General features: G+C 61.5%; 106 protein-coding genes and 2 pseudogenes (2 of these 108 running past the window's edge). 15 read left to right on the top strand and 93 right to left on the bottom strand.

Annotated features, from left to right (window positions below):
* The 17 genes and pseudogenes from VXM67_RS18860 to ccmA all read right to left on the bottom strand — a co-directional run.
* Positions 1-862, bottom strand: a pseudogene (locus tag VXM67_RS18860) (RHS repeat-associated core domain-containing protein) (its annotated part extends 446 nt beyond the left edge of the window); the annotation flags it as partial.
* A 454-nt stretch (positions 863-1,316) separates the two neighbouring features.
* On the bottom strand, positions 1,317-2,057 hold the full coding sequence (locus tag VXM67_RS18865) for a hypothetical protein (protein WP_367237284.1): 741 nt from the start codon (positions 2,055-2,057) through the stop codon (positions 1,317-1,319).
* A 2-nt stretch (positions 2,058-2,059) separates the two neighbouring features.
* Positions 2,060-6,751 (bottom strand): RHS repeat-associated core domain-containing protein, encoded by a 4,692-nt coding sequence (locus VXM67_RS18870; protein ID WP_367237285.1) that lies wholly within the window; start codon positions 6,749-6,751, stop codon positions 2,060-2,062.
* 50 nt (positions 6,752-6,801) lie between these two features.
* Positions 6,802-7,020 (bottom strand): annotated as a pseudogene (locus VXM67_RS18875) (type VI secretion system tip protein VgrG); the annotation flags it as partial.
* 81 nt (positions 7,021-7,101) lie between these two features.
* Positions 7,102-7,620 (bottom strand): Hcp family type VI secretion system effector, encoded by a 519-nt coding sequence (locus tag VXM67_RS18880; protein ID WP_023381485.1) that lies wholly within the window; start codon positions 7,618-7,620, stop codon positions 7,102-7,104.
* Positions 7,621-8,128: 508 nt separating this feature from the next.
* Complete coding sequence (locus VXM67_RS18885; RefSeq protein ID WP_023381486.1) at positions 8,129-8,917, bottom strand: PhzF family phenazine biosynthesis protein; 789 nt, start codon at positions 8,915-8,917, stop codon at positions 8,129-8,131.
* A 50-nt stretch (positions 8,918-8,967) separates the two neighbouring features.
* Complete coding sequence (locus tag VXM67_RS18890) at positions 8,968-9,906, bottom strand: 2-hydroxyacid dehydrogenase (protein ID WP_027908251.1); 939 nt, start codon at positions 9,904-9,906, stop codon at positions 8,968-8,970.
* Between the two features lie 108 nt (positions 9,907-10,014).
* Positions 10,015-10,431 (bottom strand): hypothetical protein, encoded by a 417-nt coding sequence (locus VXM67_RS18895; RefSeq protein ID WP_023381488.1) that lies wholly within the window; start codon positions 10,429-10,431, stop codon positions 10,015-10,017.
* A gap of 12 nt (positions 10,432-10,443) precedes the next feature.
* Positions 10,444-11,625 (bottom strand): c-type cytochrome biogenesis protein CcmI, encoded by a 1,182-nt coding sequence (gene ccmI / locus VXM67_RS18900; protein ID WP_023381489.1) that lies wholly within the window; start codon positions 11,623-11,625, stop codon positions 10,444-10,446.
* Positions 11,618-12,094, bottom strand: a complete 477-nt coding sequence (locus tag VXM67_RS18905) for a cytochrome c-type biogenesis protein (RefSeq protein WP_023381490.1) — start codon at positions 12,092-12,094, stop codon at positions 11,618-11,620. The genes ccmI and VXM67_RS18905 overlap by 8 nt, the downstream gene beginning before the upstream one ends.
* Positions 12,091-12,627 (bottom strand): DsbE family thiol:disulfide interchange protein, encoded by a 537-nt coding sequence (locus VXM67_RS18910; protein WP_027908250.1) that lies wholly within the window; start codon positions 12,625-12,627, stop codon positions 12,091-12,093. Before VXM67_RS18910 ends, VXM67_RS18905 begins: the two co-directional genes overlap by 4 nt.
* On the bottom strand, positions 12,624-14,597 hold the full coding sequence (locus tag VXM67_RS18915) for a heme lyase CcmF/NrfE family subunit (protein ID WP_209439672.1): 1,974 nt from the start codon (positions 14,595-14,597) through the stop codon (positions 12,624-12,626). Before VXM67_RS18915 ends, VXM67_RS18910 begins: the two co-directional genes overlap by 4 nt.
* An 11-nt stretch (positions 14,598-14,608) precedes the next feature.
* Positions 14,609-15,064, bottom strand: coding sequence for a cytochrome c maturation protein CcmE (ccmE, locus tag VXM67_RS18920; protein ID WP_023381493.1), 456 nt, complete (start codon positions 15,062-15,064; stop codon positions 14,609-14,611).
* Positions 15,061-15,237 carry a heme exporter protein CcmD gene (gene ccmD / locus VXM67_RS18925; protein ID WP_023381494.1) on the bottom strand — a complete coding sequence of 59 codons (177 nt, stop codon included), beginning with the start codon at positions 15,235-15,237 and terminating at the stop codon, positions 15,061-15,063. The genes ccmE and ccmD overlap by 4 nt, the downstream gene beginning before the upstream one ends.
* Positions 15,237-16,001: a heme ABC transporter permease gene (locus VXM67_RS18930; RefSeq protein WP_023381495.1), complete on the bottom strand. Its 765-nt coding sequence runs from the start codon at positions 15,999-16,001 to the stop codon at positions 15,237-15,239. Before VXM67_RS18930 ends, ccmD begins: the two co-directional genes overlap by 1 nt.
* A gap of 46 nt (positions 16,002-16,047) precedes the next feature.
* A complete protein-coding gene (gene ccmB, locus VXM67_RS18935) occupies positions 16,048-16,716 on the bottom strand; it encodes a heme exporter protein CcmB (protein WP_008096270.1) in 669 nt (222 codons plus the stop codon).
* The gene (gene ccmA, locus VXM67_RS18940; protein ID WP_023381496.1) at positions 16,713-17,345 is read right to left on the bottom strand and encodes a cytochrome c biogenesis heme-transporting ATPase CcmA; all 633 of its coding nucleotides are present in this window, start codon (positions 17,343-17,345) and stop codon (positions 16,713-16,715) included. Before ccmA ends, ccmB begins: the two co-directional genes overlap by 4 nt.
* Positions 17,346-17,548: 203 nt before the next feature.
* On the opposite strand from ccmA, the gene VXM67_RS18945 reads away from it, so the two are divergent.
* From VXM67_RS18945 to VXM67_RS18955, 3 genes are all read left to right on the top strand, one after another.
* Entirely contained in the window at positions 17,549-19,105 is a 1,557-nt protein-coding gene (locus tag VXM67_RS18945; protein ID WP_023381498.1) for a flagellar hook-length control protein FliK, read from the top strand.
* Positions 19,102-19,440 carry an EscU/YscU/HrcU family type III secretion system export apparatus switch protein gene (locus VXM67_RS18950; RefSeq protein WP_023381499.1) on the top strand — a complete coding sequence of 113 codons (339 nt, stop codon included), beginning with the start codon at positions 19,102-19,104 and terminating at the stop codon, positions 19,438-19,440. Before VXM67_RS18945 ends, VXM67_RS18950 begins: the two co-directional genes overlap by 4 nt.
* An 81-nt stretch (positions 19,441-19,521) precedes the next feature.
* Positions 19,522-22,284, top strand: coding sequence for a DUF6543 domain-containing protein (locus VXM67_RS18955; protein WP_367237286.1), 2,763 nt, complete (start codon positions 19,522-19,524; stop codon positions 22,282-22,284).
* Positions 22,285-22,318: 34 nt separating this feature from the next.
* On the opposite strand, the gene VXM67_RS18960 is transcribed toward VXM67_RS18955, so the two are convergent.
* The 71 genes from VXM67_RS18960 to VXM67_RS19310 form a co-directional block, all read right to left on the bottom strand.
* Positions 22,319-22,714, bottom strand: coding sequence for a DUF2802 domain-containing protein (locus VXM67_RS18960; RefSeq protein ID WP_023381501.1), 396 nt, complete (start codon positions 22,712-22,714; stop codon positions 22,319-22,321).
* A 1-nt stretch (position 22,715) separates the two neighbouring features.
* Positions 22,716-23,195 carry a chemotaxis protein CheW gene (locus VXM67_RS18965; RefSeq protein ID WP_003254393.1) on the bottom strand — a complete coding sequence of 160 codons (480 nt, stop codon included), beginning with the start codon at positions 23,193-23,195 and terminating at the stop codon, positions 22,716-22,718.
* Between the two features lie 40 nt (positions 23,196-23,235).
* On the bottom strand, positions 23,236-24,141 hold the full coding sequence (locus VXM67_RS18970) for a CheW domain-containing protein (protein WP_023381502.1): 906 nt from the start codon (positions 24,139-24,141) through the stop codon (positions 23,236-23,238).
* Complete coding sequence (locus tag VXM67_RS18975) at positions 24,141-24,929, bottom strand: ParA family protein (protein WP_023381503.1); 789 nt, start codon at positions 24,927-24,929, stop codon at positions 24,141-24,143. Before VXM67_RS18975 ends, VXM67_RS18970 begins: the two co-directional genes overlap by 1 nt.
* Positions 24,930-25,021: 92 nt before the next feature.
* Positions 25,022-25,879 carry a flagellar motor protein MotD gene (gene motD, locus VXM67_RS18980; RefSeq protein WP_023381504.1) on the bottom strand — a complete coding sequence of 286 codons (858 nt, stop codon included), beginning with the start codon at positions 25,877-25,879 and terminating at the stop codon, positions 25,022-25,024.
* 3 nt (positions 25,880-25,882) lie between these two features.
* Complete coding sequence (locus VXM67_RS18985) at positions 25,883-26,623, bottom strand: flagellar motor protein (RefSeq protein WP_023381505.1); 741 nt, start codon at positions 26,621-26,623, stop codon at positions 25,883-25,885.
* A complete protein-coding gene (locus VXM67_RS18990) occupies positions 26,623-27,756 on the bottom strand; it encodes a chemotaxis response regulator protein-glutamate methylesterase (RefSeq protein WP_023381506.1) in 1,134 nt (377 codons plus the stop codon). Before VXM67_RS18990 ends, VXM67_RS18985 begins: the two co-directional genes overlap by 1 nt.
* Before the next feature lie 45 nt (positions 27,757-27,801).
* On the bottom strand, positions 27,802-30,042 hold the full coding sequence (locus VXM67_RS18995; RefSeq protein ID WP_027908244.1) for a chemotaxis protein CheA: 2,241 nt from the start codon (positions 30,040-30,042) through the stop codon (positions 27,802-27,804).
* A 12-nt stretch (positions 30,043-30,054) separates the two neighbouring features.
* Positions 30,055-30,843, bottom strand: a complete 789-nt coding sequence (locus tag VXM67_RS19000; protein ID WP_023381508.1) for a protein phosphatase CheZ — start codon at positions 30,841-30,843, stop codon at positions 30,055-30,057.
* A 19-nt stretch (positions 30,844-30,862) separates the two neighbouring features.
* Positions 30,863-31,237, bottom strand: coding sequence for a chemotaxis response regulator CheY (locus tag VXM67_RS19005; RefSeq protein WP_104881405.1), 375 nt, complete (start codon positions 31,235-31,237; stop codon positions 30,863-30,865).
* Positions 31,238-31,340: 103 nt separating this feature from the next.
* Positions 31,341-32,081 (bottom strand): RNA polymerase sigma factor FliA, encoded by a 741-nt coding sequence (gene fliA / locus VXM67_RS19010; RefSeq protein ID WP_023381510.1) that lies wholly within the window; start codon positions 32,079-32,081, stop codon positions 31,341-31,343.
* Positions 32,078-32,911: a flagellar synthesis regulator FleN gene (gene fleN, locus VXM67_RS19015; RefSeq protein ID WP_016393812.1), complete on the bottom strand. Its 834-nt coding sequence runs from the start codon at positions 32,909-32,911 to the stop codon at positions 32,078-32,080. The genes fliA and fleN overlap by 4 nt, the downstream gene beginning before the upstream one ends.
* A gap of 93 nt (positions 32,912-33,004) precedes the next feature.
* Positions 33,005-34,312: a flagellar biosynthesis protein FlhF gene (gene flhF / locus VXM67_RS19020; protein ID WP_023381511.1), complete on the bottom strand. Its 1,308-nt coding sequence runs from the start codon at positions 34,310-34,312 to the stop codon at positions 33,005-33,007.
* Between the two features lie 11 nt (positions 34,313-34,323).
* Positions 34,324-36,453 carry a flagellar biosynthesis protein FlhA gene (gene flhA, locus VXM67_RS19025; protein WP_023381512.1) on the bottom strand — a complete coding sequence of 710 codons (2,130 nt, stop codon included), beginning with the start codon at positions 36,451-36,453 and terminating at the stop codon, positions 34,324-34,326.
* A 219-nt stretch (positions 36,454-36,672) separates the two neighbouring features.
* A complete protein-coding gene (flhB, locus tag VXM67_RS19030) occupies positions 36,673-37,815 on the bottom strand; it encodes a flagellar biosynthesis protein FlhB (RefSeq protein WP_023381513.1) in 1,143 nt (380 codons plus the stop codon).
* 2 nt (positions 37,816-37,817) lie between these two features.
* Positions 37,818-38,594 carry a flagellar biosynthetic protein FliR gene (fliR, locus tag VXM67_RS19035; RefSeq protein ID WP_023381514.1) on the bottom strand — a complete coding sequence of 259 codons (777 nt, stop codon included), beginning with the start codon at positions 38,592-38,594 and terminating at the stop codon, positions 37,818-37,820.
* A gap of 7 nt (positions 38,595-38,601) precedes the next feature.
* Positions 38,602-38,871, bottom strand: a complete 270-nt coding sequence (fliQ, locus tag VXM67_RS19040) for a flagellar biosynthesis protein FliQ (protein WP_023381515.1) — start codon at positions 38,869-38,871, stop codon at positions 38,602-38,604.
* A 21-nt stretch (positions 38,872-38,892) separates the two neighbouring features.
* The gene (fliP, locus tag VXM67_RS19045) at positions 38,893-39,660 is read right to left on the bottom strand and encodes a flagellar type III secretion system pore protein FliP (RefSeq protein ID WP_023381516.1); all 768 of its coding nucleotides are present in this window, start codon (positions 39,658-39,660) and stop codon (positions 38,893-38,895) included.
* On the bottom strand, positions 39,660-40,100 hold the full coding sequence (gene fliO, locus VXM67_RS19050) for a flagellar biosynthetic protein FliO (RefSeq protein ID WP_041925711.1): 441 nt from the start codon (positions 40,098-40,100) through the stop codon (positions 39,660-39,662). Before fliO ends, fliP begins: the two co-directional genes overlap by 1 nt.
* Positions 40,101-40,112: 12 nt before the next feature.
* A complete protein-coding gene (gene fliN / locus VXM67_RS19055) occupies positions 40,113-40,577 on the bottom strand; it encodes a flagellar motor switch protein FliN (protein ID WP_023381518.1) in 465 nt (154 codons plus the stop codon).
* Between the two features lie 47 nt (positions 40,578-40,624).
* Complete coding sequence (fliM, locus tag VXM67_RS19060; protein ID WP_023381519.1) at positions 40,625-41,593, bottom strand: flagellar motor switch protein FliM; 969 nt, start codon at positions 41,591-41,593, stop codon at positions 40,625-40,627.
* Positions 41,594-41,602: 9 nt separating this feature from the next.
* The gene (gene fliL, locus VXM67_RS19065) at positions 41,603-42,100 is read right to left on the bottom strand and encodes a flagellar basal body-associated protein FliL (protein ID WP_023381520.1); all 498 of its coding nucleotides are present in this window, start codon (positions 42,098-42,100) and stop codon (positions 41,603-41,605) included.
* A gap of 298 nt (positions 42,101-42,398) precedes the next feature.
* Positions 42,399-43,730 carry a flagellar hook-length control protein FliK gene (locus VXM67_RS19070; RefSeq protein ID WP_023381521.1) on the bottom strand — a complete coding sequence of 444 codons (1,332 nt, stop codon included), beginning with the start codon at positions 43,728-43,730 and terminating at the stop codon, positions 42,399-42,401.
* A gap of 72 nt (positions 43,731-43,802) precedes the next feature.
* Complete coding sequence (locus VXM67_RS19075; RefSeq protein ID WP_027908243.1) at positions 43,803-44,150, bottom strand: Hpt domain-containing protein; 348 nt, start codon at positions 44,148-44,150, stop codon at positions 43,803-43,805.
* Positions 44,151-44,210: 60 nt separating this feature from the next.
* Complete coding sequence (locus tag VXM67_RS19080) at positions 44,211-45,902, bottom strand: fused response regulator/phosphatase (RefSeq protein WP_023381523.1); 1,692 nt, start codon at positions 45,900-45,902, stop codon at positions 44,211-44,213.
* 8 nt (positions 45,903-45,910) lie between these two features.
* Positions 45,911-46,216: an STAS domain-containing protein gene (locus tag VXM67_RS19085; RefSeq protein ID WP_023381524.1), complete on the bottom strand. Its 306-nt coding sequence runs from the start codon at positions 46,214-46,216 to the stop codon at positions 45,911-45,913.
* A 132-nt stretch (positions 46,217-46,348) separates the two neighbouring features.
* A complete protein-coding gene (gene fliJ / locus VXM67_RS19090) occupies positions 46,349-46,801 on the bottom strand; it encodes a flagellar export protein FliJ (RefSeq protein ID WP_027908242.1) in 453 nt (150 codons plus the stop codon).
* A gap of 6 nt (positions 46,802-46,807) precedes the next feature.
* Positions 46,808-48,166: a flagellar protein export ATPase FliI gene (gene fliI / locus VXM67_RS19095; protein WP_027908241.1), complete on the bottom strand. Its 1,359-nt coding sequence runs from the start codon at positions 48,164-48,166 to the stop codon at positions 46,808-46,810.
* On the bottom strand, positions 48,156-48,917 hold the full coding sequence (fliH, locus tag VXM67_RS19100; protein WP_023381527.1) for a flagellar assembly protein FliH: 762 nt from the start codon (positions 48,915-48,917) through the stop codon (positions 48,156-48,158). The genes fliI and fliH overlap by 11 nt, the downstream gene beginning before the upstream one ends.
* Positions 48,918-49,078: 161 nt before the next feature.
* Complete coding sequence (gene fliG, locus VXM67_RS19105) at positions 49,079-50,098, bottom strand: flagellar motor switch protein FliG (RefSeq protein ID WP_023381528.1); 1,020 nt, start codon at positions 50,096-50,098, stop codon at positions 49,079-49,081.
* Positions 50,091-51,869 (bottom strand): flagellar basal-body MS-ring/collar protein FliF, encoded by a 1,779-nt coding sequence (fliF, locus tag VXM67_RS19110; protein ID WP_027908240.1) that lies wholly within the window; start codon positions 51,867-51,869, stop codon positions 50,091-50,093. The genes fliG and fliF overlap by 8 nt, the downstream gene beginning before the upstream one ends.
* A 16-nt stretch (positions 51,870-51,885) precedes the next feature.
* Complete coding sequence (gene fliE / locus VXM67_RS19115) at positions 51,886-52,218, bottom strand: flagellar hook-basal body complex protein FliE (protein ID WP_023381530.1); 333 nt, start codon at positions 52,216-52,218, stop codon at positions 51,886-51,888.
* A gap of 107 nt (positions 52,219-52,325) precedes the next feature.
* The gene (locus tag VXM67_RS19120; RefSeq protein ID WP_023381531.1) at positions 52,326-53,702 is read right to left on the bottom strand and encodes a sigma-54 dependent transcriptional regulator; all 1,377 of its coding nucleotides are present in this window, start codon (positions 53,700-53,702) and stop codon (positions 52,326-52,328) included.
* Positions 53,702-54,919 (bottom strand): ATP-binding protein, encoded by a 1,218-nt coding sequence (locus tag VXM67_RS19125; RefSeq protein ID WP_104883418.1) that lies wholly within the window; start codon positions 54,917-54,919, stop codon positions 53,702-53,704. The genes VXM67_RS19120 and VXM67_RS19125 overlap by 1 nt, the downstream gene beginning before the upstream one ends.
* 347 nt (positions 54,920-55,266) lie before the next feature.
* Entirely contained in the window at positions 55,267-56,742 is a 1,476-nt protein-coding gene (gene fleQ / locus VXM67_RS19130) for a transcriptional regulator FleQ (RefSeq protein WP_023381533.1), read from the bottom strand.
* Between the two features lie 166 nt (positions 56,743-56,908).
* Positions 56,909-57,205 carry a hypothetical protein gene (locus VXM67_RS19135; RefSeq protein WP_023381534.1) on the bottom strand — a complete coding sequence of 99 codons (297 nt, stop codon included), beginning with the start codon at positions 57,203-57,205 and terminating at the stop codon, positions 56,909-56,911.
* Between the two features lie 13 nt (positions 57,206-57,218).
* A complete protein-coding gene (gene fliS, locus VXM67_RS19140) occupies positions 57,219-57,614 on the bottom strand; it encodes a flagellar export chaperone FliS (RefSeq protein WP_027908237.1) in 396 nt (131 codons plus the stop codon).
* 200 nt (positions 57,615-57,814) lie between these two features.
* Positions 57,815-59,230, bottom strand: a complete 1,416-nt coding sequence (fliD, locus tag VXM67_RS19145) for a flagellar filament capping protein FliD (protein WP_023381536.1) — start codon at positions 59,228-59,230, stop codon at positions 57,815-57,817.
* An 83-nt stretch (positions 59,231-59,313) separates the two neighbouring features.
* Positions 59,314-59,667, bottom strand: coding sequence for a flagellar protein FlaG (locus VXM67_RS19150; protein ID WP_023381537.1), 354 nt, complete (start codon positions 59,665-59,667; stop codon positions 59,314-59,316).
* Between the two features lie 70 nt (positions 59,668-59,737).
* Positions 59,738-60,592, bottom strand: a complete 855-nt coding sequence (locus VXM67_RS19155; RefSeq protein WP_023381538.1) for a flagellin domain-containing protein — start codon at positions 60,590-60,592, stop codon at positions 59,738-59,740.
* 217 nt (positions 60,593-60,809) lie between these two features.
* Entirely contained in the window at positions 60,810-61,058 is a 249-nt protein-coding gene (locus VXM67_RS19160; protein ID WP_104881400.1) for a hypothetical protein, read from the bottom strand.
* Positions 61,055-62,347: a 6-hydroxymethylpterin diphosphokinase MptE-like protein gene (locus VXM67_RS19165; RefSeq protein ID WP_023381540.1), complete on the bottom strand. Its 1,293-nt coding sequence runs from the start codon at positions 62,345-62,347 to the stop codon at positions 61,055-61,057. Before VXM67_RS19165 ends, VXM67_RS19160 begins: the two co-directional genes overlap by 4 nt.
* Before the next feature lie 53 nt (positions 62,348-62,400).
* Positions 62,401-63,345, bottom strand: coding sequence for a ketoacyl-ACP synthase III (locus tag VXM67_RS19170; RefSeq protein WP_023381541.1), 945 nt, complete (start codon positions 63,343-63,345; stop codon positions 62,401-62,403).
* A 278-nt stretch (positions 63,346-63,623) separates the two neighbouring features.
* Positions 63,624-64,676 carry a pseudaminic acid synthase gene (gene pseI / locus VXM67_RS19175; RefSeq protein WP_023381542.1) on the bottom strand — a complete coding sequence of 351 codons (1,053 nt, stop codon included), beginning with the start codon at positions 64,674-64,676 and terminating at the stop codon, positions 63,624-63,626.
* 3 nt (positions 64,677-64,679) lie between these two features.
* Positions 64,680-66,155 carry a UDP-2,4-diacetamido-2,4,6-trideoxy-beta-L-altropyranose hydrolase gene (pseG, locus tag VXM67_RS19180; RefSeq protein WP_027908236.1) on the bottom strand — a complete coding sequence of 492 codons (1,476 nt, stop codon included), beginning with the start codon at positions 66,153-66,155 and terminating at the stop codon, positions 64,680-64,682.
* Positions 66,152-66,877, bottom strand: coding sequence for a pseudaminic acid cytidylyltransferase (gene pseF / locus VXM67_RS19185; protein WP_367237291.1), 726 nt, complete (start codon positions 66,875-66,877; stop codon positions 66,152-66,154). Before pseF ends, pseG begins: the two co-directional genes overlap by 4 nt.
* The gene (gene pseC / locus VXM67_RS19190; RefSeq protein ID WP_023381545.1) at positions 66,870-68,051 is read right to left on the bottom strand and encodes a UDP-4-amino-4,6-dideoxy-N-acetyl-beta-L-altrosamine transaminase; all 1,182 of its coding nucleotides are present in this window, start codon (positions 68,049-68,051) and stop codon (positions 66,870-66,872) included. Before pseC ends, pseF begins: the two co-directional genes overlap by 8 nt.
* A complete protein-coding gene (pseB, locus tag VXM67_RS19195; protein WP_023381546.1) occupies positions 68,048-69,049 on the bottom strand; it encodes a UDP-N-acetylglucosamine 4,6-dehydratase (inverting) in 1,002 nt (333 codons plus the stop codon). The genes pseC and pseB overlap by 4 nt, the downstream gene beginning before the upstream one ends.
* Before the next feature lie 146 nt (positions 69,050-69,195).
* A complete protein-coding gene (locus VXM67_RS19200; RefSeq protein ID WP_104883416.1) occupies positions 69,196-72,099 on the bottom strand; it encodes a TIGR00180 family glycosyltransferase in 2,904 nt (967 codons plus the stop codon).
* Between the two features lie 54 nt (positions 72,100-72,153).
* Complete coding sequence (locus tag VXM67_RS19205; RefSeq protein ID WP_023381548.1) at positions 72,154-72,888, bottom strand: cephalosporin hydroxylase family protein; 735 nt, start codon at positions 72,886-72,888, stop codon at positions 72,154-72,156.
* Positions 72,889-72,894: 6 nt separating this feature from the next.
* On the bottom strand, positions 72,895-73,980 hold the full coding sequence (locus VXM67_RS19210) for a class I SAM-dependent methyltransferase (RefSeq protein ID WP_027908233.1): 1,086 nt from the start codon (positions 73,978-73,980) through the stop codon (positions 72,895-72,897).
* Positions 73,970-74,827 carry an NAD(P)-dependent oxidoreductase gene (locus VXM67_RS19215; protein ID WP_027908232.1) on the bottom strand — a complete coding sequence of 286 codons (858 nt, stop codon included), beginning with the start codon at positions 74,825-74,827 and terminating at the stop codon, positions 73,970-73,972. Before VXM67_RS19215 ends, VXM67_RS19210 begins: the two co-directional genes overlap by 11 nt.
* Positions 74,828-74,832: 5 nt before the next feature.
* Positions 74,833-76,056: a class I SAM-dependent methyltransferase gene (locus tag VXM67_RS19220; RefSeq protein ID WP_027908231.1), complete on the bottom strand. Its 1,224-nt coding sequence runs from the start codon at positions 76,054-76,056 to the stop codon at positions 74,833-74,835.
* Positions 76,053-76,613 (bottom strand): dTDP-4-dehydrorhamnose 3,5-epimerase family protein, encoded by a 561-nt coding sequence (locus VXM67_RS19225; protein WP_023381552.1) that lies wholly within the window; start codon positions 76,611-76,613, stop codon positions 76,053-76,055. Before VXM67_RS19225 ends, VXM67_RS19220 begins: the two co-directional genes overlap by 4 nt.
* A complete protein-coding gene (gene rfbG / locus VXM67_RS19230; RefSeq protein ID WP_023381553.1) occupies positions 76,610-77,692 on the bottom strand; it encodes a CDP-glucose 4,6-dehydratase in 1,083 nt (360 codons plus the stop codon). The genes VXM67_RS19225 and rfbG overlap by 4 nt, the downstream gene beginning before the upstream one ends.
* Entirely contained in the window at positions 77,674-78,447 is a 774-nt protein-coding gene (gene rfbF, locus VXM67_RS19235; protein ID WP_023381554.1) for a glucose-1-phosphate cytidylyltransferase, read from the bottom strand. The genes rfbG and rfbF overlap by 19 nt, the downstream gene beginning before the upstream one ends.
* Before the next feature lie 316 nt (positions 78,448-78,763).
* Positions 78,764-82,345: a glycosyltransferase gene (locus tag VXM67_RS19240; protein ID WP_027908230.1), complete on the bottom strand. Its 3,582-nt coding sequence runs from the start codon at positions 82,343-82,345 to the stop codon at positions 78,764-78,766.
* A 119-nt stretch (positions 82,346-82,464) separates the two neighbouring features.
* A complete protein-coding gene (locus VXM67_RS19245) occupies positions 82,465-84,039 on the bottom strand; it encodes a flagellar hook-associated protein 3 (protein ID WP_023381556.1) in 1,575 nt (524 codons plus the stop codon).
* Between the two features lie 13 nt (positions 84,040-84,052).
* Positions 84,053-86,101, bottom strand: coding sequence for a flagellar hook-associated protein FlgK (gene flgK / locus VXM67_RS19250; RefSeq protein ID WP_023381557.1), 2,049 nt, complete (start codon positions 86,099-86,101; stop codon positions 84,053-84,055).
* Positions 86,102-86,113: 12 nt separating this feature from the next.
* The gene (gene flgJ / locus VXM67_RS19255; RefSeq protein WP_023381558.1) at positions 86,114-87,283 is read right to left on the bottom strand and encodes a flagellar assembly peptidoglycan hydrolase FlgJ; all 1,170 of its coding nucleotides are present in this window, start codon (positions 87,281-87,283) and stop codon (positions 86,114-86,116) included.
* A 12-nt stretch (positions 87,284-87,295) separates the two neighbouring features.
* On the bottom strand, positions 87,296-88,411 hold the full coding sequence (locus VXM67_RS19260) for a flagellar basal body P-ring protein FlgI (RefSeq protein WP_023381559.1): 1,116 nt from the start codon (positions 88,409-88,411) through the stop codon (positions 87,296-87,298).
* Positions 88,412-88,417: 6 nt separating this feature from the next.
* Positions 88,418-89,113, bottom strand: a complete 696-nt coding sequence (gene flgH, locus VXM67_RS19265; protein WP_023381560.1) for a flagellar basal body L-ring protein FlgH — start codon at positions 89,111-89,113, stop codon at positions 88,418-88,420.
* Between the two features lie 53 nt (positions 89,114-89,166).
* Positions 89,167-89,952 carry a flagellar basal-body rod protein FlgG gene (gene flgG / locus VXM67_RS19270; protein WP_023381561.1) on the bottom strand — a complete coding sequence of 262 codons (786 nt, stop codon included), beginning with the start codon at positions 89,950-89,952 and terminating at the stop codon, positions 89,167-89,169.
* 47 nt (positions 89,953-89,999) lie between these two features.
* Positions 90,000-90,740 (bottom strand): flagellar basal-body rod protein FlgF, encoded by a 741-nt coding sequence (gene flgF, locus VXM67_RS19275; RefSeq protein WP_023381562.1) that lies wholly within the window; start codon positions 90,738-90,740, stop codon positions 90,000-90,002.
* Between the two features lie 224 nt (positions 90,741-90,964).
* Positions 90,965-91,150: a hypothetical protein gene (locus tag VXM67_RS19280; protein ID WP_023381563.1), complete on the bottom strand. Its 186-nt coding sequence runs from the start codon at positions 91,148-91,150 to the stop codon at positions 90,965-90,967.
* 51 nt (positions 91,151-91,201) lie between these two features.
* Positions 91,202-92,554: a flagellar hook protein FlgE gene (gene flgE, locus VXM67_RS19285; protein WP_023381564.1), complete on the bottom strand. Its 1,353-nt coding sequence runs from the start codon at positions 92,552-92,554 to the stop codon at positions 91,202-91,204.
* Positions 92,555-92,587: 33 nt separating this feature from the next.
* Positions 92,588-93,298, bottom strand: coding sequence for a flagellar hook assembly protein FlgD (flgD, locus tag VXM67_RS19290; RefSeq protein ID WP_023381565.1), 711 nt, complete (start codon positions 93,296-93,298; stop codon positions 92,588-92,590).
* 15 nt (positions 93,299-93,313) lie between these two features.
* The gene (gene flgC / locus VXM67_RS19295; protein WP_023381566.1) at positions 93,314-93,757 is read right to left on the bottom strand and encodes a flagellar basal body rod protein FlgC; all 444 of its coding nucleotides are present in this window, start codon (positions 93,755-93,757) and stop codon (positions 93,314-93,316) included.
* Between the two features lie 2 nt (positions 93,758-93,759).
* Complete coding sequence (gene flgB, locus VXM67_RS19300; RefSeq protein ID WP_023381567.1) at positions 93,760-94,167, bottom strand: flagellar basal body rod protein FlgB; 408 nt, start codon at positions 94,165-94,167, stop codon at positions 93,760-93,762.
* A gap of 388 nt (positions 94,168-94,555) precedes the next feature.
* A complete protein-coding gene (cheR, locus tag VXM67_RS19305; RefSeq protein ID WP_023381568.1) occupies positions 94,556-95,383 on the bottom strand; it encodes a protein-glutamate O-methyltransferase CheR in 828 nt (275 codons plus the stop codon).
* A 52-nt stretch (positions 95,384-95,435) separates the two neighbouring features.
* On the bottom strand, positions 95,436-96,365 hold the full coding sequence (locus VXM67_RS19310) for a chemotaxis protein CheV (RefSeq protein WP_023381569.1): 930 nt from the start codon (positions 96,363-96,365) through the stop codon (positions 95,436-95,438).
* A gap of 64 nt (positions 96,366-96,429) precedes the next feature.
* On the opposite strand from VXM67_RS19310, the gene flgA reads away from it, so the two are divergent.
* The 5 genes from flgA (at position 96,430) to VXM67_RS19335 (ending at position 99,746) form a co-directional block, all read left to right on the top strand.
* Positions 96,430-97,182, top strand: coding sequence for a flagellar basal body P-ring formation chaperone FlgA (gene flgA / locus VXM67_RS19315; protein WP_023381570.1), 753 nt, complete (start codon positions 96,430-96,432; stop codon positions 97,180-97,182).
* Between the two features lie 152 nt (positions 97,183-97,334).
* Positions 97,335-97,655, top strand: coding sequence for a flagellar biosynthesis anti-sigma factor FlgM (gene flgM, locus VXM67_RS19320; protein WP_367237295.1), 321 nt, complete (start codon positions 97,335-97,337; stop codon positions 97,653-97,655).
* 51 nt (positions 97,656-97,706) lie between these two features.
* Complete coding sequence (locus tag VXM67_RS19325; RefSeq protein ID WP_023381572.1) at positions 97,707-98,174, top strand: flagella synthesis protein FlgN; 468 nt, start codon at positions 97,707-97,709, stop codon at positions 98,172-98,174.
* A gap of 80 nt (positions 98,175-98,254) precedes the next feature.
* A complete protein-coding gene (locus tag VXM67_RS19330; protein ID WP_023381573.1) occupies positions 98,255-98,998 on the top strand; it encodes a flagellar brake protein in 744 nt (247 codons plus the stop codon).
* 178 nt (positions 98,999-99,176) lie between these two features.
* On the top strand, positions 99,177-99,746 hold the full coding sequence (locus tag VXM67_RS19335; protein WP_023381574.1) for a hypothetical protein: 570 nt from the start codon (positions 99,177-99,179) through the stop codon (positions 99,744-99,746).
* A 46-nt stretch (positions 99,747-99,792) separates the two neighbouring features.
* Here VXM67_RS19335 and VXM67_RS19340 read toward each other — a convergent pair whose 3' ends face one another.
* The 3 genes from VXM67_RS19340 to bkdR all read right to left on the bottom strand — a co-directional run bounded on the left by VXM67_RS19340 (position 99,793) and on the right by bkdR (position 103,224).
* On the bottom strand, positions 99,793-101,133 hold the full coding sequence (locus VXM67_RS19340) for an MFS transporter (protein WP_023381575.1): 1,341 nt from the start codon (positions 101,131-101,133) through the stop codon (positions 99,793-99,795).
* A 129-nt stretch (positions 101,134-101,262) separates the two neighbouring features.
* The gene (locus VXM67_RS19345) at positions 101,263-102,504 is read right to left on the bottom strand and encodes a glutamine synthetase family protein (RefSeq protein ID WP_177325265.1); all 1,242 of its coding nucleotides are present in this window, start codon (positions 102,502-102,504) and stop codon (positions 101,263-101,265) included.
* Between the two features lie 234 nt (positions 102,505-102,738).
* Positions 102,739-103,224 (bottom strand): Bkd operon transcriptional regulator BkdR, encoded by a 486-nt coding sequence (bkdR, locus tag VXM67_RS19350; RefSeq protein ID WP_023381577.1) that lies wholly within the window; start codon positions 103,222-103,224, stop codon positions 102,739-102,741.
* Between the two features lie 197 nt (positions 103,225-103,421).
* On the opposite strand from bkdR, the gene VXM67_RS19355 reads away from it, so the two are divergent.
* The 5 genes from VXM67_RS19355 to VXM67_RS19375 all read left to right on the top strand — a co-directional run bounded on the left by VXM67_RS19355 (position 103,422) and on the right by VXM67_RS19375 (position 109,157).
* Complete coding sequence (locus tag VXM67_RS19355) at positions 103,422-104,654, top strand: 3-methyl-2-oxobutanoate dehydrogenase (2-methylpropanoyl-transferring) subunit alpha (RefSeq protein ID WP_023381578.1); 1,233 nt, start codon at positions 103,422-103,424, stop codon at positions 104,652-104,654.
* Position 104,655: 1 nt separating this feature from the next.
* Positions 104,656-105,714 (top strand): alpha-ketoacid dehydrogenase subunit beta, encoded by a 1,059-nt coding sequence (locus VXM67_RS19360; protein WP_023381579.1) that lies wholly within the window; start codon positions 104,656-104,658, stop codon positions 105,712-105,714.
* Positions 105,715-106,986, top strand: a complete 1,272-nt coding sequence (locus VXM67_RS19365) for a dihydrolipoamide acetyltransferase family protein (protein ID WP_367237297.1) — start codon at positions 105,715-105,717, stop codon at positions 106,984-106,986. It begins immediately after the preceding gene.
* A 2-nt stretch (positions 106,987-106,988) separates the two neighbouring features.
* On the top strand, positions 106,989-108,368 hold the full coding sequence (gene lpdA / locus VXM67_RS19370) for a dihydrolipoyl dehydrogenase (RefSeq protein ID WP_027908225.1): 1,380 nt from the start codon (positions 106,989-106,991) through the stop codon (positions 108,366-108,368).
* 225 nt (positions 108,369-108,593) lie between these two features.
* Positions 108,594-109,157: a hypothetical protein gene (locus VXM67_RS19375; protein WP_023381582.1), complete on the top strand. Its 564-nt coding sequence runs from the start codon at positions 108,594-108,596 to the stop codon at positions 109,155-109,157.
* A gap of 86 nt (positions 109,158-109,243) precedes the next feature.
* Here VXM67_RS19375 and VXM67_RS19380 read toward each other — a convergent pair whose 3' ends face one another.
* Positions 109,244-109,966, bottom strand: coding sequence for a TylF/MycF/NovP-related O-methyltransferase (locus tag VXM67_RS19380; protein ID WP_012315576.1), 723 nt, complete (start codon positions 109,964-109,966; stop codon positions 109,244-109,246).
* Positions 109,963-110,829, bottom strand: a complete 867-nt coding sequence (locus VXM67_RS19385) for a hypothetical protein (protein ID WP_023381583.1) — start codon at positions 110,827-110,829, stop codon at positions 109,963-109,965. The genes VXM67_RS19380 and VXM67_RS19385 overlap by 4 nt, the downstream gene beginning before the upstream one ends.
* Before the next feature lie 977 nt (positions 110,830-111,806).
* Between VXM67_RS19385 and VXM67_RS19390 the strand changes: the two genes are divergently transcribed.
* Positions 111,807-113,240, top strand: coding sequence for a tyrosine-type recombinase/integrase (locus VXM67_RS19390; RefSeq protein ID WP_367237299.1), 1,434 nt, complete (start codon positions 111,807-111,809; stop codon positions 113,238-113,240).
* 29 nt (positions 113,241-113,269) lie between these two features.
* Positions 113,270-115,343 carry the 5' portion of a hypothetical protein gene (locus VXM67_RS19395; protein ID WP_367237300.1) on the top strand. 1,193 nt of this gene lie beyond the right edge of the window, so only the first 2,074 of its 3,267 coding nucleotides appear in the window; the start codon lies at positions 113,270-113,272; its stop codon lies beyond the right edge, outside the window.

Raw genomic sequence — 115,343 nt, forward strand, 5'->3', positions numbered from 1 at the left:
CCTGCGCAACGGGCACGAAGCTGTCCGGTTCGTACAGGTAATGCACGGTCCGCCCGGTTTCGCCTTCGTCCTGCGGCGGCGAGCTTTCCCAGGCGAGGTTGTCGCCATCCCAGCCGTAGAGGGTGTAACCGCAACCCAGTTCGCGCTGGCGCTTGGCGCGTTGCATCTGGTTCCAGCCGCTGCCCGCACGGGGATCGTCGTAGTGATGCGCGGTCGAGTGTTTGTGCAGGCGACGGCCCAGGGCGTCGTAGCTGTACGCGACGCTGAGCTTGCCATCGTCGAAGCGGACCAGACGGTCGAACAGGTCCCAGGTCAGGCGGGCTTTGTCGCCGTTATGCAGGCGGTGGATGAGGTTGCCGCGTTCGTCGTACTGGTAATGCGTGCCGGCGTACTCGCGCAGCAGGTTGTCCATCAGCTTGTTGCGACGCGGGTCGCTTTCCAGCGGGCGGTTGAGTTCCTGGGTCTTCTGGTCCAGCAGGTTGCCGGCCGGGTCGAAGGCGAAGGTCTCGACACCCAGGCGACTGGTGGCTTGCAGCAGGCGGCCCACCGGGTCGTACTGATAGGCCAGGTGACCACGGCGGGTGTCGTGGATGTCGGTCAGCTGGCCGACGGCATCGTATTGATACTGGCGCTTGAGCAACGTGGACTTGCCGTCGTGGCTACCCAGCCATTGCGCCTGCAGGCGACCCGCCGAGTCCCACGCCTGGGTCTGCATCAGCTGGTTGCCCTGATGCCGGACCACCTCACGGTGCAGAGCATCGCGCTCGTAGGCCAGCAGCTCATGCTGGTCAAGGGTCATGCCCAGCACGTGACCGCTGCCGTAGGTGAGCGTGCTGACCTTATGGCCATCGGGGCGAAGGGTCACCGTGCTCAGGTTTCTACGACCATCCAGCTGGTCCTACCGACATCTACATTGTCCTAATTCCAGCTAATGCTTTCTCCAAAACGCTCAAGTTGCTAGAGATTGTCAAGTCTGGTTTTTCACTAGACCATATACCCTCATAATTTTTGACCTTTCAACCAGCCTACTTACCTTTCCTGCAAGCTCACTCTCATAACCACACCCCTAACAAACGCGCCTTTACATTCAGTTACGCGACCATTCAGAATACAATCTAACAGACAAATAGAAAATTCCTTACTGTCTACTTGCTCCGCCCAGCCAGAAGCAATTTCACACACCCCACCAACAGATCAATCCAGCAAGCAGGTGACTCATTGAACGATACATTCTCTTCAAGCGCCGCCCTCCAATTACCGAGGTAGATGAAAGTGATATTGGCGCAATGGCGAGCCTCGTAACCCACTAATTCCTATTAAAGGTAAGAAGCTAGTAGTTTGAAACCTTTAAGATACTCGCGAGCCATCTCAAGTTCAGCCTCTTCTAACGCCCACACGGAGAAACCTTTCTGGACTGAGCATTCGCCATACCGCTCCATCGCTTGGGTGAGAGCCTGCCGTTTATCGTGCGGCAAGGCCTCAATCTTCCGGCTTGAGTACATATTCAGTTGGTAAATATCTCGAATATATGAGCCCGTGTCATTGGACCATTGTTTTTTCATCCAAGCCCCAGCCTCAGATCGTCGCCCCCACATAAGTGGATGAATTTCATCAGGCATATAGATACCTCTCGCATACCCGGTACCATATGCGTGAGTCTCGACATATGCATAGGCGTAGTCATATGCTTCAACAACATGACCCATCATCAAAAATGAGTCAAGGAGGTCACTTAATCGAATTTTTTCTTTATTAGCAGAGAGCATTAAGCCCGTACCGTTAGAAAAAACCACGGAAAAATCAGAGTTCAGCACCTCACTAACCTCACCTTTTCTCCACTTGCGCTCAGAGTACAACTCTATTGCTTCTAACTTCCCCAAACTCAAGTCTTGTAAATATTTTTTTTCATTAAACTTCACAACCTTACCGCCACTGCCGCCAGATCGCTCAACGTCACCACGCTCAGAAATCCATCGTTTTACATCAGGGTAAACTGACAGCAGATTTGTTTTGACATCTGAAACAGAATGAGCCACCAAAAAACAGTAATAATCCATACTCAATTCTTCCTTAAAGTTTTTCCAGTAGCAGTATAGTCCCCTGCACGAGCCCCGAGGCCTTGTAGAGTTATTCTTCCCTTCGCCTCAAGCCTAGTCAGTTGGTCAGTCGGAGATGGTACTTCAACAATATCCACCCTACCATCTTTACGAAGCCCGGTTACATCTGGACGAGTAATAGGATCAGTTGGCACACCTGTTACGGTCTTGACTGCTACGTTAACACCAACTTTCTCATAATCACCACTTTTAGCCATCTGCAGAGCAATATCTTCGGACAGTTGCGCATGACCATCACCACCAGTCTTCTGCCCAGTACCGATAATTGGACAGCCATTAACGAGTCTTACTGGCTGCTTTTTCGCTAATCCAAGAGGATCAATCCACTCCACAGGGTTCGGCGCATAGGCAAACAGGTTTAAACCGCCGCCGTAGCTAATCGGGTCCTGGCTCACAAACCGCCCAACCCTCGGATCATAGTACCGATACCGGTTGTAATGCAGCCCGGTCTCGTGATCGTGGTACTGCCCCTGGAAGCGAATCGGGTTGCTCATCCCAATCTGCCTGGCCCAGTCCGAACGCACCTCGCGCACGTCACCCCACGCCTTGTACTGCCCCGCCCACGCCACCTCTCCGTGGTGGTCGGTCAGCTCCATCGGCGTACCGAGGTGATCGCACTGGTACCAGGCAATCGCATCGATCGGCTGCGGTTTCACTTCGTGCTGCCACAGCGGGTCCTGGTCGATGTCGTATTCGCGTCCACGCCAGTCCGGCTGCCGTAACAGGCGAATCGGTGCCTTGCGCAGCGCCTGCGCAACGGGCACGAAGCTGTCCGGTTCGTACAGGTAATGCACCGTCCGCCCGGTCTCCCCTTCGTCCTGCGGCGGCGAGCTTTCCCAGGCGAGGTTGTCGCCATCCCAGCCGTACAGGGTGTAACCGCAACCCAGTTCGCGCTGGCGCTTGGCGCGTTGCATCTGGTTCCAGCCGCTGCCCGCACGGGGATCGTCGTAATGATGCGCGGTCGAGTGTTTGTGCAGGCGACGGCCCAGGGCGTCGTAGCTGTATGCCACGCTGAGCTTGCCATCGTCGAAGCGGACCAGACGGTCGAACAGGTCCCAGGTCAGGCGGGCCTTGTCGCCGTTGTGCAGGCGGTGGATGAGGTTGCCGCGTTCGTCGTACTGGTAATGCGTGCCGGCGTACTCGCGCAGCAGGTTGTCCATCAGCTTGTTGCGACGCGGGTCGCTTTCCAGCGGGCGGTTGAGTTCCTGGGTCTTCTGGTCCAGCAGGTTGCCGGCTGGGTCGAAGGCGAAGGTCTCGACACCCAGGCGACTGGTGGCTTGCAGCAGGCGGCCCACCGGGTCGTACTGATAGGCCAGGTGACCACGGCGGGTGTCGTGGATGTCGGTCAGCTGGCCGACGGCATCGTATTGATACTGGCGCTTGAGCAACGTGGACTTGCCGTCGTGGCTACCCAGCCATTGCTCCTGCAGGCGACCTGCCGGGTCCCACGCCTGGGTCTGCATCAGCTGGTTGCCCTGGTGCCGGACCACCTCACGGTGCAGAGCATCGCGCTCATAGGCCAGCAGCTCATGCTGGTCAAGGGTCATGCCCAGCACATGACCGCTGCCGTAGGTGAGCGTGCTGACCTTATGGCCATCGGGACGAATCGTCGCCGTGCGCAGGTTCAGCGCGTCGTACTCGTGCTTCCACACCGCGACCATCGGCACAGCGGTCTTGAGGTAGTACTGATGCTCGCGAGTGAGGTTGCCCGCTTCGTCATGGAACCATTGCAACTTGCTGTCGGCATTGATGGCCTGGATCAGCTTGCCGTTGCCGTCGTAGGCAAAGGTTTCTTCCTGGCGCTGGTCGCCCTGGCGGGCCGTGCGCGAGGCCAGACGCCCGACGGCATCGAAGGTGATGTCGATCCGGCGTTGACCGACCTGGGTGCTGGCCAGTCGACCGCTGTCCGGGTCGTACTGGTAGCGGGTGACCAAACCATCGAAGCCCTTTTCTTCCAGCAGGCGGCCGACCGGGTCGTACAGGAACGTGGCCTTGCTGTCGTTCTCGTTCTCCAGCCCGATCAGGCGGCCCAGCTTGTCCCAGCGGTAGCGCAAGCTGTGCTCGTTGGCGTCGACCCGTTCGACCAGTTTGCCGGCCGCGTCGTAGGACCAGGTGGTGCAGCGGTCCAGCGCGTCGACGTGGGCCAACAGGCGGCCTTCGGCATCGCGTTCGAAACGCTCTTCGGTGTTGTCGGGGTGGGTGACTTTCGCCAGCTGACCGGCCTTGTACGCGTAGGTGGTCTTGTTGCCCGCCGCATCGGTGAACAGCACCAGACGACCGACGTCGTCGTACTCCCATTGACTGGTCTTGCCCGAGCAGTCGGTGTACTCGATCAGCTGGTCCGCCGCGTTGTACGCCAGCTTCTTCTCGTTGCCGTTGGCATCCTTGATCGCCTTCACCAGGCCCGAAGGCGTGTAGGCGAATTCGGTCTTGTTGCCCAGCGGGTCGGTGGTTTCGACCAGGTTGCCTTTCCGGTCGTAATCACGCAGCCACAGGCCGCCTTCTGCGTCGCGGATCTTGATCGGGTGACGACGGTCGTCGTAGGCAAAGTGCGTCTTGCTGTGGTCGGCACGGATATGGCGAATGACGCTGCCTTGATCGTCGTAGTCGTAGCGGTCTTCGCTGCCATCGGCGTGCACGTGGCGCAGGAGCTTCTTGCGCTCATCGCGGAACAGCCACTCGGAGCGTTCGTCCGGGTAGCGGATGCGATACAGGTGGCCCTGGATATCGTAGTAGTACCAGGTCTCCTGGCCGTGAGCGTCGGTGACGTAGGTCAGGCGGATGTTCTCGTCCCACGCCAGACGCGTGTCGTAGCTGCCGTCGTCGGCCCATTCATGGATGGCCTTGGCCTGGGCGCTGCTGCCCTCCCATTCCAGGTTCATGCCGCGCCCGGTGCGGTCGGTGTAGCGGGTAACCAGGTGGTGCTGATACTGGTAATGCCAGGCGGCGCCGTTCTCGTCCTGGGCGGCGATCAGGTCGCCTTGGTCGTCGTAGTGGTAGGCGCACAGCTGACGAAGCGGCTGGCCATCGCGCATTTCCCACAGGCCTTTGATATGGCCGTGATCATCGATCAGGGTGCCGAGGTGACGTAGGACGTTCTTCGCATCACCCTGGAAGGTGATGATGTCGGACAGCACCGGGCGGCCTTCGTGGCGATGCTCGTAATGCAGCATGCAGCCGGCGTCGTTCTCCAGCAGGATCTTGCGCAGGTAATAACGATCGCCCACGCGCAGGTAGTATTCCTTGCGCACGAACCCACGGCAGATCACCAGTTCGCTGTCGGTGCTGCGCACCAGCAGCAAGTCTTCGATGGCGTTGAACAGCGCCTTGCCGACCTTGGGCAGCTCGAATGCGTGGCTGCGGCCGTCGAAGTCGTGGAACAGCACGCCTTTGCCGACGATGTCGATGCGGGTGGTGAACTCGGTTACCCAACGAGCGCCCAGGCTGCCCTGGTCGTACTCGGCCAGGCGCGAGTGGTAGATCCGCTCCCACTCGATGGGAAATGGGCCAGGCAAGCTGAAATCGGTGTGCTGAATGAATTCCGAGCCCAGCGAGAAGCTGATGCTGTGGCCGGTACGGGCCTTCGGTTCAGCGGGGCACGGTGGACGCTTGGGGCTTGGGGTCTGCTCGGCTGGGGCCTGTTTACCCACGACAGCAAGCTCACCCTTGCTCTGCTCCCGCTCCACCTTGGTCACGGTATCCGGCTTGGCCACCCCTGGCTGGCCGTTCTTGTGGCGGCTGCGGAAGCCTGCCACCGCCCCACCCAGCACCGTCAGCATCCAACCGATGCTCATCTGCGTCGCAGGATCGGACAGCTTGTTCAGCTGCGTGGCCATTTCCCCGCCCAGCGCTCGCAGCTGCCCGGTATTGGCCAGCACGCTGTTCTTGATGTCATCGGGCAACAGCTTGCTGGTAGCGCTGTTGGCCATGCCTTTACCAGCCGCCTTGCAGGCGCTGTGCACCGCCCCGAAGAAGTTGCTGATCGCCGCCTTGGGGTCGTTGAGCAACTGGTCGCTGGCGGCTGCCATCTGCTTGCTCGCCGCCGCCTTGTCGCCCTGGGCGTCGAGTTGGCCGAGCACGACTTTCTCCAGGCCCGTGGCAATTTCGCCAGTCACCTTGGTACCCAGATCGCCCGCGTCCTTGAGAATGCCGGCGATCTTTGGCTGTGCCTGGGTCACAAAGTCGTCGAGGGTCCCGGCGATGGTGGCGTTGAGGTGGCCCATCAGCACCGTGATCAGCGAGTCGCCCAGCAGCATCTTGGCGCTGTTGCGCAGCTCCTGGCGGACCAGGAACAAGGTCGGGCGCAAGCTCATGCGGGCGGCTGCCATGGTCGGCGGCGCCGGCAATACGCCGATCAGGTTGATGCCCAGGCTGACCCAATCGAGCACCTGGCGGTGCTTGCTCTTGACCAGGGTGACCACATCGCCCAGGGCGTCGACCAGGGCCATGATGTTGCCCACCACCGGCAAGGCACCGGCCACGGTCTTGATCCGTTCGAGGGTGACGTAGCCGCTGCTGACCGACTGCAACCAGGCGTCGAAGGCGGCGGCGCCGCGGCCCACGTCCTTGGCGTCGATGGTGTTGAGCGGGGCGACCGCGACTTGCGCTTCGCGTTGCTTGGATTCGCCACTCATGCCAGCACCTCACTGCCCAGCGGCCGCTTGGCCGGGTTGGCGGGAGGGCTCAGGCCGTGCAGGCCACGGCCGGCATCGCCGAGCTGGAGGAAAGCGGGTTTGTGCAGCAGGCGTTCCAGGTCCAGCGAAGGGCGTTCGCTGACCAGCTCGAGGTCAATGGCATAGGCGTGGCTGATGGCTTCCGTGCCGTTGAAGGCGAGGACCTGGAAATCGTGCTCCAGGCCGTCGATGTGCAAGCTGAAATGGGTCTGGTTCGCGGCGGCAAACATCCCTGTCCTCCTTTAGGAAAACGTAGTGAAAACGACCGCAGCCCGCCGCGCGAACGCGGCAGGCAGCGGTGTGATCCAGGTTTAGCCTGCGACCGGAACGCGCCAGTCGTCGGAACCGGAAGTCCCGGAGACCTCGTGGGTCCAGGTGATCTTGCGGTAGGTGAAGTACACGTCTTCCAGGTGGGTGAAGTGGGCGTTGGCCGGGTCCTGGCAGTTGTGCATGTAGTCCTTCATGTCGACGATGATCGCGTCTTCCAGGACGGTGGTGTAGTAGTGCTCCTGGGTGCCGGCGGCCGAGGTGCGGTACCACTTGATCTCGACCTTGGTCATGCGCTCGCCGGAGGTCAGGGCCGCCAGCAGCAGTGGCGAGGCCTTGTCGAAGACCTTGGTGATCTTCACCGGTTTGTGCACGCGCTGGCCGGTCGGTTGGCCGGACTGCGGATCACGGGGGATGATCACCTGGTGGTCGAAGCCCTGGACCATCACCTGGTCTTCGTGGCCTTCCTGGTAGGTGTTGCCCACCGAATCGGCGGTGAACGCGCCAGCGGTGATCAGGCCTTGTTTTTCGCCGGTGACGGACATGTACGCGGGTGTTGCCATAGTGCTGCTCTCCTTGCTGTGGATAAGTGCCTTTTTCGGCAGCTAATTGCCGGTCAATCGGGTCTTGATATGACAAAAGTCGTGCCAACTTGAGGAAAAGCCTTATAGATCAAGGCCTGCAGCGATCCACGCTGAAAATCGGGGAGCTTTTTCGGAAAAAACCACGGGAAAAGTGCGCAACTTCTTGCGCAGTGGTGTGCAAAAAGTTGCGCAGTTGCCTGTACGCCATATTTATCAAGGCCTACAGGAATGTGTGCACAGGTTTATCCACATTTGAGTGCGCAACTTCTTGCGCAGTTGACTGGAAAGTCAGGTGACAGGAAGCAGGCCAATACGGGTGATCTCGGGAGGGGCGGAGAATGGGACTCTACGAGAGCCCGCACTCCCGACGAACGGCCATCCGAAGGCTGCCGGGTGCCTGCCGGGAAAAAGCGCCGCCCGCGCGGCGCATCGCGGATAAATCCGCTCAGGGATGGCTTGCACTTTCAGGAACGGTGCGGTCTGCCAGTCAGATGAACACGCGACCCTTGAGGTAGAGCGCCGCCCGGCCGCTGATGATCACCCGGCCATTGCCAGGCACTTCACAATGCAGCTGACCCTTGCGTGCCCCGCCCTGCTCGCAGCTCAGACTGGTCTTGCCCAGGCGTTCGGCCCACAACGGCGCCAGCGAGGTGTGGGCCGAACCCGTGACCGGGTCCTCGTTGACTCCGACCCGCGGGCCGAACCATCGAGTGACGAAATCATAGCCACGACCCGGAGCAGTGACAGCGATACCGCGTACATCGAAGGCTGACAATGCGACGAAATCTGGCTTGAGCGGTTCAAGCAGCGAAGCGTCATCGATCATCAGCACGAAGTCATCACTGCGGTAAAGCTGCCCCGCTACGTTCAGACCCAGGGCTTGCAGCAAACCTGCGGGGGTGTCCACCGCGACCGGCTGCCTGGCCGGAAAGTCCATCGCCAGCAGTCCGTCGGCGCCACGGCTGACCCGCAGTTCGCCGCTGCGGGTATTGAAGCGCAGCACTTGTGCCTGTTCGCCCAATTGCTCGAACAGCACATAGGCCGACGCCAGCGTGGCATGCCCGCACAGATCGACCTCGACCGCCGGGGTGAACCAACGCAGGTCGTACGTCTCGCCATTGCGGACGAAGTAAGCGGTTTCGGATAGGTTGTTCTCTTCGGCAATGCGTTGGAGCCTGTCGTCCGGCAGCCAGCTATCCAGCGGAATCACCGCCGCTGGGTTGCCCCCGAAAGGCTCAGCACTGAAGGCATCGACCTGGAATATCTCGAGTTGCATCAAACACTCCTTGAGGCCCGGTCACCGCCGGGCGGAATCGAAAGCGAAGGTTACTGGCGCACCGGCGTCAGCACGGGCTCGCCGGCAAAGAAGGCCTGCAGGTTGCGCAATACCAGGGACACAGTATCCCGCGCGGCCTCCGGCGACTGGCCAGCTACATGGGGCGTCAGCACGGTGTTGCCGAGGGCCTTGAGCGCATCGGGCACGGCAGGCTCGTCATCGAACACGTCCAGCGCGGCACCGGCGATCTGCCCGCGCTCGAGTGCTGCGACCAAGGCCTGGGTATCCACCACACTGGCACGGGCGATGTTAACCAGGTAGCCCTCGGCCCCCAGCGCCTCCAGCACCTGGGCATCGACCAGGTGTCGGGTAGTGGCGCCCCCCGGCGTGGCGACCACCAAAATGTCCACGTCCCGGGCCAGGCTCAGTGGGCTGTCGAACCAGGCGTAGGGCACGTCCTGGCGAGCCGTGCGGCTGTGGTAGCTGATGCTCATGTCAAAGCCCAGGTGGGCACGCTTGGCAATCGCTTGCCCGACTGCACCGAGACCGAGGATGCCCAGGCGTTTGCCACTGACCGAGGGGCTGATTACCCGGTTCCATTCGCCTCGGCGGGTACCGGCGTCGGCGCGAGGGATATCGCGCAGCAGCGCCAGCAGCATGGCCAAGGTATGGTCGGCGACTGCCGTGGCGTTGGCTCCGGCGCCATTGGTGACGGTAATACCACGCGCGGCGGCGGCGGCCAGGTCGACCTGCTCATAGCCGGCACCGATCACGCAGATGATCCGCAGCTGGTGTAGCGTGTCGATCTCGGCGGCGGTCAAGCCAAGCGGGCCACGGGTGAGTACCGCGTCGATCTCATGGGCATGGTTGGCGATGGCATCGGCACGTAGCGAGGGCGACGGGGCTCGGATCAGCCGATAGCCTGCCTCTTCCAGCAAAGGCAGGTAATCGTCGACGGTCTCCACCAGTACCAGAACTGTTTTGCTCATGCCGCCTCCGAGTTCGTTCGAAGGGGCATTATGCGGAGTTACCGTACAGTACAGTCAATCGATAAATCGAGGTTCAACTGTACTGTAATGGTAGTTTGCCCCAAGGGCCTATTGGGCGAATGCCCTGCCAAGACCGCCGGGCACACCACTGCTGTCGGTTTCCTGCCACGGCCCATCAGGGCTCAGCGACCAGCTCCAGCCCCCATCCCAGCGGTAATAGGTGCGCTGTCTGTAGAAGGTATTAGGTTTTTTCTCTAGCACGTATACACCCAGTTTCGGGTCCCAGTGGCTGGCACCGCCCGGTGGCGGCGCGAAGCTCGCGGAGGTGCGCGGCATCGGTTTGGGTATCGACGCCGGCTTGCTCGGCTGGGTAGACGGTCGACTACCCGGCAATGGCTTTACCGCCGGCCCCTGGTGCGGCGGTGTCTCGATGCGAGGTTCGGGCTGCTCGTACGGCTCGTGCACCGTACACGCAGACAAACCCAGGGCCAGGGTGATCAGGGTCAGGCGGACGGTGCTGTGCATGGCGTGGTTCTCTTACAAATCGGGGCTGTCGATGATCAGGTGCTGGGTAGCCTGGGTGCCTTTGGCCAATGGCGCGCCTTGGCCGATCCACTCGCCGCGGGTCGGTTGGCCGGCACGTGAGACACGGGCAACCAGTTTGACTTCAGCAAAGTCGGACAGTTTCATCTGCGGCATCATCGCATCGGCGTCGGACAACTCCACTTCGATCGGTAACTGCGCGACCGTCACCCGCTTGGCCGCCAGAGGCATCGGTGGGCCGTTCAGGGCACGGGCGAAGATGAACACCGTGTCGTCAGGCTTGACCTTGTCCTTGAGCGCAGCGGCCAGCTCCACACGCACTTTCACCCGTGCTGCCACGGGTGCGGCGGGCTTGCCACCGAGCCGCTCGGCGGCGCGGTCGATGCCGCCCTGCAGAGCCGCGCGCGAGGCATCACCCTCCGGCAACAGGGCAAGCAGTCGCTGCCAGTAGTCGATGGCTTCCTGGTAGCGCTCGCCCTCGAACGCCGCGATGCCTCGCAGGCCCAGGCTGGTCACTTCCTTCGGATCGGCTTGCAGTGCTTCGTCGGTAAGCGCCTGCAATGGCGCGCTCCATTGCTTGTCGGCGGCAAAGTACAGCGCCTGGGCCCACTGGCCGAGCAACTCGGGCTGGCGCCCGGCCAAGGCTACGGCACGCTCGAAGGTACGCGCTGCATCGGCTGGGCGCTGCTCGGCCATATAGGAACGGCCCAGAAAGTACAGGCCCTCGGCAGAGTCTGGCTGGGCCTGGACAGCGCGCTCCAGGCGCGAGGTCATCTCTTGCAGGGTCTTGGGCGCCTCGGCGAACTCCTCGGTCAACTCGACCTTGTCCGCTGCACCAAAGTGCAGGTACAGCCCCAATGCCATTACGGGAACAAGTACCGCCGCCAGCAACGGCAAGGCTTTGCCCAGATAGCCCTGACGCTGCGCCTCGCCACCTTCGGTGTCAGCCAGCAGTTCACGGGCCGCTTCGTCACGCCCACTGGCCAACTGCGCTTCATCGAGCACACCGGCCGCCTGCTGGGCAGCCAGTTCGGCGACCCGTTCCTGATACAGGGCCACGTTCAGTGCGGTACGGTCTTCTTCCTGCTGGCGACGGCGGCCACGCAGGATCGGAATCAGCAAGAAGCCGAGGGCGGCGAGCAGCAGCAGGCCCGCACTAAGCCAGAATTCAGTCATGGGTCTGTTCTTTATCCAGCAGTTTGGCGAGACGCTCGCGTTCTTCGACGGACAGCTCCTTGGCACCCTGCGCGGCAGGGTCGCGGCGTCGACGGACCATCACCGCCAATACCACGAAGCCACCGGCCAGCAGAATCCCAGGGCCAAACCACAGCAGCCAGGTCCGCCCACTGAGCGCCGGCTTATAGCGCACGAAATCGCCATAGCGGTCGACCATGAAGTCAATGATCTGCTGGTTGCTCTTGCCCTCGCCCAGCATGCGGAAGATTTCGCGGCGCAGGTCAGCGGCAATCGGTGCGTTGGAGTCGGCGATGTCCTGGTTCTGGCATTTGGGGCAGCGCAATTCCTTGGTCAGTTGCTGGTAACGCTCGCGCTCTGCCTCATCGCGGAACTGGTAGGTGTCGATGGCCGCCTTGGCCACGCCGGCCAGGCTCATGCCCAGCACGGCGGCTGCAAGCCAGCGCCTCATGGCTTGGCCTCATCGACCAGCCCTTGATACAGCGGCGCCAGTTGCTCACGCCAGACCGTGGCGTCGACGACACCGACGTGCTTGTAGCGGATGATGCCCTGGGCATCGATCAGGAAGGTTTCCGGTGCGCCATACACACCAAGGTCCAGCCCCAGCGTGCCCTGCTGGTCACGGATATCGAGCTGGTAAGGGTTGTGGAACTCCGCCAGCCACTTCTGCGCGGCGGCATTGTCGTCCTTGTAGTTGACCCCATGGATCACCACACCCTGCTGGGCCAGTTGGTTCAGGTACGGGTGCTCGACCTTGCACGATGGGCACCAGGTCGCCCAGACGTTGACCAGCGCCGGGCGGCCAAGCAGATCGGCCTGGGTGAGATTGCGATCGCCTTGCACCGAGGCGAGGGAGAACGCCGGGAACGGCTTGCCGATCATCGCCGAAGGCAGCTCGTCGGGCTTGAGGAACAGCCCCTTGTAGAGAAACACCACCACCAGCAGGAACACCGCCAGGGGTACTACCATGATCCAACGCTTCATGCAGCTGCTCCAGACACGCCCAGGACATCACGCACCCGGGTCTTGACCTTGACGCGGTAACGTCGGTCCAGGGCCGCCAGCAATCCGCCCAGACCGGTCAGCAGACCGCCCAGCCAGATCCAGCGGACGTAAGGCTTGATGTGCACACGCACGGCCCAGGCGCCGTTCTCCAGCGGCTCGCCCAAGGCAACGTACAGGTCACGGGTGAAACCGGCATCGATACCGGCTTCGGTCATCATCGACTGCTGCACGGTATACAGGCGCTTTTCAGGGTGCAGCGTGGTGATCTCGCGGCCCTCGCGGGACACCACCACCGTACCCTTGTCGGAGATGAAGTTAGGGCCCTCGAAGTGCTTGGCGCCCTGGAAAAGGAAGTGATAACCGCCCAGCTCGATGCTCTCGCCCGGAGCCATGCGCAGGTCGCGCTCGGCGCTGTTGTTGCTCGACAGCACCACGCCCAGGGCGCAGACCGCCAGGCCCAGGTGCGCCAGCTGCATGCCCCAATAGCTGCGGCTCAGGCCGCGCATGCCCTTGAACAGGCCTTTGTGACGGGTCTTGTCGACGATATCGCGCAGGCCAGCCAGCACAACCCAGGACGCCAGGGCGAAGGCGCTCAAGGTCGGCCAGTCGAAGTCGTCGACGATCAGGCCCGCAACCGGTGCAAGCACTGCGCTGCCGATCAACACCGGGGTCATCATGCTGACCAGCCACGTGCCAGGGGTGTCCTTCCAACGCACCACCACGCCGACGCCGAGCACCACCATCAGCAACGCCATCAAGGGCAGGAACAAGGCATCGAAGTAAGGGGGGCCGACCGATAGCTTGGCCCCGGTCAGCGCGTCGAGCACCAGGGGGTACAAGGTACCCAGCAGGATCATCGAGGCTGCCACCACCAGAATCAGGTTATTGGCCAACAGCAATGTCTCGCGCGACCATAGGGCAAAGCCGACCTGGCTTTTCACTACCGGTGCGCGCAGGGCGAACAGGGTCAGCGAACCGCCGACCACGCACAGCAGGAAGATCAGGATGAACACGCCTCGGGACGGGTCGGCGGCGAAGGCATGCACCGAGGTCAGCACCCCGGAACGGACCAGGAAGGTTCCCAACAGGCTCAGGGAGAACGCGGCGATGGCCAGCAGTACCGTCCAGCTTTTGAAGACACCACGTTTTTCGGTCACCGCCAGCGAATGGATCAGCGCCGTACCCACCAGCCACGGCATGAACGAGGCATTCTCCACCGGGTCCCAGAACCACCAGCCGCCCCAGCCCAACTCGTAGTAGGCCCACCACGATCCCAGGGTGATACCCACCCCGAGAAACGCCCAGGCAACGATGGTCCAGGGCCGCGACCAGCGTGCCCAGGCCGCATCGAGACGGCCACCCAGCAGAGCGGCAATGGCGAAGGCGAATGCCACCGAGAAGCCGACATAGCCCATGTACAGCATCGGCGGATGGACGATCAGGCCGAAGTCCTGCAGCAACGGGTTGAGGTCGCGTCCGTCGGTCGGCACCTGCGGCAGCAGACGCTGGAAAGGGTTGGAGGTGATGATCAGGAATGACAGGAAACCGACGCTGATCATGCCCATCACCGCCAGTACCCGGGCCAGCATCACGTGCGGCAGTTGCCGCGAGAACACCGATACGGCAAAGGTCCAGCCACCGAGAATCAGCGCCCACAACAGCAACGAGCCCTCATGGGCACCCCACACCGCGCTGAACTTGTAGTACCAGGGCAAGGCACTGTTGGAGTTGCTGGCCACATAGGCGACCGAGAAATTGTCGGTCATGAAGGCGTGGGTCAGGCAGGCGAAAGCGAACGCCAGAAACGCGAACTGCCCCCAGGCCGCCGGGCGCGCCAGGCTCATCCACAGGCTGTCGCCACGCCAGGCCCCCAACAACGGCACACTGGCCTGCACGACGGCGAAGCAGATCGCCAGGATCATCGACAATTGTCCCAGCTCAGGGATCACCAACGCCGCATTCATGGCTTGGACTCCGCACCAGTGGCGGCCTGGCCGCTTTCCTTCAGTGCCTTGGTGACTTCCGGCGGCATGTATTTCTCATCGTGCTTGGCCAACACCTCGTCGGCCACCACCACACCGTCGGCATTGAGCTTGCCCAGGGCAACGATGCCCTGCCCTTCGCGGAACAGGTCAGGCAGGATGCCGCGGTAGGTGATCGGCACCGACTTGTTGAAATCGGTGACCACGAAACGTACGTCCAGCGAGTCGGACGAACGCTGCACCGAGCCTTTTTCCACCATGCCACCGGCACGGATGCGTGTGTCCAGCGGTGCTTCACCGTTGGCGATCTGGGTCGGTGTATAGAACAGGTTGATGTTCTGCTGCAGGGCGCTCAAGGCAAAGCCGACGGCAACGCCGACACCGGCCAGCAGGCCGAGGATAAGCAACAGGCGTTTCTTGCGCTGCGGATTCACTGGTTGTTCTCCCGGCGCAGACGGCGCGCCTCTTCTTGCAGGTAGCGGCGACGGGCCAGCAAGGGCATGGCGACATTGACCGCCAGCACCGCCATGCAGATGCCGTATGCCGACCAGACGTACAGGGCATGATGACCCATGGCGAGGAAGTCGCCGAATGAAGCAAAGCTCATCACGCCACCCTCCGACCCAGGCTGTTCAGGACTTCTTCACGTACCCAACTGGCCCGCGCCTCGCGCTTGAGCACTTCCAGGCGCATGCGCAGCAGCAGCACGGCACCGAAGAAGCAGTAGAAGCCCAGCGCCGTGAGCAACAGGGGCAACCACATCTCGGCGGGCATCGCCGGTTTTTCCGTCAGGGTGAAGGTGGCGCCCTGGTGCAGGGTGTTCCACCACTCCACCGAGTACTTGATGATCGGGATGTTCACCACTCCGACAATGGCCAGCACCGCGCACGCCTTGGCCGCGCTGTCACGGTTACTGATCGCCTGGCCGAGGGCGATGATGCCGAAGTACAGGAACAGCAGGATGAGCATCGACGTCAGCCGCGCATCCCACACCCACCAGCTACCCCAGGTCGGCTTGCCCCAGATGGCCCCAGTAACCAGCGCCACGGCGGTCATCCAGGCGCCAATGGGGGCTGCGCACTGCAGCGCGACATCGGCCAGCTTCATCTTCCACACCAGCCCCACTACCCCGGCCACTGCCAACAGCACGTAGCAGGACTGCGCCAGCATGGCCGCCGGTACATGGATATAGATGATGCGGAAGCTGTTGCCTTGCTGGTAATCCTGCGGGGCGAAGGCCAATCCCCAGATCACGCCGGTGACCAGCAGCAAGATGGCGGAGACGGTCAGCCACGGCAGCATTCGACCGCTGATGGCATAGAACCATTTTGGGGAGCCCAGCTTGTGGAACCACGTCCAGCTTATTTTCATCAGGGTACATCCAGGGTATTTGCCGGGCTTGAAAGCCCGGGACTCGTTATTCGCCGACGCTGATCTTGAGGCCGGCGGCGATCGCAAAGGGTGCCAATGTCACTGCCAGGGCAGTCAGGCTGGCAAGCCAGAGCAGATGGCCGGTTGCCGGCATATTCTGCAACGCCGCTTGCAACGCACCACTGCCCAGGATCAATACTGGGATATACAACGGAAGAATCAGCAACGCCAGCAGCAAACCACCTCGCTTGAGCCCGACGGTCAAGGCAGCCCCCACCGCGCCCAGCAGGCTCAGCACGGGAGTACCCAGCAGCAGAGAACCCAGCAGCACCGGCAGGCAGTGGCTCGGCAGGCCAAGCATCAACGCCAGCAGTGGCGCCAACAATACCAGCGCCAACCCAGAAAAGATCCAGTGCGCCAGTACCTTGGCCAGCACCAGCATGGCCAGGGGATGCGGCGACAACACCCATTGCTCCAGCGAGCCATCCTCGAAATCGCTGCGGAACAGGCCATCGAGCGACAGCAACACCGCCAGCAGCGCCGCGACCCAGACCAGACCTGGCGACAAGGTTTGCAACAATTGACTTTCAGGGCCTACCGCCAGCGGAAACAGCGCCACGACGATGGCGAAGAACACCAGCGGGTTGGCCAGCTCGGCCGGGCGGCGAAACAGCAGACGCGCTTCTCGGCGCAACAACAGGATGAATACACTCATGCCGCCCATTGCCCCAGGTTCAGTTCTCGGTAGCCGGAGGGTTTGCGCTCCAGGGTGTGGTGAGTGGTGAGCACCACTGTACCGCCCTGCTCGCAATGGGCCGCAAGGTGCGCCTCCAGTTGCGCCACGCCCTGCTTGTCCAAAGCCGTGAAGGGTTCGTCGAGAATCCACAGCGCTGGGCTGTCGAGGTACAACCGGGCCAGGGCCACCCGCCGCTGCTGCCCTGCGGACAGGGTATGGCAGGGCACGTCTTCGAAACCGCGCAGGCCGACGGCCTCCAGCGCATTCCAGATGGCCTCCTCGCTGGCCGGTCGGTGCAAGGCGCACAACCAGGTGAGGTTTTCCTCGGCGGTCAGCAGGTCCTTGATACCAGCGGCGTGACCAATCCACAACAGAATGCTGGCCAAGGCATGGCGCTGCTCGGCCAATGGCTTGCCACCCAGCAGAATCTGCCCGGCAGTAGGCTGCATCAGCCCGGCCAGCAGGCGCAGCAGGCTGGTCTTACCGCTGCCGTTGGGGCCGCTGATCTGCAGCATGTCGCCAGGCCGCAGTTCGAAATGCAGGTGCTCGAACAGCAGGCGCAGGTCGCGCTCGCAGGCAAGGCCCACGGCTTGGAGGTGAAGGGTCACAGGTTCGCCTTATCCAGTTTCGGGATCCTGTTCGGTGTCGTCTTCTTCACGGGTGAACCCGCGATGGAGACGACACCGAACCTGACCCCGGAGTCTCAAGTCGCCCGCCTCGCTGCCGTTATACTGGCAGTGGCGGACGAGCGGCATTATTACATGCGGCGCCTCGCTGCCAAGAGGGCGGGTTCGACAGGTTGTATACAATCATGACTGAAATCAATAGTCTCGGCACACAAACCGCGATCAACCCGCAAGCGATCAAAGCGGCCATGACCGGCGAACTGCTGAGCCTGCTGCAAGCCCAGCCGGGGTTGCTCAAGCCAGGCGAGACCGCGCAGGCCGAGGTGGTTTCGTTGCGCCAGGTGGGCCAGGACTTCCAACTGGTGCTGCGCATTCTTCAGGCCAACGGCAACCAGACCCAGGTGCAGGCCAGCGCCAGCCAGCCACTGCCTCAGGGCAGCCAGATCACCGTGAGCCAGCCAGAGAGCAATCGCCTGGCGGTGATGGTGCAGCAGGCCAGTGCCAGCAATATCGCCACCCTCACCCGCCTGGACACCAGCAAGGTGCCGGTCGGTACTCTGCTGCAAGGCAAGGTGCTGACCAATCAGCCCTTGCCACAGGCTCCGGGTCAGACGGCCAACTTCCGCTCGCTGGTGAGCCTGCTCAACAGTGCCCAGGCCGGGGCCACCCTGACCATCGACAGCCCTCGCCCGCTACCGGTGGGCAGCCTGCTGAGCGCGCTGGTGCAGGGTGACCAGTCGCTGAAGTTCGTACCCCTGAGCGGTCGTCAGGATCAACTGAGCATTGCCCAGCAACTCGTCACCCAGCAAAGCCGCCAGGCCTCGTTGCCAGGCCTGCTCAACGCCTTGCAGCAGATCACCCGCGACGCTGGCAGCAATGGCGAGGTACGCGCCATCGCCGAGCGCGTGCTGGCCAACTTGCCTGAAGTGCGTCAGCTCGGGGATGTGAAAGCCATCGCCCAGGCGCTGGGCAACAGCGGCGCCTTTCTTGAAGCGAAACTGCTAAGCGGGCAGCCCGCCGGCGTGGCCACGGACCTCAAGGCGCAACTGGTCAGGCTGGTGGCGCAAGCCTCCGCGCAAGCGCCCATCGCGCCTTCGACCAGCGCCTCGACACTGGCCCAGGTCATGCCCGCCGTCGCCCGTGGTGCCCTGGGCATGCTTGAGCGTGTCACGCCAAAACCGCCACCTGGGGCCTTTCCGCTGCCTTCTCGGCTGATGCAGGCGATGGAGGACGAAAGCGACCTGCAACAGCTGCTACGCCTGGCCGCAGCCGCCATCTCGCGAGTGCAGAGCCATGCACTGAGCAGCCTGCAACAAACCGGCAACCTGGAAAATGGCAACCTGCAGACCACCTGGCAGACTGAAATCCCGGTTCGTCACGGCCAGGAGTTCATTCCTTTGCAGGTGAAGCTGCAACGCGAGGAAACCCCACAGCAGCAAGCCGACCGCCAGCGCGAGCCGCAGCCCCTGGGTGAAGCCTTGTGGCGTATCGAGCTGGCCTTCGACCTTGCCCCATTGGGGCCCTTGCAGGTTCAGGCCCAACTGAGCCGGGGCCGGCTTTGCGGGCAATTGTGGGCAGAACGTGAGCGGACCGCCCAGCTGATCGACAGTCAACTGGGTGAGCTGCGCGCGCGCCTTCTGGCGCGTGGCGTGGATGTCGGCGACCTGGAGTGCCACCCGGGCATTCCACCGCACGGGCCACGTACCCGCGTCGAACAACGTTGGGTGGACGAAACCGCATGAGCTACCCGCAACCACGCCAGGCTATCGCTCTGAGCTATGACGGCCAAAACGCCCCTACCCTCAGCGCCAAGGGCGAAGACGAACTGGCCGAGGCCATTCTCGCCCTGGCCCGCGAACACGAAGTACCGATCTACGAGAACGCCGAACTGGTGCGCCTGCTGGCACGCCTGGAGTTGGGCGAGCAGATTCCCGAGGCACTGTACCTGACGATCGCTGAGATCATCGCCTTTGCCTGGCAGCTGCGCGGCAAGGTGCCCTATGGTTTCGACGATTCTCCTCCGGGCGAGCGTGACGTGACCGAAGTGCTGCCGGGCCTGCCTGCTCCAGGCCACTGAGTTGTCGGGCAAGCATTATCTACCGTTGCGCTGGCGCTGAGTCGGTCGATGCTATGGCTTTTCACAGCCACGGAGATCGACATGCCCAGCTCTCGGATCAACACTGCCGGCGTCCAGTTCGTACGCGACCATCTGGCCACTGTTCCTCGACCCGATCGCGAGGCCAGCCGCGCGATTGGCGACTGGCTATCGGCACAAGGTGTGGACCTCGACCCTGATCAGGTCGATGTGGTAACGCTGCATGTCCATCCAGATGGCGTCGCCAGTTACCAGGCCGTTGTCGTGCAATGCATAAGCCTCACTCAGGCCGTGCTGATGAACTGGCAAGGCGAGACCAACAACGATTTTTTCGGTGGGCTGTTCAACCAGCCGTGGGCCGGCAAGCTTCCTGGCGATGGCCCGATTACTATCGTCGATCGGTTACCAGCGCAACCCTTGACCGATAACGGCGCGTGGTACCAGGTGTTCAACGGCCTGTTCAGGCGCACCACACCCGCCCGTTACGACCACTCGACACTGCTCGACGTGCGTGCCGAAGCACTGCAACGTCACATCGAGGCGCTGGATTTCCACAGTCGCTACACGGCATTGCTGGATGCGTACTGGCGGGACCATCTGCCAGGCTACCGCCTGTGCTGCAAACTCAATTTCATCGCCGCCTGCAACAAGCAGATTGCTGAAGGCAGCCTCAGCGATGCAGCACGCAAGCTCGCCTGGCGCGCCGCAGGCCTGATTCCCCGTGGCAAGGGCTTGCGCCTGAGCACCTTGAACATCTATGGCTATGCCGCCACCGACCTGCTGTACCTCAACGACGCCAGCTCCGACCTGACCCTGCTCTATGCACCCGGCAACAGCTCGCCTCTGCTGGAGTTCGCCAGTGAAGAGCTGCTCAAGGACTGGGTGGGCCAGCAGTGCAGGAATGCCGCCAGCCGCCAGGCCCTGAAACGACACTTTCGCTTGGCCGATGGCCCTCAAGGTATCGACTTCAGCGGCCTGGACACCGCTCTGGAAGGGCTGGGGGTCTACCCGCTCGACCACAGGCTTCCCCCGGAACATGGTTACTTCAACGATGACGGTCGCTGGCCGCCGCGCACCTACGTCAACTACCGACCAGGCAAGTACAACCCGAGGATCACCGGCGACCTGTTCCATGCGCTGGCCGAGCGCCAGCGTCAACGCACTTATGACGATGCCGATTTCATCATCACCAGCAACGCTGAGGTGACCAAGTCCAAATGGGCCAGTTACCTGAACGCCACCCTCAACCTCGTAGCCCCCCTCACTTTCGTGGTGCCAGGGCTGGCGCCCCTGCTGGCTGTAGGGGGCATCGTGCAAGTTGCCCTGGGCCTGGACCAGGCTATCAACGGCAAATCCCTGAGGGCCAAGCAAGCGGGTATCGGCAGCGTGGCCTGGGGATTGTTGAACGCAGCGCCCGCGTTGGCGCATGCAGCGTCCCAGGGTGGCAAGCTGTTCAGTTTTAAGGCGGGCGACTTCGTGAGTCCGGTACGGATCAACGAACAGTGGGGATATCCGCTCAGCCCCATGGACCCGCCTCACCTGCCAGAACTGGATGTCGCGCCGTTCTTCGAGGCTGACCGAGCGCGTGCAGAGGAGATACCTGCAGCAGAGGTCTTCCCGGTCGGTCGTTCGGTGGACTGGGGAACCAAGACACAAACGATCACTGGCAGCTATGCAGTCGATGGCTACCTGGTGGAGCTCGACCTTGTCTACGATATCGAGTTCGACGTGTTCGTTGAAAAAAGCGAACTGAACAGGGTCGAGCCAACCGTCTATGAAGCCCGCCCAGGCGAGCCGTTGGTGCGTCGCGTGATGCCCGGCCCGCGCCAGGTGAGCGATGAAATGCGCATGGCGACGCTGCGTGGACTTGGCGTAGACCTGCAGTTGCCATTGCACATCCCTGTTGCGCCGCGTGGCATACGAGCAATTCCCAAGACAGTGTCATCCTTGTGGGTCGGCAACAAGTCGATCGCCCCGGAGCTGGTGGAGAACCTGGCCAGAAACGCGAGGCGTTTGAAAAACACTCAATACCGGTACCGCCTGTACCTTTCCAATGCCCACCCGCAGGTCTATCAACAAAACCTTCGCCAGCTAGCCGAGAAAGCCCCTGGCTTACAGGTGGAACCGCTCGAGGAGCAGCCGTTTTTCCATTCGTTCAGCGCCAGCAAGTATTACCAGCAGTATCAAGCCGCATTGGATGGCAATGGCGGTGTCGCCACCAACTACAGCTCAGCCTCGGACGTGCTGCGCTATCCCATGCTGTACCAGGAAGGTGGTCTCTACATGGATGTCGATGATGAACTGCTCAAGGCCGGAGGGCAGCGTTTGGGGTGCATAGGCTTCGACACATGCATCGCCGAGTCGGTGGATGATGTCGAGCTCGCCACTACCGATGATGGGTTGTTGCTGCACTCTCCCCTGAGCAACCAGCTGCTGGACATGGAACTTCAATTCAACACCAGCATGATCGGAAGCCACCCTGGCAACCCGACGCTGCTGGCCATGTCCGAGGAGATGCATGCCCGCTACCAGCGCGATCCTGACTTCTACCGAGTCAGGCCGGATCGCGTCCAGGATCCAGAGGCGTTCCACGATTACACGCGTCGCCTTAGTCAGCTTACCGGGCCGGGGATGATGAACGATGTAATCGACCGTTTGCTGCCGGACCTCTACCGCCTGCGGCAAATCGAAAGGCTGATGAAACTGCCGATCATCAATGGCGGTGCATACGTCGACACGCAGAGCTGGATCGCAGCCGAACACACTCTGACGCCCCTTGGCAGGATCGCGCGGGTCGGCAGCGCGCAATCCTGGATCAGCCACTGAACTAAGAAGGCGACCCCACGGCCGCCTCCCTGTATCACTCGGTGCGGTGCAACTTGCTCATCAACTCCGCCTCGGCCTGGGTCAGCCCGCAGGTCTCGGTCAACTCGGCAACGCTCGCCCCCATGCCCACCAGCTTGGCGGCCTGGGTGAAGGTGACGTTGCTGGGATCACGCTGCTCCAGCCGCTCCAGCCGGTCAGGCAGGGTCGCCACGGCCGCACGGATTTCGTGGATCGCTTCGCCCATGCGCACGGTGACGTTCTGGTAATCGTCCAGGCGCTTGGCCAGGTCCTTGATGCGCTGGTCGCGCAGTGCATCGCCCTGGGCCTGCTGGGCAGCCAGTTCACGCTGACGCTTGCTGTAGTTGACGAAGAACCACAGGCTCAACGCCCAGAGCAGCGCCAGGAAGATGACAGCAACCTCGAAAATCAACTCAGATGTTCTCCAGCTCGGACCACTCTTCCTCGGTCATCATCTTGTCCAGCTCGACCAGAATCAGCAGTTCGCCGTTCTTGTTGCATACGCCCTGGATGAACTTGGCCGACTCTTCATTACCGACGTTTGGCGCGGTTTCGATTTCAGACTGGCGCAGGTAGACCACTTCGGCAACGCTATCGACAAGAATGCCGACCACCTGCTTGTCGGCCTCGATGATCACGATACGGGTGTTGTCGGTGACCTCGGTAGGCATCAGGCCGAAGCGCTGACGGGTGTCGATCACCGTCACCACGTTGCCGCGCAGGTTGATGATACCCAGTACGTAGCTCGGGGCACCTGGCACCGGGGCGATCTCGGTGTAGCGCAGGACTTCCTGCACCTGCATGACGTTGATGCCGTAGGACTCGTTATCCAGACGGAAGGTTACCCACTGCAGAATCGGATCTTCAGAACCCTGTGCGGACGACTTTTTCATTCCCCTACCCCTCGAAATCCGCCAACGGCGGTGTGTTCTGTCATTTATGTTTAGCGTGCATCTGCTTCACGGCGCCGCTGGCGATCAACTCAGCCAGTTCGGCGACGTCGAGCAAAGCACACATGTGTTCGATCACCGTGCCAGCCAGCCAGGGGCGCTGGCCACGTTGGCTGCGCCACTTGATTTCGGCCGGGTCCAGACGCAGGGAACGGCTGACCTGGTGCACGGCCAACCCCCATTCGTAGCCCTGGACGGAAATCACGTACTGCAGGCCCTGACGGAAATCATCGCGGTAGCGATCAGGCATCACCCAGCGTGCGGTATCCAGCACCTTGAGGTTGCCCGCCTGGCAGCTGAGGATCCCGAGGAACCAGTCCGGCTGGCCGAACAACGGCGTCAACTCCTGACCGGCCAGGCTGTAGATCGAGCCTAGGCAGACAAGGGGTACCGCCAAGGTCAAGCCGGCCACGTCGAACAGCAAGCACTCGAACGGCTCGGCCGCCCAGGCGGGTCTTCCGTCGAGGGTGGCAGGTGGTACGGGCAGGTTCGGCGCTGGCAGATGCACATCGACCAACGGTGCCACCGGCTCGACGGCCGACTCGGTCAGGACCGGAACGCTGGCTTCGGCCACCACTTCGGTCTCGACCACGGTGACAACCGGCGCCTCGACCGGCAAAACCGTTGGCAAGACCTTGGCCTTCGGCTCGGCGAATGGCCTGGGGGCGACGCTGGCTAGCGCTGCTGGTGCCGGCTGCTGCCGCGCATCCCGGGCCTGCTCCTCGCGTACGGCAGCGGCGAATTCGTCGCTGGGCTGCGCGTCGGCCACCTTGGCGGCCGGCGCTTCGTGAATGTCTTCTACCTCGGTGGCTTCCTGCAGCAGGCCATCAAGATAGGATTGCAGGGCCAGTTGTGGCCGGGTGCTGACTGGCTGGGCATGTTGCGTCATCAGGCCACCTGCAATGCGGATTTGTAGGTCAGCAAGTGCTTGAGCAGTGCCCGGTAGGCGATAACGCCGCGGCTCTTGCCATCGAACTGCGAAGGCGTGACGCCATTGCGGCTGGCATCGCGCAGGCGCGTATCGACCGGGATATAGCCTTGCCAGACATGCTCCCCGTAGGTATCGCGCAGCAGTTTGAGGGTACCCAGCGAAGCTTGGGTACGACGGTCGAACAGGGTCGGCACGATCTGATAGGGCAAGGCTTGCTTACGTGAGCGGTTGACCATCGCCAAGGTACCGATCATCCGCTCCAGGCCCTTGACGGCCAAAAATTCGGTCTGCACTGGAACGACCAGTTGCTGGCTCGCGGCCAGGGCGTTGACCATCAGCACGCCGAGCAAGGGCGGGCTGTCGATCAAGGCAAAGTCGAAATCCTGCCACAGCTGCGCCAGACTCTTGGCGATGACCAGGCCCAGGCCACTCTGCCCCGGCGACTGGCGCTCCAGCACCGCCAGCGCGGTGCTCGATGGCAGCAGCGAAATACGCTCGTCGCTGGTCGGCAGCAGCAATTGCCCCGGAAGCCCCTCAGGCACCGTGCCCTTGTGCAAGAACAGGTCGTAGCAGCTGTGCTCCAGCGCATCGGGGTTGTGCCCGAAGTAACTGGTCATCGAGCCGTGCGGGTCGAGGTCGACCACGACCACGCGCTTGCCCGCCTCGGCCAGAAGGCCGGCCAGGGCAATGGTGCTGGTGGTCTTGCCGACGCCACCTTTTTGATTGGCTACTGCCCAGACTCTCATAGGACAACTCTAGACTCATTGATGCCGCAGAAACCCCGTGGAAGCCGGCTCGCCGGCTCCTACAGGGCTAGCGGTGACAGAGAATTGACGATTCACTGCCCCGCCGCCGTTACTGGTGTTGCCGGTGCACTTTGTGTGCCAGCGCGGCGCAATGCAGCGTCCGGCGTGGCGTTGGCGCTGCCTGAACCGGTCAGGCTGCGACGCACTTCAAGGTTGCGGGAAATCACCAATACCACCCGACGATTACGCGCACGCCCCTCGGCGGTGTCGTTGGTGGCCACAGGCTGATACTCGCCATAGCCTACCGAGGCCATGCGTGCGGGATTGACGCCTTCCATGGCCAACAGCCGGACGATGCTGGCCGCCCGGGCCGACGACAGTTCCCAGTTGGTCGGGTATTGCGCGGTACGGATCGGCTGGTTGTCGGTGAAGCCCTCGACATGCACCGGGTTGGCGAACGGTTTGAGGATGCGCCCCACCTTCTCGATGATGTCGAAGGCCTTGTCGCTGGGCATGGCATCGCCACTGCCGAACAGCAGCGAGGAGTTCAGCTCGATCTCCACCCACAGTTCGTTGCCGCGCACCGTCATCTGGTCGGACTTGATCAAGTCGCCAAACGCATCACGCACATCGTCGCTGATGGTCTTGAGCGGGTCGCTGTTGGTCTGCGCGAGGCCCGCATCGGTCTGCTCGCTGTCTTTGATCAGCGGTTCGGCAGGCTTGACGCTCAGCGGTTGCTCGTCGCCGATGGGGATCGGCTTCATGCTCCGCTCAGGGTCGTTGAACACCCCCAGCAACGCTTGCGAGATGACCTTGTACTTGCCCTCGTTGATCGAGGAAATCGAATACATGACCACGAAGAAAGCGAACAGCAAGGTGATGAAGTCGGCGTATGACACCAACCAGCGTTCGTGATTCTCGTGTTCCTCGGTATGACGACGGCGACGCATGGGTTACTCCATGAAGCCTTGCAGCTTCAGCTCGATGGAGCGTGGGTTTTCACCTTCGGCAATCGACAGCAAGCCTTCGAGCAGCATCTCGCGATAGCGCGACTGACGCATGACGATGGACTTGAGCTTGTTGGCGATCGGCAACAGGATCAGGTTGGCGCTGGCCACACCGTAGATCGTCGCGACGAACGCGACCGCGATGCCATTGCCCAGCTGCGACGGGTCGGCCAAGTTGCCCATTACATGGATCAGGCCCATCACCGCACCGATGATACCGATGGTCGGCGCATAGCCACCCATGCTTTCGTAGACCTTGGCGGCCTGGATATCGCGGCTTTCCTGGGTTAGGAAGTCCACCTCCAGGATGCTGCGGATCGACTCGGGCTCGGCGCCATCCACCAACAGCTGCAACCCTTTGCGGGCATAAGGGTCCGGCTCGGCATCAGCCACGCCTTCCAGGCCCAGCAGGCCCTCCTTGCGCGCGGTCAGGCTCCAGTTCACCACACGGTCGATACCGCCAGGCAGGTCGACCCGAGGCGGGAAGAAAATCCAGCGCAGGATCTGCAGCGCCCGCTTGAATGCCGACAATGGCGACTGCAGCAACGCCGCCGCCAGGGTGCCGCCCAACACGATCAGCGCCGCCGGGCCGTTGAGCAGGGCACCAACATGGCCACCTTCGAGGAAGTTACCGCCGACAATGGCGACGAAGGCCAGGATCAGGCCGATCAGGCTTAGAACATCCATCAGACGCAGGCCTCGACCAAGTGCTTGCCGATCTCATCCAGGCTGTACACCGCATCAGCCAGATTGGCCTTGACGATGGCCATTGGCATGCCATAGATCACGCAGCTGGCTTCATCCTGGGCCCACACCGTGCTGCCGCCCTGCTTGAGCAGGCGCGCCCCTTCGCGACCGTCGGCACCCATGCCGGTGAGCACCACGGAGAGCACCTTGTCGCCATAGGACTTGGCCGCCGAACCGAAGGTGATGTCCACGCAGGGCTTGTAGTTCAGACGCTCGTCGCCCGGCAGGATCTTCACCGTGCCACGTCCGTCGATCATCATCTGCTTGCCGCCTGGGGCCAGCAGAGCCAGGCCTGGGCGCAGCATGTCGCCGTCCTCGGCCTCTTTGACGCTGATCTTGCACAGCTTGTCCAGACGTTCGGCGAACGCCTTGGTGAAGGCGGCCGGCATGTGCTGGATCAGCACGATCGGTGCCGGGAAGCTGGCCGGCAGCTGGGTCAACACCCGCTGCAGCGCGACCGGTCCACCGGTGGAGGTGCCGATGGCGACCAGCTTGTAGGGCTTGCGCTTGGGCGCTGGCGAATGGGCAGCTGCGGGTGCCGTCGCGGCTGGACGGACTGGCGCAGCGGGACGTGCCGGCGTGGGGCTGGCAAGACTGCTGGTTGGCGCGTGGCCAATGGCTGCTGGGGCTGGCGCGGTGACCGGCACCTGGCTTGCGTAGCTGCCAAGGCGGCGGTTGCTGCGCGAGATGGTATGGACCTTCTCGCAGAGCAGTTGCTTGACCTTTTCCGGATTGCGGGAAATGTCTTCGAAATTCTTCGGCAGGTAATCCACCGCGCCAGCATCCAGCGCGTCGAGGGTAACCCGGGCGCCTTCGTGGGTCAGCGAGGAGAACATCAACACCGGCGTCGGGCAACGCTGCATGATGTGCCGTACCGCGGTGATGCCATCCATCATGGGCATTTCATAGTCCATGGTGATGACATCGGGTTTGAGCGCCAGTGCCTGGTCGATCGCTTCCCTGCCGTTGGTCGCGGTACCGACGACCTGGATCGTCGGGTCCGCCGAAAGGATTTCCGAAACGCGGCGGCGGAAGAAACCGGAATCATCCACCACCAGGACCTTGACTGCCATAAACACTCCATTAGGTGGCGCAACCGCCAGGCGGCGCCACCGAAATCAATAACGCCGGGCGGCGTAACGCTTGAGCATGCTCGGAACGTCGAGAATCAGCGCAATGCGCCCGTCACCGGTGATGGTGGCACCGGACATGCCCGGTGTGCCCTGCAGCATCTTGCCCAGCGGCTTGATCACCACCTCTTCCTGGCCCACCAACTGGTCGACCACGAAGCCGATACGTTGAGTACCGACCGAAAGAATCACCACATGGCCTTCGCGCTGCTCCTCGTGCACCTGGTCCTGGACCAGCCAGCGCTTGAGGTAGAACAGCGGCAATGCCTTGTCGCGCACGATCACCACTTCCTGGCCGTCGACCACGTTGGTACGCGACAGGTCGAGGTGGAAGATCTCGTTGACGTTGACCAACGGGAAGGCGAACGCCTGGTTGCCCAGCATCACCATCAGGGTCGGCATGATCGCCAGGGTCAGCGGCACCTTGATGACGATCTTCGAGCCCTGGCCCTTGGCCGAGAAGATGTTGATCGAGCCGTTGAGCTGGGAAATCTTGGTCTTCACCACGTCCATGCCCACGCCACGGCCGGACACGTCGGAGATCTCGGTCTTGGTCGAGAAGCCTGGGGCGAAGATCAGGTTGTAGCAGTCCGATTCGCTCAGGCGATCGGCCGCGTCTTTGTCCATCAGGCCCTTTTCCACGGCCTTGGCACGCAGGATGCTCGGGTCCATGCCCTTGCCGTCATCGGAAATCGACAGCAGGATGTGGTCGCCTTCCTGCTCGGCGGACAACACCACCCGGCCGGTCCGGGCCTTGCCTGCGGCCTCGCGTTCGTCGGGCATTTCCACGCCGTGGTCGACGGCGTTGCGCACCAGGTGCACCAACGGATCGGCCAGGGCCTCGACCAGGTTCTTGTCCAGGTCGGTCTCTTCGCCGACCAGCTCCAGGTTGATCTCTTTCTTGAGCTGGCGAGCCAGGTCACGGACCAGGCGCGGGAAGCGGCCGAAGACTTTCTTGATCGGCTGCATGCGGGTTTTCATGACCGCGGTCTGCAAGTCGGCGGTGACCACGTCGAGGTTCGACACGGCCTTGGACATGGCTTCGTCGCCGCTATTGAGGCCCAGGCGCACCAAGCGGTTACGCACCAGTACCAGTTCGCCGACCATGTTCATGATCTCGTCCAGACGCGCCGTGTCGACCCGCACGGTGGTCTCCGCTTCGCTGGCCGCATGCTTGTCGGCGGCAGGCGCTGGGCTGCGGGCAGGGGCTGCAGGCTTGGCGGCCGCCGCAGGTGCAGCGACGGGCGCAGCAGCCGGGGCCGGCTTGGCTGCCGGCTGGCTCTCGGCCTTGGCCGCTACCGGCGCTGCGACAGCGGCAGGTGCCTCTGCGGCGACGCTTTCACCCGAGAACTTGCCTTTGCCGTGCAACTGATCGAGCAGCGCTTCGAACTCGTGTTCGCTGATCTCGTCACCGCTGGCAGTTGCCGATGCCGCTGGGGGCTGGGCTGCGGGCGCGGCTGCCGAAGGCAAAGCGTCGGCCTGGAACGAGCCTTTGCCGTGCAACTGATCGAGCAGCGACTCGAATTCTTCGTCGGTGATTTCATCGCTCGCCGGTGCGCTGGCCGCCGCTTGCGGCTCGGCGGCGGCGAGCTCGGGCGAGAACTGGCCCTTGCCGTGCAACTGATCGAGCAACGATTCGAATTCGGCATCGGTGATTTCATCGCCACTGCCGGTCAGCGTTTCGCCCTGCAGCTGCTCGGAAGCGGCCTCGGCCTGGGCTTTCACGGCATCGAGCGAGTCGAGCAGTTGTTCGAATTCGGTGTCGGTGATATCGGCTTCGGCGACGGCCTGTTCGGCCACCGGCGCGGCTTCGACCACCGGCGCGGCGACCTCGGCCCCGGCCGGCTCGGCCAAGCGCGAGAGCGCCGCCAGCAGTTCAGGCGTGGCTGGCGTGATCTCGCTGCGCTCGCGCACCTGGCCGAACATGCTGTTGACCGTGTCCAGGGCTTCCAGGACCACGTCCATCAGTTCCGCATCGACCCGGCGCTCACCTTTGCGCAGGATGTCGAACACGTTCTCCGCGATATGGCAGCACTCCACCAGCTCATTGAGCTGAAGGAAGCCGGCGCCCCCTTTTACAGTGTGAAAACCGCGAAAGATCGCATTGAGCAGGTCAGCATCGTCAGGCCGGCTTTCCAGCTCGACCAATTGCTCGGACAGTTGCTCAAGAATTTCGCCGGCTTCTACCAGGAAATCCTGAAGGATTTCTTCATCGGCGCCGAAGCTCATTAAACGTGCTCCCTAAAAACCCAGACTGGACAGCAGATCATCGACATCGTCCTGACCGGACACGACGTCTTCACGCTTATCGGCATGAATCTGCGGACCTTCACCCCGGGTTGGATGTTTTTCTTGATCTTTTTCAGCGCGCAGCTGCTGGTGGTCATGTTCGATACCGGCAAAACGGTCGACCTGACTGGCCATCAGCACGAGCTTGAGCAGATTGCTTTCTACTTCGGTGACCAGCGCGGTTACCCGCTTGATCACCTGGCCGGTCAGGTCCTGATAGTCCTGAGCCAGCAAGATATCGTTGAGGTGGCCGGCGACCTTGCGGTTCCCGTCGGCGCTATGCGTCAGGAAACTGTCGACGCGCTTGACCAGCTCACGAAACTCCGGTGCTGCCACCTCGCGGCGCATGAACCGTTGCCAGTCAACGCTCAGGGCCTGGGCCTCGGCGGACAGCTCGTTGAGTACCGGCGTGCTCTGCTCCACCAGGTCCATGGTGCGGTTGGCCGCACCCTCGGTGAGTTTGACCACGTAGGACAGGCGCTCGGTGGCGTCGGTGATCTGCGAGACCTCCTCGGCCTGCGGCATGCGCGGGTCGATCTGGAAGCTGACGATCGCGCTGTGCAGCTCGCGGGTGAGCTTGCCGACTTCCTGATACAAGCCACGGTCGCGGGTCTGGTTCAGCTGATGGATCAGCTGCACCGCATCGCCGAAACGTCCCCGTTCCAGGCTCTCGACCAACTCCTCGGCATGTTTCTTCAGGGTCGATTCGAACTCGCCCAAAGACGTATGTGATGGTTCCATGGCGCCCCCCTTACGTGCCTCAGCCGTTAACGCGCTCGAAGATTTTCTCGATCTTTTCCTTGAGCACTTGGGCAGTGAAAGGCTTGACCACGTAGCCATTGACGCCGGCCTGGGCCGCTTCGATGATCTGGTCGCGCTTGGCTTCGGCGGTCACCATCAGCACCGGCATACCCTTGAGGCGATCATGGGCGCGCACTTTGCGCAACAGGTCGATTCCGGACATGCCCGGCATGTTCCAGTCGGTCACCAGGAAATCGTAATGGCCACTTTCGAGCATCGGCAGCGCCGTGGTGCCGTCGTCGGCTTCATCGGTATTGGTGAAACCCAGATCACGCAACAGGTTCTTGATGATCCGCCGCATCGTCGAAAAGTCGTCAACGATGAGGATTTTCATGTCTTTGTTCAATTAGACCTCCAAGCAGTCTCAAACGCGCTCGGCCCCGAGCACGCATTCAATCAATTCGGTACAACGTGAAACGACTGCAACGACCCCAGGCTCAACGTGCCCGCCATTCCCCAAGACGACTGCGCAGGCGCGCCGCGCATTGGCTGTGCAGCTGGCTGACACGCGATTCGCTGACCCCAAGCACCTCACCGATTTCCTTGAGGTTCAGCTCTTCGTCGTAGTACAGCGCCAGCACCAGCCGCTCACGCTCCGGCAAGTTGGCGATCGCATCGGTCAGGGCAGCCTGGAAGCGTTCGTCCTCCAGATCGCGCGACGGCTCGATCTGGCCGCTGGCGCCATCCTCGTGCAACCCTTCGTGCTCGCCGTCCTGCAACAGGTCGTCGAAGCTGAACAGGCGACTGCCCAGGGTATCGTTCAAAATCCCGTAGTAATCATCGAGACTCAATTGAAGTTCGGCAGCAACTTCGTGATCTTTAGCGTCGCGACCTGTTCTGGCTTCAACAGACCGCATCGCGTCACTGACCATGCGCGTGTTTCGGTGCACGGAACGCGGCGCCCAATCGCCCTTGCGCACCTCGTCGAGCATCGCGCCACGGATTCGAATACCCGCATAGGTTTCGAAGCTTGCGCCCTTGCTGGCGTCGTATTTGTTGGCCACTTCCAGGAGGCCGATCATGCCGGCCTGGATCAGGTCCTCCACCTGGACATTGGCTGGCAGACGGGCCAGCAGGTGGTAGGCGATGCGTTTGACCAGTGGCGCATACCGCTCCACCAGTTCGTACTGGGCATCCTTGGACGCCCTGCTGTACATCTTGAAACCGCTCGCGTTCATAGGACCGGCCCTGCGCTGGTGGGCTGCACCAGACGCTCGACGAAGAATTCCAGGTGCCCGCGGGGGTTGGCCGGCAGCGGCCAGCTGTCGACCTTCTGCGCAATGGCCTTGAACGCCAGGGCGCACTTGGACCGCGGGAAGGCTTCATACACGGCGCGCTGTTTCTGAACTGCCTTGCGCACGCATTCGTCATACGGCACGGCGCCGACGTATTGTAGGGCGACGTCAAGGAAGCGATCGGTGACCTTGGTCAACTTGGCGAACAGATTGCGCCCTTCCTGCGGGCTCTGCGCCATGTTGGCCAGCACACGGAAACGGTTCATGCCGTAGTCACGGTTGAGCAGCTTGATCAGCGCGTAGGCGTCGGTGATCGAGGTCGGCTCGTCACACACCACCAGCAGCACTTCCTGGGCGGCGCGCACGAAGCTGACTACCGAGTCACCAATACCCGCAGCAGTGTCGATCACCAGCACGTCGAGGTTGTCGCCGATCTCGCTGAATGCCTGGATAAGCCCTGCATGCTGGGCAGGCGCCAGGTGCACCATGCTCTGCGTGCCTGAGGCCGCTGGCACGATCCGCACACCGCCTGGGCCTTGCAGCAGGACATCGCGCAGCTCGCAACGCCCCTCGATCACATCGGCCAGGGTGCGCTTGGGCGTCAGGCCCAGCAGTACGTCGACATTGGCAAGGCCCAGGTCGGCGTCCAGCAGCATGACCCGCCGACCAAGCTCAGCCAGCGCCAGGGACAGGTTCACTGAAACGTTAGTCTTGCCGACGCCACCTTTGCCACCGGTTACGGCGATCACCTGTACGGGATGCATGCTACCCATGTCTGTTGTTTACCTTGTCTCGCTTGGACCCAAACCCCACGGGAGGCAATTCTGCTGGCCCCTTGGTGTAGGTACTGTGCACACGCTGCATCATCAACCCGCTCGCCGAGGGTTGTGATAGAGATCAGCGAACATGTCGGCCATGGCCTCTTCGCTGGGCTCGTCCTGCAACTGCACACTGACCGCGCGGCTGACCAACTGGTGCGCGCGCGGCAGGTGCAGGTCGTCAGGAATGCGCGGGCCATCGGTAAGGTAGGCCACGGGCAGTTCATGACTGATGGCAAGGCTCAGCACATCACCGAGGCTGGCCGTTTCATCGAGTTTGGTCAGGATACAACCGGCCAGCCCGCAGCGCTTGTAGCTGTGGTAGGCGGCGGTCAGCACCTGCTTCTGGCTGGTGGTTGCCAATACCAGGTAGTTCTTGGCGGCAATGCCACGACCGGCCAGGGTTTCCAGTTGCATGCGCAGGGCCGGGTCGCTGGCTTGCAGGCCGGCGGTGTCGATCAACACCACGCGCTTGCGCAACAGCGGCTCCAGCGCCTGGGCCAGCGACTGGCCTGGATCGACGTAGGTCACCGGTACATTGAGGATACGACCCAAGGTCTTGAGCTGCTCCTGCGCGCCGATACGGAAGCTGTCCATGCTCACCAGCGCCAGGTTCTGCGGGCCGTACTTGAGCACGTAGCGGGCGGCCAGCTTGGCCAGGGTGGTGGTCTTGCCCATGCCGGCCGGGCCGACCATGGCGATGACACCGCCCTCCTCGATCGGCTCGACCTCGGGCACTTCGATCATCCGTGCCAAGTGCGCCAGCAGCATGCGCCAAGCCTGGCGCGGCTCTTCGATTTCGCCCGTCAGATCCAGCAGCTCGCGAGCGATCGGACCGGACAGGCCAATACGCTGCAGTCGACGCCAGAGGTTGGCCTGCTGCGGCTTGCTGCCCTGCAACTGGCTCCAGGCCAGCGAGCCAAGCTGCACTTCCAGCAGCTCGCGCAGCCCCGACAGCTCCGAGCGCATGGCATCGAACAAACGCGGGTCGACCGGCGCCGGCGCAGGTGCCGCGGCAGGGGCCGGCATGTCGACGTGAGGCTCGATCAAAGGCTCCGAGGCAGTCAACGACTGCCCGGCGAACAATTGGCGATTGCCTTCGGCTGTGTCATCACGGTTGTCCAGCTCAGCCTGGACGTTGGCAATGCGCGACTGGGTCTTGCGCAGCTCTTGCTCAAGCTCGGCATTGGGCACACGCGGAGCCAGGGCCGACAGTTTGTAGTCCAGCGCAGCCGTCAGTTCGACACCACCGGCAATACGGCGGTTACCGATGATGGCGGCATCGGAGCCAAGCTCATCCCGGACCAGCTTCATGGCCTGACGCATATCGGCGGCGAAAAAACGCTTAACTTGCATAACCCACTACCTCAGCCGTTAGGGCCCACAGTGGCAACGATGGTGACTTGCTTGTTATCCGGTATTTCCTGATACGCCAGAACATGCAAATTCGGTACAGCCAGACGACCGAAGCGCGACAGCATGGCTCGGATCGGGCCCGCTACCAGGAGGATGGCCGGCAGGCCCTGCATCTCTTGGCGCTGGGCAGCTTCGATCAACGAACGCTGCAGCTTTTCGGCCATGCTCGGTTCCAGAAGAACACCGTCTTCCTGACCTTGTCCGGCCCTTTGCAGACTATTGAGCAAAATCTGTTCCAACCTTGGCTCAAGGGTGATGACAGGTAGCTCGGACTCAACGCCGACAATGCTTTGCACGATGGCGCGACACAATCCGACGCGCACTGCAGCCACCAATGCGGCGGTATCTTGACTCTTGCTGGCATTGTTGGCGATGGCCTCGGCAATACTGCGAATGTCACGCACCGGCACCTGCTCGGAAAGTAATGCCTGCAGGACCTTGAGCAACCCCGACAAGGAAATGACACCCGGGACCAACTCCTCGGCAAGTTTAGGCGATGCCTTGGCCAACACCTGCAAGAGCTGCTGGACTTCCTCGTGGCCGATCAGCTCGTGGCAATGTTTCTGCAGGATCTGGTTGAGATGGGTGGCGACCACGGTACTGGCGTCCACCACGGTGTAGCCCAGCGACTGCGCCTGGGCACGCTGGCCGATGTCGATCCACACCGCTTCCAGGCCGAATGCCGGGTCACGTGCGGCGATACCATTGAGCGTCCCGAACACCTGACCGGGGTTGATGGCCAGTTCGCGGTCCGGGTAGATCTCGGCTTCGGCCAGGATCACCCCCATCAGCGTCAGGCGGTAGGCGCTGGGCTGCAGGTCCAGGTTGTCGCGAATATGCACGGTAGGCATGAGAAAGCCCAGGTCCTGGGAGAGCTTCTTGCGCACGCCCTTGATCCGCGCCAACAACTGACCACCCTGGTTGCGGTCGACCAGCGGAATCAACCGATAGCCGACTTCCAGGCCGATCATGTCGATGGGCGTGACATCGTCCCAGCCCAGTTCCTTGGTCTCCAGTGCACGCTGCGGCGACGGCAGCAGGTCCTGTTGACGCTGCACCTCTTCCTGGGCCTTGATCTTGGCCTTCTGCTGCTTCTTCCACACCAGATAGGCACCCCCGCCTGCCAGCAGCCCGAGGCTGAGGAAGGCGATGTGCGGCATGCCCGGGACCAGGCCCATGACGATCATCAACGCACCGGAAACCGCCAGGGCCTTGGGCGAATCGAACATCTGCCGGTTGATCAACTTGCCCATGTCCTCGGAGCCCGAGGCACGGGTAACCATGATCGCCGCCGCCGTGGACAGCAGCAGTGATGGCAGCTGCGCCACCAAACCGTCACCGATGGTCAGCAGGGCGTACACCTTGCCGGCGTCGCCGAACGACATGCCATGCTGCAGCATACCGATCAGCATGCCGCCGATCAGGTTGATGAACAGGATCAGCAGACCGGCGATGGCGTCGCCGCGCACGAACTTGCTGGCACCGTCCATCGAGCCATAGAACTCGGCCTCCTGCGCCACCTCGGCGCGGCGCGCCTTGGCCTGGGCCTGGTCGATCAGGCCGGCGTTGAGGTCGGCGTCGATGGCCATCTGTTTGCCGGGCATCGCGTCCAGGGTAAAACGCGCGCTGACTTCGGAGATACGCCCGGCACCCTTGGTCACCACCACGAAGTTGATGATCATGAGGATGGCGAACACCACCGCACCGACCACATAGTTACCACCGATCACCACTTCGCCGAAGGCCTGGATCACCTTACCGGCAGCGCCATGTCCCTCCTGGCCGTGGAGCATGACCACCCGGGTGGAAGCGACGTTGAGCGCCAGGCGCAGCAGCGTGGCGACCAGCAGAATGGTGGGGAACGCGGCAAAGTCGAGCGGGCGCAGGGCGTAGACGCAGACCAGCAGCACGACGATCGACAATGCGATGTTGAAGGTGAAGAACACGTCGAGCAGGAACGGCGGGATCGGCAACATCATCATTGCCAACATCACCAGCAACAGCAGCGGCACGCCCAGGTTGCCCCGACCGAGACCGGCCAGGTTGTTGCGGGCGTTGCTGATTAACTGAGTGCGATCCACCGCGATTCCTCTTCAAGCAAAACTTTGACACCCAAGGGGGCGCTTGGGCGTGGCTTTGCAAGAAGCTTTCCAACTTTGCGGGTTTTGCCTATGGCTCGGGGAATTCAGCGTTTTTAGGACCCAGCGCCGCCCGCGCGGTGCATCGCGGAGCACGGCGCCTAGAAACGCAGGGGCGGGACAGCGCTCGACCTCACTCCCAGTCCCATCACCAATCCCAGCTCAGCTATCGCGCCGCAGGTCCGGCGGAATCGGCAGGTCGTCCTTGAGCGGATCCGGCCGCTTGCCCTTGCCCGCACGGTACTGGCGGATCTGGAATACATAGGCCAACACCTGCGCGACCGCCAGGTACAACCCTGCAGGGATCTCCTGCTCAAGCTCGGTAGAGTAGTAAATGGCTCGGGCCAGAGCGGGCGACTCAAGGATCTGCACCTTGTGCTCGATACCGATCTCACGAATCTTCAAGGCAACGAAATCAGTGCCCTTGGCCACCAGCAAGGGCGCTACTCCACCCTTCTCGGGGTCGTACTGCAAGGCCACCGCATAGTGCGTCGGGTTGGTGATGATCACGTCAGCCTCTGGCACCGCCGCCATCATGCGCCGCTGCGATATCTCCCGCTGCAGCTGACGGATACGCTGCTTCACCTCCGGCTTGCCTTCGGTGTCCTTGTACTCGTCCCGCACTTCCTGCTTGGTCATCTTCAATTTCTTGTGCGTCTGGTACAGCTGGAACGGCACGTCGACCGCGGCGATCAGCAATAACCCCGCCGCCATCCACAAGGCACTCCACCCCACCACCTGAACGCTATGGATGATCGCCTGGTCCAGCGGCTCGTTGGCAATCGACAGCAAGGCCTGGCGGTCAGACGCCAATACCAGCAGCGCCACGACCAGGATCACGAAAAACTTGGCAATCGCCTTGAGCAATTCGGTAAGCGCATGCATCGAGAACATCCGCTTGATCCCCGCCAACGGGTTCATTCGGCTGAACTTGGGTTGCAGCAGGCTGCCGGAGAACAGGAACCCGCCCAGGGCAATGGGCGCGACGAACGAGATGACGAACAACAGAATCAACACCGGCTGGCTCGCCCAGATCGCCATCTTGCCCGAGGCCAGCAGAAACGCGCCCATCGAACGCTCATCGACGATCACCTCGCGGGTCAGGCTGAAGTTCAGGCGCATCATTTCGAGCAAGGTCTCGGCCATGTAGCCGCCGAACGCCAACAATCCGCCGGCCCCGGCCAGGGTCACGGCCACGGTGTTCAGTTCCTTGGAACGGGCAATCTCACCTTTTTCGCGCGCGTCGCGCTTGCGCTTGTCGGTGGGTTCTTCTGTCTTGTCCTGACCGCTCTCGCTCTCAGCCATGCTCAGCGCGCCCTTGCCAGCTCACGCAGCCATTGCAGCGCTTCGCTGGCCAATGCCTGGTAGTGGGAAAGAATATCGGCCAGACCCACCCAGAAAATACCCATACCCAGCACCAAGGTGAGTGGGAAGCCGATGGAAAAGATGTTCAACTGCGGCGCGGCACGGGTCATCACGCCGAAGGCGATGTTCACCACCAACAAGGCGGCGATTGCCGGCAGGATCAGCAACAAACCCGCACCGAACACCCAGCCCAGCCGGCCAGCCATTTCCCAGAAATGAGTGACGACCAGCGCGTTGCCCACCGGCAAGGTGGTGAAGCTCTCGGTCAAGACCTCGAACACCACCAGGTGGCCGTTCATCACCAGGAACAACACACTCACCAGCATGGTCATGAACTGGCTGACCACCGCTACGTTGACGCCGTTGGCCGGGTCCACCATCGACGCGAAGGCCATACCCATCTGGATCGCAATGATCTGACCGGCGATCACGAACGCCTGGAACAACAGCTGCAATGAGAAACCGAACAACGCACCGACAATGATCTGCTCGCCACACAGCAGCAGGCCACGAAGGCTCAAAGGGTCGAATTCAGGCAGCGGCGGCAGACCCGGGACGATCACCACGGTGATGGCCAAGGCAGCGTAAAGACGCACCCGCGCCGGCAGCATCCGCGTGCCGAAGATCGGCATGGTCATCAGCACGGCCGTCACGCGAAACAGTGGCAGGACGAAGGTGGCGACCCAAGTGCCGATCTGCGCGTCGGTCAGCTCCAGCATGCCTGCCTCACCCGATCAGTTGCGGAATGCTGGAGTACAGGCCGGTGATGTACTCCATGAACTTCTGCACCAGCCATGGCCCGGCGACGATCAGCGTCACCAGCATCACCAGCAGGCGCGGCAGGAAGCTCAGGGTCTGTTCGTTGATCTGGGTGGCAGCCTGGAACATCGCCACCACCAGGCCGACCAACAGGCTCGGCACCACCAACACGGCAACCATCAGCGTGGTTAGCCAGAGGGCATCGCGAAACAGGTCGACGGCTACTTCTGGGGTCATGCAAGACTCTCCTTGACAGCGTCAGACGCCGCCGAAACTGCCGGCCAGTGTGCCCATGATCAGCGCCCAGCCGTCGACCAGCACGAACAGCATGATCTTGAACGGCAACGAAATGATCAGCGGCGACAGCATCATCATACCCATGGCCATCAGCACGCTGGCGACCACCATGTCGATGATCAGGAACGGGATGAAGATCATGAAGCCGATCTGGAACGCGGTCTTGAGCTCGGAGGTGACGAAGGCTGGCACCAAAATGGTCAGCGGCACCTGGTCGGGGCCTGCGATGTCGGTCCGCTTGGACAGGCGCATGAACAGGTCCAGGTCGCTCTGCCGGGTCTGTGCCAGCATGAAGTCCTTGAGCGGCCCCTGGGCCTTGTCGATGGCCTGCTGAGCAGTCATCTGCTCGGCCAGGTAAGGCTGCAGGGCATCCTTGTTCACCCGGTCGAACACGGGCGCCATGATGAACAGGGTCAAGAACAGCGCCATGCCCGTCAGCACCTGGTTGGACGGCGTCTGCTGCAGGCCCAGGGCCTGGCGCAAGATGGAGAAGACGATGATGATCCGGGTGAAGCTGGTCATCAGGATGACGAACGCTGGAATGAAGCTCAGCGCCGTCATGATCAGCAGGATCTGCAGGCTGACCGAATACTCCTGCTGCCCGTCAGGGGTGTTGGACAGGGTGATGGCCGGAATCGACAGCGGGTCGGCTGCCACGGCCAATGGCGCAGCCAGCAGCAGCGCCACTGGCAACAGAATGCTCAACAGTAAGCGCAGTGCGCCGGTCATCACTTCTTGTCCTTCTGATCCTTGCCCATCAGCTCCAGAAGGCGCTGGGCAAACTCGGGTGCCGCCGCACGTGCGTCAGCGGGCACATCCACAGGTTCGGCCATGACATGCAAGGTTTCGATGCTGCCGGGGCTGTGGCCGATCAGCACCTGTTCCTTGCCAATCTGCACCAACAACAGCCGGTCACGCGGACCGATGGAACGACTGCCGACGATCTCGATCACCTGCCCGCCCCTGGGCGCAGCGCCCTGCAGGCGTCGCAGCAGCCAGGCCAGAAAGAAGATCAGGCCAACCACCAGCAACAGGCCGAATACCATCTGTGCCAGTTGACCACCCAGGCTACCGGGCGCGGCAGCCGCTGGCGATACAGGGGTCGGCGTTGCCGCGGCAATCGCCACCTCGCTGGCGAGCAAGGTGGCCAGGGCCATGACAGCCCGCATCATGCCCTTCACTCAGCGCAGCTTCTTGATACGTTCGCTGGGGCTGATCACGTCGGTCAGGCGAATGCCGAACTTCTCGTTGACCACGACCACCTCGCCATGGGCGATCAGCGTGCCATTGACCAGCACGTCGAGCGGCTCACCGGCCAGGCGGTCGAGTTCGATCACAGACCCCTGGTTGAGCTGCAGCAGGTTGCGGATGTTGATTTCGGTGCTGCCCACTTCCATCGAAATGCTCACCGGAATATCCAGGATCACATCCAGGTTCGGGCCGTCCAGGCTGACGTTCTCCTTGGGTTTGGGCGAGCTGGCGAACTCTTCCATCGGCAGGCGACCGGCGCCACCGTTGCCGCTGTCGCCGCCGAGCAAGGCGTCGATGTCGGCCTGACCGGCGTCGCCGGACTGCTCCAGGGCAGCAGCCCACTCATCGGCCAGGGCCTGATCTTCTGGGGAGGTGATCTCGTTTTCGTTAGCCATGATGTCCTCGACAGGCATTCAATTCGTGGAGAGCGACCGACGCGCCTTCAGCGGCGCTCGATCGGGTCGATGATCTGCAGTGCCAGGTTGCCTTTGTGCGAGCCCAAGCGGGCCTTGAACGACGGCACGCCATTGGCACGCAGCACCAGGTGTTCAGGCAGTTCCACCGGAATGACGTCACCGGGCTGCATGTGCAGCACATCGCGCAACTTCAACTGGCGACGGGCAACCGTGGCGCTCAATGGCACGGACACATCGAGCACGTCTTCGCGCAAGGCCTTGACCCAGCGCTCGTCCTGGTCGTCCAGATCGGATTGGAAACCGGCGTCGAGCATCTCGCGCACCGGCTCGATCATCGAATAAGGCATGGTCACGTGCAAATCGCCGCCGCCACCGTCCAGTTCGATATGGAAGGTCGACACCACCACCGCCTCGCTCGGGCCGACGATGTTGGCCATGGCCGGGTTGACCTCCGAGTTGATGTACTCGAAGTTGACCGGCATGATCGCCTGCCAGGCTTCCTTGAGGTCGACGAAGCACTGGTCCAGCACCATGCGGACCACGCGCAGCTCGGTCGGCGTGAATTCACGGCCCTCGATCTTGGCGTGACGACCGTCACCACCGAAGAAGTTGTCCACCAGCTTGAATACCAGCTTGGCGTCGAGAATGAACAACGAGGTGCCACGCAACGGCTTGATCTTCACCAGGTTCAGGCTGGTAGGCACGTACAGCGAATGCACGTACTCGCCGAACTTCATCACCTGCACGCCACCGACGGCCACGTCAGCCGAGCGGCGCAGCAGGTTGAACATGCTGATGCGGGTGTAGCGGGCAAAGCGCTCGTTGATCATTTCCAGGGTCGGCATGCGACCACGGACGATCCGATCCTGGCTGGTCAGATCGTAGCTCTTGATGCTGCCGGGCTCGGCAGCGCTCTCGGTCTGTACCAGCCCATCGTCGACGCCATGCAACAGGGCGTCGATTTCATCCTGGGACAGCAGGTCCTGTACGGCCATTGCGGACTCCTACTGCAATACGAAATTGGTGAACAGCAACTGGTCGACGACCGGTTTGCCGACTTCCTTCTGGGCAACTTCCTGCACCACCGCGGTGGCTTTCTGGCGCAGCATCTCCTGCCCCACGGGGCTGCCGGCCAACGTGTCGAAGCCCTGTCCGGAGAACATCATCACCAGGTTGTTGCGGATCACCGGCATGTGCACCTTCAGTGCATCCAGGTCTGCCTGGTTGCGACCTTGCATGGTGATGCTCACCTGCATGTAGCGCTGGCGGCCGTTCTGGTTGAAGTTGACGACAAAGGCAGGGGCCAGTGGCTCGTAAATCGCGGCAGGCTTGATGTTGCTCGCGGTCGGCTCGGCGGCCGGTGCGGGTTCGCTCTTGTGCATGATGAACCAGGTGGCACCTACAGACAGGCCAACCGCCAGCAGCAAGGCCAGCACCAGCAGCAAGATCAACTTGAGTTTGCCTTTAGAGGCGGGGTCTTTCACTGCGTCGCTCTTCGCCATGCCAATAATCCGTCGTCCATCAGGGTTTCAAATGAGGATGACGTGGCTTGAGCAAGTGTTATGCCAGATTTGACATAGCGGGCATGACGGATGCCAGACGGGGGATGGAGATCGAGCGCCGCCCGCGCGGCGCATCGCCAGCAAGGCTCGCCCCTACGTTTGTTTCGGACCCCTGATTCCTGTGGGATGTGCGCGCGACCGCTTTGGTGCTCGGCGCGATAACGCGTGCGTCTGCAGGAGCGAGCCTTGCTCACGATGCGCCGCGCGGGCGGCGCTCGACCTCACCCCACCACAACCCTCAGGCGTAGTAGTCGACCGCACTGTCGCCGATGACAACCTGCTGCTCAACCGGGCGTGAAGCCTCGGCAATCTCACCTTGCTCAGCGCCACCCTGGCCACGCCGCGCCGCGACCCCGGACAACTGCGACCCCTGCTGCTGAGCCTGCTGTTGCTGCTGCCCACGCGACTGGTCGGCCACGTTCACATCCGGTTGCGCCAGCCCCTGCTGGGCGAACAGCTCGCGCAAACGGTGCACCTGACTGTCCAATGCATCACGCACGCCGGCATGGCCACTGATGAAGGTCACCTGGGTCGACTGGTCCGCCGCCACATTGACGCGAATGTCCAAGCGCCCCAGCTCAGCAGGTTCCAGCTGGATATCCGCCGACTTGAGATTCTGGCTGGACAGGTACATGACCCGGTTCACCAAACCTTCGGTCCAGGCGCTCTGGTGCATGGCCAGCGGCTGGTGCAGCGGGCTGCTGGTCACCGGCACCGCATTGGCGGTCTTGGCCGTGGCGGCCTGGGTCAGGTTGGCCAGGCGGTTGGCAAAATCGTCCACACGGGTATCACTGCTGGCGCCCTTGGTGTCTTTCAACCCGTCTTCGAGCAGTGCACTGAATGCCTTCTCACCGGTTTCCGACTGCCCGCTGTCAGCCTCCGGCTTCTCGACCATGTTCGCCAAGGTATTGACGGCCACCTGACCATCATCACTCTGCGCCTGAGACGCATCGGCAGCCGGGGCGGCATGTGCCGACACCGTGCCTTTGGCCTGCGCGCTCTGCTCAAGGGCCAGGCGCAGGGTCGGCAAGTTGGCCAGCGGGTCGACCTCTGGATCGAACGCTTGCATCTCTGGTTCTTCCGGCAATGGGCTGACCAGCTGCGGTTTGACAGGCTGCGCCGCAGCCTGCAGCACCGGTGCCACCGCTTCTGCCTGGGCCTGGATCAGTTGCGCGCCTGGCTGTGCGTCGGTGACCTGGCCAGCGACCAGGCTCGCGTCCAGCACGCTCAAATCATTGACTGGCGCAGCATTCGCCTCGGCATCGACATTAGCACCGGCCTGGCTTTGATCGTCCGCTGGCAATTTATTGCCGCCATCGGCAACACCTGGCTTGTCGGCAGTTTCTTTCTTGCCGTCCTGGGTCGCCTCAGGCTTGTCCTTCGGCTTGGCTGCCGCAGCCTTGTCATCTCGGGCAGGCACGGTGTCACGGCCCTGCTTGGCCATCACCTGGTCAAAGCCGCCGCCCTGCCCGCCCGCCGCCTGCGGCGACTTGTCGACCACCGAGCCGACCCCGCGCGACGGCTTGCCCACGGCGTTGGCTTGCAACAAAGGATTGGATGCGACAGGCATCGAGAGGTCTCCGCGCCGAATACAAAAAAAACGTCTGGGCAAAGACAGGCAAAACTCGCGCCAAGTCGCAATTCAACCGGCGGAAACGCGCGCGCGCTCACCACGATAGAAGCGTTGAACCTCCAGGTATTCCTGGTCGATTCGATTGATCAGGTCTTCGATGCCATACAACGGCTGCTGCCTGACCCGCTCTTCCAGCTCATGGCACAAGCTCGCCAGGCCGACCGCGCCCATGTTGCTGCTACTGCCCTTGAAGCTGTGAGCTGCAATACCGAGCTCATGGGCATTCTTGGCCTCGTGCAGCTGGCTCAACCGTCGTTCGGAGTCTTCCAGGAAAGTCTCCAGCAATTGCAGGTAGCCATCTTCCATGACCTCCTGCAAATCGCTGAGCACCTTGAAGTCAATATGCATGTCAGTCACTTGTTCACTCCTTGATCAAGCTGGATTATGCCTGAGCCGTCCCACGACCCACCATTGGGCTTACCAGTCGAAGCAGACCCGCGCGCAACGCCCACCCTCGATCCATTGGGCACTGTCACCCAGCCGCTGCACCAGCCCCAGGCCGCGACCGCTGAGCCCCTGCTCCTGGGGCGTGCGGGACAACACCTGGCAAACATCGAAGCCCGCGCCAGTGTCACGCACTTCAATGGTCAGACGCCCGCCACGCTCCAGCGGTTCAACCCGCAGGTCGATCCGCACATGGCCTTCGACCAACGAAGCCAATCGCCGGGCGCGTTCCTGATAATAGTTGGCAAAACCCTGAACATCACGTTTGAGCCGCGAATCCAGGCCCAGCACACCATGTTCCAGGGCATTCGAATACAGCTCACTGAGCACGCTGTGCAAACGACCGGTACTGGGCCGAAGGCCATGGATCTCTTGCAGCAATTGGACCAGGTATGGCACCGGATTGAACCGCTTGAGGCTTTCACCCCGCAGCTCGAACCCCAACGACCAGTCCAAAGGACTGGAACGCCCGCTGTCAGAGTACAACGTCGGCGCAGGCACCTTCTCGCCTGGGGCGAACATGCGGATGTCGCACAGACTGATGTCATCCCTGGGCCGTCCGCCAAAGCGTTTGAGCGCCTGCATGACCTCTTCGAACAGCAGGCTGGGGTCACGGTTGTCGGCCAGCACCTGACGCAGGCGCTGCACACCGAACAGACGCTCTTGGTCATCGGCCGTATCGACCACGCCATCGGAGAGCAGCAACAAGCGCTCGCCCGGCGCTAGCGGAAGCACTTCGGTACTGTCGTCGAAACGCTCTGGAGCCAGAATGCCGAGCGGCAGGTGACGCGAGCTGAGCACCGATAGCACCTCGCCACTGGCCGACAACCGGTAACCGTCAGGCATACCGCCGTTCCAGACTTCCACCAAACCGCGCTGCACGCTGAGACTGAGCAACAGCACGCATGCGAACATGTCCACTGGCAGGATACGCTTGAGCTTGGCGTTCATTTCGCGCAGGGTCTGCGCCAGCCCATAGCCCTTGGCGGTCATGCCATAGAACACCTCCGCCAGTGGCATGGCGCCGACGGCAGCGGGCAGGCCATGGCCGGTGAAGTCCCCCAGCAATACATGCATGTCACCGGAAGGCGTGAAGGCCGCCAGCAACAAATCGCCATTGAACAAAGCGTAGGGCGATTGCAGGTAGCGAATGTTGGAAGCGGACAGGCAGCCGGAGTGCGCCACCTTGTCGAACACCGCCTTGGCGACCCGCTGTTCGTTCAGCAGGTGATGGTGATGGCGGGCGATCTGGTCGCGCTGTTCAAGCACCGTGGCCTGCAGGCGACGCAGGCGGTCCATCGCTCGGATCTTGGCGCCGAGAATCACCGCGCTGTACGGTTTGGCCATGAAGTCGTCGCCCCCGGCCTCCAGGCAGCGCACCAAGGCATCCTCCTCACTCAACGAGGTGAGAAAGATGATCGGCACCAACGCCTCTCCCGCCAGGGCCTTGATCTGCCGCGCGGCCTCGAAGCCATCCATCACCGGCATGAGTGCATCGAGCAACACCAGTTGCGGTCGCCGCTCGATGAACAGCGCCACCGCCTGCTCTCCGTTTTCAGCGGTAAACACCTGGTGTCCCTGGCGCCGGACGATTTGCGCGAGCAGCAGACGATCGGCCGCGCCGTCCTCCGCCACCAGCACGGTCAACGCCTGATCAGTCGCCATCGCGACACTCAACTGATGTCGAACAGTTTTTCGAAATTGGAGATCGCCAGAATCTTGCGCACATCATCGCTGGCGTGCACTACTCTCACGTCCGATTCGTCGCCACCGGCGTGGTCACGCAGCAACAGCAGCATGCCGAGCGCGGAACTGTCCAGGTAGGTAGCGTCCTTGAGATCGACGACCACCGAGTCGGGTCGACGATCCTGGCGCTCGTAAGCATCCCTGAATTCCTGATGCTTGCCGAAATCGAAGCGCCCCTTGATCTTGATCGTCAGTTTTTTTCCGTCCTGCGAAAAATCACTCTCGACTGCCATGCTAGCGATTCCTTCGATGATGGCGAATGCAACTCTTCAATGTTTAGCAGCCACTGGCAAGGGGTGCAAGGCGCCCGGTCTTTTCAGCGCCCCACGCCGGCACCGACCTGCTGGCGACAAGACCGGTACCACCTACGGATGCCCCTGCCTTGGCAGCCGCTGCGACAACTCATCCAACAGCCTCTGCTCACGCTTGTCCTCGGCCCGCCGCGCCTCGTCCATGTACCGCTGGACCAGCTTGCGCAGCCCTTCCACTCGGGCATAGGCCTGCTGCCAGGTGCCACGGGCATTGTTGAGGTTGGTCTGATGCCAGTTGAGACTCTGGCGCTGCTGGGTCATGGCCGTTTCAAGCTGCCCCAGGAAGCGTTGATAGTTCACCAGCCAACTGCCGTTGACACCCTGGCCACCGCGATTGATCCACTGCGCCTGGTAGCCCTCACGGAAACTTTCGAGCTCGGCCAGCTTGGCCTGGGCCTGGGCCACTTGTTGCTGGAAGTGCCCAAGGCGCTGGGCAGCCTTGCGCTCGGCCTCTTCGGCCATTTCCACCACCGGCGCCAGGCGCGCGGCTCGGCTAGGGGAGGCCATGGTCTATCAACCGGCCGCCGGGGGCGTGAAAATCATCCCCAGCTGTTCGCGGCTCTGGGTCATGCCGACGTTTTCGTCCAGCCCCTGGCGCAGGAAATCCACCAGCTTGGGCTGCAAGGCAATGGCCAGGTCCGTCTCAGGATCACCGCCAGCCACGTAGGCGCCCACGCTTATCAGGTCGCGACTTTGCGACAGGCGCGACCACAACTGCTTGAACTTCTGCGCCTGGCGCAAATGGTCAGCATCGACCACCTGGGGCATGACCCGGCTGATGGACGCTTCGATATCGATGGCCGGGTAATGCCCCTCCTCCGCCAGGCGCCGCGATAGCACGAAGTGACCGTCCAGCACGCCGCGCGCCGAGTCGGCGATCGGATCCTGCTGGTCATCGCCTTCGGAAAGCACTGTATAGAACGCGGTGATGGAGCCACCACCCGGCTCACCGTTACCCGCCCGTTCCACTAACTTGGGCAGCTTGGCGAATACCGATGGCGGGTAGCCGCGAGTCGCCGGCGGCTCACCGATGGCCAAGGCGATTTCCCGCTGGGCCTGGGCAAAGCGAGTCAGCGAATCCATGAGCAACAGGACGTTCTTGCCCTTGTCACGGAAGTATTCGGCGATCCGGGTGCAATACATGGCGGCGCGCAACCGCATCAGGGGGGCATCGTCGGCGGGTGACGCCACCACTACCGAGCGCTTGAGGCCTTCTTCGCCCAGGATGTGCTCGATGAACTCCTTCACCTCGCGGCCCCGCTCGCCGATCAGCCCGACCACGATGATTTCGGCCTCGGTAAAGCGGGTCATCATGCCCAACAGCACCGACTTACCGACACCGGTACCGGCAAACAAGCCAAGACGCTGGCCACGGCCGACCGTGAGCAGACCGTTGATGCTGCGGATACCGACATCCAGCGGCTGGCTGATGGGGTCGCGGTTCAGCGGGTTGATCACCGGGCCATCCATCGGCACCCAGTCTTCGGCCTTCATGCCGCCCTTGCCATCGAGCGCACGACCGGCGCCGTCAAGCACCCGGCCGAGCATGCTCATGCCCATGGGCAGCCGTCCGCTGTCATCCAGCGGCACCACCCGCGCCCCCGGGGCGATACCCGCGATGCTGCCCACTGGCATCAGGAAAACCTTGTTACCGGCAAAGCCCATGACCTCGGCTTCGACCTGCACCGGGTGGTAGCTGTCGTCATTGATCACCAGGCAACGACTGCCCACGGCAGTGCGCAGGCCTTCGGCCTCCAGGGTCAGCCCCACCATTCGCAGCAGGCGGCCCTCGACCACCGGCTGGGCAGGCAGCTTGATCGCCTCGGCATAGCTGCCCATGCGCTTGCCGAAACTGGTGCGATCAAGGCGCATCGTTGTCGCCCAGCTCGATGCTGAGGTCCGGCGTCGCCGGATGCAGCGACTGGTCATGCAACTGGTCGAACAGCTGCGCTACCGCTTTCTCGATGCGAGTCTCCATGGTCGCGTCGATGCGACTGTGGGCCGTCTCGATACGACAGCCGCCCGGCAGCAGGCCCTCATCCTCCAGCAACTTCCAGCTTTCCTCGTGACGCTCGCGCAGGGCCTTGGCCAGCTCGAAGTCCTGGGGATTGAGGTGAATACGGATGTTGTCGGCGCCCATGGGCAGCAGTTTGAGCGCCTCGCGCAGCACGTGGGTGATCTGGCTGGAGTCGGTGTGCAGCTCGCGCCCGATCACCTGCCGGGTCATGTGCGCGACCAGGTGCACCAGGCTTTTTTCGATCTGCGTGTCCTGCTCGGCAATCGGCTCGAGCAGGTTGCTCATCAACTGCTCCAGGGTCGCCAGCTTGGCCGACAAGGCTTCTTCGGCCTCCTGGCGCACCTTCAGCTGGGTGCTGTGAAAACCTTCGCGCTCGCCGGTGGCGAAACCTTCGTTGTAGGCTTCCTGGCGGATCGCTTCGAGTTCTTCGAGCGTCAGTGGCTGGACTTCTTCCAGCGGCACCTCTTCGACCTCTTCCTCGATGATTTCTGGCTCGGGTTCAGGCTCTGGCTCGGGCTGCGGATCGAAGCTGGGCAACGCCCAGACATCGACGCCCTCGAGGTCGCGGGCGCGGATCAGGTCGCTGGGGTGTTCAGTGGTGGACATGCCGTCAGATTCTCAAAAACATGTTCAGCCGATGCATTCGCTGCAGGCGCGGGTTCACCCGCGAATGCGTCGGCAAGGGCAACCTCATCGGCTGGCCTGGTGCATTCGCGGATAAACCCGCGCCACAGGGGCAGCACCAGCCAGCATGAACCGGCAACCTTTTAAATCATTTCCTCGGCGCCCTTGCCGCCAAGCACGATCTCGCCGGCTTCGGCCATACGACGGGCAATGGTGAGGATTTCCTTCTGCGCCGTTTCCACGTCGCTGACGCGCACCGGGCCCTTGGCCTCCAGGTCGTCGCGCAGCAGCTCCGACGCACGCTTGGACATGTTCTTGAAGATCTTGTCCTTGACCCGCTCGTCGGCGCCTTTGAGCGACACCACCAGCACGTCGGAGGATACCTCGCGCAACAGTGCCTGGATGCCCCGGTCGTCGACATCGGCCAGGTTGTTGAAGACGAACATCAAGTCTTCGATCTGCTCCGACAGGTCGTTGTCGATTTCGCGGATCGAGTCCATCAGTGCACCTTCCACGGAGCTGTCGAGGAAGTTCATGATGTCGGCTGCACGCTTGATACCGCCCAAGGTGGTCCGCGCGGCGTTGGAGTTGCCCGAGAACTGCTTCTCGAGGATCTGGTTCAGCTCTTTAAGCGCCGCCGGCTGCACGGTGTTGAGCGACGACACACGCAGGATGATGTCCAGACGCACCTTGTGGTCGAAGTTGCTCAGCACTTCGCCAGCCTGGTCGGGGTCGAGGTAGGCCACCACGATCGCCTGGATCTGCGGGTGCTCGTAGCGGATGACGTCGGCCACGGCTCGCGGCTCCATCCACTTGAGGCTGTCCAGGCCGCTGGTGTTGCCACCGAGCAGGATGCGGTCGATCAGGCCGTTGGCCTTGTCTTCGCCCAGCGCCTGGTTGAGCATCTTGCGGATGTAGCCATCAGAGCCAACCCCCAGGCTGGTCTGGTCGCCGACGATGTCGACGAACTCGCTCATCACCTGCTCGACCTGCTCTCGATGCACATTGCCCATCTGCGCCATGGCCACACCGACCCGCTGCACTTCCTTGGGCCCCATGTGTCGCAGGACCTGGGCGGCATCGGTTTCGCCCAGGGACAGCAGGAGAATGGCCGCTTTGTCGACGCGGCTCAGCTTGGCGGCAACGGCTCGGTTATCACTCATCGGCGTTAATCCACTCTTTCACGACCTGAGCCACACGGCCCGGATCTTCGGCCACCAGGCCCTTGATTGCGTTGAGCTGTGCCTCATACCCTTCGGAAGGGCTTGGCAACAGAATGCTGCTCGGGCCACCCAAGCTGACGCGGTCGTTGGCCAACTCGCCATCCAGACCGATCATGCCGCCCAGCTCCATGTCGCTGTCCGTGGCAGCCTGCTTGCCGCCGCCGGTAATGTTGTTGAGCACCGGACGCAGCACGCCGAACACCAGCACCAGGATGAACAGTACACCCAGGACCTGCTTGACGATGTCCCAGAACCACGGCTGCTGGTAGAACGCGATGTCGGCGATCTCTTCGCCACGGTCGGCAGCGAACGGTACGTTGATCACGGTCACGCTGTCGCCACGGCTGGCGTCGAAGCCTACCGCGTCCTGCACCAGGCGGGTGAACCGCGCCAGGTCCTCGGCCCCCCAGGGGGTGCGGGTGCTCTCGCCGCTGGCGGCGTCGACCTTGACCTGGTCGTCGACCACCACGGCCACCGACAGGCGGGTCAGGCGACCTTGTTGTTGACGGGTGTGGCTGATGGAGCGGTCAAGTTCGAAGTTCTTGGTGGTCTGCTGCCGCTTGTCGGCCGGGTACGGCGCAAGCATCGGCTGGCCGGTGGCCGGGTCCATGATCTGCTGACCATTGGCATCCACCAGGGGCTGGCCCGGCTGGATGGCGCCGGCAGCGGGTGCGGCAGCGGTGGCATTCTCGGGCGCCGAGGCGCCTGCCGGCGGCTGATTGCTCAGCGCACCCGGCACACCCTGCGGGCCCTGGCTGCTGCTGCGCTGCTCGTTGACCGACTGCTCGCTGCGCAGCGCCGGTTGGTCCGGGTTGAACTGCTCGGAGGTGGACTCCACCGCGCTGAAGTCAAGGTCAGCGGACACTTCGGCCTTGTAGCGGTCGTTGCCCAGGACCGGCTGCAGGATATTGTGCACGCGCTGGGTCAGCATGCTTTCCATGCGGCGGCTGTAGTCGAACTGCTTGCCGGCCATGGTCAGGGCGGTGTCCTGCAACTGGTCGGACAGCAGGTTACCCTTCTGGTCGACCACGGTGACCTGCGACTTTTCCAGTTCCGGTACGCTAGTGGCGACCAGGTTGACGATGGCCATCACCTGACCCGCCTCCAGGGCACGGCCTGGATACAACTCGACCAGTACCGACGCACTTGGCTTGCGCTCGTCACGGACGAACACCGAGCTTTTAGGGATCGCCAGGTGCACACGCGCCGCTTTGACATTGTTCAGGCTGGAGATGGTCCGCGCCAGCTCACCTTCCAGGCCACGGCGGTAGCGAGTGGCCTCCATGAACTGGCTGGTGCCCAGGCCTTGCTCTTTGTCGAGAATCTCGAAGCCTACATTACCGTCGCTTGGCGCCACGCCGGCAGCAGCCAGTTTCAGGCGCGCACGGGAGAGGTCGTCGGCCTTGACCAGTAGCGCACCGGAGTTAGGCTCGACGTTGTAGGGAATGTCGGCAGCCGCCAGCACGTCCATGACCTGCTTGGTGTCCATGCCGGCCAGGCTGCCGTACAACGGACGATAGTCAGGCTGTTGCGACCAGAGCACCACGGCGAAGCCGATCGCCACGCTGGCTGCCAGCCCGACCAACAGGCCGACCTGACGCAGCATGGGCATCTGCGAGATGTTTTCCAGGAACGCCATGCCGAACAGCGGCGGCTTGGCCACTGGCGGGCCACTTTTGGCGGGGGCGTTATCGACGACTGCTTCGGCCATGACTTAACTTCCGTCCTTAAACTGGCATCTGCATGATGTCCTGGTACGACTGAACCAGCTTGTTACGTACCTGCGTCAGGGCCTGGAAGGACACCGAGGCTTTCTGCGAAGCAATCATCACGTCGGTCAGGTCGACGCCGCTCTTGCCGATCTCGAAGGCATTGGCCAGCTGGGTGGACGCCTGCTGGGTCTCATGCACCTTGTTGATGGCCTGGCCGAGCATGTCGGCGAAGCTGCTTTGGCCTGGCGCCAGCTCTGCGGCGACCGACGCCTTGGGCGCGGACATGGCTTCGGCCTGCATGGCACGCATGTCCAACATCAGACGATTGAATTCAACACCTTGGCTCATGGACTTCTCTCTCCGGCGGCCGCATTTTTTTGACACTGATGCAGCGGATAGCCTGGAGCTAGCAACAAGAGTGCCAGCCCGCACACCATCCTGCTAATTCGTGGTTTTCAACCGTACAGACTGGCTTCTACATCGAGCCCGGCATCCCGCATCTGCGCCAGCTTGTAGCGCAAGGTGCGTGGGCTGATCCCCAGCCGCTCGGCAGCTTCCTTGCGGCGCCCACGTTCGGCGCGCAGGGTGTCGATGATCATCTGGAATTCGTGACGACGCATGTCATCACCCAACCCAGAGCCCTCGACCGTCAAATCTTCAGATAATGGCGCAGTAATGGCACCGCCCGAAGTCGCCAAGGGTATGGCGCCAGCCAGGCAGAAATCCGCCGCCTCGATGACCCCGCCTTGCTGCAGGATCAAAGCCCGCTGCAGCGCATTGTCCAACTCTCGGACGTTGCCGGGCCAGGCATAACCCTGCAGGCAAGCCCGCGCATCGGCGGACAGCCGCACCGGCGCATGCTTCATCTTCGCCACATGGCGCGCCAGCAGACGCTCGGCCAGCGGCAGGATATCGCCACTGCGTTCGCGCAGCGGCTGCCACGCCAAGGGGAATACCGAAAGACGGTAGTAAAGGTCCTCGCGGAATCGCCCCGCCGACACTTCACCCGCCAGATCACGGTTGGTAGTGGCCAGTACCCGAATATCCAGCGTGACCGGCTTGCGCCCACCTACCCGCTCCACCTCGCGCTCTTGCAGCACGCGCAGCAACTTGGCTTGCAACCCCAGCGGCATCTCGGAAATCTCATCGAGCAGCAAGGTGCCGCCGTTGGCCTGCTCGAACTTACCCTCCTGGGCGGCGATCGCACCGGTGAAAGCGCCTTTCTCGTGACCGAACAAGGTCGCTTCGAGCATGTTGTCCGGAATGGCCGCGCAATTGATTGCCACGAATGGCTGCGCCGCACGCAACGACTGCTGGTGAATGTAACGCGCCAGCACTTCCTTGCCGGTGCCCGACTCACCCGAGATCAACACCGTGGAGTCGCTGCGCGCAACCCGCGCCGCCAACTCCAGCAATTGCCGGCTGGCCGGCTCGCAAGCCACTGGCCCGTCTTCGTCAGCCGGCCCCACCCGCCCTGCGGCATGGCGCTCCACCAGGCTTAGCAACGCCTTGGGCTCGAACGGCTTGACCAGGTAATCGACAGCGCCCTGGCGCATCGCATCGACGGCGCGCTCCACCGCAGCATGAGCGGTCATCAGCAGCACCGGCAAATGGGGGTGATGACGGCGCAACTGCGCCAAGAGTTGGTGACCGTCCATGCCCGGCATGTTCACATCACTGACCACCAGGCTGAACGCCTCGCCGCTTGCCGCTTCGAGCGCCTCTTCGGCACTACCGACCGCGCGGTAGCCATAGCCGCCGATTTCCAGGGTGTCGCCCAGCGCCTGGCGCAACACGCGGTCATCCTCGACCAGCAGCACCTTGATCTGCATTACATGACCTCCACTGGCTGCCCATCGATCAATGGCAGCTCTACCCTGACACAGGTGCCTCGCCCCACTTTCGAACGCAGGCACACGCGCCCTTGGTGCGCACGCACGACCGCCTTTACCACCGCCAGGCCCAGCCCGGTACCAGTGGCCTTGGTGGTCACGAACGGCTCACCCAGACGTTCGAGCACATCAGCCGCGATACCGCAGCCGGCATCGCTGACACACAGGTGCAGCACCTGCTCTCGCCGATACAGGTGCACCTTGATCCGAGCCTGGCCACCACTGGCCTGCAAGGCATTTTCAAGAAGGTTGAGCAACGCGCCGACCAAGGTGTCGCGATTGCACAGCAACTCCCCCAGATGACTGTCACACTGCCAACGCACGGCATGCCCCTGGACATGCGACTGCGCCGCCTGCTGCAGCGCCTGGAACAACCCCTTGGGCGTGATGCGATCCCCCAACGGCAACTCGCCACGGGCAAACACCAGCATGTCGCGCACCTGGTGCTCCAGTTCGTGCAAGCGCTCCTTGAGATTGCTGGCGAAGCGATGCCGCGTCTGCGGCGCAAGGGTTTGGCTTTCGTCCGCCAAATGACTGGCGTAGAGCATGGCCGCCGACAACGGCGTACGAATCTGATGAGCCAGGGAAGCGACCATGCGCCCGAGGGACGACAGGCGCTCGTGACGGGCCAACTGGTCCTGCAGGCGCCGAGTTTCGGTCAGGTCATTGAGCAGTACCAACTGACCGGGCTCAGCGTCCAGCGAGCGCGTGGCGATGGACAAGCGCCGCCCATCGCGCAGGGACACCTCGTGGCCGTCATCCTTGCGCGGGGCGAAACTGCGAGCGATCACTTCGCGCCACAATTGTCCCACCAGCGGCTCACCCAACAGGTCGCACGCGGCCGGATTGGCCTCGCTCACCAGCCCCTGCCCATCGATCACGATGATCCCGCCCGGCAGCAAGTCCAGCAGATTCTGCAAACGATTGGCCAAGCGTTCCTTCTCTCCCAGCTCATCCATGCGCTGCGCACTGACGACCGCCAACTCGCCACGCAGCTCGCTGACGCGCGCCTCGAGCATGTTGTAGGACTCGTTGAGCTGAGTGGATACCTGATTGAACAGAGCGAAGGCCTGCTCAAGCCCCTGTCGACTCTCCTGTTCGACCGAGGCACCCCCTTGCGGATTCGGGGTTCGGGAAAAGTGGGCGGCCTGGGGCATCGTGCTCTCTCGCGTGGCTGACCGTCATAAAAACGGTATGGTGCCAGCGGTGTAGCAATAGCCGTGCCGGAGATGGGGGTTTGTGCAGTGTACGCCCTTGGGATTTGCGGTGCGGCGCATCACGAGCAAGACACGCACGTTGTTTCAGGCCAACTATGTCTGCGCGATAGCGAGCCCCACGAACAAGGCGGTCGCGCGCGCCTGTCACTGACGTTACTGGCCCGAAACAGACGTAGGAGCGAGCCTTGCTCGCGATGCGCCGCGCGGGCGGCGCTCGATGTTCGCCACACCGCACAGCGCAAGGCTTACGCAAGGCTTACGCCAGCCTTACGCAAGCCTTACCCCAATCAATCCTCAGCCTGATCCTCGCCCCCCTGGCGACTCATGCCGTACTTGCGCATCTTCTCCACCAAGGTGGTCCGACGAATACGCAAACGTTCAGCCGCTCGCGCAACGATACCGTTGGCATCGTCCAATGCCTGCTGGATAAGCCCTTGTTCGAGGCTACCCAGGTAGTCCTTCAGATCCAGCCCTTCAGGCGGCAACATGGCATGGTTGGCGAAGTTCGGCGTATGGCCATTGATGGCGACGCGCTCTTCGAGGTCGCTGCGCAAGCTGTCGACCAACTGCTCGTCTTCATCGTCGACGTAACGGAACTTCTTCGGCAACTCCGAGACGCCAATCACCCCGTACGGATGCATGATCGCCATGCGCTCGACCAAGTTGGCCAGTTCGCGGACGTTACCCGGCCAGCCGTGACGGCACAGCGACATGATCGAGGCCGAGTTGAAGCGGATCGAGCCACGCTTTTCGTGCTCCATGCGCGAAATCAGCTCGTTCATCAGCAGCGGGATGTCTTCCACACGCTCACGCAGCGGCGCCATTTCGATGGGGAATACATTGAGTCGGTAGTACAGGTCCTCGCGGAAGGTCCCGTCCTCGATCATGGTCTCGAGGTTCTTGTGGGTTGCCGCGATGATGCGTACATCGATGCTCTGGGTCTTGTTGCTGCCAACGCGTTCGAAGGTACGTTCCTGCAGCACGCGCAGCAGCTTGACCTGCATCGGCAACGGCATGTCACCGATTTCGTCGAGGAACAACGTACCACCATTGGCGAGCTCGAAGCGCCCGGCGCGGCTGGTGATGGCCCCAGTGAAGGCGCCCTTCTCGTGGCCGAATAGCTCGCTTTCGAGCAGCTCGGCTGGGATCGCGCCGCAGTTGACCGGCACGAAAGGCGCTTCGCGACGCTTGGAGTGGTAGTGCAGGTTGCGCGCCACCACTTCCTTGCCGGTGCCGGACTCACCCAGGATCAGCACGCTGGCATCGGTGTCAGCCACCTGCTGCATCATCTGCCGCACATGCTGGATCGCCCGGCTGGTACCCACCAGGCTGCGGAACAGGTTCGGCTCACGCTGCCGACCACGCTCGCGCGCCTGGTCGTACATCTCGCGATAGACCTGGGCACGGTGCAGGGAATCGAGCAACTGACTGTAGCTTGGCGGCATTTCCAGGTTGGACAGGACTCGACGGCGCAGGTCTTCCGGGAACTCCGCGGAAGAAATTTCACCTAAAAGCAAAACAGGAAGGAACTCATCCCAACCTGCCACGGTCTTAAGGAGCCCGAGCACTCCACCAGGAGCTTTTACAGTACCGATCAGCACGCACAGTACTTCGCGACTCGACGACAATGGCTCGACCACCCGCTGCCAGTCCTGGCTGGAACATGGGAGGTTTTCTTCGCCGAGGAAGTTCAGAACCACCGCCAGATCGCGGCGGCGCTCGCTGTCGTCATCGATCAGGAGAATTTTGGTTTCACGCCACATGCAATAGCAACTTCCCTAGTCATATCGGCGCCCTTAGGCGTGCTCGAGATCATTCCGACTGAATGGTCAGTGTTCGGACGTCTGAAATTCGAAAACAGCCACTAGTAAAGTCAAAAAACAGCACGTAGTCAAATTAATGGCGCACGGCTTTTTTGCACATCTGTGGTCAACTGAACAGATGGTATACCTTGGCGGCACTTTTCGCCTGACGGATTTGCGTCATCTCGTCGACTATTGATTGACGCTCGCCACTTGCAACCTCGATTAGCTGCTGATAAACGCCCAGCAGACTTTCCAGGCTCGAACGTACCGCTGCCTCATTGCTGAGCGCCTCGGCCAGCACATCCTCGACACAAATACGGCACTCAAGGTCGAGCTCGCTGACCACATTCCAGTCACGGCTGGCCAAAGCTGCCTGCAATGCATCGCGGGTTCGCTCGATACGTTCGATCACCTCGCTCATACAACCTCCCGGCTCAGGGTGCCGTCGACTGATCGCCGATCGCGTCCCAGCCTTCCTTGACCGTGGTCAGCAAGTCCCTGACCTCGTCGAGGATTGCCGGATCATTATGGATATTGGCCTCGCTCAGACGGCGAGTCATGTACAGGTACAGGTTGTCGAGGCGATTGAGGTCGTCGGTCATGTTGTCCCGATCCAGGCCTTCACGCAGCCCGCCAATGATGCCGATAGCCTTGCCGATCGCGATGCCTTTGCCGGCGATGTCCTTGCGCTGCATCGCACCACTGGCCTGAGCGATACGGTCCAGGCCGCCTTCCATCAGCATCTGCACCAGACGATGCGGGCTCGCCTCGGAGGTCTGCGCCTGGGCGCCGATCTTTTGATATTGCCGAAGGGCTAACATTGGATTCATGGGGTACCTCGTCACCACGGGGTTGCTGTATGACCGGGCTATCGGCGCGGCGTCAAAAAACTTTAGGGAGAATACAAAAAGCCCAACGAAGCGTCACGCTTCGTCGGGCTTTTGGCGTCGGCTCTACCACACCCCATCGCCTCATCAACCGGACAACTCGAAGGAAGATGCCAGGTCCTTGCCATGAAGTGCCGGGTGCGTCAGGAATTCTTCTGCTGGGCCGACATCGCTTCGAAAATCGAAAGCACGCTGTCGCGCTGGGCGTTGAGCTGACCCACCAAGGTGTCCATGGTGTTGTACTTCTTGGTCAGCGAGGCCTCGAGATCCTTGATGCGAGCGTCGAGGGAACTCTGCTCCAGGCTCAAGCTCTTCTTGGCCGCCTCGAGCGACTTGTTGCGCTCGTCCAGCACACCACCGGAGGCCGAGAACGGCTCCATCGCCTTGGTCATGCGGTCGAGCAGACCACCATCACCATTGAACAGGTTCTGCACCTCGCCACCGAGCTTCTGATCATTGATCGCCTTGGTGAACTTGGTGCTATCGAACTCGAGTAGGCCGGTACCCTGAACGGTGTTGATCCCCAACTGCGAGAGAACGGTCAGCTGGCCCGAGCCACCCGTACCCGGCACCACCAGCTCGTTGCGCAGGGCCGACTGCATACTGCGAATCGCCGAATCGCCCGCCAGCGCCGGAGAGGTCCAGGTACCGTCCGACCCTTTGACCGACACACTCACGGTATTGATGGTGGTGACCAAGGCGTTATAGGCGTCGACGAACGACTGCACAGACTTCTTCAGGCCATCGGTGTTCGCGGCCACGGTGATGGTCACCGGAGAAAGCGCGTCAGTCTTGGACACCAGTTCGAACGTCATGCCACTGATCGCATTGTCGACCTTGTTCGACTTGCTGGTGAGGCTCATGCCATCGATAGTGAACTGGGCATCCACTGCCAGGTTACCGATGCGGCCAGCACCACCCGCGTCGGTCATCTGCGTAGCGGGGTCGATGGTCAGCTCGGCAATGCCCGAGGTGGAAATATCCGAGCCTGCACCCATGGTGTCGGAGCTCAACACCAGACGCGAACCGGTTCCGTCATTGACGATGTTGGCAGTGAAGCCTTTCGACGTCGCCTGGGCATTGATCGCGTCACGCGCCTGCTGCAGCGTGGCGTTGGCAGGAATGGTGACATCGACATTAGTGCCGTTCTGGGTGATGGTCAGCGTACCGCCGCTGGCAGACACCACCGAGCTGCTATCGGTAAAGCGCTGGCTGGCCACGCGCGATGCCGTTGCCAACTGATTGACCTGGATCGAATAGCTACCATTGACCGCCGAACTGCCAGCGGTGGCCTTGACGTACTTGTCATTGGAGGTCGATGCCACGGAACCAAGGAACGCCGGGTTGGCACTGTCGTTGAGCTTTTCCAGCGCCGTCTTGTAGGCAGTCAGCGCGCTCTTGAGGCTGCCGACCGCCGAAATGGATGCCGTGTTCGCCGTGGTTCGACGATCGAGCTGACTCTGCTTGGGGGTTTTCTCAGCATCAACCAGGGCCTTCACAATGGACGCGGTATCGAGACCGGAACCCAGTCCCAAACTCGGTAGAATTGGACTTGCCATTACATCCTCCTTCTCTGGTTAACGCCGAAAAGCTGAGCTGCCTCGTCAGTATCGGTGCAAAAATTCAAATGACCTGCCAGCCTTCAGGCTTTCTCATCGAAGAGCAGACTGTTGACGTCGTGCAAGCTCCGAGCCAGTTCCAGTGCAGTTTCCGATGGGATCTGACGAATCACCTCGCCACTGTCGCGGGCGACAACCTTGACGACCCACGTACCGGTGGAATCATCCACCGAAAATTCCAGGTTGCGCTGCAACGACTGGACAAAATCCTGTATTTCCTTCACAGCCGAATGCAACTCGGCCTCGCTCTTGGGAGCGTCTTCTTGCGATGTCTTGCGAACCTGCCCGTAGGCTTTCTCGGCCGCATCATCCTTGTGGGTATTGCCGGCCAGCGGCGACACCGGATACGACGGGCTCGACTTGACGCTTATGTCCATCGCACTTCACCTCTAAAAGTAAAAAGCGAGAGAGTGCCCAGGCACTCCCTCGCCAAACTTCATCGCGCTATTACTGAAGCAGTTTCAGTACGGCGGACGGCAGCTGGTTGGCCTGAGCCAGAACTGCGGTCGAAGCTTGCTGCAGGGTTTGCTGCTTGGTCAGCTGAGCGGTTTCTGCGGCGAAGTCGGTGTCCTGAACACGGCCCATGGCGGCAGCCGAGTTCTCGTTCATGCTTTGCAGGTTGTTGATGGTGGACTGGAAGCGGTTCTGGATAGCACCCAGGTCCGACTTCTTGTTGTCAACGGTTTGCAGAGCGGCGTCGATCGCGGTGATGGCGGCGTCAACCGAGGTGTGAACAGCGGAGTCCGAAGTACCCGAGATCGCCAGGGTGCCGGTGCCGACAGCCAGGGTCGATGCAGCGAACGAGGAGGTCATCGAAACGCTCAGGATCTGGCTGGTACCAGTCATTGCGCCGACCTGGAACTCCATGGTGCCAGCGGTGCCGTTCAGCAGTTGCTTGCTGGTACCGAAGGTGGTGGAGGTGGCGATACGAGTGATCTCGTCGGACTTGGCAGCGAACTCTTTGTTCAGAGCAGCGCGTTCAGTGGTGCCGTTGGAGTCGTTACGTGCCTGCAGAGCCAGCTCACGCATACGCTGCAGGATGTTGGTGATTTCCGACAGCGCGCCTTCAGCGGTCTGAGTGATCGAGTTACCGTCGTTGGCGTTCTTGATGGCAACGGTGGTACCGGTAACCATGGTCTGCAGCTTGTTGGCGATCTGCTGACCAGCGGCGTCGTCCTTGGCGCTGTTGATACGCAGGCCGGAAGACAGACGGGTCATCGAGGTGCTCAGAGCGTCGGAAGCTTTGTTCAGGTTCTTCTGCACGCCCAGCGAAGTGGTGTTGGTGTTTACGGTTAATGCCATGACGAATTCCTCGTTGGATGGATACTACGGCTTCCGGCCCTGGCATCCGCCGGGTGTGGCCTAGAGAACCTTCGTAATGGTTATCGTCGGGTTTGCAAGTTGCTTTAGCGGTTTTCCAAAAAAAAATGCCATCACCGCGCCACCCCTTGCAAATCGGGCCTTTCAGCCCCGCACTCCGGCATCCCGCTCACCATTCCCCTGTGAACCACGTCACATTTCAGCGCGAGGCGCCCTGCTCGATCAGGTGCACCAGCTCGTATTCGAGGTAATCAGCCAGCGCCAACCAGTCCTGGCGCTGCTGCGCATCGAGCATGGCCTGCAGAACCACCGCCCCCGCCTCAGCGTCGACCTGCGCCAGCACTGCATCGAACAACTCGACCATGCGCACCGCCCCCTCCACATCCCGCCCGAGACGCAACAACGCGGCACACTCACGGGCGGCCCCCACCTGATTGGCAGCAGTCATGGACAGAACTCCGGGTCGAAGGTGGTGCCGGCGATGTGCGCGCCGGCCCGGCTGGTATTGTGGAACCGCACCTGAGGATGGCGCGCGATGAATCGCTCCAGCTCGATCAGGTAGCCACGGAAGTTCAGCTGGGTGCGTACCCGCTGACCATGGCCATCGAGCACCCAATGCTGCGCAGCCGCAAGAGACGGACCGAGCACGCCGTCGTCCCAGCCGGTATGGGTGCGGTTACCCGGGAAGGCGAAATCGGCGCCGAACAAAGTAATGCACGCCGCCCCCATTTTCACCGCCAGGTCCGTTGCCGGGTGAATCACGCTGCCGCCGACGAACAACTCGGCGCGCGGTATCTCTTGTCGCACCTGGGCATACAGCGCGCTGGCGGAATAGCCGGCGTAGCGCGGCCCGCGCCAGTTGCCCAGCAACTCGACGTCCAGCATCGGCATGTACACCAGTGCGGTTGTCGCCGAGTCGTCCGGCGGCAAGTGGTGCAAGCGGATCTTGTGATCGACACTGACCACGATGTCAGGCTGGATGCCGGCCCGCAGCAGCGGCAGGTAGGCAGTGTCGACACAGATGAACAGTGGCCGCTCAGCCTGGGCACGCACCCGCGCCAGGGCTGGCAGGTGCCCAGCCAGGGACGGCCCAGTGGCGATCACATAGCAGTCTCGTCCGGCCTGGGTGCCGAACAGGTCGGCCACATCAGGGTCCTGACGCAGCAACGGCAAACTGTCTTCGAGCAGCTTCTGCAAGCGCGGGTCAGCCGCATCGAAGGCGCGATTGTTGTCCGCCAGGTGCGCCTCACTGATCAGCCGGTCGCGAATCTTCGCGTTGAAGTCATCGGCCAGCACACGCTCGGATGGCAAAGCGAAGAATGGCAGGGCAATTTCCGCACTGTCACCGGCGTAAGCCAGTTCGACCCGAGGGTCTGCCAGCCAGTCGGACTGATCGAGCAGTTGCAGCACCAGCTTGAACAAGGCGCCATTGAGCAGGTACACCTGCAGCCGGACCAGCTCCGGCCGCTCCAGCAGCACGCGCTGCAGGTCACCCAGACCGGTACCGTAGAGATGGAGGATGGCACTGTCGACCGGCAAGCTCGCCGCCTGCAGACGTGCTTCGGCGAGCCGGTCGTGCCGACTGGTGAGCTGAACGCCGGACACGCTCAAGGTCGAGCCCAGGCCCTCCACCAGTTCGACTTCGAGCGCGCCGTCCGCCTCGCCTTGCAAGCGCTCGAACAGCGCTGGCCAGCGGGCCTGCAGCACTTCAGCATTACGCTGGAAAAACTCGCTCATGGGTTGAGCTTCCCTTACCTGCGAAACGCCGAAGAGTAACCTACTGGCAGCGCTTATTCAGCCTTGTAGAGAATCGCCGAACCCCACGACAGGCCGACGCCGAAGCCGCTGATGGCAACGCGCTTCCAGGTGCTGTCGAACATGTGCTTCTGCAACAGCAGCGGAACGCTCGAGGACACGGTGTTGCCGGTCTCGAGCATGTCCTTGATGAACTTGTCGGCTTGGGACTTCTCGGGATCTTCCTCGAAGCGTCGCGCCACGGCATCGACGATCGCAGCGCTGCCCTGGTGAATGCAGAAAGCGTCGATGTCGCTGTTCTCCAGACCTGACTCGCCCAGCAGTTCATGCAGGTGCGCCGGCACCTTGATCAAAGCGAAGTTGAAGACCTGACGACCATTCATGTAGAACTCGCCATCGGTGACCTTCAGGTGCGGCGCGCCGCCACCGTCGGTGCCGAACTTCGCCTTGCCCAGCTGCCAGGTGGCGCTCTCGCCCATCCAGGTAGCGGTGGCGGCATCGCCGAACAGCATGGTGGTGTTGCGATCTTCCGGGTTGACGATCTTCGAGTACGGGTCGGCGGTCACCAACAGGCCGTTCTTCAGGCCTGCGGCCTCCATGAAGCCTTTGAGCGCATAGATGCCATAGACGTAGCCCGAGCAGCCCAGGGAGATGTCGAAGGCCGCGACATGGGTCGGCAAGCCGAGCTTGTGCTGGACGATGGCCGCCGTGTGGGGCAGGCCTTCCTCGTCACCGTTCTGGGTGACGACGATCAGCGCGTCGATCGACTCGCGCTTGAGTTGCGGATTGGCGGCGAACAGGTTGTTGACCGCTTCGACGCACAGATCGGAGGTTTCCTGTTCATCGTCCTTGCGGGGCAGGAAGCTCGCGCCGATCTTGCCGAACATGAACGCTTCGTCCTTGCCGAATTTAGCGCCTTGTACATAGTTGTCCAGGCCGGCAGCGGGCACATAGCTCGCGATGCTTTTAATGCCGATCATCATGGCTTCCCAATAAATAACAGCTCAATACCACCGTCCGCATGACTCGAACGGCGCCTGAAAACGGGATCCACCACCCGGTGGACTGGGCGGCAGGCGGGGCAGGCGTGCAACAAATGCAGGCCTGGCCCATTAACGGTTACAGAGAGAGATGCCCGCTCTGACCGATAGGTCACGAATATTTCAAGACAATCGCATATTTTGCCAGGACTCGTCACCTCGACGATGAGGTGAGGCGCGTCCGGTGCAAGGCAAACCAGTCGCAGTGAGGGCGGACCTCAGTCGAGCAGCGACCAGTCCAGCGCGGTGCCCCGCTTGAGGGGTTGCCGGGCCTTGCGCCCGAGCACCGCATCGAGATGGCCAGGCGCCAGCCCGAGACCCGGACGGATGGCCCGGACATTGCTGCGATCGAACACCTCGCCAGCGGCCATGTCGCGCACCACGTACAGCGAACGCCGGAATCGCCGCGAAGCTTCCTCGGCCGCTGTCGCGCCATAGTGCACCCGCCCAAGCGACTGCCAGGCACGTTCGGTTTCCAGCACCAGCGCCGCCATTTCCCGAGGCTCCAGGGAAAACGCCGCGTCCACACCGCCGTCGGCACGGTCGAGGGTAAAGTGCTTCTCCACCACCGTAGCCCCCAGCGCCACCGCCGCCACCGCCACGCCGACGCCCATGGAGTGGTCCGACAAACCAACCTGGCAGCCGAACAGCTCGCGCATGTGTGGGATGGTCAGCACGTTGCTGTTCTGCGGGCTAGCCGGATAGGTACTGGTGCATTTGAGCAATACCAGGTCACGGCAGCCCGCCTCTCGCGCCACCTGCACGGTGCGCTCGAGCTCCGCCAGGCTGGCCATGCCTGTGGAGATGATCATCGGTTTGCCGGTGGCCGCCACCTTGCGGATCAGCGGCAGGTCAGTGTTCTCGAAGCTGGCGATCTTGTAGGCCGGCACCTCGAGGCCTTCCAGAAAATCCACCGAGGTTTCGTCGAACGGCGTGGAGAAGACCAGCAATCCCAGTTCACGAGCGCGCTCGAAGATCGGCCGGTGCCACTCCCAGGGGGTATGGGCCTTTTCGTACAGCGCATAGAGCGAAGAGCCATCCCACAGGCTGTTCGGGTCGGCGATGAAGAACTCGCCATGGGCCAGGTCCAGGGTCATGGTGTCGGCAGTGTAGGTCTGCAGTTTCAGCGCATGGGCACCCGCCGCCGCCGCCGCCTCGACGATCTCCAGCGCGCGCGCCAGCGACTGATTGTGATTGCCGCTCATTTCCGCGATCACCAGCGGCGGCTGGTCCAGACCGACACAACGGTGCCCGATAGTGAAACTGTTCATGGCTTACTCCTGGAAAACCCGCTCGAACGCGCAGGGAGACTGCACGTAGCCAGCATCGATGAATAATTGCAATGACGCCTGATTGTCGGGCAACACCTGAGCGTCTATCGCCTTCAAGTCTGGCCACCGTTCACGCACGAAAGCCTCGCCACGGGCGAGCAGCGCCCTGCCCCAGCCCAGGCCGAAACGCCCTGCGAACAGGTACAGCGATACCCGTGCGCGTCGCCCCGGCAAGCGGTCGTAGCGCACACTTCCCACTGGCCCGTCGGCTGCCTCTGCGATCAACAGCAGGCGTTGCGGATCGGCCAGCGTCGCGGCCAGCCAGGCCTGATGACCTGGCCAGTCCAATGCCTGTCCCTGCTGCGAACGGCGCCGCACCTCGGGGGCGTTACGCCCGTCGAACAACACCCGAGCATCTTCGATCCGGCCCTGACGCAACACCAGCCCCTCACCCAGCAAGGCCACAGCCATTCGCTGCGCCCCCCGCCCATCGACCAATGCGCGACTGCGTTCAGCGAAGCTCTGGCGCAGGGCCTGATTATCCAGCAGTAAGCCAATCGCTTGACGCAGCGCCGGCACATCGACGTGCGCGGCGTCGCCCAGATACAAGTGCATGCCCGCCCGAGCCATCGCCTGTGCATTGGCTCGCTGATTGTCCGCCACGCTCACGCACAGGCTCGGCAAGCCCAACGCGGCGCGCTCCCAGGTCGTACCACCACCGGCGCCGATGAATACGTCCGACGCGGCCATCCGCGCCGGCAGATCGTCGACGTAGGCGTGCAGCTCCCAACCGGGGCGCATGCTGCACAGCTGGGCAAGCATCCCGCGCTGCGGGTGCCCGAGCCCGGCGATACACGTCACTTGCACGTCTTCGATGCAGGACAGCGCCTGCAAGGTCTTGGGCAGCATACCCGCCACATCGAATCCGCCGAAGCTGACCAACACTCGCCGGGCCTGGGGCGCGATCGTAATCGCCGGCTGCTGCAAGGCTGGCCGTACCAGTGCGTACCGTGGCCCCAGCAAACGTCGGCAGGTCGGTGTCAACAAGGGAGCGTAAAGCGCCTCGCTAGCGTTGAAATTCTGATCCAGCAGCAGGTCGGCCACGTGGGCGCGGTCGGCCAGGTCGTCGATCACCGCGACGCGCTGGGCCACTACCCGGGCAGCCTGCTCCCAGCGCGCATCCAGGGCATAGTGGTCGACAACCACCCAATCGAATCCAGCGCGCTCCGGCAACACCTCGCGCAGCGCGGCGATATCCGCGGCCCAAGGCTCGACGCCAGGCTGTTGCGGAGGCTGCTCCCAGGCAAAGACCTCGAACCCTTCCTGTTCAATGGCCTCCCGCCGATGACCGTCGAGCAGGCAGCAGGCAAAACTGACCTGCGCTCCCCGCTCACGCAGGGCGTTGGCCAAGGTCAGGCAACGTGCTATGTGACCGACACCCATCGTCGAGGAGGCGTCCGCCCTCACCAGCACCCTCATGGGGCCAGCTCCCCGCCGGCCTTCAGCGCCGCATAGAGGTATTGCGCGCGCAGCCAGTCATCCTCGGTATCGATGTCTTGAACCAGATGCTGCGGAATGATCACCGGCAAGCTGCGCTCGGAATACAGCACCTCGTGCCGCAACCAGGCATCCACACGCCCCCAGTAGAACTGTCCGGCATCCTGGTAAGCCGGCGTCAGGTCCTGCGATCGGGTTTCACGGAACTGCGGGTACAACGGCACCAGCGCCCCCTGATCGTCCAGGGTCAGCGCCCGTTGGACGGGAAAGCCGAAATTGCATACTGAAAAGGCGAAGGAGCGCTCGGGGTGCTGCCGCAGCAATGCCAGCCCCTCTTGCAGGTAGCGCTGCTGCACGAAAGGTGCGGTGGCGTAGATGCAACACGCATGGGTCAGGACGTGCCCCTGGCTTGCCAGGGTCTGTAGGGCATGGCTGACCACGGCATGGGTAGTCGCATGGTCGTCGGCCAGGGAAGCCGGCCGCCGAAACGGCACCTGTGCGCCAAATTCCCGTGCCACCGCTTCGATTTCCGGATCGTCGGTACTGACCACTACTTGTTCGAACAGGCCACTGGACAGTGCTGCCCGGATCGAGTGGGCAATGATCGGCAACCCGGCGAAGGTCTTGAGGTTCTTGCGCGGGATCCGCTTGCTGCCACCGCGAGCGGGAATGATCGCGACATTACCTTGCGGACGCTCAGTCATACGCATTGGCCCTGGACGCGTCAAGCAGCCTGTACAGGCTGTCGACCACATGGTCCTGCTGAGCGTCGGTCAGGTCCGGGTACATCGGCAGGCTAAGGGCCTCCGCGTAATAGCGTTCGGCCTGCGGGAAGTCCCCCAGGCTGAAACCCAAATCGCGGTAATACGGCTGCAAGTGAATGGGGATGTAATGCAGGTTGACCCCAACCCCCGCGGCCCGCATGCCCTCGAACACCGCTCGATGCGAACACTGCAGACGATCACTCTTCAGACGAATCACGAACAGGTGCCAGGCGGACTCGGCTTCCGCCTGGGGCGCCTGGACAGTCACCGGCAAGTGCGCCAGCAGACGCTGATAGCGAGACGCCAGCTCGCGGCGACGGGCAAGGAACGCATCGAGTCGCGTCAGCTGGGAAAGCCCCAGAGCGGCTTGTAGGTCGGTAATGCGGTAATTGAACCCCAGCTCCAGTTGCTGGTAGTACCAACTGCCGTGGCTCTCCTCGGTCATCTGGCTGGCGTCACGGGTGATCCCATGGCTGCGCAGCAAGCGCAAGCGCTGGCCCAGGTCGGCTCGATTGGTAAGGACCATGCCGCCTTCGGCCGTGGTGATGATCTTCACCGGGTGAAAACTGAACACCGTCATGTCGGCAAATTCGCCGCAGCCAACCGGCGCCCCCGCATAGCGCGCACCGACTGCATGGGCCGCATCCTCGATCAGGGTGAAACCATACTGCCGGGCCAGCGCCGCGATCGCACGCATGTCGGCGCTTTGCCCGGCGAACGCCACCGCGACCACGACCTTGGGCAAGCGCCGTTCCCGGGCAGCCTGCTCGAGCTTGACCGCCAGTGCTCCGGCATCGATCGTCCAGGTGTACGGGTCGATGTCGACGAAGTCGACGCTGGCCCCGCAATAGCGACCACAGTTCGCCGACGCGACGAAACTGATGGGGCTGGTCCACAAATAGTCACCGTCTCCCAGACCTGCGGCGAGACAGGCCAGGTGCAAGCCGGCGGTGGCGTTGCACACCGCCACCGCGTAGCCCGCAGCACAGCGCTGCGCGATAGCCTGCTCGAAGCGCTCGATCAGCGGGCCTTGGGTCAGCCAGTCGGACTGCAGCACCTCGACGACCGCGGCAACGTCCGCCTGGTCGATGTTCTGCCGGCCATAGGGAATCATGCTGGCAACCCGGCATGCAGGTCGGTCAGTTGCTCCACGGTCAGGAAAGCGGGGTTGGTGTCGGAGCGATACTCGAAGTCTTCGGCAACCCAGCGACCGGTTTCACCGACGCGGTCGACAGCGAAATCGACATCCATATGGTTGAAGCGAATCGACGGCACGATGGTGAAATGATCGCCAAATTCGAGGGTCATCCGCGCATCGTCCAAGGGGATCATCAATTCGTGCAGCTTCTCGCCCGGACGGATGCCAACCACATTCTGCGGCAGGTGCCCGGCCATGCCGCTGGCCAGGTCGACGATGCGAATGGAGGGAATCTTGGGCACGAACACTTCGCCGCCGTGCATGCGGGCAAAGCTGTCGAGCACGAATTGCACGCCATGGTCCAGGGTGATCCAGAAACGCGTCATGCGAGGGTCGGTGATCGGCAGCTCGCGGGCGCCCTCCTCGATCAAACGCTTGAAGAACGGCACCACCGAGCCCCGCGAGCCGGCGACGTTGCCGTAGCGAACCACCGCGAAACGGGTGTCCTGCTGCCCAGCGAAATTGTTGGCGGCCACGAACAGTTTGTCCGACAGCAGCTTGGTCGCGCCATACAGGTTGATAGGGCTAGCGGCCTTGTCGGTGGACAGCGCGACGACTTTCTGAACACCGTTCTCGATCGCGGCGGCGATGATGTTCTCGGCACCATTGACGTTGGTACGGATGCACTCGGTGGGGTTGTACTCGGCAGCAGGTACATGCTTGAGCGCCGCGGCATGAACGACATAGTCGATGCCGCGCATGGCCTGACGCACACGCTCGGCATCGCGCACATCGCCCAGGAAGTAACGCATGCACGGCGCATTGAAGCGCTGCTGCATCTCGTACTGCTTCAGTTCGTCCCGGGAGAACACCACGACGCGTCGCGGCCGGTAACGCTCAAGCAGCCGTTCGATGAAGCGACGCCCGAACGAACCGGTTCCCCCGGAAATGAAAATGGACTTGTCGTCGAACATACCTGGATCCTAGGTTGGGCGCCCTCGTCTGACGAGGTCACCCGGTTGCAGTGTCAGGCCAGGCGCACAGCGTACATATTTCTGACTCGCGCCCCCTATGATCCAGCCCGAAGCAAGATGCAGGCCAGCCCCATGGGGGCGCGAGATCAGCCGACCAAGCCAGCCCAGTCCAGCGCCGCCTTATCCAGGGCAAGGTCCGTGCCTTGGATACCACCCTGCCATTGCGCCGACCATTTGGCGCGCAAGGCCGCCAGTGCCACCTCATCCTCTACGAGCGTGCCTGGGTGGATCACCTGGACCTGCGGTGTCCACACCGTCAGCAGGCCGGCTGCGGCGGCTTTCAGACACAGGTCGACATCACCGTGAGCGTGGGCGAAGACCGCCTCGTCCAGGCCTTCCAGGGCGCGGAAGACTTCGCTACGAATCATCAGGCAGCTCGCCGAGACTGCCGGACAGTTCTGCTCGACCGACAGCCGGTTCAGGTAGCCACCGGCCTCTGCGGACTCGCCGGCGAAGGCTGGCACAACCCTACCTTCAGCCTCCAGCCGCAGGCCGGCCTGGCTGAGCTTGCCAGAAGCATCGAGCAATTTGCCGCCGACCACGCCCACTTCCGGACGCTGCGCCTGGTTCAGCAGGGCCTCGATCCAGTTGGCGTTTACCACCTCGGCATCGGCCGCCAGCAGCACCAGGTACTCGCCCTTGGCCTCGGCACAGGCCGCATTGCACAGGGCGGCGGGGCTCAGGCGCTCGGCACTTTGCAGCACGCGCACCTTGCCACCGCCTTGCTGAAGCTGCGCCAGCCAATCCAGCAACCCTGGCGATTGGCTGGCGTTGTCGGCGATCAGCACTTCGTAACGCAGGTACCGGGTACGCTGCAGGATGCTTTCCAGGCAACGCTGGAGCTCGGCAAAGTTGTCCTGGCTCTGCAGCACGATGCTCACCAGCGGTCGCTCGATGTGACGGTAATCGATACGCAGGGTACCCACGCTCGGAGTGCTGACCTGGGCCTTGTAGCCACGGGTCGCCAGATGCCGGACCAGAGTCTGGCGCGCATGTTCGTTGTCGCTGGCATTCGGCACCGGGGTGATCAGCAGTGGCTCGTCGAGGTGGGCCAGGCCATTGAGGCCGCCCTGCTCGATCAAGCGCAACAGCAGGTCGAACTCCAGGGCGTCTCGGTACTGGTTGTCAAAGCCACCGGCTTCCACCAACGCTTCGCGGCGCAGCAACCAGTGACGCGCCATCAGCGCAGGATTTGTCTGCAGCAGGTCAAGGTTGACCCCAGGGCGCCGCAGTTCACGCCAGGCTCCATTGGCCTGTTGCTGGATCTCGTCCACCGCGACAGCACGGCAATCCGGCGCGTTCAATAGTTCGAGGCTCGCGCGCAAGAGGCCAGTGGCGGTGAAACGATCACCAGCCTCGGCCAGCAGCAGCCATTCGCAGGCGGTCTGTCGGGCGATCTGGTTGATCCGCTCGACATAGTCTTCACGGCTGACCTTGATGAAATGCAGGGTGTTGTGCAGCGAGGTGACCATCGGTGGTTCGCCGGTGGTGAACACCATGATCCGGAATGCGTTGCTCAAGCCCCCCAGCAAGCTGTCGAAGGTTTCCTGCAGCCTGGACATATCGTTTTCCAGGTCCAGCAGCAGAATGCCGAACTGCGGCCCGCCCTGGTGCAGCGCCAAATGCTCGTTGATTGCGCTCAGCGCCGCTGCGTCGGGCTTGCGCGCCTCCAGCCAATCGAGCAGGCGCCCCGAGCGCATGTTGCCAAGCAACTCTCGCCCTGACTGCTCCGACACCTGCAAAAGACGCATCAGCCAGGCCGCGAACAGCTCCGCCTCTTCGACCTCACCGGACGCTCGCAGCTGCTCGACCAGTCTCTGAATGACCTTGCGGTTAAATCCGTTGCACTCCAGCGCCTGCCACAAGCGCCCCTTGAGGGTGGCCTGGGTATCGCCGTCCTGCACTTGGAGCAGATATTCCTGACGCAACAACAAGCCCTCGAGCTGCTCCAATTGCAGACGCCCGGCAGGCATGGCGTGAACCAGGAATTCCAGCTCGGTCAGGCGATCGAAGAACGCCTGGTTGTAGAAAGGCATCTCCACATATTGCGATGGCAGGAAGCTACGCACTGGCGGCTTCAGCGGATCGGCCCAGCTGGAGGTCCACACCTTTTCCAAAGTCAGCGCCCGGCGCTGGAACAGGCTCTGGGCCATGGCCGCGAAGCTGTCCAGGGCATGCTGGCGCAACGCCTCGCGGCTCAGTCCTTCAATGGCCGTCGGCAGACCGGCGAGGAAGTCGGCGAATGCTTCACGCCCAGCCACCGACTTGGCGTCGGTGAAACTGAGCACGTGGATCACTTCGGTCTTGTGCTCGGAGCTGCCGTAGTTGGCCTCGCGCACGGCATAGGGGACCGGCAGGATCCGCGCCTTGGCGTTAGCCAGCAAGAAGTACACATGACCGATCTCCTGCCATTCGAAGCTGGTGCCCTCGGGCAGCAGTTCGAACCAGCGGCGCAGCAGCTCGGTGCGGGTAACGGCAAAGAACGGCGGAATGAACTCGTCCATGTAGTCCATCACCCGCTGTTCCGCACGCGGGTGGCCGTAGTCCTCGCTGACCTTCTTGTCCCGGCGGAAGTAATTGATGCGGGTGGCCTCTGCCAGGTACATCATGCTGTAGCCATGGCACATCCCGTAGTCCGGGTTGGCGTCGAGAAAATCCAGCGATTGGTTCAGGCCGTCCTGTAGCAGGAAGTCGTCGTCGGCGGCGAAGGCCATGTAAGGCGTGCGTACCAGGCTCACGCCATGGGTCAGCTTGGCCTGGAAGCCCAGGTACGAGTACTGCGGCAGGTGCAGGTACTCGACACCCGGGAACTGTGCAGCGATAGCCGCGGCAGACTCGGTAGAGGAATCGAGCACGAGGATCGAGCACGGATAGCTGCTGTAGTACTGCAACGTGCGGTGCAGGAATACCGGACGGTTGTGGGTCATCAGCACCAGTGTGAATCGCTCGCGCAGCGTGGCTGCCTGGTCTGCTGCGAAATTGCCTTGCATAGTCTTCACCACCATTGGCGTTGCCGCCGAAGAAATCGAACCCTGTTGAATGTCTCAGCGAACCCGGCGCAGGTAGCCGTCCGGCGCCACGGTCACCAACAGCTTGTTCTGCAGCTGATAGTCGATCTCGAAGCTGTCGTTGCCCTTGAGGTATTCCCAGACCGCGGTCTTGGGGTTATCACCGTGGCCCCATGGGCGATCGGGGAAGAAATCGGCCGGCATGTCCTCGACCACGGTGTCCATCACCACGCAGTAGCTGCCCACGGCCACCAGTGGCGCGTACAGCTCAAGCTCCTTGAGCACGTGTTCGTGGGTGTGGTTGGAGTCGAGCACCAGGATCACCTTCTTGCCTTCGGCAATGGCCTTGACCTGCTCGGCGATGGCAGCATCGATGCTGGACCCTTCGATCATGCGCACGCGCTTGCTCATCGGGTGCGCCTCGATAGCCTCGCGGTTGTGCGGGCGGATATCGATGTCGATGCCCAGCACCTCACCGTGGCCCTGCAGTTCCAGCAGCGAGGCGTAGTAGAGAATCGAACCACCGTGGGCGATACCGCATTCGATGATCAGGTCAGGCTTCACCTGCCAGACAATCTCCTGCATCGCCATCATGTCCTGGGGCAACTGGATGATGGGCCGGCCCATCCACGAAAAGTGGTAGCTGTACTTGTGCGCGGCAGACTTGTTAAAGAAGTCGCGGGACAGCTGCTGCAGCTCCTTGTCTTCACCCTGGGCGGCAATTTGCGCGTTGCATTCGGCTTCGAAGGCTTGGATAGGCGTGTCGGTCATTGTGCTTCACTCGGTTGGCAGGTCAGTGAAATCGGCGCTGTCGACGGCGTGATAGACGAAACGATCGTCGGTCATGCGGCGGATTTCTTCGAGGTAGTTGGAATTCATCACGAACAGCTGCGCGCCCTGCGGCAGGGCCGCGAGCGCCTCCTGCGGCGAGGACACCCGCGCCCCGCTCAGGGGCAGATAGCGGCCTTGCTTGGCCGGGTTGATGTCGATCACCCAGTCCACCGGCGCGCCGGCGCGCTGCAGGAACAGCGAATAGATCACGCCCTTGGACGAGGCGCCCCAGATCGCCGAGCCACGCTGGCCATCGCGCTGCACGATGTGCACGGCGCGCTCCAGGCTGGCGCTGAAGTCGGCAGGCAGCGTCAGCCTGGGCACCGGTTCAAGATCGGTACGCAGGCTGGCAAGGTCGGCCACGATGTACAGGTACTGGCCGTCGAACAGGTGGCCGGCTTCGGCGACGGTACCGAACAGACGGCGCAGATCGCTTAGGCGGAAATAGTTGACGTGCTCGTAGAACAGGTCGAACCAGGCCTTGTGCTCGATGATCCAGTCTAGGCACGGCACTTCGATGTAGATCTGTCCCGCCCCGCCATTGGCCTCGGCAATCGCCACGAGGAAGGACACTGGGTCTTCGATGTGTTCGAGCACATGGCGCAGCACGATGGCGTCGGCCGAGCGGTTCAGCTCACGGGTGAACGGGGCCTTGACCACGTCCGGGTTGTCGCCTTCGTAGGCTGGGTCAATGCCGGTGACGGCATAGCCGCGTTCGCGCAGCAACTCCAGGAACCAGCCCTTGCCGCAACCGACTTCGATCAGGCTCTGGCCCTTGAAGTAGCGGGCGATGACGCCTTCCACGTCGTCCAGGTGGCGCTGGAAACGCGCCGAGTGAGCCTGCTCGTTCTGGTAGTCACTGTCGTAGCTGAGCCGGTCTGCCTCGAAGGCGTCGTTATAGACCAAACCCGTACGGCTGTCCTGCACGAGGCGCATGTCGGCACTGGCCGAGGCGCGTGCCGACTCGGCATCGGCGAAGGTGCGGTTCTGCAGCACCGGCAGGCCAGTGGCGCGGTACAACTCATGCTTCATCACAAGCTCCCAGCTGGGCCCGCAACCGACGGGCATCGCCCCAGAACGCCATCGGTTCGTGGGCCGGATAAGGGTAGTGCCCCAGGTTCAGCGCCATGCGTGCACCACGGCGGGCGATATGGGTCTCGACCAGCGTGCGAACCGATATCGGCTGACCACTACAGCAATTGACCACACCGCTGAAATCACCCTGGCCAAGCAACTCGGCCATGTAGCCGACGGCGGTCTCGATGGGCAGGAAATCGCGCAACTGCTCACCGCCCGACATATCGAAGCGCGCCAGCCCGTCATCGATGGCCCGGTCCAGCGCCGCCAGCAGGCTGCTGGGGTTCTGCCCTTCGCCGAACAGGTAGAACAGCCGAACCCACTGCAAAGCGAAGGGCTGCTGCCGGGCCAGGCTTTCCAGGAACAGGCGCAGGCTGTGCTTGGCCAGCCCGTAGGGGTTGGCCGGCTGGCACGGCAGCGACTCATGCAGCGCACCGTTTTGCAGGCCGTATTCAAAACAGGTACCCGTGACCTGGACCCGGGCAACCCCGCGCTGAACCACGCGCTGGATAAAGCCATAGTCAGCCATCAGGTTGTGCTCGAAGTGAAACAACCCCTGGTAATTAGGCAACCCAGGCCAAGCCAGGTGCACCAATGCGTCGACACCGTCGCACAGCGCGTCGATCGGCAGTTGCGGGTCATGGATATCGGCGCTGACGAACTCGACTTGGTCGAACCACGCCATCGTCCGGGCGATTTCCGGTCTGCGCGCGACGGCGCGCACCTGATGCCCGCGAGCCAGAAGTGCACTGACCAGATGCCGGCCAACGAAACCGGTGGCCCCTGTGACAAGCACGTTCAAGGCACTCACAGGATGGTCAGCTCCGGCACGGCGATGACGAACCGCCCACCCCATTCATGGACTTGCGCCTGCTGCTCGCTGATCTCCTTGAGCAGGTTCCAGGGCAGTACCAGCACGTAATCGGGCTGTTCGATGGCCAGGCGCTCAGGGGCAACCACTGGAATCCGACTACCTGGCAGGAACTTGCCCTGCTTGTGCGGGTTGGCGTCGGCGACCCAGGCCAGCAGATCAGGCTTGACCCCGGCGTAGTTGAACAAGGTATTGCCCTTGGCAGCTGCGCCATAGCCGACCACGCGCTTGCCTTCGGCCTTGGCCTGCAGCAGGAAGCGCAACAGCTGGTGCTTGATGCGTTCGGCCGCAGGCGCCAGGGTGCTGTAGAACGCCGCCGTACTCACACCCACACCCGCCTCGATGCCGAGCAGGTCATCGACGCTGGGCTGGCGCACCTGCGGGCCACCAGCGCGCTGCGCGAACACACGCAGCGAACCGCCATGGGTGGGCAGTTCGCTGACATCGAAGATCTCCAGGCCGTTGCGCGCGCACAGGGTATTCACCGCGGTCAGCGACAGGTACGAATAGTGCTCGTGGTACAGGGTGTCGAACTGATGCTCGGCCATCAGGCAGAGCAGGTGTGGAAACTCGAAAGTGGCCACGCCGCCTGGCTTGAGCAGGGTGGCGAAACCGCTCAGGAAATCGTTGATGTCCGGCACATGGGCCAACACGTTGTTGGCTGCCATGAGGTCGGCCGACCAGCCTTCCTTGACCAGCTCGCGGGCGGCTTGCTGACCGAAGAACACTTCACGGATCTCCAGCCCCTTGTCGCGTGCTGCCTGGGCAGTGCTGCGGGTGGGTTCCACACCCAGGCAAGGAATGCCGCGCTCGGCCACATATTGCAGCAGATAACCATCGTTGGCGGCGATTTCCACTACACGGCTGTGCGTGGTCAGCCCAAAGCGCTCGACCATCTGCCCCACGTAGTCGCGGGCATGAGCCAGCCAGGAGCTCGAATAGGAGCTGAAATAGGCGTAGTCGGCATCGAACAATGCATCGGCGCGTGTGTAATCCTCGGTCTGCACCAGCCAGCACTGCTCGCACACCGCCACTTTCAACGGCACCCAGGCCTCGGCCGCGGCCAACTGCTCGGCGCGCAGGTAGGCATTGGACGGCGGCGCGGTGCCAAGGTCGATCAGGGGCAGGCTCAGGCAGGTACCACAGCCACGGCAGTTCATGGACATACTCCGGTGAACGATGGGGTCAGCCAGGGGTGCTCGGCATCCCTGGCTGACAGATTCTTGACAGGCAGCGGCCAGGCGATGGCCAGTTTCGGATCGTGCACCGACAACCCGCCTTCGCGTCCTGGCGCATAGTCGGCGCTGTGCAGGTAAAGCAGTTCGGCTTCCTCGCTCAGCACCTGGAAGCCATGGGCAAAGCCCGCTGGGATCAACAGGCTGCGGCCATCGCCGGCACGCAGGTGCTCGGCGTGCCACTGCAGGAAGGTGGGCGAACCCTGGCGCAGGTCCACGGCCACGTCCCAGACTTCACCGCGCAGGCAGGTGATCAGTTTGGCTTCCGGGGTATCGCCAAGCTGGTAGTGGAGGCCACGTACGCTGCCCTGACCGAGGGTGTGCGAGTGGTTGATCTGACGCACCTGGAACGGTGTGCCCAGCTCGCCCAGGCTGGTTTCGCAGAACAGCCTGGCGAACTGGCCACGCGCGTCGCCATGACGCTTGTGCTGGACGCTGAACAGGCCGTCGAGGGGCAAGGCTTGCAGTCGCAGATCAGTCACGACAGCTCCGCATACAGGTTCAGCTGGTCGAGGGTGAAGGCACGCATGTTTTCGCCGCGCTGCCAGGCAAGGTGCCAGTCGAGGGTGTGACCAAGGCACTCGCGCAACGTCCAGCGCGTGCGCCACCCCAGCACCTGGCGGGCGCGGGAGCTGTCCAGGCGCAGCAGGCCGGCCTCGTGCAGCTCGCTCGGCTCCACCTGCAGCCCAGGCGCTTCGGGCCATTGGCGGGCAAGGTAATTGACCACTTCGCCAACGCTGCACATGTCCTGCTCGCCTGGCCCGAAGTTCCAGGCGCCAGCATAGGCCGGGCCTTCCTGGTACAGGCGCTCGGCCAGAAGCAGGTAGCCGGCCAGTGGCTCCAGCGCGTGCTGCCAGGGGCGCACGGCGTGGGGATAGCGCAGGGTTACCGGCTCACCTGCTGACCAAGCCTTCAGCACATCGGGGACCAAGCGGTCGGCGGCGAAATCGCCACCGCCCAACACGTTACCGGCGCGGGCGGTCGCCAGGGCCAGGCCGTGTTCGGCGTGCTTGGCCGCCGGGAAGAACGAGGCGGCATAGGATTGTGCCAGCAGCTCGCAGCAGGCTTTGCTGCTGCTGTAGGGGTCGTGCCCGCCGAGGGCTTCGTTCTCGCGGTACGGCCACGGCCATTCCTGGTTGGCGTAGACCTTGTCGGTGGTCACCAGCACGCAGGCGCGCACTCCACCAACCTGGCGCACGGCTTCCAGCAGGTTGAGGGTGCCCATGACATTGCTGGAATAGGTGCCCAGCGGGTCCCGGTAGGCTTCGCGCACCAGCGGCTGCGCCGCCAGATGCAGGACGATTTCAGGCTGCACTTCGGCCACGACTTCAAGCAACGCCGCCAAGTCACGCAGGTCGCCGCGCACATCAGTGATATCGCTGCCGACCCGGGCCAACTCGAACAGACTGGGTTCGCTGCCAGGGTCCAGGGCGAAACCCGTGACCTGCGCGCCCAGCTCACGCAGCCAGAGCGCAAGCCAACTGCCCTTGAAGCCGGTGTGACCGGTCAGCAGGACACGCTTGCCCTGCCAGAACGCTGGGTTCAGGCCCACTGTTTCCATGGTGCCTCCCCGTTCTGCCAGAGGTGTTCCAAGTGGTTCTTGTCGCGCAACGTATCCATCGGATGCCAAAAGCCATCGTGCTGGAAGGCGTGCAACTGCGACTCGGCAGCCAGCCGCGCGAGCGGTTCGGATTCCCAGGAGGTCTGGTCATCGGCGATGTAGCCGAGCACCTTGGGCGAGAGCACGAAGAAGCCACCGTTGATCCAGCCGCCGTCGCCACGGGGCTTCTCGACGAAACCGCTGACCCGGTCGCCATCGCGCGCCAGTGCACCATAGCGTCCTGGGGGCTGTACGGCGGTGACGGTGGCCAGCTTGCCGTGGGCCAGGTGGAAATCGACCAGGGCGCCGATATTCAGGTCCGAGACGCCGTCACCATAGGTGAAGCAGAACGCTTCTTCGCCCTCCAGGTAGCGCGCTGCGCGGCGCAGGCGACCACCGGTCATGGTCTCCTCACCGGTGTCGACCAGGGTGACCCGCCATGGCTCGCTGTAGTTCTGGTGTACGTCCATGCGGTTGGCGCGCATGTCGAAGGTGACGTCCGAGGTGTGCAGGAAGTAGTTGGCGAAGAAATCCTTGATCGCGTACCCCTTGTAGCCCAGGCAGATCACGAAATCGTGGATGCCGTGGGCCGAGTACTGCTTCATGATGTGCCAGAGAATTGGCTTTCCACCGATCTCGATCATGGGCTTTGGCTTGAGGTGGGACTCTTCGCTGATACGCGTGCCCAGTCCACCCGCCAGAATTACCGCCTTCATGTAGTCCCCTCTTGTTCGTCACCGGCCATGGGTCGTGTGGCTGCACGATTTATGGCGATATGACGGGGGACTTGCAGGAAACGCGCCAAATGGCGTCTTTCACCCTAGGCTCTGTGTGGAAAGTCTTGAGACGAAGCCCAGGCAAGGCGAAAACAGCCGAGGAAGCGGAGTTTACGGGTTGTAAATGAGCATTCCGAGGCTGTCTTCAACGCAGCATCACCGAGTATCTAGGCTTTTCGTACAGAGCCTAACCTGCGCAGATGGCGAGCTGTTCGCAGACGCCACGCCATCCGCGAACAGCCCTGGAAAGCCTCGATCAGCCTGGCATCCACCCGCTGTACCAATGCTGCACATGCTCTTCACGCAGCACATAGTCACGCAGCACTTCCTGCTTCAGTCGGTCACCCATGCGGAAACTCTCGTCCGGGTCGGCCAGGTGCATGCGAATCGCCTCCAGCCACTCCGCCGTGCTGTTGGTCTTGATTCGCGTGCACGGCAGGTAGCCTTCGTAGGCGCGGGTGTCGGTGACGATCACCGGGTACCCACAGGCGCCGTACTCAAGCAGGCGCAGGTTGCTCTTGCAGTCGTTGAAAATGTGGTACTCCAACGGCGCCAGGGCCAGGTCCAGGTTCAGGCTGGCGAGCTTGGCCGGGTACAGCTCCAGCGGTACCGGCGGATGGAACTCGCTGATGTACGGCCGCAACGCGGGCGGACACATGCCGAAGAACACCCAGTCGACCTCGTTCGCCAAGGTCTTGACCACATCGGCAATCACCTCCAGGTCACCTGTGTGGCTGGTGCCACCACCCCAACCTACCCGCGGCTTGCGCGAGGTGCGACGGTGGCTGCGCAAGCCGGTCCAGAGCTGCTCGGCAAGCATGTTCGGCATCACCCGGATATCACTGTGGGTGTCATGCAGCGCATCCGCCAGGGCCTGGGTCGACACCACGAGGCGGTCACAACGCTCGATACCTCGACGCAGCGATCTTTCCAGATCCTTGGGCGTGTGCTTGAGGTGACCATTCTTCTTCGGTACGTTGATCACGTAGTCGTCCAGTTCATAGATGCAGAAGCCCTTGGAGAAGGTCTTGAGCCGTTCGATTTCCTTGACGAAACCTTCCGTGTAACGCCCTTGCAGAATCGCGACATCTGGCGAGCAGCGCTCCAACTCGACGTTGGTCGGGATCTCGAAATACTGCTGCTGGGTGACCCAGCCGGCCTTCTCCAGCTCTACCACCGGCTGGATTACCCGATAATGCCCAACCGCCGTCTTGTTCATCGGCAAGGCCAGCACATGGGGCAATGGGCGACCGACGAAGGGCGTCCAGGCCGCCTTGAGGCCCGGGTCCAGGCAGAAGCTCGAACCATTGAGTGACAGGTTGATGTTGTAGGCCGGGTCGCGCGCCACGACCGGCATCCAGGCGCGGAAGAAGGCATCATGCTGTTCCGCCAGCCGAGCCTGGCGCTCAGCTTCGCGCTGCGGGTCGACCGCCGCCGCTGGCGGAGGGTCGAGCACCAGCCGGGCATCCGGCGCCCAGACCACCAGGTAACCAGCCTTGCCCAACCGCAGCCCCAGGTCGACATCGCTGAACGCCAGGTCGAAGACGCTGTCGTCGAGCCCTCCCAGTTCGATAAAGAGCTGCTTGCGCACCAGCAGGCAATCGGCGCCGACAACTGAATAATTCTGCGCCACCTGCAAGCGCTGCATGTAACCGCCCGCCTCCATCGGCTCACCGACGAATGGCGAACCCACCGCTCCACGCAGGCCAAGCACGCCACCGGCATGGACGACAAGGCCGTGGCCATTGCACAACTTGGCACCCACCGCGCCGACTTCATGGCGCTGCCCGTGACTGAGCAACGCATCGAGCCAGTCTGGCTCGGTGGCAACGACGAACGGACTCAACATCAGCAGGTAGTCGCCACGGGCATGTTGCGCGGCCAGGTTCTGCACAGTCGCGAAGCTGGTTTCCTCTTCCAGCTTCAGCACCCGTAACTTGTCGCCGCCCATCTGCTGCAGGGCTGCCAGCCAGGCATGGGTGTCGGCGCCCTGGCTGGCATTATCGACGATCAGCACTTCGTAGTGGCTGTAGGCGGTCTTCTCCAGCACGCTTTCAAGGCAACGCTCGAGCGCTGGCAATTGATCCCGGGCACTGATCACCAGGCTCACCAATGGCTGCGTGGCATGCAGGTAACGCACATGGTTGATCGCGCCGCCGTCATTCTGTAACCGATAGGCCACGCCCAATCGCTTGAGGTGCGCATCGAGCAGGCGAGGATTTTCCTCGATCACGTCCGTCGAGGACAACCAGGCGGCATAGCTCAACGTGGTTTCAGCCAGGACTTCTGGAATGTGCTCGATGGTCTGCGGGCCACGGCTTTCCACCAGGCGCCAGAGCAAATCGTGGGGCGCCAGCTCGCGGTAACCCGCGGCAAAACCACCCAGCGTTCGAATGGCCTCACGGGAGTACGCCAGCATGCGACCGGTGTAGGGGTAGCCGCGCATCAGGTCGAGGTTGAAGTCGGGCTTGAATACAGGTTCCGCTGAGACCCCCTCCCGAAGACTACCCTCATCGCCGTAGCAGCAGGCCATTTGTGGACGAGCGACGATCCGTTCGGCCAGCAGCATCAGACTGAACGCATTGAGCCGATCACCGGCGCGCAGCAGGTAGATCCAGTCCACGCCCTCCAGCTGGTCGACCAGGCCGTTCAACTGCTCGGCCCAATCAGCCTGCAACAGCTGGCCGATCACCCGGCCATCCTGCAGTACCGCCGTAGGCGCGCTGGACAGAACCAGGGTGGTATCGGCGCCATAGGACTGATGCGCGATACTGTCCAGGGTCACTTGCAGGGCCTGGGCATCGCCCTCGCGGTCGATCACCACCGGCACGATGCGCGGGCGCGTCGGCCAGTGCTCGCTCAGGCGCATCAGCCGCGCCAGCACCAGAGGGTCCTGGCGGCAGGCCAACCATTTGCCATAAAGCTCGGCAAAACTGTCGCTGTCACTGCCGACATGGGACTCGTGAATTGCCTGAAGACAGCGCAAGGTGTGGACCAGGAACAGGTTTTCCCAAGTACGCTGACCAGCACGTTCGTCCGGGTGCAGGATCTGCACCCGGACCCAACCGGAGAACGGCTCGCGCTCGGCGGTGCGCGCCGCGAACATGTCACGCAGGTGCTGCGCTTCCTGAACAGCCGCGGCCTTCACATGATCCTGGCGACGCAGCTGGTCGGGATGAACCCGCTCCACACAATGTACCCCGGCGGTGACGCCCAGGTGCCCTCGGCGCAGCAGGCACACGAACAGGACAAAGTCGAGCAGGGCCACGAAGCCCGGTGCCAGCGCCGGCAGCAGTTCGCGCAGATCACTGGCGCGCAGCAGCACGCTGCTCAGTCCGCCGATGAAATTGAGTTGACGGGTCTCGAAGAAATCCAGCAGGTCGTCGCCATTGAACAGGGTATCGCCAAAGGTAACCGGGCTGGTCTCCAGACGCTGCGGCAAGATGTGATCTTCGGCATCCACCAGATAACGTCTGGCCGCGACCAGACTGACATCGTCGTGAGCTTCGAACAGGCGTACCTGGTTGGACACGCAATCGGCCATCAGGCGGTCATCGTCACAGAGGAACTTGATGTACTGCCCCTGACTTTGCTCTAGCCCAAGCTGCAGGTTCCCGGCAAAACCCAGTGGCTGCCGGTTGCGTACATAGACCAGCGGGTGACGCGCCAGGCTGCGCAACTCCTCGACCACCGCCTCGATCTGCGCCCCACGGCTGTCGTCGCAGACAATGACCTCGAGGTTGTCGTAGTCCTGAGCCAAGGCACTGACCAAGGCCGCTCGGAAGTAATCAGGATTGCAGGCAGGGATGACGAGGCTGACTAGAGGGACTGGGTTCACGGGGGAATCTCTCGACCGATGACTGCCCGCAGGGAATTCAGAACAGTCGACAACACGGGAAAAACAGCGCGCCTGCTGCGCTCACCCCTGGCGGGTGGCGCAGCAGGCGGCGGGCTTGATCAACCGATGGCGTTGAACAGGCTCAGTTGGCTGATACGCGCGAAGGCTGCCTGGGACGCTTCGAGCATGGTCTTCTGTTGGGTCAGGCGAACCAGCACGGTGGCAGGGTCGGAATCGCGGATCGACGATTGCGTGGTGGTATTGGCGATACCCAGGCTCTCGTTGGTGTTCTGCTGGATTTCCAGCGCCTTGCCCCGCGCACCGATATCGGTGACCGAGCGGTTCAGCTGATCCTGACCACTCTGGATGTTGGCAATGGCCGAGTCCAGGTCGGCACGCAGTTGCTGGTAGGCCGCGTTGTCGCCGTCGATCGGCTTGCTCAAGGCCGTGCGCAGCTGGGCAACGGTGTCCAGCACGTTCTGGGTCTGGTGGTTGTCGACATTCACCATGTACTGGTCGCCGGACTGCTGCGGCGGCGTCGTGGTGAAGGTGAAATCGACCCCCGCGGCCGAGGCGACGTTACCCGCCATGGTGCCACTGGCCACCGGGCGGCTGTCGGCGGTCAGCGGCTGGGCATACAGCTCGAAATCCGTGGCGCTGGTGAACTTGATCACCGCGCCGCCGCTGGGGAACATGGCCTGGTACTTGGCCGGGTCGGTGACGCTGACGGAAGACACCTGGGCGCTGGAAGAGTTGCCCGGGCTGCGAGTGGCCGTGATGGTGTCAGGCTTGCTCTGCAAGGTGAAGGTATGACCCGCCACCGCCGTGTCCGGAACGTCGCCGTCCTGAAGATTGATGTTCAGGCGCAAGTCGACCCCACGGAAGCTGATCATCGAACCACCTGCGGTGTTCGGATCGAAGGTGCCGCCCTGCGTGGCTTCGGCGGTCACGTCGTTGCCCAGACTGTCGGTGATGCTGTACTGCGTACTGCTGAGCATGGTGATGGTATACGGCTGGCCGCTACGGAAACGGTCATTGTAGGTCACGCTGCCGGACACCTGGCCGTTGGACAGCTTCACACGCCCATCATCCACCACCGGGTTGGTCATGGTGGTCTGGGTACGACTGGTATTGAGCGCCTGTTCGAACACGCTGTAGCCGGTGCTGTTGCCAGCCATCTTGAGCATGTCGCCGACCTGCAGTTCAAGCTGGGTCTGGTCGCCCTGGTAGCTGTAGGTGCCATCGGCATTGCGTACGAATGGCGCGGTGTCGGTCTTGGAGCCAGCGAACAGGTACTGACCGTTCTCGTCACGGCTGTTCATCAAACTCAACAGCTGGTCTTCCAGCTGACTCAGCTCGGCTGCCTTGGCCTTGCGCTCGGTATCGGTGTAGCCGGCGTTCCCCGACTCGAGCGCCAGCTCGTTGACCCGCGTCAGGATCGTGTTGATCGAGTTGAGCGTGGTTTCGGCCTGGTTCAACGAGTTGGTGATGTTGGTCGCGTTGGTCTTGTACTGCGCCAGCATGTCCGCCTGGTTGCCCAGTTGCAGCAGACGTGCGGCACCCACCGGGTCATCGGCGGCGGTGTTGACTCGAACGAAGGAGCTGGCCTCCTCGTTGGTCTTGATCAGGTTGGCATAGTTGCGCTGGTAGTTCGCCGCGCTGGACTGGTAGAACTGGGCCGTGGAAATACGCATGGATCAATACTCCTTAAAGCGCGGCGATCAAGGTGTTGAAGATTTCCTGAGCAGCTTTGATGATCTGCGAAGAGGCCGTGTAGTACTGCTGGTACTTGACCAGGTTGCCGGCCTCTTCGTCGAGCTGCACACCAGACAAGGAATCACGGGCACCGGTCGCCTGGGTCAGGATGACACCGGTTGCCTCGCTGTCCATCTGGCCTTGCTTGGCCTGGGCACCGACGCTTTCCACCAGTTTGCCGTAGGCGTCGGTGATGCTGATGCCCTTGGTCGAACCGATGTCCATGGTCTGCTTGGTCTGCAGCTCCTGCAGGGACAGCGCATTGCGGTTGTCCGAAGAACCTGCGCCGGTCAGCGAGACGGTGTAGCTGTCGCCTTGCTTGGGCGAACCGGCGACATCCATCTCGAAGCTGAAGGTTTTCTGCACACCACTGCCGTCGGTGATCGGGTTGCCCGCGGAGTCGATCATCGGCACATCGAACTTCAGGGTGTTGTTCTGCCCCGGAACGAAGGTGCCGGTGCCGATGCTGTTGCCCTTGGCATCGAACGCTTCATAGGTTTGCGGCGAGGTGGTTTCATCACCGAACACCAGGCGCACCGGCGTGGAATACTTGATGCCGGTCTGCAACTCAAGGCGCTGGGTCGGGTCGGCGATATCCAGCACCGAGGTCAGGACAGGTTGGGCGATCACACCGGTACCGGTATTGCCGCTACCGGACGTCGCGGTCAGCGGCGCGGCCAGGGCCAGGCGCTTGGCGTCGGTAAGCACCACGTCGATTTCCGCCGCAGCATTGCGGGTCGGGGTGATCTTGAAGCTATCGCCCACCGCCGCGGTACCGCTCTTGAGGTCGATGCTGAAGCCATCGATCACAGGGGCCGGGTCGTCGTTGGTGCTGTAGGTGCCCATGTCGGTGCCATCGGGCAGCTTCTTGACCTGGTACTTGTCGGCGGTCGGCCCGACGAAGGTCACCTGGTAATCGCTGGTGCTCAGCTTGCCAGTATCGCGGATGACCACGTTCAGGTCGGCGGAGCCCGAGTTGCCCACCTTGGGCGTGCTGCGTGCGGACATCGCCTTGTCGCTGTTCAGGTCGTTGAACAGCGCGGCACCGAACTCTCCGTTCTTGTCGATACCCTGGCCGAGCTGCGAGTTGATTTGCTGCGACACCACCAGCGCGATGCGGCCCAGTTCGTTCATGGCCGGCGCCAGGGTCTCGCTGCGATAACGCAGCAGACCGCCCATTTCGCCGCCCGTGATGCTACTGGTGACGTCCATGGTGGTGCTACCACGGTCGAGCTTGATCGAATACTGGGTCGGGTCGGTGGCGCTTGGCTCGGCGCTCATCTTGTTGGTGGTCTTGCCCAACACCAGCGACTGGCCGTTCTTCAGGTAAACGTCGATGCTGCCGTCACGCTCGACAGCTTGCACACCCACCAATTCGTTGAGCTGGCGGACGGCTTCGTTACGCTGGTCGAGCAGGTCGTTCGGCTGGCCGGTGACCGCCGAGACCTTGGAAATCTGCTCGTTGTACTGGGCAATGCTGGAGGTCAGCTCGTTGATCCGCGCCGTCATCGAGCTGAGGCTGCCGTTGATGTTGGTATTCTGCTCCTTGAACTGCGCGGCCAGGCTGTTGAAGCGGTTGGCGAGCGCGTCGGCATTGCTCAGCAACAGCTGGCGGGAAGCGTCTTCGGTCGGCTTGTTGGCAGCGCTCTGCAGGGCGGAGAAGAAGTTGGTCAGCGCTCCGGTAATACCGGTGTTGCTGTCGGACAACAGGTTGTTGAGCGGCGTGACCTGATTCAGGTAGGCAGTGCTGTCGCTGTTGAGCGACGTGGCGGTCTGCAGTTGCGCATCGAGGAAGGCGTTGTACACCCGGCGCACGTCCGCCAGTGTTGTCCCGGTGCCCATGAACACCTGGCCTTCCTGGAGCGAACCCTTGGACCGCTGAACATTCTGCTGGCGAGAGTAGCCGGCGACATCGGCGTTGGCGATGTTGTTACCGGTGGTATGCAGGCCCGCCTGGGAGGCCGACAGCCCCGACATGCCAATATTGATCAAACTCGCCATGGTTTCCTGCCCTTAAAGTTTCGTTGTGTTACCGAGCGATGCATAGCTCTCGTACGACTTCATCTGTCTTGCGATCTGCGAGATCTTGCTGGCGTATTCCGGGTCGGTGGCGTAACCGGCCTTCTGCAGCTCTCGCACGAACTGTTCTGGCTTATCGGCAGACTTCACCGCTTCTTGATAGCGGGAATTGTTCTGCAACAAGCTGACCAGATCATGGAAACTGTCCTGGTAAGAGTCGTAGGAACGGAACGCTGCCGTCTCCTTGACGAACTTGCCGTCACGGAACTCGCTGGTGATCGCCCTCGCCTCGCCACCTTCCCAGTTGCCGGTCGCCTTGATGCCGAACAGGTTATGGCTGCTGGTGCCGTCACTGTTGCGCATGACCGATTTGCCCCAACCGGTTTCCAAGGCTGCCTGGGCGACCAGGTAACGGGGGTCGACGCCAATGCGCTTGGCAGCCTGCTCGGCCATCGGCAGCATGGTGGCGACGAAGGCGTCGCTGTCGGCGAAGGCTTTTTTCGGCGCAAGCGGCGGCTGCGCCACGGCGCGGCCCAGGATGCGCATGCCACGCTCGGGCGCGGCGAAGGTCTGCGCAGCACCTGCTACCACCTGCCCTTCACGGGGTGGCACCGCAGCGGTATTGGTGGTTGCCGCGGCGTTGCCTGCCGATGGCACGATACCGGCCAGCAGGCGATCGGTGAGCTTGCTCGGTAGCGCCAGGCGCCGCGAATTGAGCGCGGCCACATCATTGCGCGTGGCGGTCGACTGGGTCGCGTGCACAGGCTCGGCCACTTTGTTGCCCCACAAGGCCGGGGCGTGGCCGTCGATGCGCGGGAATGGGCTGGTGTTGGCCGGCGCGGCCTTGTTCTTCGACAACTGGCGAACCAGCACGTCCTGCAGGCCGATACCTCCACCCTCGCGGGACATACTCACGGCCAACTGCTGGTCGTACATGTCACGGTACTGCTTGACCGTCTCGGAATTCATCGGGTTGTCGTCGGCCAGCACATCGCTGGCCTTGCGCGAGGCTTTGAGCATCTCACTGATGAACAGCGACTCGAACTCCTGGGCCACCTTGCGCACGTTGGCGTCGCTGTCACGATCGCCATGCTTGAGCGAATTGAGACGATTGAGGTCGGTGTACGCACCGCTGTCGGCACCGCTGGAAACTTTGGTATTCATCAGTCGGCGTCCTCAGATGACGATCAGGTCGGCTTGCAAGGCGCCGGCCTGCTTCAGTGCTTCGAGGATGGCCATCAGGTCGCTGGGCGCAGCGCCCACCTGATTCACTGCACGCACGATTTCATCCAGCGTGGTACCCGGGCCGAACTTGAACATCGGCTTGGCTTCCTGCTGCGCATTGACTTTCGAGCGCGGCACAACGGCAGTCTGGCCATTGGAGAACGGCCCCGGCTGACTGACGATCGGGTCTTCGGTAATGGTCACGGTGAGGCTGCCGTGGGTCACGGCGGCAGGTGAAACCTTCACGTTCTGGCCGATGACGATGGTACCGGTACGCGAATTGATGATGACCTTGGCCACGGCCTGGCCTGGGTCGATCTCAAGGTTCTCTAGAATCGACAGGTAATCGACACGCTGGCTCGGGTCCATCGGCGCGGTGACCCGCACCGAGCCGCCATCGATTGCCTGGGCCACGCCTGGGCCGAGCAGGTCGTTGACCTTGTCGACGATGTGCTTGGCCGTAGTGAAGTCCGGGCGATTGAGGTTCAAGGTAAGGCTGTTGCCCTGGTTGAAACCACTGGGTACCGCCCGCTCGACGGTAGCACCACCAGGAATACGGCCGGCCGACGGAACGTTGACGGTAATCTTCGAACCATCACGCCCTTCGGCATCGAAACCGCCCACCACCAGATTGCCCTGGGCGACGGCATAGACGTTGCCGTCGATACCCTTGAGCGGCGTCATCAACAGGCTTCCGCCACGCAGGCTCTTGGAGTTACCAATGGACGAGACGGTGATATCCACTACCTGGCCGGGCTTGGCGAAGGCCGGCAGGTCGGCATGCACCGACACCGCGGCAACGTTCTTGAGCTGTACGTTGCCGGAACCGGCCGGCACCTTGATGCCGAACTGCGACAGCATGTTGTTGAAGGTCTGCAGGGTGAACGGGGTCTGGGTGGTCTGGTCACCCGTACCGTTGAGCCCCACCACCAGGCCGTAGCCGATCAACTGGTTGGAGCGCACGCCAGAAATGCTGGCGATATCCTTCAGGCGTTCGGCATGGGCACCGAAGGTGCAGGACAGAAGCAGGGTCGCGGCAAGCAGCTGCCTTACGTTGAACATGGTCATCCGCACTCAGAAGGGCCAGAGCGGGCTGACGAAGAAGCGATCCAGCCAGCCCGGCTGACTGGCATCGGCGAAGGAGCCGGTGCCCGAATAGGTGATGCGCGCATCGGCCACACGGGTCGACGGCACGGTGTTGTCGGTGGCGATATCGTCAGCACGGACCAAGCCCGCAATGCGCACCAGTTCCTCGCCGGTGTTCAGGGTCATCCACTTCTCGCCGCGCACGGCGATGATGCCATTGGGCAGCACGTCGGCGACGGTGACAGTGATCGAACCGGTCAGGGTGTTGCCCTGGGTGGCCTTGCTATCGCCCTTGGTTGCACGCTCACCGCTGTAGCCCGCCTCGAGGGAAAGGTCGCCACCACCGAATGGGTTGTTGGTATTGGGCGTGGTCCCGAACAGCGAGGTCAGGCCAATGTTGGCATTGCTGTTCTTCTGAATCTGGGAACCTGCGTTCTTGCTGGCCGAGGTGCGTTCATTGAGGGTGATGGTGATGATGTCACCGACCCGGAACGCCTTGCGGTCGCTGTACAGGTTCTGATCGAAGCCCGCCTGGTAGATCGAACCGTTATTGGCCGCTGCCGGCAACGGGGTGCGCGGCAGGACCGGCGCGTAGTACGGGTCGTTGGGCTTGGGCGTCGGAGCGACACAACCTGCCATCAACACCGCCCCCCCCAGGGCGAAAACGGACAACAAACGATTCATGACACTTACCTCATGCTGCAACTGAACTAGGAGCTAGGAACCAGAAGCCGGCGTTACAGCTGCTGAGTGACGAACGACAGCATCTGGTCGGCAGTGGAGATGACCTTGGAGTTCATCTCGTAGGCGCGCTGGGTGGTGATCATGTTCACCAGCTCTTCCACGGTGCTGACGTTGGAGTTCTCCAAGGTCTGCTGCAAGGTGGTACCGAAACCGTTCAGGCCCGGGGTACCCACCTGTGGGGCGCCACTGGCGGCGGTCTCCAGGAACAGGTTGTTGCCCATCGCCTGCAGGCCGGCCGGGTTGATGAAGTCAGCGGTCTGAATGTTGCCGATGACCTGAGCGGCCGGGTTGCCGGCGGTGGTGATCGACACGGTGCCGTCCTGGCCGACGGTGAAGGTCTGGGCGTCGTTTGGCACGACGATGGCCGGCTCCAGCGCCAGGCCATCGGCGTTGACGACCTGACCATCGGAGTTCAGGTGGAAGGTACCGTCACGGGTATAGGAAACGGTGCCATCGGGTTGCAGGATCTGGAAGAAACCACGGCCGTTGACGGCGATGTCCAACGGGTTCTCGGTGGTCTGCAGACTACCGGTCTGGAAGTTCTTCTGGGTGCCGACGATGCGCACACCGGTACCGACCTGCAGACCCGACGGCAGTTCGCTGTCCTGGGTGGACTGCGCGCCCGGCTGACGCTTGATCTGGTAGAGCAAGTCCTGGAACTCGGCGCGATCACGCTTGAAGCCGGTGGTCGAGACGTTGGCCAGGTTGTTGGAAATGACGGTCAGGTTGGTGTCCTGGGCGGACAGGCCGGTTTTAGCGACCCAAAGAGCCGGAAGCATCAGTGTTCTCCTCGTGCGCCTGTTTTACGGCACCCTTTCAAATGTGATTAGCCGATTTGCAAAACACGCGCCATGGCTTCATCGCCTTCCTTGGCCGCGTTCATCATCTTGACGTGCAGTTCGAATTGACGGGACAGCGCGAGCACCGAAGTCATTTCTTCGACGGCATTGACATTGCTGCCCTCCAGGAAACCGGACACCACGCGCACATTGACGTCGGCGTCGGCCGGCTGGCCATTCTGGGTGTGGATCAAGCCATCCAGGCCTTTGGTCAGGCCCTTGGTGTCGGGGTTGACCAGTTTGATGCGATCGACCTCGGCCATCACCCGGGGGTCTTCACCCATGGCACGGATACTGATGGTGCCGTCGGCGCCCACTTCCACCTTCTGCTCTGGCGGAATGGCGATCGGACCACCGTTGCCGATCACCGGCATACCGTTGCCGGCGCGCAGCACGCCCAGCGCATCGATGTTCAGGCTGCCGGTGCGCACGTAAGCCTCGCTGCCATCTGGCGCCTGCACGGCGATGAAGCCCTGCCCCGCGACTGCCACGTCCAGTTCACGCCCAGTCTCGACCATCGGTCCTTCGCTGAAGTCGGTCGCGGGACGCTCAGTCATCGCGAACGCACGCGCCGGAAAGCTGTCACCGAACACCGGCATCGAGCGCGCCTGCTCCAGGTCACGCTGGAAACCGTTGGTGGAAACGTTCGCCAGGTTGTTGGCATGGGCCTTCTGCGCCAGCGCGTTCTGGCTGGCGCCGGTCATGGCCACGTAAAGCATCTTGTCCACAGTCATCCTCCGCTGCACTGGCGATCATTTGCCGCTCGCCGTTGCTGTGCAGGCTTTAAAGCAAGTTCCGAACCAACTTTCTTAAATCGTGAAAAAGCCCGTGAATACGGGCTTTCGAGGGGCTGGTGACCGGCACTGACGTCGGTTATCCGGCGCCGGGTTGCCGCTGGCGGCAAAGACGATGGCTTGTTAAGACCTCGTCGCCGGCAAGATCCCAAGTGGCGCTATGGCTCCCTGCAGCCACCATTGGTGTATGGCCCGGCGAACTTCTTCCAGCCATCACCCGGCGACCATTGCGAACAGACCAGCCGGCCATCCGCCTGGCTCTCCCAGCGCCACCAATAAGCGGTGCCAGCCTGGACCTGGGCAAGGCAAAAAACGGCGACCAGCACAATGAGCCACTTGTTCATGCTAACTCCATGAAGCGGGGCCGCCCTGCAGCCCCTACCCTCAATCCAGCATCAGGTCATCTGGATGATGGTCTGCATGATGGTGCTTTCGGTGGAGATGGTCTTGGCGTTCGCCTGGTAGTTGCTCTGCGCCTTGATCAGCTCGACCAGCTCTTGCGTCAGGTTGACGTTCGAGGCTTCCAGCGAGTTGGACTCGACGCTACCCAGAGTACCGGTCTTCGGCGAGTCAATGCCCGGAATACCCGAGGAGTAGGTCTCGGTCCAGCGAGTGCCGCCAATCTGCTGCAGACCCTGTTCGTTGGCGAAGCTGGCCAAGGCCACCTGGCCGATGGCGCGCGACTGCTGGTTGCTGAAGCTTGCGAACATCACGCCGGTGGAGTCGATCGACAGGCTCGACAGGATACCGGTGGCGTAGCCGTCCTGGGACTGCGACATGCGCGCGGTTTCCGTGTTGTAGGACGTGGTGCTGTTCATCGACAGGCGCATGCCCGCAGCGTTTTCCGCAGAACCGTTGGAGGCCCAGTTACCCGAAGCATCCTTGGCGGCTGGAATCCAACCCTTGAGGGTGAAGGTATTGTTGGTCACGTCCCACTGGGCACCGGCCGGAGCACCCACAGGAATGCTGGCAGGGTCGGTCGCCATCGACGCCACGCTACCGTCGGAGTTGAAGGTCATGGACGCCTCCAGCGGGGCAGCCGACGTCGGGTCCATCGGATTGCGACCATCGATCAGGGTGTACATGGTCCACTGGTTCGTCCCGGTCTTGCGGTAGAACTGCTCCATGGTGTGCTCGTTACCCTGACTGTCATACACCTTGGTCGGGAACGACTTGGTATAGGTAGTATCGTCGGCCGGGTCGAACGCCGGACCGGCAGGCGTGGCGCTCGGCAGCGGAATGATGTCCGCCTCGGAGTTCAGGTTGATGCCCTGGTCGATCAGGGTGGTGGCCTTCGGCGCCAGCGAGGAGGTATCGATCTTGAGATCGGTCAGTACGCCACGCTTGATGTTGCCGTTCTCGTCGGCGGCATAGCCTTGCAGGCGCAGGCCGTCCGAGGTGATCACGTAGTTATCCTTGCTGTTCTGGAAGGCACCGGCACGGGTGTACACGCGCGCGCCGTTGTCAGACAGGATGAAGAAGCCCTGGCCTTGGATACCCATGTCCAGCACGTTGCCGGTGTTGTTGACGTCGCCCTGGCTAAACTGCTGGGAGATCGCTGCCAAGCGCACACCGTTACCCACCTGGTTCTTGCCCACGCCCAGGCGGTTGGCCCCCGCGTATACGTCTGCGAATTCGGCACGGGAGGATTTAAAGCCGGTGGTGTTGACGTTGGCGATGTTGTTGCCAGTGACGTCCAGTTGCTTGTTGGCCGCGTACAGACCGCTAAGGCCGATATTGAAAGACATGTAGTTGCTCCTTTTCTTGCCGTTCTATCGGCCTTAGATACCGATGGTTTGTACGTCGGACAGCGAAACCTTGCCGACACCCGCCAGGTTCAGCACCATCTCGCCGGTGGTGTTGAAGCTGACGCTGGTGACCTTGGCTGGCAGCAAGGTATTCATCTGCACCGCCTTGCCGTCCACCGTGGTAGTGGCGGTAAAGGTGTAAGTGCCCGGATCGACCTTCTCGCCCTTGCTGTTGGTGCCATCCCAGATGAAGTCGGCATAACCGGCCTTCTGCTCGCCCAACTCGATGGTCTTGACGGTGTTGCCATCCTTGTCGGTGATAGTGATCTTCGCTTCGCTGATGGCCTGGGGCACCACGAACTGCGCATTGAAGCTCTCAGTGGTGTCGACGATGGCCTTGTCGTTCTGCACGATCACCGAACGACCGACCAGCGAGGACGCCTGCAGCGCTTGCGACGAAGCCATGGCGCTGGTGATGGCGCTGACCGACTCGTTCAACGAGGTGATGCCTTCGAGGCTACTGAATTGCGCCAACTGTGCGACGAACTCGCTGTTGTCCTGCGGATCCAGCGGGTTCTGGTTCTGCATCTGGGTGACCAGCAACTGCAGGAAGGCATCTTTGCCCAACGTCTGGTTGCCGGTCGCAGCGCTGGTAGTCGTGGTCTTCTTGGCGCTGCTGGTGGTGACACCTGACGCCGCGATGACGTCATTGAGGTTCACACCACTGGTGCTATCGACTGCCATGGTCTGGATTCCTTATCACTGACCCAGGGTCAGTACTTTCTGCATCATGTTCTTGGCGGTGTTCATCAGTTCGGCGTTGGTCTGGAACGCACGGCTGGCGGAGATCATGTCAGCCATCTCCTCGACCACGTTGACGTTGGGGTAGTAGACGTAACCGTCCTTGTTCGCCGCCGGATGGTTGGGCTCGTAGCGCGCTTCCAGGTTGCTCTGGTCTTCGATGATGCCCTTGACCTGAACGCCTTGACCGGCTTCACCCTGGTCTTCGAACAGCGACTGGCTGACGCCGCTCTGCGCGTTCTGGAACGTGGTGGCGAACACCGGGTGGCGAGCGCGGTAGGTCTGGTCGATGCTCGACGAAACGGTCTCGGCGTTGGCGATGTTGGAGGCCACGGTATTGAGACGCGTGTTCTGCGCGCTCATGCCGGAGCCTGCGATGTTGAAGACACTGGACAGGGACATGGTTACTCTCCGCGCAGGGCCGAAACCAGCCCTTTGAATTTACTGTTGAGCAAGGTGAAGCTGGCCTGGAAGCCCATGGCGTTTTCCGTGTAGTTGGCCTGCTCTACCTGGGCGTCGACGGTATTCTGGTCGATCGACGGCATCGCAGGCGTACGGTACTGGAGGGTATCGTCCGCCATGGCCAGACCTTCGGCCTCGATGTGCCGGCTGTTGGTACGCTCCATGGCGAAGCGCCCGCTCTGCTGCTTCTGACTCTCGGCGGCGAGCACCGACGAGAAATCCATGTCACGCGCCTTGTAGTTGGGCGTGTCGGCGTTGGCGATGTTGTTGGCCAGCACTTCGGCACGCTGGGCGCGGAAGCCCAGGGCCTTTTCGTGAATGCCAAGCGCCTTGTCGAAACTGATGCTCATGTCAGGGAACCTTCAAAGGTTGACCAGCGTGTGGTTGCCAAAGCTTTAGCAAGTGCTGTGCCAAACCTGTAGAAGCCCATGTTTGCGGGGTTTTTGCGGTTACCGGCAGCGCCGGCATGCCAGAAAAGCGGCAAAGTGCTTCCGCCTGGAGATGCCTGAGCGGCAATTGCCGGACGGCAAAAGCGGCAAAACAAAAAATTGACGTCAGAGGGCAGATGGCGGGGCGATGGGGGTTGGTCGGGAGCGCTGCGGCGGTCGCGCGCGCCTGCCACAGACGTTATTGGCCGTGAACAAACGTAGGAGCGAACCTTGCTGGGGATGCGCCGCGCGGGCGGCGCTCGATCTCACAGGCGCCACACCCCACAGACAAGCACCCGCCCCCTCCTGATCACTTGGCCTGGTAGATGATCCCCGGGCTGCACTGCACCATCTGGTAATGATCCGGCAGCCCGTTCAGCGCCTCGGAAGCGCCAAGGAACAGATAACCACCCGGTTTCAAGGTGCTGTGAATGCGCATCAAAATGTCTTTCTTCACCTGCGCCGAGAAGTAGATCAGCACGTTGCGGCAAAACACGATGTCGAACTTGCCCAGCGCCGCATAGCTGTCGAGCAAATTGAACGAACGGAACTCGACACGGCTACGAATGGCCGGCTTCACCGCCCAACGCCCTGGCCCCTTGGTGTCGAAGTAACGCTGCAACCGCTCCTGGGACAAACCACGGGCAATCGCCAGGCTGTCGTACTCACCCGTCTTGCAGTTGTTCAGCATCGAACCGGACAGGTCGGTGGCGACGATCTGCGCTCCCATCTTCAACTGTCCGAGGTTGCTGCGCTCGAACTCGTCCAGCGCCATGGAGATGGAGTAAGGCTCCTGCCCCGACGAACAGGCCGCCGACCAGATGCGCAGACGCTGACCCGGATTGTTCTTGATGAACTCCGGAACCACCTTGTTCTTCAACACTTCGAACGGATAGGTGTCGCGAAACCACAGGGTCTCGTTGGTGGTCATGGCATCGACCACCTGCTCGCGCAGCCCACCACGCGGCTGCGTCTGAATACGCTGGACCAGCTCGCCCAAGCTCTTGATGCCCTGCTGCTCCATCAGCTTGTTGAGACGGCTGGAGACCAGATACTGCTTATTCTCGCCCAGCAGGATGCCACAGGCTTTCTCCAGGAATACCCGGAACTGTTCGAAATCCAAATTACCCGTAGACACTAACGCCGCCTCTTTTCAATCACTGGTGTCGGGAGCTGTCCCCCCAACTGCTTCAATGCGTTGCCTTGATCCGGTCGACCACGCGCTGGGCAAGGTCGTCCGGCTTGAATTTGGCCAGGAAGTCATCGGCGCCGACCTTCTTGACCATGGCCTGGTTGAACACCCCCGACAATGAAGTATGCAGGACGATGTGCAACTTTTGCATACGCGGGTCACTGCGAATCTCCGCAGTCAGCGTATAGCCATCCATTTCCGGCATTTCAATGTCCGAGATCATCATCAGGAACTCCTCCTCGGGTCGCTTGCCCTCGTCCACCAGCTTGCGCAGGTAATCCAGGGCCTGACGACCATCGTTGAGCGCCACCACCTCGACACCGACCGTCTGCAGGCAACGACTGACCTGCTTGCGCGCCACCGACGAGTCGTCGACAGTAAGCACCCGAAGCAGCACGGCCTTGTCCTGCACCTCGGCATCGACCACGCCGGCGGACACCGACTCGGACGACGGCGCCACTTCGGCCAGCACCTTCTCCACATCGATGATCTCGACCATGCGGTTGTCCACCCGGGTGACCGCCGTCAGGTAGTGATCGCGCCCAGTCCCCTTGGGTGGCGGATGGATCTCTTCCCAGTTCATGTTGACGATGCGCTCCACCGAGTGCACCAAAAAGCCCTGAGTCTTGGTGTTGTACTCGGTGATGATCACGAAGCTGTTGCGCGTGTCTTCCGTAAGGCCGGGCAAACCGGTCGCCATCGACAAGTCGAGGATCGGGATGGTCGCCCCGCGAATATTGGCCACACCACGCACCACCGGATGGGACTTGGGCAGCAAGGTCAGCTCCGGGCACTGCAGCACTTCCCTGACCTTGAATACGTTGATGCCGTAGAGTTGCTCGCCGTTGAGGCGGAACAACAGCAACTCCAGGCGATTCTGCCCCACCAGTTGCGTGCGCTGGTTGACCGAATCCATAACACCAGCCATGCCAGACTCCTTTACTTGTCAGCCTATGTACCGAGTCGGCACGGGCTTTGCTTTTTTGAGTGCCATGTACACGAAAACGACATTTTTCCGACGATTGACCCGCCTGCTGAGCAGCACGCTCGCCGCGCTGTGCCTGCTGGCACCCGGTGCTCGTACGCTGGCGGACGCGTTCACCTTGCCTGAACAGCTTATCGGTGTCACCCAAGGGTTTCTTGAATTTACCGTTGAGGATTACCTGGCCACGACCCAGACCGCGGGCCGCTACGACATCCAGGTCAATTCGCTCGACCCGCGCCTACGCATGCCACTGTGCAGCCAGGCCTTGGACGCTTCCCTGGAAAGCCCGGCCCAGCCGCTGGGCCGGGTAACGGTGCGCGTACGCTGCGATGGCAGCGCCCCCTGGACGGTATTCGTGCCGGCCACCGTGCGGCTGTATCGCGACGTGGTGGTGGCCACCCGCCCACTCAAGCGCGGCAGCACGGTCGGCGAGGGTGACGTCGCCCTGCGCGAACGGGATGTCGGAACGCTGAACCAAGGCTTTCTCACCGAACTCGACCAGGCGCTTGAGATGAAAGTGCTGCGCCCCACGGTGCTCGACCAGGTCTTGACTCCCCAACACCTGGAACAGGCCGACGTCGTGCGCAAGGGCGACCACGTGGTGATCGTTGCGCGCAGCGGCACCCTGAGCGTGCGCATGCCAGGCGAAGCGCTCAGCAAAGGCGGCATCGGCGAACAGATCCGCATCCGCAACCTGAACTCCAAACGCGTGGTAAAAGCCCGGGTCACAGGCCCAGGGCAGGTGGAGGTCGCCATGTAGAATGGACTGGCAGTGAGGAACTGCTTTTCCTAAACTGTGTCAGAAATCGGGTTCGCGAGCGCGCTGCCAGGCGGCTATGCATTTGTGCCTAAAGTTTCTTTCGGGTTGGCCGAAAACAAGGCAAGCGTCCAAATACCCAGAGGTTTCTGATCATGGTCATCGACTTCAGTCGTTTGAATAACTCTCCGTCCATCACGGGCGGCGTACGCGGCAACACCGCGTCCGGTAGCGCCGACAAAACCGGCGAAACCCAAGAGGCGCCGAAAAGCGCCAGCGCCAGCGCCAGCGGAGAAGCGGTACACCTCAGCCAAGAGGCTCAGCAGTTGCAGAAGATCAGCGACAAGCTGCGCGATCAACCCGAGGTCAACAGCGCCCGTGTGGCCCAGTTGAAACAGGCGATCGCAGACGGCAGCTACCAGGTCGATGCCGGCCGGGTCGCCAGCAAACTGCTTGATTTCGAAGCCCAGCGCTAACCTTACGGCGCGCTGACTTCACGGACGCTAATAAAGGCCTAAGAGTTAGCCATGCACGATATCACTCTGCTGCAACTGATCGAAGACGACATCGCCCCCACTCAGGAGCTGCTCGAGCTTCTTGAAAAGGAAGCGCTGGCCCTGCATGGCCGCGACATGATGGTGCTGGAGCACATTCTGGCCCGTAAGCAGTCTTTGATCGTCTTGCTGGAGCAGCAGGGGCAGCGACGCAACCAGTTGCTCACCCAGCTGGGCCTGAGCCCCGACCGTGCTGGCGTGCAAGCCCTGGCCGCACAATCGTCCAACGGCGAAATCATCATGCAGCAGCTTGATGTACTCGGCCAATTGCTGGATGCCTGCAAGAAGGTCAACGAGACCAATGGCCGTATCATCCAGATGCAACAACACACCACGGCCAACCAGATCCGAATTCTCAACGGTGGCGACTCTCCGTCCCTGTATGACAGCCGTGGCACTACCTCGCCAATGAACAAGCCCCGGGCGCTCAGCCAAGTGTGATTAGTTCTATCAAGGCACGGAACATAATGGCAAAATGCCGTAACTTGCGTGTGCCGTTTTTGCCTGGAGATTGATAACCCGTGTTCAATGAAACCGACGCTCCGCAGCCACCAAAGGTGCTGACCACGCCTTTGGAGATCGCGGCCAACCTACGCCAGTTGCAGGAAAGCCACGATCCTCTGATCATCACCTTCCATGAGCGTAGCCAGCGGTTCCAGAGTTACGTGGTGCAAGTGGACCGCGATAGCGATGTCCTGGCCCTGGATGAAATGATCCCGCGCGATGGCGAAAAATTCATCGAGAACGGCGAACCCTTCCGCGTCGAAGGCTTCCACGATGGCGTGCGCATCGCCTGGGAATGCAACGATCAGCTGCGAATCAGCGAAGTCGATGGTCACCGCTGCTACCGTGGCGGCCTGCCGAGGGAGATGACCTACCACCAGCGTCGCAATGCCTTTCGCGCTGCGCTGAAGCTCTCGCAACTGGTCGACGTCATCCTTGACGGCACCCACCTCAAGGGTAACGGTGCCCTGCGTGGCAAACTGCTGGATATTTCGGCCACCGGCTGCAAACTGCGTTTTGAAGGCGACGTTTCCGAGCGCCTGCAGCTGGGCCAAGTGTACGAACGGTTCAAGTCCGGCAACCCCCTGGGCCTGGTGGATACCATGGTCGAGCTGCGCCACCTGCACTTCGAAGAGCGGATCAACACCACTTTCGCGGGCGTGCGCTTCCATAACCTGAACGGCCAGGCGCAACGCAAGATCGAAAGTTTCGTTTACCAGCTGCAGCGTGAAGCGCGCCGGTTCGACAAAGACGATTATTGATCGCTCGCCTCCTCCGCGAACGCCACCCAATGGGTGGCGTTTTCGTTTTTCCGCCCGGATGACTTGCAGCCTAACAAGCAGCTCCCCTTTGCTGCAGCGTTTCCAGGTTACCGGCCAAAGCCCGACCGTTTAGTGTGTCCCGCACCGCGCCAAGAACGCTTCGAGCCGAGGACACACGATGCTGCATCGCACATTTACCGCCGAATTACATTGCCAGCACGGCCGGGTAGGCGTTGTCGAAACACCGCTGGCAGCGCACCCGCTTTACGCCGCCGACCAGGACGGCTGGCTGTGCACCGAAGATTATCGAGGCGCAACGCTGAGCTTCAGGCCGATCACGTTCGAATTCGTGTTCATCGAGGAAAAACATGACCGCACCCTTTACCGCATCCAGTGCGCGGACACCTGGGAGTATCGAGGTGCGAGGCTCCAACAGAACAAGAACGGCTGGCTTGGCCTGTACGGGACGCACGTGGCAGGAAGGATCATCGACGCGCTGAATCCTGTGAACCTGCTGCCCACCCGCCAGACGATCTGGAAAATCGAAACGCTACAGCCATGGGATGGCGACATCCAGAGCGCCGAGAACATCGAGTTCTACCTACGCGACAAGGACGGCTACAGGGTGGCACACATCAAAAGCGTCTACACGAGGAACAAACCGCATTTGCATCACTGGTTTCTCAACGCCGGGAACATGGACGGCGAGATATTGAGATTCCAACTGCGTAACATCACGGTTGCCTGAGGCGATCCGCGATGGCCCCACCGGCCACTGCGGATTGCTCACCGCGTCAAACCGAACGGTCCACCTCTGCCTCAGGCTTGACGCCATTGGCCCTTGGCGCCTGATCTTCCTCGGTATCCTCCGCCGCTACCGGCGCCTGCATCATGTCCTGCACGGTCTGTTCGTCAACCCGCGGGTCAAGTGCCGCCGACAGCGGCGAGCCCGCCGCCGGCATCGCCACGTGACCCAGCGGCGCGTCCTGCACCTGATGCAGACCGGTAACCGCTTTCGGTCGGATCCGCCATACCAGTACCAACGCGAAGAACACGAAGAAGGCGTACAGCATTTGCGCGCCCAGCACCTTCATGAGCACCCCCGCTGCCAAGGGCCCTATGCACGCACCCACGCCGTAGGTGACCAGCAGCATGGCGGTCAATGAAACCCGTCGCTCGCTTTCGACGTGGTCATTGGAGAATGCCACTGCCAACGGATACAGGCAGAACTGCAACAGAGAAATCACGAAGCCAATGCCGAACAGCAACTCCAGCGGCACACTGGGCAGGAAGGCCAAAGGTGCCGAAGCCAGCGCCAGCCCCACGGCGACGCTGCGGATCAGCACCGCGCGATCGTAGCGATCTGATAGCCAGCCCAACGGCCACTGCACCAGCAGGCCGGCAAAGATGCAGCTACCCATGAACAGACCGATCTGTTCGGTAGACAGCCCTTGGCTGGAGGCATACAGCGGCGCCAGGCCGTAGAACGAACCGACGATCAGGCCCGAACCCAACACCGTGCTCAGCGACTGCGGTACCCGCTTGATGAAGAACTTCGGCTCCATCGGTGCCGGGCGCAGCGGCGCCGGGTGAATCCGCCGGGTCATGGCAACCGGAACCAGGCACAGGGCAAAGCACATGGCGACCAGCATCAGCAGCTCAGGCCCCAACTGCGGGTGCACCACCAGGATCAACTGACCGAGTACCAACCCCAGGTACGAGGCGATCATGTAGCCACTGAACACCGCACCACGATGCTTGGCATCCGCCTGCTCGTTGAGCCAGCTTTCGATCACCATGTACTGGCACATCATGCCCAGGCCGACGATCATCCTCAGCCCGACCCAGACCGGCAGCCAATTGGTCAGGCCGTGGCCCAATACCGCCGCACCTACGATTCCGGCACAGGTCGCGTAGGCACGAATGTGCCCCACCCTGCCGATCAGTCGGTGACCGACCTTGCCGCCCACCGCCAGGCCAAAATAGTTGGCCGCCATCAGCGCACCCACCCACAGGCTGTCGACATGATCGGCCGCCAGGCGCAGGGCCAGGTAGGTACTGAGCAGGCCTGAGCCGATCAGCATCATCAAGGCCGCGAAATACAGCGACTGAAACGGCTTCCAGATGTTACGCATACGTCCCGTCTAGCTCCCTGGTCAGGTGGCGTTGGTTGCAGGCAAGCATAAAAGTAAATCGGCCACGGCGCAGGCCCTTGAAGGTGAAATACCTGGTCAAAGGCGCATCCAGTCGTGCTTGTGTCGCGTTCAGGCCTGTGTCGCCAGCACTCGCCGCTCCCAAGGCGTGATCTCATCGAAGAAATCCGTCAGCTCCATCGTCTTGGTGGCCAGGTAACCCTCGATGAACTCATCCCCGAACAGCTCCCGCGCCAGGCCACTGCGCTGGAGGCGCTCCAACGCAGCGTGCAGCGTGCAGGGCAGACTCAGGTGTTCCGGCACCTCGAACTCGCCCTGGATGGCCGGCGTCGGCTGCAGGCGCTGCTCGATACCGTGCAGGCCCGCCGCAAGACTGGCGGCAATAGCCAGGTAAGGGTTGGCATCCGCACCTGGTAGACGGTTCTCGACCCGCCGCGCCGCCGGCGCGCTGGCGGGAATGCGCAAGCCCGCGGCGCGGTTGTCCTGCGACCAGCAGGCGTTGTTCGGCGAGGCATACGGGTGGCACAGGCGCTGATAGGAATTGACGTTGGGCGCGAACAACGCGGTGAAGTCGGCCAGGCAGGCCTGCAAGCCACCGATGAAGTGGTAGAAGGTTTCGGTCGCCTGGCCCTGGTCATCGCTGAACACAGTGCGCCCTGTGTCGATCTGCACCAGGCTCTGGTGGATGTGCATCGAGCTACCAGGCGTCCTGGCCAGTGGCTTGGCCATGCAGACCACGGTCAGGCCATGCTTGAGCGCCACTTCCTTGAGCAAGTGCTTGAACAGGAAGGTCTGGTCAGCCAGCAACAGCGGATCACCGTGCAACAGGTTGATCTCGAACTGGCTGACGCCCATCTCGTGCATGAAGGTGTCACGCGGCAGGCCCATGGCCGCCATGCACTGGTACACCTCGGCGAAGAAAGGCCGAAGACCGTGGTTGGAGCTGACGCTGAACGCCGAGTGACCAAGTTCGCGGCGGCCATCCTTGCCAAGCGGCGGCAAGAAGGGCTGAACCGGGTCACTGTTGGCGGCGAAGACGAAGAACTCAAGCTCGGTCGCCACTACCGGCGCCAGGCCCAGGCTAGCGTATCGGGCGATGACTGCTTTTAGCAGACCGCGCGTGGACAAGCCTGACGGATTGCCACTCAGCTCGTTGGCGTCGCAAATCGCCAAGGCCAGCCCCCCGTCGCTCCAAGGCAGACGATAAATGTGAGCCGGGTCTGCAGCAAGGGCCAGGTCACCGTCGTCGCTTCCGTAGAACTTCGCCGGAGGATACCCCCCCATGATGCATTGCAGCAGGACTCCGCGCGCCATCTGCAGGCGCCGGCCTTCGAGAAAACCTTCGGCGGTCATCACCTTGCCGCGCGGAACGCCGTTGAGGTCGGGGGTGACGCATTCGATCTGGTCGATGCCCTTTAGGCGCTCGGCGAGCGAGCGCGGGCTGGCGGTGGTCATGACGCGGTCCTTGTTGTTATCAGCTGAAACAACATTAGGCTGGGGGTGTTTAAAATATCAAGCACCTACGGCAAGGTGCTTGCCTGCCACAGTCATCGCCGGCAAGCCGGCGTCTATCCCATTACAGGCGCCCTATTCCCGCAACGTCATCCCGTTGGCCGGCAACGGCAATGCGGTCTTGTATCGCACCTGCTTCAACGCGAAGCTGGAACGAATATTCGCCACCCCCGGTAAACGGGTCAGGTAATCGAGAAACCGCTCCAGCGCCTGGATGCTCGGCAACAAGACCCGCAGTAGATAGTCGGGATCTCCCGTCATCAGGTAGCACTCCATCACTTCCGGCCGCTCGGCAATCTCCTCTTCGAAGCGATGCAGCGATTGCTCCACCTGCTTCTCCAGGCTGACATGGATGAACACGTTCACATCCAGACCAAGCACTTCAGGCGCCAGTAACGTCACCTGCTGACGAATCACGCCCAGCTCTTCCATGGCCTTGACCCGGTTGAAACAGGGCGTGGGCGAGAGGTTCACCGAGCGCGCAAGCTCGGCGTTGGTGATGCGAGCGTTTTCCTGAAGGCTGTTGAGAATGCCGATATCCGTACGATCGAGTTTGCGCATGAGACAAATTCACCGGTTTTTTGTGTTTATGCGGAATGTTTATCTTCCCCGCACTGCAAAGGCAATCAACTTGAGAGAAAAATTCTTCCGCCGTGCCTCTAAGATGTAAATGACGCTGACTTACCAGTCACAAGCCGGTATTCAGCGGCGGCCGCTTCAGAGCTCACAAAAACAACATCCGAGCGAGCGTAAAAAGCATGAACGAGTACGCCCCCCTGCGTTTGCATGTGCCCGAGCCTACCGGCCGGCCAGGCTGCCAGACCGATTTCTCCTACCTGCGTCTGAACGATGCGGGTCAAGTCCGTAAACCACCGATCGACGTCGAACCTGCCGACACCTCAGACCTGTCCTACAGCCTGATTCGTGTGCTGGACGAACAGGGCAATGCCCTGGGTCCATGGGCCGAGGACATCGATCCGAAGGTATTGCGTCAAGGCATGCGCGCCATGCTCAAGACGCGCATCTTCGACAACCGCATGGTGGTCGCCCAGCGCCAGAAGAAGATGTCCTTCTACATGCAGAGCCTGGGCGAGGAAGCCATCGGCAGCGCCCAGGCCCTGGCCCTGAACCGCACCGACATGTGCTTCCCCACCTATCGTCAGCAGAGCATTCTGATGGCCCGCGACGTGTCGCTGGTGGAGATGATCTGCCAACTGCTGTCCAACGAGCGCGACCCGCTCAAGGGGCGCCAGCTGCCAATCATGTATTCGGTGCGCGAAGCTGGCTTCTTCACCATCAGCGGCAACCTGGCCACCCAGTTCGTCCAGGCCGTTGGCTGGGCCATGGCCTCGGCGATCAAGGGCGACACCAAGATCGCCTCTGCCTGGATCGGCGATGGCGCCACCGCCGAGTCGGACTTCCACACCGCCTTGACCTTCGCTCACGTCTACCGTGCGCCGGTCATCCTCAATGTGGTCAACAACCAGTGGGCGATCTCCACCTTCCAGGCCATTGCCGGTGGCGAGTCGACCACTTTTGCCGGACGTGGCGTAGGCTGCGGTATCGCGTCGCTGCGCGTCGATGGCAACGACTTCCTGGCCGTTTACGCCGCCTCGCGGTGGGCCGCCGAACGTGCTCGCCGTGGTTTGGGGCCGACCCTGATCGAGTGGGTTACCTACCGCGCCGGCCCGCACTCGACTTCGGATGACCCGTCCAAGTACCGCCCTGCCGATGACTGGAGCCACTTCCCACTGGGCGACCCGATCCTGCGCCTGAAACAGCACTTGATCGCCATCGGCCAATGGTCCGAGGAAGAACACCAGGCTGTGACCGCCGAGCTGGAGGCCGCCGTCCTGGCCGCGCAGAAGGAAGCCGAACAATACGGCACCCTGGCCAACGGCCATATTCCAAGCGCCGCCTCGATGTTCGAGGACGTGTACAAGGAGATGCCCGATCACCTGCGCCGCCAACGCCAGGAACTGGGGGTTTGAGATGAACGATCACAACAACAGCATCAAACCGGAAACCGCCATGGCCACCACTACCATGACCATGATCCAGGCCCTGCGCTCGGCCATGGATGTCATGCTCGAGCGCGATGACAACGTGGTGATCTACGGCCAGGACGTCGGTTACTTCGGCGGCGTGTTCCGTTGCACCGAGGGCCTGCAGAACAAGTACGGCAAGTCGCGGGTGTTCGACGCACCGATTTCCGAAAGCGGTATCGTCGGCACCGCCGTGGGCATGGGCGCCTATGGTTTGCGGCCAGTGGTGGAAATCCAGTTCGCCGACTACTTCTATCCTGCCTCCGACCAGATCGTCTCGGAAATGGCACGCCTGCGCTATCGTTCCGCCGGTGAGTTCATCGCCCCGCTGACCCTGCGCATGCCCTGCGGCGGCGGCATCTACGGCGGCCAGACCCACAGCCAGAGCCCTGAGGCGATGTTCACCCAGGTGTGCGGCCTGCGTACCGTGATGCCGTCCAACCCCTACGACGCCAAAGGCTTGTTGATCGCTTCGATCGAATGCGACGACCCGGTGATCTTCCTCGAGCCCAAGCGCCTGTACAACGGCCCCTTCGATGGCCACCACGAACGCCCGGTAACGCCCTGGTCGAAACACCCGCAGAGCGCCGTGCCGGACGGTTACTACACCGTGCCGCTGGACAAGGCCGCCATCACCCGCCCGGGCAACGATGTCACCGTGCTGACCTACGGCACCACCGTCTACGTCGCCCAGGTAGCCGCCGAGGAAACCGGCGTGGACGCCGAGGTAATCGACCTGCGCAGCCTCTGGCCGCTGGACCTTGAGACCATCGTCGAGTCGGTGAAGAAGACCGGCCGTTGCGTGGTGGTGCACGAAGCCACCCGCACCTGCGGCTTCGGCGCCGAACTGGTTTCGCTGGTCCAGGAGCATTGCTTCCACCACCTCGAAGCCCCCATCGAGCGTGTGACCGGCTGGGACACTCCCTACCCTCATGCACAGGAATGGGCTTACTTCCCAGGCCCTTCTCGGGTAGGCGCGGCATTGAAACGGGTCATGGAGGTCTGAATGGGCACGCACGTCATCAAGATGCCGGACATCGGCGAAGGCATCGCACAGGTCGAGTTGGTCGAGTGGTTCGTCAAGGTCGGTGATGTCATCACCGAAGACCAGGTGGTGGCCGATGTCATGACCGACAAAGCCACCGTGGAAATTCCCTCACCAGTGAGCGGCAAGGTGCTGGCCCTTGGCGGTCAGCCTGGGGAAGTGATGGCGGTCGGCAGCGAGCTGATCCGCATCGAAGTGGAAGGCAGCGGCAACCATGTGGATGTACCGCAGCCCAAAGCGCTTGAAACACCGACAGTGGCGGCGCCGGCTGCCATTGAGCCGCAACCGCACGCAAAGCCGGTGGCCAGCCAGCCCACTGCCGCTTGTTCGGCGGCCCCCATCGTGCCGCGCCAGGCCAATGAGAAACCACTGGCCTCCCCCGCCGTACGCAAGCGGGCGCTGGATGCGGGCATCGAACTGCGTTACGTGCACGGCAGCGGCCCGGCTGGGCGTATCCTGCACGAAGACCTCGATGCGTTCATGAGCAAACCGCAGACCAGCGCCGGACAAGCGCCGATGGGCTACGCCAAGCGCACTGACAGTGAACAGGTGCAGGTGATCGGCCTGCGCCGCAAGATTGCCCAGCGCATGCAGGATGCCAAGCGCCGAGTGGCGCACTTCAGCTATGTCGAGGAAATCGACGTCACCGCGCTGGAAGCCCTGCGCCAGCAACTGAACCAGAAGCACGGTGAAAGCCGAGGCAAGCTCACCCTGTTGCCATTCCTGGTTCGTGCGCTGGTCGTAGCCCTGCGCGACTTCCCACAGATCAACGCCACCTACGATGACGACGTCCAGGTCATCACCCGTCACGGCGCGGTGCACGTCGGCATCGCCACCCAGGGCGACAACGGCCTGATGGTGCCGGTGCTGCGTCACGCCGAGGCCGGCAGCCTGTGGGGCAATGCCAGCGAAATCGCGCGCTTGGCCCTCGCTGCCCGCAACAACAAGGCCAGCCGCGAGGAGCTGTCCGGCTCGACCATCACCCTGACCAGCCTTGGCGCCTTGGGCGGCATCGTCAGCACGCCGGTGGTCAACACCCCGGAAGTCGCCATCGTCGGGGTCAACCGCATCGTCGAGCGGCCCGTGGTGATCGACGGCCAGATCGTGGTGCGCAAGATGATGAACCTGTCCAGCTCGTTCGACCACCGCGTGGTCGATGGCATGGATGCCGCTTTGTTCATCCAGGCCGTGCGCGGCCTGCTTGAGCAACCCGCCTGCCTGTTCGTGGAGTGAGCATGCAACAGACTATCGATACCACACTGCTGATCATTGGCGGCGGCCCTGGCGGTTACGTGGCCGCCATCCGTGCCGGGCAACTGGGCATCCCCACCGTGCTGGTGGAAGGCCAGGCCCTGGGCGGTACCTGTCTGAACGTCGGCTGCATACCCTCCAAGGCACTGATCCACGTGGCCGAGCAGTTCCATCAGATGACACGGCACACCGAACAGTCGCCGCTTGGCATCAGCGTAAGCTCGCCAACCCTGGACATCGGCCGCAGCGTGGCGTGGAAAGATGGCATCGTCGACCGTCTTACCACCGGCGTGGCGACCTTGCTGAAGAAGCATGGCGTGAAGGTGATCCATGGCTGGGCGAAGATCCTCGACGGCAAGCATGTCGAGGTCGACGGCCAGCGCATCCAGTGTGAACACCTGTTGCTGGCCACTGGCTCGAACAGCGTCGAGTTGCCGATGCTGCCACTGGGTGGTGCCGTCATCTCGTCCACCGAAGCCCTGGCGCCCACGACCCTGCCCCGGCATCTGGTGGTGGTCGGCGGCGGCTACATCGGCCTTGAGCTGGGCATCGCCTACCGCAAGCTGGGCGCCGAGGTCAGCGTGGTCGAGGCACGCGAGCGCATCCTGCCGACCTACGACAGCGAACTGACCGCACCCGTGGCCGAAACCTTGAAGAAACTGGGTGTCCGGCTGCACCTTGGCCACAGCGTCGAGGGCTATGCCGATGGCTGCCTGCTGGCCCGCGACAGCCAGGGCGCGCAGTTGAGCCTGGACGCCGACCGGGTGCTGGTGGCGGTCGGACGCCGTCCCCGTACCCAGGGCTACAACCTGGAATGCCTGGACCTGAAGATGAACGGCGCGGCCATTGCCGTCGACGACCGCTGCCAGACCAGCATGCGCAATGTCTGGGCCATCGGTGACGTGGCGGGCGAACCCATGCTTGCCCATCGCGCCATGGCGCAAGGTGAGATGGTGGCCGAAATCATCGCCGGCAGGGCACGGCGTTTCGAGCCTGCGGCCATTGCGGCGGTGTGTTTCACCGACCCGGAAGTGGTGGTGGTCGGCAAAACCCCCAAGCAGGCAACCGCGCAAGGCCTTGACTGTATCGTCGCGCAGTTCCCGTTCGCCGCCAATGGCCGGGCCATGAGCCTGGAGTCGAAAAGCGGATTCGTGCGGGTGGTGGCGCGTCGCGACAACCATCTGATCCTTGGCTGGCAAGCGGTTGGCGTGGCGGTCTCCGAGCTGTCCACCGCCTTTGCCCAGTCACTGGAAATGGGTGCGCGACTGGAGGATATCGCCGGCACCATCCACGCCCATCCGACCTTGGGCGAGGCGGTGCAGGAAGCAGCACTGCGCGCCTTGGGCCACGCACTGCATATCTGACACTGAAGCGGCTACGGCCGATGTTGGCCCGCTGCGCCCCAGGCGCCGCGGGTCTTTTTTCATCCCGTGCTTGCCGCCTGCGGCAAGGTCATTCCGCACAAGGGCAAGCATGTTCCGAGCAAATGCCCGCCGGAAATGGCCAAAGCGCTCTACGTTCGCGCTTTTCGCGCCTGGCACAGCTTTTGCGACCCCCCCTCCTGTCCTATACCTTTCCAAGGAGGAAACATGCTCATTACATCCAACGGCCTGGGCTGGCAGGCGAACATCCAACAGCAGCGAGTCAGCAATGAACAGGCACTGGCCGAAGTCGTGCAGACACGTCCCCCGGTAACCACCAGCAATACCTCGGCTCAACAGAACAGTCAGGGCAACACTGCACAGCAAAACGCCGAAGATGCCCGCGAAGAGGCCTTCGCCAAACTCAAGGTGCTGCTGCAAAACCCCGACATCGCGGCGCGCCAGCAGGCCAGCATCAACTCGCAGGACACCAGCAATGCCCTGCAGGAATTCCGTGAGTACATGGCCAAGACACCGGAAGAGAAGGTGCAGGAGAAGGTTCTGGCAGAACTGGGCCTGACGGTCGAGGAGTTCGAAGCCCTGCCGCCGGAGCAGAAGCAGAAGATCGGTGAGCAGATCGCCCAGCGGATCAAGGAAGATATCGAGATGAACACCCAGGCCAAGGTGCAACAACAGGCGCTGAGTGAAGCGCGGGCCCAGGTAGGCGCTGACGTGGCGACATCGCAGAGCGCACAGGACCGCGAGAAGGCCCTGGAAGCGATGGAGGTCTGATCCTCCTCGCCTTTATCCCGGTCAAGGAGAACCGCACATGAAAGGGCCGACGCCCAGGTCGTGCCCTCTCATGCCGATGGTTCACATCAGACGCGGAAGTACCCCACCGACGAGTCGAACGGCAGGCGCTTGAGCTCGATTTTGTTCAGGTCCAGCACGTCACGCAGAGCGGCAGTCTCGCCTGGGAAGTTGCGATAGGCGACTTCATCCAGCACCACGATCGCACCCTTTGGCATGTATGGCAGGAACGTCTCCAAGGCGACCTTGGTCGACGAGTACAGGTCGGTGTCGAGGATCAGCATCGCCACCACCAGGTCAGGACGGGTTTTCACGAAAGCCGGTACGGTCTCCAGGATGTCGCCCTTGACGATCTCGCAACGGGGGATACGGTTGACCGGACGGATCAGGTCGTTGGCCTCGATCATGTCCTGGATCAGGGTCTCGTCCGTATCGGAGAACATGCTCTCGTTGATGTCGGCTGGATCCTGCTCGGCGTCGATGCTGGCAAAGCCGCCGAAAGTATCGAAACCGATGATCGAACGGTTGATCGCGTAAGGTTCCAGGATCATCGAAAGCTGCATGTACAGCATCAGCGAGTTGCCTTTGTACACACCGCACTCGACGATGGCGCCAGGGATGTCCTGGACCATCTTGAACAGCTCGATGCGCGACAGCGCGGCGGTCACGGCGATACGGTTGGCAAACACGAACGGCGCATCCGCCACGTATTGGGCATCGACACGGCTCAGCACGCTAGCGCGCTTTTCGTTGTACTCGACCTCGGCAGCAGTCAGGCGACGCTTGGTCATGGGTTAACTCCCTGGAATTGCGAAAAGTCGCTGGCATTGAAAAAATCTTTGAAGCCGGCCTCTGCATCCGAACAGCCATTGTCGACGTTCGGCGCGCCGCGCTTGTGCAGCAGGTCTTGCAGGTGGATCAGGCGAAAGTCCACGCTGAAGCGCACCTTGTCGGTGAAGTTGGCCACGGTGCCGTGCAAATGGGAACCGGAGAATATCAGCATCTCGCCGCTGTTGGCGGCCACGCGCAACTCGGCGCTGGTGTCGATGTCCTCCAACGGCACCGGGTGCACGCGGGTCTCTTCGGTGATGTTCTGAGAAGCCTTGTGCCGTTGCACATTGATCCAGTCGTTCAGGCTCCATTGGGCGGAGCTGTTCTGCACAGGACGGTCGAAGTAGGCCGGGTTGATCATCATGGTCTGGTCGGGCTCGATGCTGTACACCGGCATCCAGGTGTTGACCTGGCTTTCCACACTGCCGTACCAGGTATCGCGGTGCGGCTTGTAGGCGTAGCTCACGCCCGCGTGCAGATAGTCATAGTTGGGTACCACACGTACCCGAGGCACGTCGAAGATGTAGTCCTTCGGGTCGGCCCCGATCTCCCGAATGAAATCGCGGATCAGCGCCTTGGCCTCAGGGCCATTGGTGAACTGGCGCTTGAGTGCGGTGACACGCTCGACGAAGGTTTCCACCGGCATCATCTTGTGCAGCGACTGGTGATCGGTTTCGCCATCGAACGCAGCGGTGATGCTCTGCCGGGCCAGGGCGCACAACTGGTGCGCATTGCCAAGGCCGGTCTCCAGGAAAATGTCGCCCTTGAACAGCGAGCCCCGGTAGTCCGGCTTGTTTTTCACCTGGTTGACATAAAAATTCATACTTGCCCCTTCAGAACTCATTGTGACCAATGCCCACCGCGGGCTGCGTCGACCAGCAGCGGGGCATGAATTGAAGTGGACGCAAGGCGACGCACACTGCCGCTGAAGGCAGCAACTTCAACCATTGGCGATACGGATGCATTGCCCGTATCCAGTGACCAAGTGATCGGCATGCTGACAGGAAACTTTAAGCGTGGATGTACCGGCGATCCGGTTGCCACGCTTGGTGCAAAGGTAATTTGTTTGGGCTTTGAGTGGCGTCCCAGGCAGGAATTGAGCCATTATCTGGGGTACCTACGTCCCCCGGCAGCATTACCTGAAGCTTTATATTATTGATTTAATGATGAAATTTCCATTAAACAAAGCCCGCCGTCAATAGGAGTTCAGACTCCTATTGACTAGCCTGATTGGCCGCGCCTTGGAGCCTTGCGACTCAAAAACCCACCCATCGGCTTGGGCTTAAATCGGGCCCCCGCCTCACATGGCGGTTTCAAAGCATACGGATCATCTGAGCGTCGTGGGGCCAGGGATATCGTTGTCAATCTGCGCAGGCCTCAAGCATTCCAAGCCCCACGAACATGACCGTTCGTCGCGAAGTCATGCCAGGCAATAGCAACTCTTTATTGTGTCGCAGATACCATCCAGCCCTACTGCAATATATATATAGTCAAATCAAACCAAGTCAAGGAAGCTTAAAAAGCTTAAAAAACATGACATTACGACGCATCAAAAACATATAAAAATATAAAACAAGAAATCTCGAATCAAATCAGTCACTTATAAAAAACCAATATCGAGAAATTGACAATATAAAAAGACAAGTCGACCAAAAAGAAAGCCGCCAAACTTACTTATATATATAAAACCCAACACTTGACAGCATCAACTCCTCTCATCTAAGGTACGGAGAGAAATCGAACATAGTCTATGACATCGCCCCCAGAAAACTGGCGAGCGCATGCTCGTGGGAGATGGAAATGTTGGTTAACTTCTTTTACACGACATCAATCCACCTCGGAAAACGGTACCATGTTCTCCGCAGTTCCGATCAAGATAATTTCGGAAAAGAGTTTACTCCACTTTCAATTCATCTCCGAGATTTGATTGAATCAGGCAGCCACCAGCAAAGCGTAAGAAAGTCCGGCCCTTGCGTCGCCAACTTCATCGACTATTTTCACATCGCATCTAAATACATCACACCAACAAAGACGGCTATAAATACCGTTTTTCGCGAGTATCACTCTTACCTGACAGCAGGTGAAGACAGCTTCTCCGAGACCGTCCGAAAGGTCTGCGAGACCAAGCCCTCCCCTAAAGTTGAGAATTCCTCGTCATTCAACTATCACATGCAGATCATACCGTTTTTGAAAGACTTAAAAAATATTCAACAAACCTATGAAGAATATATTGAGAATGGCCTAACTGCAGACCAGCCTGAAACATCGCAGCTCATTGATAGCTTGATGAAAATCACTCCTTCCATGAGCAAGGTCAGCAAGTACGAAAAAGCAGCCATGAAGCATCATATTACTCCAATGACTGCCGGATCATGCAAAAAACAACGTAGAGCCAGCTATACAGGCCATATTCCCTACGAGGAAAGTTTCGCCAAAACCCTCGAAGAGCATCAATTTTTCCCATTAGATCGAATAACAGACCTGATTAACAATGCGAGCAGTTTTCGCAATGCCTGCCTGTACGCCTTAATAGCGGCTACTAACGCTCGAGACTCTGAGGCTGATCAGATCCTCTGGGAGGATATAAATTTTTCAACACGAGAAGTGCTCCTAAGAAACCCGAACACCCGAAGCCACCCCAGTGAGGCCTATCGCGGGATAAGCGAGATTGATAGGAATAGGCTTGAGTGGAAAGGCCGAGGCACAGAGCTGACAGTATTACTAGAGCCGTATGGGACGCTTTTCTTCAAAAAGTTGGAAGACTACCTCCGATATGAATACAACCCGAGCTGCGGCCATAACTTCGTCTTTCACGATAAGCATGGAAAGCCGCTCTTTCTCTGTGACTACTCCACCGTCATCCTCCATCAGTTCAAGCAAGCCGCCGCCAAAGCACTTCCAGACCAACCACACTTAGCTAGAAGACTTGGCCTGCACAGCCTTCGTCATAGCAATATCTATTTTTTTAAAAACTACCTTGAGCATAGCCAAGGACAAGGCCTGAATGATAGCGAATTGATTCTGCTCACAGGCCATAGCGATATTCGCAGCTTGCAAAAATATGCCAAAGCAGACCGAGAATTGTTGCTGGAAAAAATCTCTCTTGCAAATCACATGCGAAAACACGGCAGTATCAAATCAAGCATCGAATACCAAGTGAAATATCTAGAAGAAAGGCTCGAAATTTTTAAAAACAAGCTAAAAGCACAGAGAGAAACCGAGGCTTCAATATGATAAATCTCACGAAAAAAATCATACTCCTCATGAATAGCGAAAATCTTATCAGCCACACAAAAGCAGCAATTGAACTTATCGTAAAGATATTTACAGCAAACAGCAAGAACTTCCATACAGCGCTAAATAAATTCTGTGCAATTTGTCTTCATCAAGATATAAATACCATTGAAGACTTTTTAAACGATTGCTTTGAATATGTAGCCTACGACAGTACAAAAAAGCATCACACATACACCAGGATAGAGCGATCTCATTTCTCATCACTGACAAAGACCGATGTCGGCCCAACAAAAACCATTATCAGACTTACACTTGTTTACCTGCACAAAACAAACTCCATTTTACTGCCTCAAAACTTTACCCGCCCAACTGGATCAATAACACTACTGCCTGAGTCCCAAAAATTATTTTATGCTGAGACAATTCATCCATTTTTAGATCTGGAAACAAATTCCAGTCACAACCCAGGGGATGGGAAGAGAATTTATACAGAAACCCAAAGAATCTGGCAGACCGGCATTAAAGTTCTTCTTATGTCATCATCATTGCGCCCCGAAGACATAAGCGTAACCGATGTGCAAGAGTTACGAGTTGCACAAATTAGAGGCAAGAGAAACATAATAATACCAATACCCACAACACAAATATTCAAACTTATATGCAGCAGATTCCCCACTCGCGTTCCACAGGAACTAAAAAACTGGATTGAACAATCACTCACTTTAAAAAACTCCATTAGCGTAATGTATGGGACATGTGAAGAGCTATTGATAGACACACTGAAGAGGTATAGCTCGCCGCTGGATGTAGCCCTACAACTTGCAAAATCTCGAAAGCATGGAGTTAGTAGTTTTTCAAACGAAAACCTGCATTACTACCAAACAGATATTCACATCCATCAGGGATGGGAGATATTTAAAACAGCCATGAGAACTTGGCTCGCCGCAGAGCAGGCTTATTTAAACTACAAGAAACTTGAAAAACCAAGAAAAATGCGTTCGACATTTGGAAAGCTTAACCTCTACTTGTTTATTTATCTGCCACTCTGGGTATTACAGAACCCACTCTCTAAATTTAAATACCCCGAAACCCCAGAAAAATTTACTAGCAGCGTGCATTACGATTGCCAATCCGACCTCACCGAGGACAGGCCTTTATCCCTCTGTGAGCTATTCCGCATAATGGGATACTCTGAAAGCTATGGAAGTCAAACGGACTTCCGAAGCTTCTTCAGCTACTTGATGGAGCTTGGAGACGATCTTGAAGGTTGCACTGGAGTCAAACAACCTGTTCGAAAACTTCCAGCCAGCAAGAAATACACCAATGTAACCAAAAACGTGTTCACTGGCGATCAACTTCGTCAGTTCATTGCATACCACAACTCAATTAACGCAGCTTCCGACTATTTCTCCGAACATTCAAACCCAATAAAGGCAGTAGTCGACGAAGCCAGAAAAAACAACACCTTTGTAGACACCAATGACCTAGGGTTTATTCCAGTCATGTATCATGATGGAAAATTCAGCCCTATACGACGACTGCATCCGGATACTTTCTTTTTCGTAGAACACGATTACCACTTCCACTACCATCCCGGTTCAATCCGTTTCAGCTTATTCATGCTAGAGTGCGGCGTAAGAGGGCAAACATTGCAATGGCTGGATGCTAATACATACGACCGAGTATCACACCGCCTGTCAAAAGACTCTTTGCAACTCACGAGCCTATGGCTAAACACCGACAAAATCCACAAGATGCCGCTGATTATTTTGACGACAATGGGCAATCTTATGCTTCTTGACGATCAGCGCCGTTGGCGTCAATACATGATTGACGACATCAACGTGAGCGGCTTCACTAAAAAGGTGTACTATGACCATGAGCCTAAATCTCACTGGGGCAAAATTCTTCCACTTTTTGTGGCCAACCCCGTTACCGGCGACCCCTTCACTGATGGGCAATACACCACCCTTTGGAACTCTCACTGCCTTAATTTTCAAATTTGGCTCAAGGAAAATACACAAGAAACAAAGCCTATCATCGGCTATCTTCCGCTTAAAAAAACGCCAAAAAACTCATATTTTACTTGGGAAGAGTGGG

Origin of the sequence: Pseudomonas sp. Rh2, from assembly GCF_040762985.1 — a bacterium.
GTDB lineage: Bacteria > Pseudomonadota > Gammaproteobacteria > Pseudomonadales > Pseudomonadaceae > Aquipseudomonas > Aquipseudomonas taiwanensis.

What these genes read in the sequence shown, in the direction of transcription:
- VXM67_RS19210 (WP_027908233.1), bottom strand. Translation starts at nt 73,980, where the DNA reads ATGAAGCATGAGTTGTACCGCGCCACTGGCCTGCCGGTGCTGCAGAAC.
- pseI (WP_023381542.1), bottom strand. Translation starts at nt 64,676, where the DNA reads ATGAACAGTTTCACTATCGGGCACCGTTGTGTCGGTCTGGACCAGCCG.
- flgH (WP_023381560.1), bottom strand. Translation starts at nt 89,113, where the DNA reads ATGAATCGTTTGTTGTCCGTTTTCGCCCTGGGGGGGGCGGTGTTGATG.
- fliG (WP_023381528.1), bottom strand. Translation starts at nt 50,098, where the DNA reads ATGAGTGATAACCGAGCCGTTGCCGCCAAGCTGAGCCGCGTCGACAAA.
- VXM67_RS18970 (WP_023381502.1), bottom strand. Translation starts at nt 24,141, where the DNA reads ATGACGCAACATGCCCAGCCAGTCAGCACCCGGCCACAACTGGCCCTG.
- VXM67_RS19310 (WP_023381569.1), bottom strand. Translation starts at nt 96,365, where the DNA reads ATGGCTGGTGTTATGGATTCGGTCAACCAGCGCACGCAACTGGTGGGG.
- flhB (WP_023381513.1), bottom strand. Translation starts at nt 37,815, where the DNA reads ATGGCTGAGAGCGAGAGCGGTCAGGACAAGACAGAAGAACCCACCGAC.
- ccmI (WP_023381489.1), bottom strand. Translation starts at nt 11,625, where the DNA reads ATGACTGAATTCTGGCTTAGTGCGGGCCTGCTGCTGCTCGCCGCCCTC.
- fliP (WP_023381516.1), bottom strand. Translation starts at nt 39,660, where the DNA reads ATGACCGGCGCACTGCGCTTACTGTTGAGCATTCTGTTGCCAGTGGCG.
- VXM67_RS19325 (WP_023381572.1), top strand. Translation starts at nt 97,707, where the DNA reads ATGCACGATATCACTCTGCTGCAACTGATCGAAGACGACATCGCCCCC.
- VXM67_RS18990 (WP_023381506.1), bottom strand. Translation starts at nt 27,756, where the DNA reads ATGGCAGTCAAGGTCCTGGTGGTGGATGATTCCGGTTTCTTCCGCCGC.
- flgG (WP_023381561.1), bottom strand. Translation starts at nt 89,952, where the DNA reads ATGCTTCCGGCTCTTTGGGTCGCTAAAACCGGCCTGTCCGCCCAGGAC.
- flgC (WP_023381566.1), bottom strand. Translation starts at nt 93,757, where the DNA reads ATGTCCCTGTCCAGTGTCTTCAACATCGCAGGCTCCGGCATGAGCGCG.
- fliQ (WP_023381515.1), bottom strand. Translation starts at nt 38,871, where the DNA reads ATGACCCCAGAAGTAGCCGTCGACCTGTTTCGCGATGCCCTCTGGCTA.
- flgB (WP_023381567.1), bottom strand. Translation starts at nt 94,167, where the DNA reads ATGAGCATCAGTTTCGACAAGGCGCTTGGCATTCACGAAAAGGCCCTG.
- flgM (WP_367237295.1), top strand. Translation starts at nt 97,335, where the DNA reads ATGGTCATCGACTTCAGTCGTTTGAATAACTCTCCGTCCATCACGGGC.
- fliF (WP_027908240.1), bottom strand. Translation starts at nt 51,869, where the DNA reads ATGGCCGAAGCAGTCGTCGATAACGCCCCCGCCAAAAGTGGCCCGCCA.
- fliN (WP_023381518.1), bottom strand. Translation starts at nt 40,577, where the DNA reads ATGGCTAACGAAAACGAGATCACCTCCCCAGAAGATCAGGCCCTGGCC.
- VXM67_RS19125 (WP_104883418.1), bottom strand. Translation starts at nt 54,919, where the DNA reads ATGCCCCAGGCCGCCCACTTTTCCCGAACCCCGAATCCGCAAGGGGGT.
- VXM67_RS19085 (WP_023381524.1), bottom strand. Translation starts at nt 46,216, where the DNA reads ATGGCAGTCGAGAGTGATTTTTCGCAGGACGGAAAAAAACTGACGATC.
- VXM67_RS18950 (WP_023381499.1), top strand. Translation starts at nt 19,102, where the DNA reads ATGAGCTACCCGCAACCACGCCAGGCTATCGCTCTGAGCTATGACGGC.
- VXM67_RS19365 (WP_367237297.1), top strand. Translation starts at nt 105,715, where the DNA reads ATGGGCACGCACGTCATCAAGATGCCGGACATCGGCGAAGGCATCGCA.
- flgA (WP_023381570.1), top strand. Translation starts at nt 96,430, where the DNA reads ATGTACACGAAAACGACATTTTTCCGACGATTGACCCGCCTGCTGAGC.
- VXM67_RS19340 (WP_023381575.1), bottom strand. Translation starts at nt 101,133, where the DNA reads ATGCGTAACATCTGGAAGCCGTTTCAGTCGCTGTATTTCGCGGCCTTG.
- VXM67_RS19360 (WP_023381579.1), top strand. Translation starts at nt 104,656, where the DNA reads ATGAACGATCACAACAACAGCATCAAACCGGAAACCGCCATGGCCACC.
- VXM67_RS19165 (WP_023381540.1), bottom strand. Translation starts at nt 62,347, where the DNA reads ATGAGCGAGTTTTTCCAGCGTAATGCTGAAGTGCTGCAGGCCCGCTGG.
- VXM67_RS18910 (WP_027908250.1), bottom strand. Translation starts at nt 12,627, where the DNA reads ATGAAGCGTTGGATCATGGTAGTACCCCTGGCGGTGTTCCTGCTGGTG.
- VXM67_RS18870 (WP_367237285.1), bottom strand. Translation starts at nt 6,751, where the DNA reads ATGAGTGGCGAATCCAAGCAACGCGAAGCGCAAGTCGCGGTCGCCCCG.
- flgJ (WP_023381558.1), bottom strand. Translation starts at nt 87,283, where the DNA reads ATGAATACCAAAGTTTCCAGCGGTGCCGACAGCGGTGCGTACACCGAC.
- VXM67_RS19380 (WP_012315576.1), bottom strand. Translation starts at nt 109,966, where the DNA reads ATGACCAAGCGTCGCCTGACTGCTGCCGAGGTCGAGTACAACGAAAAG.
- VXM67_RS19385 (WP_023381583.1), bottom strand. Translation starts at nt 110,829, where the DNA reads ATGAATTTTTATGTCAACCAGGTGAAAAACAAGCCGGACTACCGGGGC.
- fliA (WP_023381510.1), bottom strand. Translation starts at nt 32,081, where the DNA reads ATGAACGCGAGCGGTTTCAAGATGTACAGCAGGGCGTCCAAGGATGCC.
- motD (WP_023381504.1), bottom strand. Translation starts at nt 25,879, where the DNA reads ATGCGTCGCCGTCGTCATACCGAGGAACACGAGAATCACGAACGCTGG.
- VXM67_RS19150 (WP_023381537.1), bottom strand. Translation starts at nt 59,667, where the DNA reads ATGGACATAAGCGTCAAGTCGAGCCCGTCGTATCCGGTGTCGCCGCTG.
- VXM67_RS19220 (WP_027908231.1), bottom strand. Translation starts at nt 76,056, where the DNA reads ATGAACTGCCGTGGCTGTGGTACCTGCCTGAGCCTGCCCCTGATCGAC.
- flhF (WP_023381511.1), bottom strand. Translation starts at nt 34,312, where the DNA reads ATGCAAGTTAAGCGTTTTTTCGCCGCCGATATGCGTCAGGCCATGAAG.
- VXM67_RS19155 (WP_023381538.1), bottom strand. Translation starts at nt 60,592, where the DNA reads ATGGCATTAACCGTAAACACCAACACCACTTCGCTGGGCGTGCAGAAG.
- VXM67_RS19355 (WP_023381578.1), top strand. Translation starts at nt 103,422, where the DNA reads ATGAACGAGTACGCCCCCCTGCGTTTGCATGTGCCCGAGCCTACCGGC.
- VXM67_RS18975 (WP_023381503.1), bottom strand. Translation starts at nt 24,929, where the DNA reads ATGAGAGTCTGGGCAGTAGCCAATCAAAAAGGTGGCGTCGGCAAGACC.
- fleN (WP_016393812.1), bottom strand. Translation starts at nt 32,911, where the DNA reads ATGGGTAGCATGCATCCCGTACAGGTGATCGCCGTAACCGGTGGCAAA.
- VXM67_RS19120 (WP_023381531.1), bottom strand. Translation starts at nt 53,702, where the DNA reads ATGCAGATCAAGGTGCTGCTGGTCGAGGATGACCGCGTGTTGCGCCAG.
- VXM67_RS18965 (WP_003254393.1), bottom strand. Translation starts at nt 23,195, where the DNA reads ATGAAAAAGTCGTCCGCACAGGGTTCTGAAGATCCGATTCTGCAGTGG.
- VXM67_RS19160 (WP_104881400.1), bottom strand. Translation starts at nt 61,058, where the DNA reads ATGACTGCTGCCAATCAGGTGGGGGCCGCCCGTGAGTGTGCCGCGTTG.
- VXM67_RS19000 (WP_023381508.1), bottom strand. Translation starts at nt 30,843, where the DNA reads ATGGAACCATCACATACGTCTTTGGGCGAGTTCGAATCGACCCTGAAG.
- bkdR (WP_023381577.1), bottom strand. Translation starts at nt 103,224, where the DNA reads ATGCGCAAACTCGATCGTACGGATATCGGCATTCTCAACAGCCTTCAG.
- pseB (WP_023381546.1), bottom strand. Translation starts at nt 69,049, where the DNA reads ATGTTCGACGACAAGTCCATTTTCATTTCCGGGGGAACCGGTTCGTTC.
- pseG (WP_027908236.1), bottom strand. Translation starts at nt 66,155, where the DNA reads ATGAGGGTGCTGGTGAGGGCGGACGCCTCCTCGACGATGGGTGTCGGT.
- VXM67_RS18905 (WP_023381490.1), bottom strand. Translation starts at nt 12,094, where the DNA reads ATGAGGCGCTGGCTTGCAGCCGCCGTGCTGGGCATGAGCCTGGCCGGC.
- fliE (WP_023381530.1), bottom strand. Translation starts at nt 52,218, where the DNA reads ATGAGCCAAGGTGTTGAATTCAATCGTCTGATGTTGGACATGCGTGCC.
- VXM67_RS18985 (WP_023381505.1), bottom strand. Translation starts at nt 26,623, where the DNA reads ATGGATGTTCTAAGCCTGATCGGCCTGATCCTGGCCTTCGTCGCCATT.
- fliS (WP_027908237.1), bottom strand. Translation starts at nt 57,614, where the DNA reads ATGAATCCAATGTTAGCCCTTCGGCAATATCAAAAGATCGGCGCCCAG.
- flgD (WP_023381565.1), bottom strand. Translation starts at nt 93,298, where the DNA reads ATGGCAGTCGATAGCACCAGTGGTGTGAACCTCAATGACGTCATCGCG.
- VXM67_RS19135 (WP_023381534.1), bottom strand. Translation starts at nt 57,205, where the DNA reads ATGAGCGAGGTGATCGAACGTATCGAGCGAACCCGCGATGCATTGCAG.
- fliO (WP_041925711.1), bottom strand. Translation starts at nt 40,100, where the DNA reads ATGCGGGCTGTCATGGCCCTGGCCACCTTGCTCGCCAGCGAGGTGGCG.
- VXM67_RS18895 (WP_023381488.1), bottom strand. Translation starts at nt 10,431, where the DNA reads ATGCACAGCACCGTCCGCCTGACCCTGATCACCCTGGCCCTGGGTTTG.
- flgE (WP_023381564.1), bottom strand. Translation starts at nt 92,554, where the DNA reads ATGTCTTTCAATATCGGCCTTAGCGGTCTGTACGCGGCCAACAAGCAA.
- VXM67_RS19070 (WP_023381521.1), bottom strand. Translation starts at nt 43,730, where the DNA reads ATGCCTGTCGCATCCAATCCTTTGTTGCAAGCCAACGCCGTGGGCAAG.
- VXM67_RS19245 (WP_023381556.1), bottom strand. Translation starts at nt 84,039, where the DNA reads ATGCGTATTTCCACGGCCCAGTTCTACCAGTCCAGCGCGGCGAACTAC.
- VXM67_RS18945 (WP_023381498.1), top strand. Translation starts at nt 17,549, where the DNA reads ATGACTGAAATCAATAGTCTCGGCACACAAACCGCGATCAACCCGCAA.
- VXM67_RS19170 (WP_023381541.1), bottom strand. Translation starts at nt 63,345, where the DNA reads ATGATCGGCATTAAAAGCATCGCGAGCTATGTGCCCGCTGCCGGCCTG.
- pseF (WP_367237291.1), bottom strand. Translation starts at nt 66,877, where the DNA reads ATGACTGAGCGTCCGCAAGGTAATGTCGCGATCATTCCCGCTCGCGGT.
- VXM67_RS19390 (WP_367237299.1), top strand. Translation starts at nt 111,807, where the DNA reads ATGTTGGTTAACTTCTTTTACACGACATCAATCCACCTCGGAAAACGG.
- VXM67_RS18890 (WP_027908251.1), bottom strand. Translation starts at nt 9,906, where the DNA reads ATGAGCAAAACAGTTCTGGTACTGGTGGAGACCGTCGACGATTACCTG.
- VXM67_RS19205 (WP_023381548.1), bottom strand. Translation starts at nt 72,888, where the DNA reads ATGACCGACACGCCTATCCAAGCCTTCGAAGCCGAATGCAACGCGCAA.
- VXM67_RS18955 (WP_367237286.1), top strand. Translation starts at nt 19,522, where the DNA reads ATGCCCAGCTCTCGGATCAACACTGCCGGCGTCCAGTTCGTACGCGAC.
- rfbG (WP_023381553.1), bottom strand. Translation starts at nt 77,692, where the DNA reads ATGGAAACAGTGGGCCTGAACCCAGCGTTCTGGCAGGGCAAGCGTGTC.
- fliI (WP_027908241.1), bottom strand. Translation starts at nt 48,166, where the DNA reads ATGCGCCTTGATCGCACCAGTTTCGGCAAGCGCATGGGCAGCTATGCC.
- ccmB (WP_008096270.1), bottom strand. Translation starts at nt 16,716, where the DNA reads ATGAGTGTATTCATCCTGTTGTTGCGCCGAGAAGCGCGTCTGCTGTTT.
- fleQ (WP_023381533.1), bottom strand. Translation starts at nt 56,742, where the DNA reads ATGTGGCGTGAAACCAAAATTCTCCTGATCGATGACGACAGCGAGCGC.
- VXM67_RS19080 (WP_023381523.1), bottom strand. Translation starts at nt 45,902, where the DNA reads ATGGCGACTGATCAGGCGTTGACCGTGCTGGTGGCGGAGGACGGCGCG.
- fliM (WP_023381519.1), bottom strand. Translation starts at nt 41,593, where the DNA reads ATGGCCGTACAGGACCTGCTGTCCCAGGATGAAATCGACGCCCTGTTG.
- VXM67_RS19375 (WP_023381582.1), top strand. Translation starts at nt 108,594, where the DNA reads ATGCTCATTACATCCAACGGCCTGGGCTGGCAGGCGAACATCCAACAG.
- VXM67_RS19260 (WP_023381559.1), bottom strand. Translation starts at nt 88,411, where the DNA reads ATGACCATGTTCAACGTAAGGCAGCTGCTTGCCGCGACCCTGCTTCTG.
- pseC (WP_023381545.1), bottom strand. Translation starts at nt 68,051, where the DNA reads ATGATTCCCTATGGCCGGCAGAACATCGACCAGGCGGACGTTGCCGCG.
- VXM67_RS18930 (WP_023381495.1), bottom strand. Translation starts at nt 16,001, where the DNA reads ATGAAAATAAGCTGGACGTGGTTCCACAAGCTGGGCTCCCCAAAATGG.
- fliL (WP_023381520.1), bottom strand. Translation starts at nt 42,100, where the DNA reads ATGGCGAAGAGCGACGCAGTGAAAGACCCCGCCTCTAAAGGCAAACTC.
- VXM67_RS18880 (WP_023381485.1), bottom strand. Translation starts at nt 7,620, where the DNA reads ATGGCAACACCCGCGTACATGTCCGTCACCGGCGAAAAACAAGGCCTG.
- lpdA (WP_027908225.1), top strand. Translation starts at nt 106,989, where the DNA reads ATGCAACAGACTATCGATACCACACTGCTGATCATTGGCGGCGGCCCT.
- VXM67_RS19200 (WP_104883416.1), bottom strand. Translation starts at nt 72,099, where the DNA reads ATGCAAGGCAATTTCGCAGCAGACCAGGCAGCCACGCTGCGCGAGCGA.
- ccmD (WP_023381494.1), bottom strand. Translation starts at nt 15,237, where the DNA reads ATGAGCTTTGCTTCATTCGGCGACTTCCTCGCCATGGGTCATCATGCC.
- flgK (WP_023381557.1), bottom strand. Translation starts at nt 86,101, where the DNA reads ATGGCGAGTTTGATCAATATTGGCATGTCGGGGCTGTCGGCCTCCCAG.
- fliJ (WP_027908242.1), bottom strand. Translation starts at nt 46,801, where the DNA reads ATGGCCTCCCCTAGCCGAGCCGCGCGCCTGGCGCCGGTGGTGGAAATG.
- VXM67_RS18885 (WP_023381486.1), bottom strand. Translation starts at nt 8,917, where the DNA reads ATGCAACTCGAGATATTCCAGGTCGATGCCTTCAGTGCTGAGCCTTTC.
- VXM67_RS18995 (WP_027908244.1), bottom strand. Translation starts at nt 30,042, where the DNA reads ATGAGCTTCGGCGCCGATGAAGAAATCCTTCAGGATTTCCTGGTAGAA.
- fliH (WP_023381527.1), bottom strand. Translation starts at nt 48,917, where the DNA reads ATGTCCACCACTGAACACCCCAGCGACCTGATCCGCGCCCGCGACCTC.
- VXM67_RS19335 (WP_023381574.1), top strand. Translation starts at nt 99,177, where the DNA reads ATGCTGCATCGCACATTTACCGCCGAATTACATTGCCAGCACGGCCGG.
- rfbF (WP_023381554.1), bottom strand. Translation starts at nt 78,447, where the DNA reads ATGAAGGCGGTAATTCTGGCGGGTGGACTGGGCACGCGTATCAGCGAA.
- fliD (WP_023381536.1), bottom strand. Translation starts at nt 59,230, where the DNA reads ATGGCAAGTCCAATTCTACCGAGTTTGGGACTGGGTTCCGGTCTCGAT.
- fliR (WP_023381514.1), bottom strand. Translation starts at nt 38,594, where the DNA reads ATGCTGGAGCTGACCGACGCGCAGATCGGCACTTGGGTCGCCACCTTC.
- VXM67_RS19005 (WP_104881405.1), bottom strand. Translation starts at nt 31,237, where the DNA reads ATGAAAATCCTCATCGTTGACGACTTTTCGACGATGCGGCGGATCATC.
- VXM67_RS19345 (WP_177325265.1), bottom strand. Translation starts at nt 102,504, where the DNA reads ATGACCGCCGAAGGTTTTCTCGAAGGCCGGCGCCTGCAGATGGCGCGC.
- VXM67_RS18865 (WP_367237284.1), bottom strand. Translation starts at nt 2,057, where the DNA reads ATGGATTATTACTGTTTTTTGGTGGCTCATTCTGTTTCAGATGTCAAA.
- VXM67_RS19280 (WP_023381563.1), bottom strand. Translation starts at nt 91,150, where the DNA reads ATGAACAAGTGGCTCATTGTGCTGGTCGCCGTTTTTTGCCTTGCCCAG.